Below are 115,343 nucleotides of genomic sequence, written 5' to 3'. Positions count from 1 at the left end.
GACATCAAGAATTCCGGTAGTTGCAGTTACGGGTACTAATGGGAAAACAACTGTTGTCAGGTTGATCGCCCATCTCGCACGGTTTGTAAATCATCATACAGGTTATACCACTACAGAAGGTATCTATATAAATAATAAATTAATCTATAGCGGTGATTGCAGCGGACCTGCCAGTGCCCAAGTTGTTTTGTATGATCCCGAGGTTGATTATGCGGTGTTAGAGTGTGCTCGAGGCGGGATTCTGCGTTCCGGTTTAGGTTTTGATGAATGTGATATTAGTGTGATAACCAATGTCACTGGAGATCATCTGGAGTTAAATGATATCCATACATTAGAAGAAATGGCAGAGGTAAAAGCGGTTGTTGCGCGAAGTACCAAAGATACAGGATATGCCATTTTAAATGCGGATAATAATTTTACCTACGATTTAAGAAATGATTTACACTGCAATATTGCCCTCTTTAGCATGTTTGATAGCCCACACATTCGCAAGCATTGTAGCCTAGGCGGGCTGGCTGCCTATCTTGACCAGGGAAATATTATAGTGCAGAGGGGATCAGAACGCATTACCCTTGCGGATATAAAATCAATACCACTCAGTTTTCAAGGTACTGCAACCGGTATGATGCAAAATATATTGGCAGCAGTACTGGCGGGGGTAATCAGTCATTTCTCTTTGGAAAAAATCAAAGAAGCTCTGCAAGTTTTCTATCCTACCGTGGAAAACCTTCCCGGCAGGATGAATCTTTTTAGATTCCCTCATTGTCAAATCATGGTCGACTATGCTCACAATGAAGGCGCATATTGCGAACTAAAAAATTATATTGATTCACTTCAATGCGCTAAAAAAATTGGAATCATAGGAGTTGTCGGTGATCGGCGTGATGAAGATATAGAAAAATTGGGCTACCACGTTGCCTCTATGTTTGATGAGATTGTTATCCGTCACGACAAAGATGGACGAGGGCGAACCCATCATGAAATTAACCGTCTTTTAGTCGCTGGAATTCTTCGTTCCCATTTAAAACCCTCTTTAAATATTATTTCAGATGAGATTGAGGCAATTGAACATATGATGGAAATAGCAGAACCAAATACGTTTATCTTCTGCGCAGTTGAAGATGTATTTGAGACTACCAATTTTCTGAAGAAAAAGGAAAAGCAATTCAAGATGGTGAATGAGGTTTATAATGACACCCAAGGCTAAATTATTAATTATCGGTGGCGCCGAGGACAAGGGCGACAATGATCTGATAGACATAGTAGAGCAAAAAAAGGAATTTACTCGCTATGAAATTCTAAATGAAATACTTCCTCCTTCGAATAAAAAAATTGAAATTATTACAACAGGCTCAGAGATTCAGGAGGAAGTAAAAAAAATTTATCAAAAAGTTTTTCATGATATGGGTTATAACAATATAGGATTTCTTCCCATAAAAAAAAGAAGTGAAGCGCGTGACAGTGAGTATTTAAAAAGAGCAGCAAATGCAGGGGCTATTTTTTTAACGGGAGGAGATCAGTTTCGATTATCTACTATTTTAGGCGGTACCCCTATCGTCAATATTATTAAAGATAGATACATGAAAGATAGTGATTTTATTATTGCTGGAACCAGTGCTGGCGCTATGGTGATGGGTACAGTAATGATAACGGGGGGTGGTTTGTCGGAGGCCTTAAGGTATCGTAATTTATTAACTTCTTCAGGATTAGGGATTGTACTGTCGTGTATCATTGATACTCATTTTATAAAAAGAGGGCGATTCAGCCGGCTTGCCCATGCCATCATTATGAATCCGGAACAATTAGGTATTGGTTTGGGGGAAGATACTGCTTTGGTCATTCGAAATGGAACTGATGCCGAAGTTTATGGCTCCGGTATGGTAGTTATTATCGATGGCAGGAATATCGATCAAACGAATATTACTGATGTAGAGGAAGGTGAAGCGGTTTTTGTTGAAAATTTAATTGTGCATCTTCTGGTTAAAGGATGTCAATTTTCAATATTGGACCGCACTTTAGCGAATCCTGCAATTCCTGTAAGTAAATATACTAAATAAATGGATAATAGGTGATGGATAAAATTGCTATTGCAGTACATGGCGGTGCCAGTGAGAATTATTCTTTTTTACAAGAACATCAAAAGGAGTTTGAGGAGGGCATGGCCCAGGCAATTAAGAAGGGCTATTCCATACTTGAAAAAGGCGGCTCGGCTCTGGATGCAGTGGAGGAAACGGTTGCAATTCTTGAAGATAATCCATTATTTAATGCAGGCAGAGGTTCTGCGTTAAATTGTCAAGGTGAAGTGGAAATGGATGCTTCCATTATGAGCGGCAAGGATTTACGTGCTGGCTCGGTTTCTATGGTTCGAACTGTAAAAAATCCAGTCCACTTGGCAAGACTGGTAATGGAAAAAACAAGGCATGTTTTTCTTTCGGGATACGGGGCGTTAGAGATAGCAAAAAAACACGAAGTAGAGATTGAGGCTGAATCTTATTTTATAACTCCCTACCAATATGAAATGTACCAAACTCTCAATCGATTAGAGACTTTGGAGGACATTCAGAAGAAGAAACTAAAAGGGACTGTAGGAGCTGTGGCTCTTGATATGCAGGGAAACCTGGCGGCCGCAACTTCAACAGGCGGAACCAGCAATTGTCTTCCCGGAAGAATTGGCGACAGCTGTGTGATTGGCGCAGGATGCTATGCCAATAACACCTCCTGCGCAGTCTCCGGGACCGGAGAGGGTGAATATTTGATCAGGAATGTAGTGGGACACACCATATCCATGATGGTGGAATTTGATATGCCTTTACAAGAAGCCTGTGATTATGTAATTCATGAACGCCATAAGCAATTAAACGGGGAAATGGGGGTGATTGCGGTCAATAAACATGGTGATTTTGGGATTTCTTTTAATACCGAGATCATGAAGAGGGCTTGGCAAAGTTCTTCTCAAAAAATGCAAATTCGTCTTTTTGATTAACTTCAAAATAGAAGCGTACATCTGGGGCCCGGAATAAGGGGTTCCGGGCGAAACTTAACCTAATAGGCTCCAATGATTTTTATGGGGGCGGTGGGCGACGAGCAAGTAACCCCATAACCAGTAGTACGACAAAGATGACAAGAAATAAAAAGAACAAAATCTTTGCAATTCCAGCTGCAGCTGCAGCAATTCCACCAAATCCAAATGCTGCGGCAATGAGTGCAATGATTAAAAATATCAAGGCCCAAGTTAACATAATACCCTCCTTGTATGAAGACATCTGAATTAATTATAGATTAAATTTTAAACAAAAACATTTGCTTAAGGTGCAATCTGCTTTGCAAAAAGTGAAATAATACATTTTTGCGGTGCACGTTTTTTCTGTAAAAACGTCTTTTCAAGAAAAAAACGGTTTGGGGTTAGAGTAGGAAGGGATAAGCGGTATTCTCCTGAGCTCTGCTTTGCATTCCTCAGGAGCCAAAGGTAATTAATTGATGATAGCAATAATAAGCAAGCCCATAGCAATAAAACCAATTAAGGCCAAGCTGGAATTACCTCCAGGAACGAGGTGGCTTTCATTGGTGACTAATGCTTTACGTCCACGCCACGCCATAACTGAAGGCAACAAAAGCAATAAAATAACGCAACAAATACCCGCATAGCTTAAGGCTTGCAAATAAATTCCGGGATTCAACAGGACGACTCCCAATGGGGGAAGAAAAGTTAAGGCCAAAGTATATTTTCCCTGATTACCGGATTTCTTCAATTTTAATCCGTCAGCGAGAAAATCAAATAGCCCTAATGAAACGCCTAAAAATGCAGTGAGCATACATATGGAAGTGAAAAATCCAAAAAAACCGCTAATCCACTGATTATGAACAGATTGGCTTAACGCTTCAGTCAACCCGCTGGTAGCATGCTCTGAATTCATAAGCGCAAGCAATCCATTCTCTCCTTCACGAGAGACAACGCCCATAATAACTGCATCCCAAACAATGTAACAACCAAGAGGAATAAGCGACCCCAATAAAATAACACGTCTAAGGCTGCGTATATCATCTCCGAAATAATCGCGTAAGCTGGGTATTATCGTTGCATAGCCGAATGAAGTGATTAAGATCATTAACGTGCCGGTAAACGCACGTGCGGAACCATCTGTTAAACCCAATGTTGAGGTATGGGGACTAATAATTGCCACCAGTAAAACGTATATGCCTAATTTTCCGAACATGAGACCACGATTCACGTAATCTACGGAACGAATTCCTTTATAAACTATCAAACTGAATAAAAGTGTAAATAAAATTGCGGTCACACTGTTGGGTAATTCAATATTTATTTTATGCAATAAACTATTGAACACATCGCTACCGCCAGAAATGTAGGCGGAGAGCAGGGTGTAGAGTAAGAACAAGTACGTAATCCAGGCAATAATTTGACCTGGCAACCCTAACGTGGACTTTGCCATCGAAATCATATTACTGCCTGCCGGAAGGCGTAGATTGACTTCCAGGATTAATAAAGCTCCTGCGGTCATCACCAGCCAGCAAAAAAACAGGAAGAAAATCGAATTGCTAAAACCTACTTCAGCTGTAGAAACAGGTAAAGCAAGCATGCCTCCACCTATTGAAGTTCCTACTATAAGTAATATCCCACCTATTAGTTTTGAATTGATCATAAGATTTCATCCAAAATAGCGCAAAAATAATTCAATATGATAATTTGTTATTCATTTGCAGTCAATTATCTCGTAACCTGGGAGTAGCGGAATGAATGTAAAAATTAAAATTAAAAATGTAGATTACACAATTTTATTTACACTAAATTCCAGAATTCATGTATTAATAGCCCTATTGAAACTGCGACTACAATAATTTGAGTCCAAATACCACCTGGGACGATAAAAACAGAATGATGTTTTCTCCTGCCAAAATAACACATTAAAGCCGGTAAAAGTAGTAGCAAAATGATACAAAAAATACCGGCGTACCCTAAGGCGTGGATGTACGCCCCAGGATAATAAGTCACGATGAGCAGCGGAGGGGCGAAAGTGAGTAAAAATAACCCTAGCCCATGGCTCCCTCGTTCGCGTAATTTCAAACCATCGGCAAGAAAGCTATACAAGCACAAAGAAACACCAAGAAATGCAGTAAGCATGCAAATGGAAGTAAAGAAATTAAATAGGGCGCTAATGGTTGTGTTTTGCACTTTGTTCGAGAGCATACTGGCCAGCGCACTGGTAGTACGCGGATTGTGCATTAAGCTTTCAAGGTTTTGACTTCCCTCTGAAGGAAGAGCCCCCATAATCACCGCATCCCAAGCCAAATAACAGAATAAGGGAATTAAGGAACCAATAAAAATTACCCTTTTCAACTGCTTCACGTCATCGTCAAAATAATCTCTCAAATTGGGGACAATGATGGCAAATCCAAAAGAAGTAATTAAAATCATAATTGCACCGCCAATATATTGTATATTGCCATGATGCAAATGTTGTATTTCTATGTGGGGAGCAATAAGAAGAACCAACAAAAAATAAACTGCGAGTTTACCAAACATCAGACCGCGATTCACATAATCCACATAGCGAATTCCACCATAAACAACCAGGCCAAAAATAAGCGTAAACAATAAACTTGCTTGCCAATCTGCCAAATGCAATCCTATTTTAAAGAGCAGGCTATTTAAAACGTCAGCTCCCCCCGAAATATAGGCAGAAAGTAAGGTATAAAGTAAAAACAGATAACTTATCCAGGCAGCAAGTAAGCCATAATTCCCTAAAGTAGCATGGGCCATGGACACCATATGTTTGCCTCTGGGTAAATAAAGGTTGGCTTCCAGAATAAAAAATGCCCCTAAAGTCATGAATACCCAACAAAGAAATAAAAAGATTGATGATTGCCAAAATCCGGTAGCCGCATTGGCAACAGGCAAGGCAAGCATGCCTCCGCCTATGGAAGTGCCGACGATTAAAAGAATTCCCCCAATAAATCTTGAACGCATTAATTAGCCTTACTTTGTCGCATAAACAACTGGTGATGGTACTGGAGCAGGACAAGTTGCACAAGTCTTAGTACCATAACTATTGAACCATTGGATCTCAATGCGTCGATTAAATGCACTGCCATGAATCAAATTATTATCACCTACATCATTCTTATCACCATATCCTTCTGCCTTGAGCAGTTGGGCGGGGATATTATTAGCCCATAGAAAGGTAAGCATTGTTTCTGCCTGGGCCTGAGACATCAATTTTTTATGGCGGTCCGTACCTACATTATCGGTAAAGCCTGCTACATAAACAGGACTTAGCGGGTAAAATTTTAACAATCTTACAATATTTTCAAGACCTGGGTAACACACTTCATTAAGACGAGGGCTTTCAAACATAAAATATTTATCGACAGGTACAATTAAAGTCATCGTATCCCCGTACTGTACGTATTCGATATTTTCTTTGTTTAATTCTTTGATAATGCTGCGTCGGCTGGCTTTATTAAGCCCTACAATGGCCCCCACTGTGCCGCCGACTACTGTTCCTGCAAGAGCACCAGCTACATGACCCGTGGTTGCAGCACCTACCGCAGTTCCAACAACTGCGCCGGTAACCACTCTTTTGGGCATAGGGTGTACGGGTTTAAAATTATTATAAGGCGGATGAAAACAACTGCTTAGCAAACATGTAATTAAACCATAGCCGAGAATTCTTGTTTTAATTAATTTGAGTGACATGTTCACTCCCTTGTCCAGTGATTTTGTCATTATTAAACATCTGCTTAAATTTCGCAATTGTCACGTTCGACTCTTGAGTGATCGGGACATTTAAAAAATGAGGTCAATAGGCACAGCGAAAAGTGATGCAGAAGCATGGAACAACCTCATGCTTCTGATTTTCTCTACTCGGGTAAAGATCCACTATTGGAAAAATCTGGGTTAGAAACAACAGGAACTCTCTAGATTAACCTCTTCAACTGGAGTTGCATCTCTTTGTAGTTCTGGTTTAAAGAAATTGAACGACTTAATTAAACTCGATTCATTATTATATTCAGTATCATGGCGGCTGATAGAGCGGAATTCTGTGAGACATGCCAATGCTTTATAAGCTGCACCCAGCATTGCGCCAACAATGGTTATTCCTACTGCCACACCCAACAGAGGTTGGACAATGAGAACGGGGAGGGCGATACCGAAAATGCCAGCATACAAGGAAAATGCTGTAGCCGCATAGAACATTGCTTCAGCGGCCTTGGCAAGATCATGAAATATAACTTTAAGTTTTCTTGATTCAGAATTACTTCCTATTGCCTCCATTGCTTTTTGGGATGACAAAGTTCCATTTTTTACCTGAGTTAATTGTTCTACGAATGATTCATAGCGGGTTACAATTTCCTCTACTGTTTTTGCTGTGCTTGCTTTGGTGTAGGAGAGGTTATAATAAGCTTTTACTGCATTAATTTTTTGTTGGATTTTTTGATCCTGTTTTTGCTGATCACAAAGCGCTTGTAAGTCTTCGTCACACTTGTTTAAACGCCGTTCAAATTTACTATGATTAACAGGCATGATTCATCTCTTTGTTATATTATTATCGTATGAAAACTAAGGATTATAGCCATTCAATTTTTTGATATCATTGAATGGACTTTATGTCTTATATCATAATTCATGCACGTTCAACATAATAAAAAACCTTATTTTTTAACTCCTAATGGAAAATACTACTCTTCTACCTGAAAACGGCATAAATTTTGAAAATCACAATGTTGACAAATAGAGGCATTAGCGGGTTGGGGAGGACAGTAGCCCTCTTGGAATTCCCTAGATAAATCGGTCAATTGCTTTTGCCAAATCTCTCGATAATCTGCCCATGCCTCTTCTTTTTTTAAATGGGTAATTCCACTGACAGTTTGTTTTTCTTCACTGAGTCCCATGCAGCTAATTTTTCCTGATTTCAATTGCAGGAGTAAGAGGGTATTAATTTGCTCATCCAAAAGGGCATAAAGCAACAACTGGGATTCTTTAGGCCGGTCTTCATTCCAGGGTTTGCTGGGAGGAAGGCTGCTCTTATAATCAATCACCCATTTTTTATCTTCGACTTGATCCAGGCGATCTACGCGGACTTGAAATTCAAGGCCTGCCACAGGGATAGAATAAGAATGCTCCAAAGCTGTGACTGTAAAAGGTGATCTTTGTTTTTCCCATTCAAGACATGTCTGCACCAGCCGCTTTAAGCGAATGTACTCTAATTCCTGAATTGTATCCGGTAATCCGCAAGACTGTTTTTTAAGGGGCTCGAGGGCTGTTTTGATGGACTCGTCAATGTAGTGTTCCAGGACATCTGGAGCTGAATGCAGCAATTTGTGTTGGGTTTCCAGTTTTTGCCATAAAAGTTCCATCACCGCATGAATGATTTGCCCTCTTTTTTTATTATCCAATCCATCAGTTGTTTGCAGGGAAGGTTTAGCACGAAGCCTATGTTCAGCAAACGCTTTAAAAGGACATTTAGCTTGATTGGAGAGAATCGCTGTGCCTCCGTGAATGGATTCCTCAGCTAATAAAGGAACATGAAAGGATTCCTCTACAATCCTTAATTCAGGTAATTTTTTTAATTCAAAAGAGGTTGGTAACCGTTCCAATGGGGGGAAATCGATGATTAGGGAACAAGGTAAATTCGGGGTGTCGGCCTGTAACTGAGCATAGCTGAATACGATAGAATCAGCACTTTTTTGTAACCGTTGCAAGAGTCGGTAAGCAAATTGCAGTTCACGTACTGGGGAACTATGCGGCATGCCTAGTTCACGTTGCAGATGGGGCGGGATAAAAGCCGATAGATGCACCTTTTGCGGCAAACACTGATCCGTTAATCCCATAATCCATAAACTGTCAAACTCACATCCTGAGGCCTCCAGTAGCCCGCAAACCTGAATCGGTGCGCCTGTTTTTTGAGGTTGAAAAATAGTATCTTTTGTAAGATTTTGTACTATTTCAAGTATCTCGGCTTTGTTGAAGACCTGGGTTAGTAAAGCAAATTGCCTAAGCTCGTCAAAGACAGATATAAATCGGTTAAAGCACTGATAGTTTTCAGAGCTGAGAGTATAGTCTCCCGGGAACCCAAGAGTATTGAGACGTTTTTGAAAGAGATAAATCCATTCCTGAATCGTAGCTTCTTGAGGAAAAGGGGTTAGGTTTCTCAGTAAATCAGCGAGTTTTGGAACACGACTATCGAGATGGTCAATAAAACGGTTCACAGGAATCGAATAATTTTCCAGTAAGGTTTCCTCTTGCAAACATTCAGAGCGTGCGATGAATTCCTCTTTAGAGCCCAAGATATAGGGAGATTGGAGAAGCAAACTGGCTTGGTGTTGGCTTAAATAGGTCTCATCCAGGTTAAGCCAGCATAACGCGTGGGCTACCAAAGGAAAATCATTCAGGGATTGTCCCAGTGAAACATTAAAAGCGGCGGGTTCAAAATAATGTGCCAGGGTTCTCTGCAAGAAAGGAGATTCCTGCTCCAAATTCGGTACTACCACACCGATATGCTGATTCCCCGCATTTATTTTTAAATGCAGCCATTCTATAAGTTGCTGGTATTCTTCTTTATTATCCTGAGCTGCCAATACTTTAGTTAGAGAGCTTCGTTCCTCCACCTCATATTGATATTGATTAAAGCCTTTTTGAGTTAAATGTTCCTGTAAGAGTATTTGTTGAGGGGTAAAATCATCAAAGCAAACCCACACCACATTTTGGGAAAACAAGGAGCTATTCGCATGAATTAAATAGGGGATTAACTCATGTTCAGTGATAAAGTTTTGTGATTTTAATTGTTGCGCAAAAAATTGCCACCAGCGTTGGAATTGACGCGTTTGCCTTGTGTGCTCAAAGGCCGGATCATTTAAATCAATTTGCCACTGCAGGCAGTGTTCCCAAGAACTGATTACGGACTGAAGAAGACCCTCACTGTACGTTATCTCGGATTCTGCCTGAATTAGTTTTCGCCATAAATACTTACATTGAGCACTATTTAACAATATAGGGGGGTTAGCATGCGCCCCTGTCACATGGATTTGTTCAAAGGCTTTACTGAGAGCTACGCGAAAAGGCATGCAGGGCGGTTTTTCAATCGTTGATTTTTTGCTTTGGGCAAAATAATCCCGAAGCAGTGCTTCACTGAGTCGGTTGTTGGGGGTAAGCACTGTAGTTTTTTGAGTTAATAAAAGAAAAAGATGATCTTTGTCAGTGAAGGCATGCATCGGCATAAAATCCAGATCAATTGTAATGAATTGTACGTCGGGGGAGTAGTCTGCGAACCCGGTAGACAAAACATTCAACCTACAATTGGAGGGTTTAAGAGTAAAACGATTTTACTCAAGTTTTTTTGCGCTGCAAAGTACGAGTTTTTTGTGCGGGTTTTTTGGTTCGAGTTTTGGGTTTTGTCCTATCGGCAGCACTGACATATCGTGGCAAGCTATGACTGTCTCGCCTGTCAGTTCGCAAGATTTGATAAACGAATTGACCTCGCAAATAGATTGACGCCAGGCCGGAGGCAATGGCGAGTAAGAACCCAAAAAGAATATAACTGTAACCCAAAATCACCAAATAGGCATAAACAAAATCAGAAAAACTGTGTACAGGTAGCACTTGGCTGTTTGAGGTATCCATAGAGATCAGGAGACCCAAGTCAAAAAAGGGTAAAGAAAGCAACACCATTATAAAACCCAATAGAAAAGTTTTACGCTTATAAGGTCTTGGGCAATAGATAATTTTTTTCCCAAAGATAGCCCCTGTTGCTGAAGCTACGATCATTCCCAGAATAATTGCCATATGTAAAGGAACCAGTTCCTGAATGCCAATTGTGGTGAGGAATCCATTGATAAGAATAGTTCCCACAACAGACAATAATCCATAATAAACAGTTGCCAGCAGGCGTGGATTGGGAAAATTAAGTGCAGGATCTTGTTTATTCATTTGGCACTCCATAGCTCCACCTATATATATATTATTTTAGTATAAATATTGAATTACCGGAGGGTTTTATCTATTTTTTTATCATTAAAGTGATTCACTTATCCAGGAAACGACTTTCATTATGCGGGATGGTGTATCAATAAAATATTTTGTATATACTAGAAAAAATAATTATTGATTTTGATTATGAAAAAGTTAGGTCGTTTTATTTTAAAACTGTTTGGTTGGAAAGTAGTTGGCGAATTGCCACCAGATAAAAAATATATGGTCGTTGTAGCTCCACATACCAGCAATTGGGATTTTGCTGTGGGTTTGTTTGCGCGCTTTTCTGTAGGGGTAAAAATTAATTTTTTGGCAAAAAACCAGTTATTTTTCTTCCCTTTGGGCCTGCTCCTGAGGGCTTTGGGCGGAGCGCCAGTTGATCGATCTAAAAAGAACAAGACTGTAGACCAAGTAGTGGAAATATTTCGTTCCCGTGATGAGTTTAAACTTGCAATTACGCCTGAAGGGACTCGTGGACCAGTATCCCGATGGAAAGAGGGCTTTTATCACATTGCCTGCCAGGCTGGTTTGCCTATCGTGATGGTGGGACCTGATTATGCAACTAAGGAGCTGAGAATTCATGAGAAATTCCAGCCTACGGGCGATATTGATACTGATTTTCCAAAAATTCTTGAGTTCTTTCGTACAATCAAAGGGTGTTATCCAAAGGAAATCCCCCAATACCGTACCAAAAAATAAGGATAAAACAGGACAGCACAGCACAGCACAATTTATTTTCGCTGTGCTGGAATCTGATTAGGGTGAAGAGGACATCCCGCTCCCATTTTTCAATCCAATTTATTAAGCGTTTTTCTCATTTTTAACATCTTAAACTTATTCCCTTTGGGAAGGATGAAATATTCTGTCTCAACCATCTGGTAACCTCCTGAATGATAGAGTTTTACACCAGGTAATGTTGCCATCATTTCCATTTTTGTAAATCCTTGGAGCCAAGCCTGTTGTTCACAATATTCGAGAAGCATTTTTCCAAGTCCTTGTCGGGCATGGTCTGGATGAACGAAAAAAGCTCTTATTTTGGCATAGTCTGTTTTGGGGTTTAAAAATCCTTGCTCGCGTGAATTACACTGATCTCCTCCAAAAAGCGTTTTTCGTTTACTCCATCCCCCACAGGCCACGAGAGCCCCTTCTTTTTCTATTACATAGTAGGTTTGATCCATAACAAGCTCTCTATCTACCCCAAAAATAGACTGAATAGCCCCTTCAATTTCTTCCTTCGTATAGTCTTCTTGGCTTAATTCCCATGCTGATTGTTCAATGAGTTGATTTAACAGGCCTATTTCACCCACCTTTGCTGTTCTTATCATAAACGGTTCCTTTTAAGTCTTTTACATGAGGGCGAATTTACCATGAAATAAAAATAAATAAATTTTTAATTTAATGATGTTTTATTTCGTTTTATAATGAAAAATATGGTCTTTAGGGTAATATATGAAAAAGTATGACGAAAAAAGTGCATCAAGAAAAGCAGATGAACCGGCTCACCTTGATAAAATTGATAGAAAAATCCTGAACTTGTTGCAAAAAGACAACCAAATTACCAATCTCGCTCTTGCTGAAAAAGTAGGAATTTCTGCCCCCCCTTGTTTTCGTCGGGTAAAGCGATTACGTGATGAAGGGATCATTGTAAAAGATGTTTCTTTAGTTGATCCTTTTAGAGCAGGCCGTGGGCTTATCGTTTTTGCAAATATTACTTTAGAAAAGCAAAGAGAGGATTTATTGGCTCATTTTGAGCGCAAGATGGCAGAACAAGAAGAAGTCAAGCAATGTTATTTTGTCTCAGGAGAAACCGATTATTTACTTATTATTCATGTGGCAGATATGAATCATTATAATGAATTTGCCCGTAGAGTTTTTGCCAATGAAGCGAACATTAAAGTATTTCGCAGCAGCTTTTGCCTCAATCGCACCAAATACAACACCAATATCCATTTTGCAGAGGATTAAAATTAGGAGGAGTTTGGGTGCTTTGCACCCAAGGAAATATTCTTTACTTTTATTTTTTTAATATAGATTTTCCGGCATAAGGTAGTGAAGCCATTTCATTAATTCGCAGCAGTTGATTGTACTTTGCTATGCGATCTGTGCGGCACAAAGATCCGGTTTTAATTTGACCGCAGCCTGTAGCAACTGCAAGATCTGCGATAAAGGTATCCTCTGTTTCTCCTGAACGATGAGACATGACACAATGATATCCGTTTTGATGGGCTATTTGCATCGTTTGGCGGGTTTCACTTAAAGTACCAATTTGATTGACTTTGATAAGTATTGCATTGGCGATTTTTTGAGAAATGCCTTCTTGCAGGATTTTTGGATTGGTAACGAATACATCATCACCGACTAATTGAATTTTTCCACCTAATTGAGCAGTCAACTGTTTCCAGCCAGTCCAATCTTTTTCATCCAGTCCATCTTCAATACTTATGATAGGGTAGCTTGTAACAAGGTTATCATAGTAATCAATCAGTTGTGCTGCAGAAAATTTTTGATTTTCTGAAGCCATATGATACATGCCTTGATCATACAATTCAGATGCGGCAACATCCAGAGCGAGTACTATCTCATCACCTAATTTATATCCCGTTTTTTCAATTGCTTCACAAAGTAAGTCCAGAGCTTGGCGGTTGGATTTAATATTGGGTGCAAAACCTCCTTCATCACCCACTGCGGTATTTAATCCTTGTTTGTTTAAAACCGATTTTAAGCCATGAAAAATTTCAGCGCCCATTTGCAATGCAGATGGAAAATCCACAGCACCTACAGGCATAATCATAAATTCTTGGATATCCACATTATTATCTGCATGAGCCCCCCCATTTAAAATATTCATCATAGGCACGGGCATGCTCATTTTTTCACCCTGGTTTAAGGCAGCATAAAGCGGTAATTGATGCTCCCTTGCCCGAGCTCTGGCCGCGGCGAGCGATACTGCAAGAATGGCATTCGCCCCGAGGTGGGATTTATTTTCTGTGCCATCTAATTGACATAATCTATGATCCAAAGCTTCCTGATTTTCTACAGAAAAAAGGTGTAATGCTTGATTAATTTCCTGATTGACACGGGCAACAGCTTGTTGAACTCCCTTACCATGATAACGATTTGCATCATTATCACGTAGTTCACACGCTTCACGACTTCCAGTTGACGCACCAGAAGGAACACTGGCCCTACCCAGAGTTCCATTTTTTAAAATAACATCTGCTTCAACAGTAGGATTACCGCGAGAATCTAAAATTTCACGGGCCAGAATTTTTGTAATTTGCATGTTGAGTCCTGATTATGAATTAAAATAGTTCAATCCGAAAAAGCGGCACACTACAACCTTTTCAAAGTGCAAGTATTGTTTTGGTATGCATCAGCTTTGTCAAGGGATAGCTCGCCCTCCTAAAGTGACTTGCTCAAGATATTCATATTCTTTACTCGTCTCTTGGGATTGGCGATAACCAAAAAGTAAGCTTATCAATCTTTTAAACTGTGTAAATAAGGATTCATCCTTATTTTCTATATTTTTCTTATGCAGCATATTTTGCATTTTGCTCAGGATTTCCACGGGCAAATGGTTACCAGGGTGATCTAATAGTCTTTTTAACTCATAAATTCCCTGGGGAACAGATATTTTTTTTTCACCAATTGTTAATTTATGGCGGGAACCAAAATATCCTAATGCCCAGGGGGTAGTTTTTTCTTGCAGGGCTTGTGCGATTTTTTTATCCAGATAATGCTTAATTTTTAACAACAAATATGATACTGCTTCGTTTTCCTTTTCTGCAATAAAAAATTTATCCCCTTCGGTTTGAGCCTGCAATTTTAACTCAGCAAAAATAGTGGGGGTTGCAAAACTATATTCACGTTTCATTAAAATTAAAGCCAGTAATTTTACAATTTCGGCATCTTTATGGGTAATTTGCGTGAATTGAGAACTGGTTATTTTGGCACTGAGTTCGGGAGTTTGGGCAATGAGTAATGCAGAAGATTTGTTTTTTATTGCCTCTTCAAATAATTCGCCTGGATTTAAAGAGCATAAGCGTTTGAGGGATGTTGTTTTGGCGAGTTGGGATTGTATTTCTTGAAGGTAGGAATTAAGTCTTCCGAGTTCATTTTTTATTCTCGACTGTAAAGCATCTCCATCCTCTCCATATGCTTCTACCTCTTTAAGGATTCCTGCATCTGTTGCGATCTGCTTATTCGTCTCTTCGATTATCTTTCCGTAATATAGAATAAGCGCATCATAATTATTTTGTAATCCTTCAATTTGTCTTTTAGCGTTGGCTCTGAAAAAACCACAGTCCAGAGTAAACTTGGAAAACTGATTTTTTAAATCATTCAAGCTCGGTTTTGTAGTTGTCAAATGGGAATAAGCTTCATTTTTAAAATACATTTTTAATCCCTTTTCATGTAAAAAAGAATCATATCAAAAGGATTTTAATAATACACCCAATTATTAAATGCCTTGGAAGGCTTCGTAACCTGGCTACAATTACCGCAATTAAAAACTGACTGCACCGAGTTTCATTAAGGCTTGGGTTAGGGGAAGCAAAGGTAAACCCAGGATAGTATCTTCATTTCCCTGAACTTCTTTAAACAACCACTTACCCTGGTTCTCATAATGATAACTTCCGCAACTTTGGTAAGGTTTTTCACTTTGCAAGTAGGCTTCTATTGTTTTTTCGCTTAAATGATGCAGGGTCAAATAGGCTGTTTCATGGTGTTGCCAGAGTATCTCGTTATTTTTTGCAATACAGAGGCAGCTCACTTGCAAGTGCTCTTTACCACTTAATAGCCGTAATTGCTCTACAGCCTTAGAATGATGCAGGGGTTTGTTGAGTACTGTTTCACCCTGCAGGCAAAGTTGATCTGCACCAATAATAAAGTGCTCTGAATGATGCTGGCTAACCTCCAGGGCTTTACTTGCAGCCAAAATGTACCCTAAATCAAGGATGTTTTCTGATTGGAAGGAGTTTTTAATTTTCTCTTCGTCACAATGGGAGAGAATTACCGAGAAATCAATCCCAAGAGATTGCAGCAATTTGGATCTTATTGATGAGCCGGAGGCAAGGATAATGGGCTTTTGCTGGAGGAACTTAAGCATATATAGCTACCAGGGCCATAAGGGAAAAACCTATAATTACAAAACTGAAGTCCTTGAGATTACAACAGCGCTCTACCATAACACAACGCTCCAGACCATGAAGTGTTCCCAAATACAAGAAGGTTCCTGCTGAGGCGGCAATTAAAATGGGATCAAAAAGGGATTTGGTTTCAACACCATGGCCAAAATACCAACCCAGGTAGATACCAAGCGGAGTCATTAAGCTGAATAAAATAAAAAATATCAGACTGGTATTCATACTCATTGAGCTTTTATTCAGTTGAACTGCTATGGCAAAACTTTCCGCCCATTTATGGGTGATAATGGCCAGGAAAATCATGATGATCATGGAGTTATAATGCGCCAATCCCAAGGCAGCACCTAACATTATTGAATGAACAGACAGCATTCCCCAAGCGAGAAGGGCAAATGCAGGATGTTTTGTATTATGATGATAAAGTTCTTTCCCTAAATGCTCAAACCATAGAAAAATCAGAAATACCGCTCCCGTAATAATAAAAGCAAAGGGGTAATGGTAACCCAATTTTTTAAATAAAGAATTTGCATCTGGAAGCATATGCAATAATCCTGCTCCCAAAAAAACCCCCGTTGCCAGGGTTTCACCAACGGGAAAATCAATATGCTTGTCTTCTTTGATCCGTTTTCTAAAGGGATACCAGCCTGCCAGTAGGATGACAATAAAAATAGAAAATGCAAAAAATATCTTTAAACAGGTAGCTGATACCATTGTTTATCCTATTATTTATACTAGAATTTTTATAACTCATTGCAGTCTGGGTTCACCTCGCTATTTGCAGGGTATCATTCCCAGGTTTCAACCAGACGCAACAAAACCCCGTAGTTTAGTTGTGATACATGGACTCATGCAAGCTAAATAAACGTACTTCTACAATATCAGACTGTAATTTTAACGCCAGAATTACCCGCTCACGTAATTCTTGCCATTGGGTAAATCCTTCGTCACAGACTATATCAATCCCTATCGTCCCATCCAAATAATGTAAATTCCAAAATAAAATTTGCGGAAAATCAATACGAACTTCGTTGGCCAGCAGTTCTTGTAAAACTTTTCGACTTGGTAAATGCAAAGAGGGGCAGGAAGTCTCGTCATCTTCCGGATCAACATGAACAATCACATCGTTCACGCTCTCTATTTGCGCGATAAGGGCATGATGGACGTGTTGGGCAATGTAATGTCCTTCAGATACCGATATTCTTGGTGAAACTAAAATATGCACATCGATTAATACGTCCTCTCCCATGGAGCGACTGCGTAATTGATGAATTTTTTCAACTCCATCGACATTTTGGATTACTTCTTCAATCCGTGCTAACAGTTCCGGGCTGACCGCAGTGTCTACCAATTCTTTGACACTATTCCAGGCATAGTCCCAACCCATCTTGACGATCATCAAACCCACTATAATGGCAGCGGCAGCATCAAGATAACTGTAACCTGCAATGCTGCCGATTAAGCCAATTAAAACAACCAGGGAGGAAGCGGCATCAGAACGATGATGCCACGCGTTGGCAGTAATCAATTTAGAGTTTATGCGTTTTCCGATATGCAGGGTATAGTGAAATAAAGTTTCATTGCTCATTATGGAAATGCAGATAATAGGCAGGGTTAACCAATTGGGCATGTGATAACTAGAGTGAATCATGTCATATAATGAATCCCAGGCAATCCCCAACCCCGCAACAATAAGTAAAAGGGATAACAACAAGGTTGCTGCTGTTTCAATACGCTGATGCCCGTAAGGATGGCTGGCATCAGCATCCAGACTGCCGTATTTGGATGCAAATAAAACCATGGCATCGGTAATAAGATCCGATAAGGAGTGAACTCCATCTGCAACGAGGGCATGTGAATGAAAGAAATATCCGCCAAGGAGTTTGATGATGCCCAGAAGTGCATTCGAAACAGCTCCCAAAATCGTTACTTTTTTTGCTTGCCAGTATCTATCTTGTTGCATCATGTTATTTTTTTAATCATTTCAGAATAACGAATAAGTCTGCTCCGCCATTATATATTGTTACTTAAAAGTTTCGGAGCGAATTCACCTTTGTGCCTATTTAAGCATGGTTAAAAACTATTTTATATGAAAACTTTCATTAAGTTGAATTCTTCCGAATATAGGGTGCTTTTCTGGGCTATCGCTTATTTAAAGCGGATCCACAAGATATTACTCATATTACGCACAGGATTATCCACAGATTTTGTGGATAAATAATTTTGGATTAAAAAAAATTAATGATGCACCAGCTCGTACAAAACAGGGATTTTTAAACGGAATAAAACGTGTGGGTGTTTTAGAAAGCTATTAAATTTAGGAAGTTATTCACAGGGGAGGTATCGAGGGGAAAAAAATTTACTGGGGAATGGTAACAAAGAAAAAAATAAAAAAACATTCTTGACTAAGGTATTTTTTTAAAAAAATTGTATCATCATTCGATGAACATAGGGGAAGGGATTTGTAAAAGGTAAGTAGTAAAAACAAGGGATCGATATACTCACTTCCAAGGCACTTTGAAAAGTTATGAAGCAGCACCCAAACAGGCTTATTTTATATGGTGTTTTACATCATGTTCACAGGATTATCCACAGATTCTGTGGATAAATAATATTGGCCTGATTTTGAGAAAATAAGTGAAATAGCTTATAGAATAAGGATTTTGTTGCCTGTTAAAAGAATGTTTATAGTGATTATTGAATAGGAGCGGGGAAGTTATCCACAGGATGTGCTTGAACGAGCCGGAAAATATGCTTGCCTATCTTAGCAAAGAAAAAAATAAAAAACAGTCTTGACTTGAGCATTTGAGAAAAAAAAATTGCGGTAATTTATGATTACGGTGTGTTGGTTAAAATTGGTTCATTTTTATTTTTAAAATAAAGAAGAGAAATTTTTTCGAAATAAAATTTTAGAGGCACATTGGAGTATTATCCATCATGCTTTAAGCAAGCCGATTATTAAAGCGTTTTACATGATGTTCACAGAGTTATCCACAGAATTTGTGGATAATTAATTGCAGGGAAAGAGCATGGAGTTTTTTAAAAAAGTCGTTAATACATAAGATCTTTAAGTTAGGAAGTTGGAAATTGTAAATGGAAGATAAATTGGATTACCGGATTTTATCCACAAGGGACTCGTGATCATTTGAAAACCTGCCCGAACATATTAACAAAGAAAAAAATAAAAAACAGTCTTGACTCGCATAATTTCATTAAATAATTTTATCCTTGTAAAAATTGTTCAAAATCACCTAACCAGCGTTGGGTCAAATCATGGGCAGTTTCGGGTGAGCTCTCAACCAGTTGATTGGCTATCGAGGGCAAAAGCGGAAGAAGCTCGCGATCCCGTTGAATATTTGCAATTTTAAACTGTCGATAACCAGTTTGCCGCACTCCCAATATTTCTCCTGCTCCTCTTAACTCCATATCCTTCTCAGCGATAATGAATCCATCATTGGTTGCCCGCATTATCTTTAGACGTTCTGTACCTTGATGCGAGAGAGGCGATTGATACAATAAAATACAATGAGATTGGGTGCTGCCTCTTCCTACACGGCCACGTAACTGGTGGAGCTGAGATAAACCTAATCTTTCTGCGTTTTCGATGATCATCAAACTGGCGTTTGGGACATCAACTCCTACCTCAATAACGGTGGTAGCAACTAACAAATTAATTTCACCATTTTTAAATGCAGCCATTGTGGCTTCTTTTTCCAAGGGTTTCATTCGCCCATGAACTAATCCTACCCGGGCCCCAGGCACTTGGTCCTGCAATGAACGGGCTGTTTCAGTAGCTGCCATACATTGTAATTTTTCTGATTCCTCAATAAGCGTACACACCCAATAAATTTGTCTTCCATCCGCGATAGCAATTTCCAGGCGTTCGATGAGAGTTTCTCGTTTATTCTGATTTAATACTGCTGTAGCAATGGGGAGGCGCCCGGGAGGTAATTCATCAATAATTGAGATATCCAAATGAGCCAGGTGGGTCATGGATAAAGTTCTGGGAATTGGAGTAGCAGTCATTAGGAGTTGATGGGGAATCAGGTGCTCTTGTTGCCCTTTTTGTTGCAAAAGCAATCTTTGCTCCACCCCAAATCGATGTTGTTCATCGATTATGACCAAACCCAAACGGGCAAAATTCACGGTTTCCTGAAATAAGGCGTGGGTACCTATGATTAAATCGCAGCGATGCTCTGCCAGTGCTGCAAATACCAAACGTCGTTCGCCAAGTTTCATTTTTCCACTGAGCCTCAGTATTTTAATGCCTAAAGGTTCGAGCCAACGGATTAAATTCAGAGTGTGTTGCTCGCTCAATAAATCTGTTGGCGCCATAAAGGCAACTTGCTGCCTATTTGCAATCGCCTGTAATGCTGCCAGGGCGGCAATTATAGTTTTTCCTGCCCCTACATCTCCTTGCACCAAACGCAGCATAGGTTTTGTCTGGTTTAAATCCTGGCTTATTTCCTGGATTACCCTTTGCTGTGCTTTAGTGAGCTTAAATGGAAGTAAATCTAAAAATCGTTGATTCAATTCTTGATCTGCAGGTAATGCGACGGCATGAAGGGCTTGTCGTGATTTTCTGGCAAATTGCATACTCAGGCGTTGTGCTAATAACTCATCAAAGACCAGGCGTTTCAGAGCTGGATGCTGACCTTGCTCTAAAGAGTGCACGGAAATATCGGGAGGAGGGTTATGTAACAGTTGAATTGCCTCATCTATTGCAACAAAGTTATAGGCACGCAATTGTTCTGCACTCATCCATTCTAATTGTTGAAGCTCTTGTTCGCAACTTTTCAAGGCAATATTTACCAATTGCCTTAATCGTGTTTGGGTCAATCCTTGCGTACTTGGGTAAATGGGTGTAAGTGTTTCACTGACCTGAAACTCATGCTCCTCATCAAGTAACTGATATTCAGGATGGGTCATGGTGAGGGTATTATTGAATTCACGAACTTCCCCGAAAGCATGTATCATCGTGCTGTTTTTTAAGTTATTGATTTGACTTTTATTAAAGTGAAAAAATTGAAGTTTTATTATTCCCGTTTTATCTTCAACATAACAATGCAACAGGGGACGTTTACCGGTTTTGATTTCCGTTTTACACACGCGTCCGGCAATGACACACCATTCATTGGGCCGTAAATCCTGGATGGGGGTGATCCGAGTTCTGTCCTGGTAACGAAAAGGTAAATGGAAAAGCAAGTCACGCACCGAATGGATGCCACATTTAGCCAATTTGGCGGCTAGCATTGGCCCGATTCCAGTTAGCGATTCACATGGATTAGATAACACGCTGGCATTGATGTTAAGAAATTGATACTTAAGTGTAACTCATAGTTTGTGCAGGGACAATTTACACTTTTTTAGCCACTCGATTTACCAGGGTATTTAAACCTTTTCATATGGTGCAAAAAAGCGCATAATAGCATCATTTTTTGATGGAAAATTGAGTAGCATGAAACATACTGTAGAGCAGCTTTTAAAACAGGCTTTAATGTCATTACAAAAATCGGGTGAAATACCTGCTGATTTGGATATTGAGGTTAAGGTAGATCGTACAAAAGATTCCGCTCATGGTGATTATGCCAGTAATCTGGCCTTGATTTTAGCAAAGCCATGTCGCCAGGCTCCCCGCAAAATAGCAGAACTTTTGGTTCAGGTTATTCCTGTCGATTCCGCTGTGGAAAAAATTGAAATTGCTGGGGCAGGATTTATTAATTTTTTCATACGCAGCAGCTCTCGTGCCCAAATAATTGGTGAAATTCTGGATAAGGGTGAGCGTTTCGGGCGAAGTACTATTGGCCAGAATCAAAAAGTATTGGTGGAATTTGTTTCGGCTAACCCGACAGGTCCTTTACATGTAGGGCATGGCAGAGGGGCTGCTTTCGGCGCTACTTTAGGAAATGTTTTAAAGGCCGCAGGATACGATGTCACTTTGGAATATTATGTAAACGATGCGGGTCGGCAAATGAATATTCTTGCTGCCAGTGTTTGGTTACGCTATCTTGAGCTTTCGGATGAACCTGTTGTTATTCCTGCCAATGCGTATAAAGGGGACTATGTTTCTGAAATAGCCCAGGAGTTTTGGGCCGAGCACGGTAAGGAATATGTACGTCCATGGAGCATTGTCATTGAAGGTTTGCCCCTTGATGAACCTCATGGTGGAGACAAGGAAATTTATATTGATGCATTGGTTACTCGTGCAAAACACCTTTTGGGAGCAGAAATTTTCGCTCTATTCCATCAACATGCACTCGATACTGTTCTTGACGATATTAAGGAAGATCTCGCCGAGTTTGGTGTGAATTATGACAGTTGGTTTTCCGAGCAGTCTCTATTCGAAGACGGCTCTATTCAAAAAGGTATCCAGGCCCTGAAGGACAGTGGTCATACTTTTGAAAAAGAAGGTGCCCTTTGGTTTAGGGCGACTGATTTTGGCGATGAGAAAGATCGGGTCTTGGTGCGGGCTAACGGCCATACCACTTATTTTGCATCTGATGTCGCTTACCATTGGAATAAATACGACAGGGGATATGACCGCGTCATTGATATTTTTGGTGCAGACCATCATGGCTATATCACGCGCCTGCGTGCTGTAGTTAATGCCTTGGGACATGATGAAAGTGCACTTGATGTATTACTCGTGCAATTTGCTATTTTATATCGTGGTTCTGAGCGGGTACAAATGTCAACACGCAGCGGTTCTTTTGTTACTTTAAGGGAGTTGCGCAAAGAAGTGGGGAATGATGCGGCACGCTTCTTTTACGTGGCGCGCAAGTCAGAGCAACATATGGATTTTGATTTGGATTTGGCTAAATCGGAATCCAGTGATAATCCGGTTTATTATATTCAATATGCTCATGCAAGAATTTGCTCTGTATTAAGACAATTGAAGGAACGGGGTTTATCCTGGGATAAGGCAATCGGTCTAAAACATATCGACTTGCTGGATCAGTCTCATGAAGCGAATTTGATTTCACTGATTGGACGTTACCCCGAAATTGTCGAGTTGGCAGCTGCCCATTGCGAACCTCATCAAGTGGCTTATTATTTACGTGAAGTAGCCAATGGCTTGCATAGTTATTATAATGCTGTGCCGCTTTTGTGTGAGCAAGAGCAATTGCGATGTGCCCGTCTTTGTTTGCTCGAAGCGGTGCGACAGGTATTAATGAATGGTTTGGACCTATTGGGCGTATCAGCTCCTGAGAGTATGTGATGGCAAGAGAATATGGTAACAGGCGTTCTTCACGATCGCGCGGCGGTGCACCACACCAGCTGCTAGTGATTACGGTTACTTTTATATTGGGTTATTTAACCGCTTCTTTTTTTGACTTTCAAACACTGAGTCACTGGGTCAATGATCAGGTTTTGGCGCACAATGAAATAAAAAAGGAACCTTCAAAATCAGAGCCGCGCCATGCCGCAGTGATTCCCCCCAAACCAAAGTTTGAATTTTATACTTTGTTAACTAATGAAAAAGTTCCTAGCTCCCAATCAAATCCTAACACTGCAGCTGCAGCCCAACCAGCTTCTTCAAATGGCACTACACCGGCAGCTACTGCTGCTTCAGTTTCTGCAGTAAACCTGAAAGCTGCAGCTGTGAATAATGCAAACGCTACACCCCCCGCAACGGCACCCATGAAACAAAATATCTCTAAAGCGCCACTGTCTGTTACTGGTAATAAAACCATGGCAAAATCGGACGCATCATCAACTGCGCAAGGGAAATTCTTGGTGCAAGTGGCTTCATTTAAAGCACGTAAAGATGCAGAACAAATGAAAGGTACATTAATCTTAAAAGGATTTAGTGCTTATATAATTCCTGTAAGTCATGCTGTAAAAGGCAATTGGTTCCGGGTGGTGGTAGGGCCTTATTCTAATCGCGCACTTGCTCAACAAGCCCAAATAGTTTTAGCCAAAAATGAACGGCTGAATGGAATGGTTACAAGCGCTGGATAAGATTTTTATGAAAACAGCCCTGGACTATGAAGGAAACCAGGGTGCTGTTTAACGTCTTACAATGACCTGAATGTTTTGTGCATTCTTGATTGCATGTGGTTTGCTAATTCCTACCGTAACTTGTGATGGAGTAAATTGTTTTTTAATTAATTCTGCAACTTCGTTGGCAACTGTTTCAATGAGTTGAAATGATTTTGATTCCACATAACCGGTAACGCTTCTACACAGTGCTTCGTAGTCCAAAGTTTTAGCCAAATCCTCCTGACAGCTACTGAAATCAGCATCAATACTGATATCAATTAACAGCTGCTGGTTAATGCGTTGCTCCCATGCATAAACACCAATTCTAGTGCTTACATTTAAGCCTTTGATATTTAAGGTATCCAATATTATTCCTGCTTTTGCAAATCATTTGTTGGGGATTTTATCTAAAAAATTGTCCTCCTGTACAGTGAGGCATCATGGAAATCTGTGGCCCCGGGGTAGTAAACCTATACCGAAAACCACGACTTTAATGCAGTGCAGGGATGAAAACAGATATTCAATCGGCAAATAGCTACACCTCCAGCACTTTGCTCTCAGTATAATGTTCCTGATTTTCTGTATTCGTCCCGGAAAACAGGTGTGCCAGTTTATCATAGCCAATCAGAGGGATTGAGAGGGCGAGCAATAATGTTAAACCAACGACAGTTTTGCTTAGTAAAATTGGCGCGGCAACGCTACCTGCTATGACTCTTAAAGAGGTATGGATCTCTTCATTCACAGCAACGCGCCATAAGTAGGTAGCTAAAGTTGGTATTAAGGTCAAATCCAATAAACCAAAAGCCGGCACCCCTGAGTATTCATCATCAAACTGTTTTCCGGTAATCACATGATAAGCACTTTCAAATCGCTCTGCTAGGCTTGTTGAAGGCGAAAATAATAACCGTAAATGACGGTACCGATTTTCACTTATAAATTGCCCTATACTTTTGACGCTGAAGGATTCCCTGTCTTTTTTATTTAAAATTTGCGTCTGAATCTGCTTCTCATCAGTACTCAAATAAATTCGGGGTATGATTTTCTCATTTTCCTCAGCCTGTGGCACAGGAAATTTATACTCAATGGCCCCGGCAATTAATCGTCCCATAACCTTAGAGCCTTGTTCATTTGGTTCAATCTGCAGTGTATGCTTGCCGCCTAAAGGATTTAATGAAGAAGTGGTATCAACAAAGACCAGTTCTTTTTCTTTAGTAGCTGCATAAGCCAAAATTTCCCGGTACAGCTCATTCATCGTTTCTTCCACTACCGTAAATGGGGCTCGTCCTTGTCCCTCTGCGCGTGCCAGGTGTGAAAACCCGGTATAAATAAAATAGGGAGTTAATTGGGTAATGGAAGGATAATATTGAGAGATGAGGACGATACGACTCAATTGAGGGTTGTTCTCAATTAAGTCATCAATAATTTTTTTATAATCATTCAATATTTTTGCTTTTACCTGTTCAAAAGCCAAACGGATGGCAGGTTTTGCATTTTTGGGTGTGATTCTTAAAAGAAGCTGGGGATAATTGAGTTCATCCATCAGGATTTCCGCCAGAGCCTCTCTATAATTATTACCGCCCACACTAATCACCACAACCTCGGGATGCCATGCTGTAACCGCATTTAATTGATGTACTTTGGAATCATTATGATCTTCATCTGCTGGGAGAACCTTGGCCAATGAGCATTCAGCGGTTAAATCCTCAGTGGTAGCGCCATCGACTGCAAAATTGGCTATCTCATAAGATCCAGAGGCATCATGATGAGCCAAGGCTATTGCTGTTTGATGGGTAACGGTGTTTGTTTTATTTAGATAGGATTTTTTTTTATTTACCCAGAATCCATTATCCAGGGTTGAATCACCGATTAAAGCAATTTTTCTGGGTGGTGTTTCAGGACTACCAAACACCTGTTTTAATCGGCCAGTGTTCTGCGGATATCCTGCTCCGATTGATTCTGAAGAATTTTTAATTAATCCCATAATAAACTCTAGTTTATAAAATTGGCTCAGATTATGTTTCCATGTTTGTTACGGAGTCAATTCAAATAATTCTTTTATTTTAGGAGTGGATATTTCTGTAAATATGTTAGCATTAGTACATTTTTTGGATGACGGAATAATACGATGTATGATTTAGGCCAATCTTTATTCTTACGGGCTTTAAGACGGCAACCTGTTGAAAGGACTCCAGTATGGATGATGCGTCAGGCCGGGCGTTATTTACCAGAGTATCGAAAGACCAGGGAACAGGCGGGTGATTTTTTAAGCCTTTGCAAAAATCCTGAGCTTGCCTGTGAGGTGACATTACAACCTCTCCGTCGCTATGCACTGGATGCGGCGATTTTGTTTTCTGATATTTTGACAATTCCGGATGCCATGGGCCTGGGACTTTATTTTGCCGAGGGCGAAGGACCTTGTTTTTTACATCCGGTACAAAATGTAGATGCGATAATCAATTTACAAGTCCCTGAACCGGATTCTCTAGCTTATGTTATGAATGCGGTGCGTTTAATCCGCCAGGAAATGCCAAAAGAACTTCCCCTGATAGGGTTTTCAGGCAGTCCATGGACCTTAGCCTGTTATATGGTTGAGGGTAAAAGCACAAGAGAATTTAAACGTATTTTGCATTTGATTTATACCGAAAGTGAAGCAGCCCATATTTTGTTGAGCAAGCTAGCGGAATCTGTCGCAGACTATCTGCTGGAACAAATCAAGGCTGGGGTTAATTCGGTCATGCTCTTTGATACTTGGGGCGGGATTTTAACCCCGGAAAATTACCAAAATTTTTCCCTCCAGTATATGCAGAAAATCGTCCGGCAAATAAAAGCCAACCACCCCGAAATCCCGGTAATTTTATTTACTAAAGGAGGAGGGCAATGGTTAGAAAAAATGGTTCTGACTGGTTGTGACGCCTTGGGAATCGATTGGACTTGTGATATAGGTGAAGCACGGCGGAGAGTAGGTGATAAAGTTGCACTGCAAGGAAACCTTGATCCCGCTGTATTATTGACTTCAAAAAAATGCATTCGGGACCAGGTGAATAAGGTACTGACATCCTATGGAGCGGGTTCAGGACATGTATTCAATCTGGGGCACGGGATTACCCCTGATGTACCCCCAGAGCATGTGGCGGCCATGATTGAAGCCGTCCAAGAATTTAGTCCTTTTTATCATCAACAGTAAAAATCAGAAGCTAGCCTGGCCTGGGTTTTGACCAGGCTAAAGAAGTGTTTCTCAAAAAATAATCCCACCTGGTGGAACGAGCCTGTAGGTGAGAAATTTAGCAACTGAAAATTCAAACAGTTGCCAAGCTGGCGTTCTTGTCCTCGACAATCATTCCTTCGCTCTAAACTGCCTACTCAATTGAATGGCCATCTCAATCGATTGTTCATAATTAAGCCGAGGGTCTACCAGGCTATGATAGGCTTTCTTCAGATCATCTGCTGATAATCCACGGGCGCCGCCAATACACTCAGTCACATTATCCCCGGTAAGTTCGAAATGAACGCCTCCCAGATAACTGTCCATATCCCGATGGATTTCCAAAGCCTGTTTCAACTCCAAAAGGATATTGTCAAAATGGCGGGTTTTAATGCCATCAACCGTCGTTTCTGTGTTTCCATGCATGGGATCGCAAGACCAGGTTACCGGAATCTTTGTCTTTCTCACTGCCTCAATAAGAGGAGGGAGCATTTTATCTATATGTTGTGCCCCCAGTCGAGTAAACAACAACAGGCGTCCTTCTTCGCGTTGAGGATTTGCCCTGTTTAATACTTCTTCCAGCCATTCAGGAGTGGCTCCCGGGCCAATTTTGATGCCAATGGGATTTTCTACACCACGTAAAAACTCCAGGTGTGCGCTGTCAATTTGGGCGGTACGCATCCCAATCCAGGGCAGATGGGTTGAGAGGTTATACCATAAACCATCTTCCATTTGACGAGTTAATGCTTGTTCATAATGTAAGTGCAATGCCTCATGAGAAGTGTAAAAATCGACTTTGGATAAATTACTGGATTGAATGCCCCCAATGGTATCCAGAAAGTCCAACGCATCGGCAATTGAATTAACAAGAGTCTGGTACTCTTCTTTTTGTTTTGAATGTTCAACAAAACCTAGATTCCATTGGTGAGGATGATTAAGGCTTGCAAAACCGCTGTCGAGCAAACTGCGGATAAAATTCAAGGTGATGGCTGAACAATTGTACGCTTGTAACAAGAGTTTCGGATTAGGTTCACGTGCTTCCCGGGTAAATTCCGGGGAGTTGACCAGATCGCCACGATAGCTGGGTAATGTAATCCCTTCGATTGTTTCATAATCTGAGGATCGTGGTTTTGCATATTGGCCGGCGATTCGTCCCACACGAATAATCGGTTTTCGCAACCCGTGCAATAAAATTAAACTCATTTGCAAGATAATTTTTAACTTATTGCTGATAATTTCTGAACGGCAATCATTAAATGATTCAGCACAGTCGCCGCCTTGAAGAATAAAAGCTTCTCCGCGCCCGGCACGTGCAATTTCATTTTTTAAATTTTTTACTTCACTACTGGTGACTAGCGGAGGTAAAAGGCTCAGTTGCCCTACAATTTTATTTAACTGTTCCTTATCAGCGTAAGTTGCAGATTGTAAATAAGAATACTGGAGCCAGGAGGTAGGCGACCATTTTTGCATAAAAAAAACCTATGTAACTTTTTTGAGTCTAAGTATGGAATAAATGAACACATACTGCAAGCTGCCTTTCCCTATTTTGGCTTCTTTCCTATAAGGTATAAATGTCGGCAAACTCCCAGAAGGGCTTTGCAAATCCTGTGGGATCCTGAGATCTGTAAAAATAAATAAACTTAAAGACTTGAAATCTTAGCAGCTGCCCCCATCTCTCGTGTTCACATTGCTAGGCTGTGGAGAGGAGTAATTCAATGAGTAAACAAGATAAAAAAAATTGGCATCAGTTTAAAGAAGAACATCAACATGAAGAACATCAACATGAAGAACATCAGTCTAAAAAGGCAAAAAAAAACGAGGAGCATGAGGATTCATTAGATTTATCTGAAGAAATAGCGCATCCAGAACCTTCGCTGGCTCATCCCGATTATAAGGAATTAAGTGATAAATTAACTGCAGTGGAGCAGCAGGCCCATCAAAATTGGGAAAAAGCGGTGCGTGCTCAAGCGGAACTGGACAATGTACGCCGTCGTGCCGAGCGTGAGGTGGCAAATGCCCATCGTTATGGTGTTGAGAAGCTCATTACTGATTTATTACCCGTTATCGATAGCCTGGAACAGGCATTGCAATTGGTTATTAATGCGCAAGATGAATCGATGAAAGAAGGTTTAGAATTAACCTTGAAACTTTTTATGGACGTATTGAAAAAATTCGACGTGCAACAAATTGATCCTGCTGGTGCGCCTTTTGATCCACAGGTTCATGAGGCCATGTCAATGCAAGCTGCACCTGATGCCGAACCCAATACAGTGCTGGCTGTATTCCAAAAAGGATATAAGCTAAGCGATCGTGTAATCAGACCGGCACGTGTTGTCGTATCAAAAAAATAAAAATGTGAGGCTTATGGGGTTGAAATTAATGGGTTATGCCCCATATAAAAATCATCGCGGTAGAAATTACAATTTTGGAGCAAGAATAGAATGGCTAAAATTATAGGAATCGACTTAGGTACCACTAACTCATGTGTTGCTGTAATGGAAGGGGATAAACCTAAGGTTATTGAAAACAGTGAAGGCCACCGCACAACGCCTTCCATCGTTGCTTATACTGAAGATGGCGAGGTATTAGTGGGGCAATCTGCAAAACGTCAGGCAGTAACTAACCCTGATAATACTCTGTTTGCAATCAAACGCTTGATTGGCCGTCGATTTGATGACGCGGTTGTGCAAAAAGATATCAAAATGGTGCCTTACAAGATTATTAAAGCGGACAATGGCGATGCCTGGGTTCGTGTGAAAAACCAGGACAAAGCCCCACCACAAATTTCTGCTGAAGTATTGCGTAAAATGAAAAAAACGGCAGAAGATTACCTCGGTGAAGAAGTGAAAGAGGCGGTAATTACAGTTCCTGCTTACTTCAATGATTCTCAGCGTCAAGCAACTAAAGATGCTGGCCGTATTGCAGGTCTGGAAGTAAAACGTATCATTAACGAACCAACAGCTGCCGCTCTTGCCTATGGTATGGATAAGAAACGTGGTGATTCAATCATCGCAGTATATGACCTCGGTGGAGGTACTTTCGATATTTCCATTATTGAAATCGCAGAGGTTGATGGAGAACACCAATTTGAAGTACTTGCAACAAATGGCGATACCTTCCTGGGTGGTGAGGACTTTGATTTGGCGTTAATTGATTATTTGGCTTCTGAATTCAAAAAAGATACAGGTATTGATCTGCACAATGATCCATTAGCATTGCAACGTCTAAAAGATGCTGCTGAAAAAGCGAAAATTGAACTGTCTTCAGCGCAACAAACTGATGTTAATTTACCGTATATTACAGCTGATGCTTCTGGACCTAAGCATTTGAATATTAAATTAACACGCGCCAAACTTGAATCTTTAGTTGAGAAACTGGTTGAACGTACCGTAGAGCCTTGTAAAATTGCTTTGAAAGATGCTGGATTGACCGTATCACAAATCAACGAAGTTATTTTGGTCGGTGGTCAAACCCGTATGCCTTTGGTACAAAAAACTGTAGAAGAGTTTTTTGGCAAAGAACCACGTAAAGACGTCAACCCTGATGAAGCAGTTGCTGTGGGTGCTGGTATTCAGGCTGCAGTTTTATCTGGTGAAGTGAAAGATATTCTCTTACTTGACGTTACTCCTTTATCGTTAGGTATTGAGACTATGGGTGGAGTAATGACTAAGCTCATCGAGAAAAATACGACAATTCCTACCAAAGCCAATCAGGTATTCTCTACAGCAGATGATAACCAGACAGCTGTTACTGTGCATGTATTGCAAGGTGAAAGAGAACAGGCATCAGCGAATAAATCATTAGGCCGGTTCGATTTGGGTGATATCCCTCCCGCACCACGAGGTGTACCTCAAATTGAAGTAACTTTTGATATCGATGCAAATGGTATCCTTAACGTTTCTGCTAAAGACAAAGCTACCGGTAAGGCTCAATCAATAGTGATTAAAGCATCCAGTGGTTTGAGTGATGAAGAAGTAGAAGCAATGGTTAAAGATGCGAAATCTCATGCTGAAGAAGATAGGAAGTTTAAAGAAATGGCTGAGTTACGCAATCAGGCTGACAGTTTGATTCATAGCTGTGAAAAATCTATGAAAGATTTGGCAGCTGAACTCGCTGAAGATGAGAAAAAGGGCATAGAAACAGCAATTGCTGAGTTAAAAGAAGCAATTCAAGGCAGTGATAAAGCACAAATTGAAGAAAAATTAAAAGTGTTAAGTGATGCTTCTGCTAAAATGGCTGAGCGAGTTTATGCTAAAAAAGCATCTGAAGGCCAGGCCGGACAGGGGCAGGCGCAACAAGAACATGCACACACCCAAGAAGCGCCTAAAGCGGATGAGGGGGTTGTGGATGCAGAGTTCGAGGAAGTTAAAGACGATAAGAAATAATTGGCTATAGAGAGCTTAATAGCCTGGGTGTAGTAGCAATGTAGCCCGGGTACAAAGCGGAATCCGGGATTTAGAAGTTTATTGAAATTCCTGGTTCCGCTTTGCTGTACCCGGCTGCATTGTCCATTTTAATTTTTAATATTGTGAGTAGTTATGGAACAGCGGGATTATTATGAGCTTTTAGAAGTAAGTCGAACTGCAAGTGATGCTGAAATAAAAAAAGCATACCGTAGGTTGGCTATGAAGTATCATCCAGATCGTAATCCTGGCGACTCTGCTGCTGAAGAAAAATTTAAAGAAATTCAAAATGCCTACAGTATTCTTTCCGATCCCCAAAAACGTTCTGCTTATGATCAATTCGGCCATGCAGGCGTAGATCCCTCAATGAGAGGCGGTCAAGGAGGTTTTGGCGGTTTTGGTGGTTTTGGCGATGTATTTGAGGATATTTTTGAAAATATCTTTTCCAGCGGACGCGGCGCTGGGCGACAATCTCGTGGGCAACGCGGCGCTGATTTGCAATTTAATGTCCAATTGACACTCGAAGAAGCTGCCCAGGGTAAAGAAGTGCAAATAACTGTTCCCCGACATGGTACTTGCTCTACCTGTAGTGGGAGTGGAGCCAAAAAAGGAACACAGCCAAAGACTTGTGAAACCTGTAATGGTATGGGACAAGTACGAATTCAACAAGGATTCTTTTCCATTCAGCAAACTTGCCCCAGCTGTCATGGTGAAGGAACGATTATCTCTGATCCTTGTTCTGATTGTCATGGGCAGGGTAGAATGCGCGAAAGCAAAAAGCTTACGGTTAAAATTCCAGCTGGCGTGGACAATGGCGACCGGGTTCGTTTAAGCGGAGAAGGAGAGGCTGGCACGCATGGAGGTGGCCCAGGTGATCTTTACGTGCAAATCAGTGTAAAAAAACATGCTATATTTGAGCGTCATGAAACGGACTTGCATTGTGAAGTGCCCATAAGCTTTATCACCGCTGCTATGGGTGGTTCTATAGAAGTGCCAACCCTTGAAGGACGGGTTACTTTAAAAATTCCAGAAGAAACACAAACTGGGAAAGTCTTCCGTTTACGAGGCAAGGGAATGAAATCCGTACGCGGACATGGTCAGGGTGATTTATTATGTAAGGTGGTTGTAGAGACCCCAGTAAATTTATCACGCGAACAAAAAGAATTATTAACCAAATTCCAGGAATCATTGGAAAATGCTAAAGGAAAACACTCTCCACGCTCAAATTCTTGGTTTGCAGGTGTGAAAAAATTCTTTGAAGACATGAAATTTTGATACAAGTAAGTTACAATTGCACATATTTATCTAATGTGTGCAATTTTTTATCTTGTTAGCCACATGATTTGTAACCCTGATGATTGGAATGCGCCGGTCACAGCAGCTTGGGCCCAGTACAAACTCAGGTGAGGTTACAGAACATTTCGGGTCACTATGCGCTCCAGGCAGCAGATTCAATAACAGCCTCATTGGAAAGATACATTTGTATAACCAGATAGAGTAGATCCATGATGAACCAACCAGCAATTTTAGTGTTAGCCGATGGAACCATTTACGAAGGGATTTCAGTAGGAGCGACAGGTGATAGTGTCGGAGAGTTGGTTTTTAACACTTCATTAACCGGATATCAGGAGATGCTCACCGATCCTTCCTATGCACGACAAATCATTACTTTGACCACAGCTCATGTAGGAAATACTGGATGTACCCATGAGGATATGGAGTCTAATAAAGTGTGGGCAGCAGGTTTAGTGATTCGTAATGCATCACTAATCCATAGTAATTATCGAGCAGAACAATCCCTTTCTGATTGGCTCAAAAAAAATGGAGTAGTAGCGATTGCTGGAATCGACACCCGGGATTTGACTCTCCGATTGCGGGAGCATGGTGCTGTCAGTGCCTGTATCAGTACCGATGTAGAGAACCCTGATTCGGCTTTGGCGAAAGCAAAATCATTTTCAGGATTGCAAGGGGTGGATTTGGCCCTGGAAGTTTCCCGAAAAACAATAGAGCGATGGCATGAGGGACAAGGTGAATGGGGTAAAGGTTCTCAGCCTCAACAGTACCATGTAGTTGCGTATGATTTTGGGGTCAAGCACAACATTCTGCGTATTTTGCACGACAAAGGATGCCATTTAACTTTAGTCCCTGCAAAAACTCCTGCAGCAGAAGTTTTGGCGATGAATCCGGATGGAGTATTTTTATCAAATGGCCCCGGAGACCCCCAGGCTTGTGACTATGCCATTCGAGCCACCCAGGAGTTTCTGGAAAATAATATCCCCTTGTTTGGCATTTGTTTGGGCTTTCAGATTTTGGCTTTGGCTTGTGGCGGAGTGACCAAGAAAATGAAATTTGGTCACCATGGGGGCAATCATCCCGTAATTGAGACTGAAGGGAAAAAGCGGGTTTTTATCACCAGCCAAAACCATGGATTTGCAGTAGACGAGTCGAGTTTACCTGAGTGTCTTGAAATTACACATCGTTCTTTATTCGACAACACACTTCAGGGTATTAGACATAAGGAAAAACCGGCATTTGGCTTTCAAGGACATCCTGAAGCCAGTCCTGGACCTCATGATATCGAATTAATATTTAATGATTTTATACAATTGATGAAATAGGATATATAAAAATATTAAGAGGATTTACTTAATGAATGAAAATCATGTTTTTACTTCGGAATCGGTTTCCGAAGGACATCCTGACAAGATAGCAGATCAGATTTCTGATGCGATTTTAGATGCCATTTTAATGCAAGATCCGACTGCGCGTGTTGCTTGTGAGGTATTCGTTAAAACGGGCATGGTTTTGGTTGGTGGAGAAATTACTACTAAAGCCTGGGTAGATGTGGAAGCGGTAACCCGACAAGTAGTTAAAGACATAGGATATAACAGTTCACAAATGGGATTTGACTGGGAATCGTGTGCGGTACTTTCTGCTATAGGAAAGCAATCCCCTGATATCGCCCAGGGTGTGGACAATAAAGTAACGAAAACTCTTGGTGCCGGTGATCAGGGCCTGATGTTTGGTTATGCCAGCCGTGAAACAGACGTTTACATGCCAGCTCCTATTGCCTACTCCCATCGGTTAATGGAAAAACAGGCTCATTTACGTAAATCAGGAGTATTAACCTGGTTGCGTCCTGATGCAAAATGCCAATTAACCTTAAAATACGAAAAGGGTATCCCTGTTGAAGTGGATACCGTGGTTTTCTCTACCCAGCATGCGCCTGACGTTGAGTACAGTGATTTGGTAGAAGCAGTACGGGAAGAAATTATTAAAACAACGTTACCTTTGGATTGGTTAACTCCTAAAACACGTTATTTTATCAATCCGACCGGACGATTTGTTATCGGCGGTCCTTTAGGGGACTGCGGTTTAACCGGACGTAAAATAATTGTAGATACTTACGGCGGTATGGCACGACATGGAGGTGGATGTTTTTCCGGCAAGGATCCATCAAAAGTAGATCGATCTGCTGCTTATGCCGCACGGCATGTGGCTAAAAATATAGTAGCTGCAGGATTGGCTGACAAATGCGAGATCCAGGTTTCCTATGCAATTGGTGTGGCTGAGCCTACCTCAATTTTCGTTGAAACTTTTGGTACTGGCCGTTTGACCGATAGGGAAATTATCGAATTGATTCATACCCATTTCGATTTAACCCCTCAAGGTATAATTGAATATCATGATTTGCTTCGCCCAATCTATAGACAAACAGCCACCTATGGTCATTATGGACGCGACAATTTACCATGGGAACGTTTGGATAAAGTGACGGAATTACGCAAAGCTTTATAAAGGAGAAGGACTAATGGAATTAGTTAATAAAACAGGAGTTAAAGGCAGGATGCAAGATTATAAAGTAGCTGATATGTCTTTGGCTTCATGGGGGCGCAAGGAAATTGCCATAGCCGAAACAGAAATGCCTGGATTAATGGCTTTGCGTGAAGAGTTTGCTGCGGTAAAACCCTTGCTTGGTGCCCGTATCGCAGGCTGTTTGCACATGACCATTCAAACGGCAGTATTGATTGAAACATTGATTGCTTTAGGGGCTGAGGTTCGCTGGTCTTCTTGTAACATATTCTCTACCCAGGATCATGCAGCTGCAGCTGTAGCTGCCACTGGTGTTCCGGTTTTTGCATGGAAGGGTGAAACTGAGGAAGAATATTGGTGGTGCGTGGAGCAAACTCTTTCAGGACCCAATAATTGGACGCCCAATTTACTTCTCGACGATGGTGGGGATTTAACTCAACTCATCCATCAAAAATTCCCGCAGCTGTTATCCGGAATTAAAGGAGTTTCCGAGGAAACAACGACCGGCGTTGCGCGTTTGTATGAAATGGCCCGCAAGGGTGAACTGGAAATCCCTGCAATCAACGTGAATGATTCAGTGACTAAATCGAAATTCGATAACATGTACGGGTGTCGCGAGTCTTTATTGGATGGATTAAAGCGGGCAACCGATGTAATGATTGCTGGAAAAGTTGCTTTGATCCTGGGTTATGGAGACGTGGGTAAAGGCTGTGCACAAGCATTGCGGGGCCAGGGTGCGATTGTCCTGATTGCTGAAATTGATCCCATATGTGCGCTTCAGGCAGCAATGGAAGGATATCGGGTTGTGACTTTGGATGATGTTGCCGAACAAGTGGATATAGTGGTTACCGCTACCGGTAATTATCATGTAGTAACCCATGAGCATATGAAACGTATGCGAAACCAGGCAATTCTGTGTAACATCGGTCACTTTGATTCGGAAATTGACATACACAGTTTAAAACAGTATCCATGGGAAAATATTAAGCCCCAGGTAGATCATGTGATTTTTCCTGATGGTAAGCGCCTGATTGTTTTAGCTGAGGGTCGGTTGGTTAATTTAGGTTGTGCTACAGGCCACCCAAGTTTTGTGATGTCTGCCTCTTTTTCCAATCAAATTTTGGCGCAAATTGAATTATTTAAAAATGCTGCTCAATATGACCGGCAAGTATATGTGCTCCCCAAGATTCTGGACGAAAAGGTAGCTCGTTTGCATTTGGGACGAATCGGGGTTAAATTAACCCAACTTACCCAGGAACAAGCTGATTATTTAGGTGTAGGCATTAATGGTCCCTATAAGCCTGAACAGTATCGTTATTAGCCTTCCATTGGTAATCCGGAAATGGCATCACCAAACCTCAAGTCAAGAAAATGATTGATTTCCGCAAATTGGGTTCCATGGAACCCGATCCTCACGCCTTTAATTTCATATAGATGAGAATAGAATTCCAGGCTTGGCATAATCTTGTGTTTTCCCTGTGTCTTGTAGCATACTGAAATGCGATGTATTTCTATAAGGAGATTGTTGCATGTTAAAATCAGGGATTGCAGGCTTAGGCCTTTTAACTATGGCGCACTGCGTTTTTGCTTTGCCCGAGCAAAATACGATTCGCGTAATCATCAAATATAAAGAACAAATAACCAGCGTTTCTTCCTTAAAGTCACAAATAAAACAACAGACCCATTTACCCGTAAAAGAATTTAATCCTATGGCCAATGGAGCATTTTTATTAATTTTGGATGCAGCACAAAGTCCTTTAGCCAAAAGTAATGATGAGGATGAAAAATCCCTGATTCTGGAACGATTACGCAAAAACCCTCAGGTGTTGTATGCAGTTGAAGACCGGATAAGTTATTTCAAACCGGTACCTGATCCAGAAATTTTAGATGCAGGTAATTTGTTATCCCATGAAAGTCAATGGGATGAATTTGCTCGACCTGCCGGAATTATGCTGGAATCCGCACCCGGGTTCAAAGACGGGGCGTGGGCGTATACTACCGGTCTTTCAAAAAAACCAGTAGTAGTCGCTGTCCTGGACACCGGAATCGCTTTAAATGACAGTTTAATTAATAACCTGGTAAAAGACCGTGTAGGGAATTTATGGGGATGGAATTTTGCAGGAAATAATAACAACCTGATTGATGAAACCCGCTCTTATCATGGGACTCATGTTGCCGGAACCATTGCAGGTTATGGCAGTGTCATGAACGGTATGGGGGAAGATTTAAAAATTCTTCCTTTAAAAATTCCTGCTGCTAATGGCATGTTTTATGAAAGTTCAGTCATTAATGCGATTTATTGGGCTGTAGGAGGGGAGGTTCCAGGTGTCCCTACCAATATTCATCCAGCTCAAATTTTAAATATGAGTTTTGGTGTAGATAGAGGTCCAAAAGATGAAATTGATTATTGTGATCAGGCATTACAGGAAGCAGTCTTTTTTGCGCGCAAGAAAGGGGCAGTACTAGCAGTTGCAGCAGGAAATGACAACGTCTGGGAGCACTTTAATGCCCCTGCCGTTTGTAATGGCACCATTAAAGTTGCATCCACTGGTCCTGAAGGTCTGAGATCTTATTTTTCCAATTACGGTCCAAGCATTACCTTAGCAGCCCCGGGTGGGGACAAACGTTACGGTACTTGGGGAGGAATATTATCTACAGTGAATCCTGGCGGTGGCTATAATGGCTCTGGTTTTGATTTTTATCAAGGTACCAGTATGGCTACTCCCCATGTTGCGGGTGTGGCCGGATTAATTTTTGCTGCAAGTGAAACTCCACCTAGCCCGGAACAAGTAGAGCAATTACTGTATACGACCACCCATGATTTTGGTGTGAGTAGTGATCCTAATAAATCATGCGTGGGCAAAAAACCTTGCGGCCATGGTATTTTGGATGCTGAAAATGCAGTCAAGGCGGCTGTCGCAGGTTACGATCTCGTCTTTTCCGCTCCCAAAATGGAGCATTTAGCAGTTAGGGATTGTGGAAAAAATACACTTATTCCCAGCAAATCACACATTATTTCCGAAGGAGGTATCTGGATCCGAAATAATACCGTTTGCGAAACGAGTGAACACTTCCATAAACCGCATATTAAAAATGAAAATGGAAGTATCATTGCTGCTTATGGTTCTGTAAGTTATCGATTGGATTTAAGTGCATACAAGTCATGCCAGATAATTGGTTATGATGGAGTGGGATGTTATTTATAGTCTCTCATCAGTAAACTACATGGTTCTCAAAAATTCGTGCACCATAAGCGATGCATTTTTTTTGAGAACCTACTCCCCTCTTGATAAATAATTTTCCCCGTGAGCCAGCACAGCTTGGTGAAGGCTGACCTTAAAAAAAAGGGCGTAAACGTTTGGCAGAGGCGCGTTGTTCCAATTGTTCCGCAGACAGTTTTCTTAAAGGCGTTAAGGCAGGAGAAGGAGGGTGAGGTCTATAAAGGGAGGGCCTCGCATGAAGAACTTCCTCGGTTTGTTTCAGGAGAAATTCTAATTTTTGCTCTAATAAATCTTTTTTGTTAATTCGTTCATAAAGTAGTTTTGCTTCCCCAAGACCATGCACTATCGCCTGATAAAATTGGGAAATAGGTCCCCTAAGCGCCGCTATATGATCCAATACCGGTCCCACCGACTGATACTCTAAAAGAAGCGTGATATTTTCGGCAAATTTCTGGATCAAACTTAAAAAATGATTTTGTTGTGAAACCAGTTTTTGCAGCCCTTTGACCAGGGGATGTGGTTTAAGGGTTTTTTTTTGATGACTTACTACGAAACTTAAATGGTTTTGGTGGTAACGGTGGGTAATTTTCAATAGGGAGTTAACCAGCAGTGAAAGTGCATGGAGTACTTGTTTTAAATCCTCTTCTCCCAGGGCATATGCAAGTCGATCCAGATTCATGGTTCGGGAATGCCGAGGTTGGATGCCCAGGAGATAAAGCAGGTTTTGGTCAATGCTTAGAAGTGCAGAAAGAGCATCCTGGCTACCTAAACGGTACTGGAGAACCAACTTGATAGAGAACACCGTATCTTCCATAGAGGATTCTTCCTCTATGGGTGTTTCCAGCATTTCTTGCAGCAGATTTTCAGAAGAGTGCATACAATGTGAGGCTTCGTCCAACAGATTTTTTAATAGCTCTATATTAATCTCATTCATTACTTAAATACGCCAGATGGTGAGAAAAAAACATCTTATTATAATAATAACATTGGAATGAGGTTTTAACCTATAATTAGAAAACAAGAACCAATCCTAATCGAAATGAATTCAAACAAGAAGTTTTCAAATTTTAAGGAGTTTTATCCTTATTACCTTGAGGAACATCAATCAATAATGTGCCGGCGTCTGCATGTTATTGGTACATTTCTGGCTTGCTTAAGTTTTCTCTTTTTTCTGTTTACCTGGAACTGGTTGTGGATCATTTTGATGTTGGTTGCAGGTTATGGATTTGCCTGGATTGGACATTTTGTGTATGAGAAAAATAAACCCGCGACTTTTCAGTATCCTCTATACAGTTTAATGGGGGATTTTGTGATGCTATGGCAAATTCTTAGCAGAAAATTAAAGTTTTGATTTTGCAAACTTCCTTTGCTTTACTGTATTTTTGTATAAAATTAGTCTAAATTGCTAATAAATAATTCGCATAAGGAATATGCCATGATACTTCAGAGCCCAGCATTCGCACATAATGCTTTTATTCCCCCAGAATATACCTGTAATGGCATTAACCATTCCCCACCTTTGGAGTGGAAGGATGTGCCTGAAAATACGCAGTCATTTGTTTTGATTATGGATGATCCTGATGCGCCCATGGGTTTATGGGTGCATTGGATTCTATTTAATCTTCCTTCCAATTGCCATGAACTGAAAATAGGGAAGGGGATTCCCTCATCGACAATTAGTGCCCTGAACAGTTGGGGAAAATCAGGCTATGGCGGTCCCTGTCCGCCGAATGGTACTCATCGCTATTTTTTTAAGCTCTATGCTTTGGATACCATGTTAAATCTGGGGGAGCATGCGACAAAGAAAGAAATAGAAACAGCCATGCAAAATCATATAATTGAGCAGACCGAATTAATTGGAAAATACCATCAATGAGCTTAAAGCAAAAAAATTTGCATAGTTGAAAGCGAAGGGGAACTCGGTTAAGAAGCCCTGCATGACAGAGATCTCGAATTCCGCTTCGCAAGATTCAGCCTGAAACGACTTAGAATTTGGCAATGGTTAAATTACAACAGGATTCAGTTAGTTCATTCAAATGATCAACCACAGTACTCAAACATCGAGTAAGCAAATAAATGGGATTAAAAATAAGAGAAGCCAGTGAAGCACATGTTGCAATGATGCCCATAGTAGCATCGACAACGGTGTGTGCTGCGGCTGATTTAAATGCCGAGCATGCATCTGATTTTGGGCTAAAAATCGCGAATAGCAAAGTAGGGACAATTAACAACAAACTGGCAGCTAAATAAATAAAACTTTTCAAAAAAAACAATAATGCATTTACTCCTAGCCAAAGAGGGCTATGGATGGGGCGAACGAGAGTATTGGTGAATACCATCATGTCCCTAATAGGTTGAAAATACGTGGGGTTTGGAATAGGAATCAAATTAGAATATTTATTTCTTAAGGAATCATATTTTTTCCAGTAGGTATCTATATTTGAAAAAAAACTGGGCATAATACATCTCTTTATTATTATTTTTGGACGCGTATCATGCCAATTAATAAAAAAAAAGAAAATACCTAATCTAAAAATTAGTTACTTTTTAATAATCCGGATGAGGTCAGTTCCTAACCCGGATTGCAGATTCCTTAAACCCTATTAAGAAATTTTTCCACAAGCAATACGTTCGCCGCCACCACCCAAGGGAGGGTTATCACTGTAATTATCACCGCCCTCATGAATCATAATGGCGTGATCCTTAATGTCCTGAGTTTTTAACCGTGGTGCCAATACGATAATATTTGCTGTACCGTTAGGATCAACAACCAATACAGGCAAATCACCCAAATGACCTTCGCCGTATGGACCAAGATGTTTATTGGTATTTGCCGGATCCAGATGGCCACCGGCATTTTTGGCATGATCACCGCAGTCAGGATGTTGATGAATGTGGAACCCATGGATGCCCGCCGGAAGTCCGGTCAATTGGGGCTTAATGAGCAAGCCGTATTTACTGTCTTCAAAAACAATTTTCCCTACTGAAGCTCCAGCTGTAGTTGAAACCTCGCTTGTTACCGTGTCAGCAAAGGCTACAGACGCTGCAAACAGCGCCAAAGTCCCCAGAATGGTTTGTTTTTTTTGTTGGCTTTTCTTCATGTTTAAATCCTTTTTCGTGACAATTTTTTTAATCTAACATAGCATATTAGCAATAGAACATCTAAATAGTGAATTAAATAACGTGAATAATTAGAGACTGCCAGAAATTAATTACGTCTTTAAGGTTTTATTATGATTAAGAATTATTCAACACCCAACATAAGAACAGCTACATTAGAAGATGCCGAGGCCATAGCACAAATCCATATCTGTTCCTGGCAAAAAATGTATCGCGATTTTATTCCAGAAATCATTTTACAAAACTTATCTTTAGAGGAGCGCACCCAACAATGGTATGATTTGATCAAACAGGAAGTTAAAGTATTGGTATTGGAAATTGAAAATCAAATCATTGGTTTTGCCAGCATTTGCCCTTTTCGCAATTTTAGCGAAGACAATTCCATGGGTGAAATCAGTGCTATTTATTTACATCCAGACTACTGGCGCAAAGGATTTGGAACGCAACTGTGTAAGGCTGCAATTTCTGAGCTTACGAATCAAGGCTATAAAAAAATACTTTTGTGGGTGTTTGAAGATAATATTCAAGCCCGCAAATTTTATGATGCTTTGGGTTTTGAGGCCACCAGCTCTACTAAATTAGAAGAGTTCTATGAGGGCGGGGCCTTATTAAAAGAAGTTCTTTATCAAAAAATACTTTAAATTCAGGTTCCGCAGAACGTTTGATGTACTCGTTCATGGGGCAAAGGCAAGCTTTGTAGGTGCTCCGTGTTTTCCTGTTGCTGAAAAGGGTTTTTCAAAACAGCTAAAAGCGCGTCCATCAAGCTACTATCCTGATGTTCAATAAACGCTTTTATTGCTTTGTCCACCAAATGATTTCGTGGGATATAAGCAGGATTCACCTGATTCATCCTGGATTTTATTTCCATAGCATCCATGTTTTGGTGTTTCACACAATTTAACCAATCATTAACCCACTGCACACTCAAGGGCTGATTTCCCAATAATTTGCTTAGATCCCGCTGACTCTTTTCACAATCTACAGCTTTACCCAGGAGGCGAAAAGTATTTGTATAATCAGGCTTAAATTGCTGCAGTAACATAATAAAATCCTTTACTAAGGAAAAGGTTTGCTTTGTTTCCTTAAATAATCCCATTTTTTCTCGTATCTTAGTATTCCAGTATTGAGAGAAGCTGGTGTTAAAAGAGTCGAGAATTTCTTGCAATTTGTGTAATGATTCCTTTTCTTGCACTAAATTCAATAAGGTCTGACTAAACTGTGCCAAGTTCCACTTGGCTATAGAGGCTTGATTTCCAAATGCATAGCGTCCATTTACATCGATGGAGTTAAATACGCTGCCTAAATCAAATTCATCCATGAAGGCACAGGGTCCAAAGTCAATGGTCTCGCCAGAAATAGTCATATTATCCGTATTCATGACTCCGTGAATAAATCCTACGCCCATCCATTCTGCGATGAGAAAAGCTTGACGGTCCACTACTTTTTGAAAAAATTCGAGGTAGGGGCTTTCGTACGCTAAAATGTCAGGATAATGGCGTTGAAGAGCATAGTCTGCCAGGGACTTTAACAGATGATTGTCTTTTTGGGCGGCAGCATATTCGAAGGAACCGACTCTTAAACTGCTGGCCGCCACACGTGTTAACACGCCTAAGGGTACAGGCCCTTCTTGGCGGTAGATGGTTTCTGTGCTAGCGATTGCAGCCAGACAACGGGTTGTTGGAATGTTTAAGCCATGCATTGCCTCGCTTATCAGATATTCCCTCAAAACAGCCGAAAGGGGTGCGCGGCCGTCGCCCATTCGTGAAAACCGTGTTTTTCCAGATCCCTTTAATTGTATATCCCAGCATTTTCCATCGGGGCTGCGAATTTCCCCAAGTAATACAGCGCGTCCATCCCCCAAAAGAGGGACATAGTATCCAAACTGATGGCCCGCATAAGCTAAGGCAATACTTTTAAGGTGTGGCGGGACTGTATTCCCGGCATAAAAAGTTAAAAGTTTATGTTCACAAGCAGAAGTAGAGTCAGGGACTGCAAGATAAGCTGCCAATTCCTGATTGAATTTGACTAAAGAGGGGTTTTCAATTGGGGTAGGGGCTACTACCTCATAAAAACTGGGTGGTAATTGCAAATATGAAGAAGAATAAATATGAGGAGTCAAATCATGCATAAATAATGTATCTTAATTTTTAATTATAAGTCACAGAGCTGGTTTGCTCTGAGCGGTATTTGTTTAAAAATTCTTCGCCTTTCCTTCCCCCGTCACTCTGTTGGATTCTGTTTACATACCCATCCCACCCGGGAAGATTTTCCAGAGCTCCTGAAGCAACAATTTTTTGCGTTTCTTTTTCATGAGCCGCATGTACTTTGTCAAATTCTTCTTTTTTGCCAATAAATAAATTAACTTGTATGCCTTTTTCTTCAGATGCTTTGACAAATTCAGCGATTTCTTCATCTGGTGTACTGTCAGGGAAAAATGCGACCAGTTTGGGTTGATAATCCGGGGCGGCATTTTTAGGATGGGCAATTGCTTCAAGTGCAAGATCCCTCATGCAATCTCTTTCTTCTTTTGTTGCATTGTCCGGAAGTTTTATGACCCAACTGTGAGGATAAAATTTATTCTCTAAGGTAAATTTGGCGCCGGAGTTTTTGGAAATAAATTCAACATAAAGGGGGTTAACTTTGTTTTTATTATACATTTCTTTAAAAAAAGCTTCAGTTGGCCGCATTTCAAAAAGTAAATCAGGATGCGCTTTGTTTGTGTGGGCCAATGCTTTCAAAAGTTCTTCAAACCACTCTTTTGCAGCCTTTTTTTCTTCTTCGATCTTTGATTTCATAAATTACCCACAGATGAATTTATAGCTTTCCCTAATTATATATCAGATTTCCTGGAGAAAATATTCGCAGATTATTTAATAAGTAAGAGTTCGGTAAAACCTACTTATACATCCTATGTTATTCCTTCATTTTTATTGATTGATTAATCGATAAATCAATAGGGCAGCACGTTGGGTTTGTGCGGTAAGTGAAGGAATATCTAAAGTTTCTTTGACTGAGTGTCCCCCTGTACCTACAGGACCTAATCCTGATAATGTCCCATTCAGCATAGAGGCAATATGGGAAATATCACCTGCACCTCTTGCTCCGGGATCAAGAGGAAGTACCATTCCTTGTCCCAACTCTTCACTCACGTCACTATATAATCTTAATAAAAATTCATTGCCCGCAGTAGGCGCCATACTGGGAATTGCATCTTGAAATTTTATGGAAGCAGTGGTTCCAGGTAAATGGTTGGCAACAATAGCCTCGATTTTTCTCTCGGCATCATTTTTTTGATCTTCAGTAATGAAACGTAAGTCTCCATTTGCTGTGGCAATTTTTGCGATTACGTTTTCCTTTCCAAAAGCATTCCCCTGACTGTCATTTTTCTTGTTTATCGTGGTGCCTCCCAGGATAAATCCCGGATTAAATGATAAAAAATGTTCCTTACCAAGCTGGATGCGCATTGTATTTAAGATCCTCACTAACTCGTAAATAGCGCCGTAACCTGCTTTTTTTTGAAAAATTTCTGATGAATGTCCTTCATTCCCATGGACTTCCAAGTTCCAGAGAGTAATACCTCTCCGGGCAACTGTCGCAGTATCTGAGGTGATTGCCCATTCAAAATCCAGGGCGATATCACTTTCTTTTGCTGCGTCAATCAACGGTTTTCTTGAAATTGAAACCGGCTTACCGGCATCCTCCTCATCGCCAGTCAAAACAACCGTTATATTGGCATTTTCCAATGCTTTAGCCTCTTGTAACGCTTTTAATGCATATAGGATAACAACTAGCCCACCTTTGTCATCAATGATTCCCGGTCCTGTGGCGCTATTTCCTGTGCGCTTAAAGTGTTGAAATGAGCTATTTGCAGGAAATACAGTATCGAGATGTCCAATCAAGAGCAGTTTTTTTCCTTTATTTCCCCGGTGGTGGGCAATCAAGGTTCCTGCGCGATGCAGGTCAGGGGGTTCTTGATACCAATAGGTTTTAAATCCCAGTTGAGTGAACTGTTTATGCACAATCGCCCCTACCTGCTGAATTCCCCCAAGGTTTGTGGTGCCGCTGTTTATATTAACCAACCGTTCCAATAAGGAAAGTTGCTCCTGGGATTTGGTGGAAATATTCTGGGCTATATTTGCTTCTACTGGAGAGAGGCCACCTGCATTTGCCATGGGCTCAAATAGCAACAAGAAAATCCAGATTAGCTTTCGCATTTATTTTTATTTCCAAAATTTAAATTAGGTTATGGAAGAATAATACACTGCTTTATAAAAGAGAAAACAGAATAATTTTCAGGTTCACCAAGGTAGTTATATTAAAAGAATCCATACCAAGCATTAAATCTTGATGCAGATAGTTCCAATCTCCTCTTTTCTATTGATATATCGAAAAATTCCGATATACTAATAAATATGAACCTTTTACTCGTTATAAAAGCGCTCTCTAATGAGCACCGTCTTAAAATTCTTGAATGGTTAAAAGAACCAGCCAAATACTTTACTTCGTCACATTGTGATGTCAGTACAGATGGTGTGTGTGTGGGTTTGATTGAACAAAAAACTGGATTATCCCAATCCACCGTCTCGCAATATCTTTTGCAGCTGCATCAGGCGGGGTTAATCCTTATGGAGCGTCGCGGACAATGGACTTATTGTAAATTGAACAAACCATTTATTAGTGAATTTTTAACCCAATTGCAAAAAATTTTGTAAAAAATTTTGTAGGTATTAATCGGAAATTTGCAATATATAGATTTCCATTATTCTAAGGAGAATTAATATGACGCAGCTAGACTTACTTTTAACTCCATTTCAGTTAAATAAAACCTTGCGCTTAAAAAATCGAATTGTCATGGCGCCTATGACTCGTAACATGGCTCAGGATGATCTCAGTCCAACTCTCCTCATGGCTGAATATTACGCGAAGAGGGCAGATGCAGGTTTAATTATTACTGAAGGTACAATTATCAGGTCAGATGCTAAAGGATACAGTAATGTCCCGGGTATTTTTACCCGTGAACAAATTGATGGCTGGAAAAGAATAACTGACTCTGTTCATGCGAATAATGGCCATATTTTTTCACAAATCTGGCATTTGGGCAGGGTGTCTCATCCTTATTTTTTAAATGGGGCCTTACCCGTGTCCGCTTCAGAAACGTTAATGAGTGGCAGAGTATCCAGAGCGGATGGTTTAACTTATGGGAGATCACGCGCGGCTTCTTTAGAGGAAATAAAAGAAATTGTTGAAAGCTATGCAACAGCTGCCGAAAATGCGATTGCAGCAGGATTTGACGGAATCGAGATTCATGGGGCCAATGGGTATCTCATCGATCAGTTTTTACATTATCATACGAACCACAGAACAGATTCTTACGGAGGAACTCCTGAAAATAGGGCGCGTTTTGCTTTAGAAGTGGTGAAAGCTTGTGGTGATGCTATTGGATATCACAAAGTAGGTATCAGGTTATCACCTGGAGCATATCTCAATGAAATTGTTGGAGACAAACGCGACGCACAAGTATTTCAGTATCTTCTTGAGCAATTGAATCAACTGCCCATTGCATACGTTCATACCGGAAACTTTAATGATAAAGTGACTTTCGAAGAGTTAAATCAAAAAACCATGACTGAATTTATGCGGACTTATTTTAAAGGAATACTCATTGCAACCGGGAGTTATGATTTTGAAGAGGGACAAGAAAAAATTAAGAATGGAGAATTTGATTTATTAGGAATTGGCAGGCCTTTCATCGCCAATCCTGATTTAATTCAGAAATTACACAATCATCAAACAATAAAACCTTATGATGCATCGATGCTAACTACTTTGCTCTGATTTACCAGGATTTATTTGCGATGCCACGAAATTAAGGGTTTGCATACAGGGAAAATAACCTTGTTTTGAAGTTTGGGTAAGAATGCGCTCACAACATGTTGCCAGGGACATAAAATCCTGTGATGTATCTCCTTGATGCAAAAGATAGGTAGCTACTGCTTTAAATAGAGTGAGGCTCGAGACCAGTTTTCGGGCATCAACTTGCCCGTTCATGAGCGTGACTACAGGTATCTTTTTTTTGAGTTGCTGTTCTATTAATTGGACCATTGCGTAATAATTCTGGAAGAGCTTTTCATTTTGTAGATAATCACACGCTTCTTTGAAATCGGTAATCCCAAAAAATTGCGCTGTTGCACTAAATCCAAGCTGGTGCAGCTGAGGAAAAATATACCATATCCAATGGCTTTGCTTTTTTCCGGCTTTAAGTTCTTCATAAGCCTGTTGCAACGGAATATACATTTCTTGTCCTTGCTGGGCTTTGATAAAGCGCTGAATGGTGCTCATCAGAATGTACCTGAACCAAGTTTCCTAAAAAGTTTATAGCATGAGAAAAGGTTAAGGTACAGTTAGTGCCGATTAATAGGATGACAGAGGCGAGCCAGGATGATGATTTTTACTTTAGAGCACGCCTGTATTCGGCTTCTTGCAAGCGCCTTGCAAACTCTTCATCTGATTCCCCTTTAACAGCCTCTGCCTTATCGATATTATCGATATCGATTTTATTTTTAACCTGGGAAAACAACCCATGGGTTGATGCAGCATGAATGAGATCGGTTACGTGTTGGCGGTAATTATTTACTTTATCAGTTTTAATTTGGGTGCTTACAGTAGCGTTAATTACCTGTTTTTCTTTTTCAGAAAAGTTTCGATCCTCGTTTTTCGGTTTTGGGGCTTTGCGAGGAAGCTGATCCACCTGGGTTGTCCAATGCATCCCTTCATCCTTACCCTCATTATTTAAAATAACCGTGGGTAAATGGGGATCAGGCTCTCCATTCAATTTACCGATGACGTGTAGATTTATATGAAGGCGGGCCGCTACTTCTTTTAAATCATTATGTGTTGCCCATCTACCTTCTTCCTGAATCTTTTCCACACCTCTTAAAATAACTGAATCAGGATTTTTTTCGGTACTCCTCATTACATCTTTTAATAATGCTTCTTTAACGTGGGCATTTTCTATACGGTGTTTTTGTGCTTCAGAAAGCTTTTTTTGTAACTTGGGTTGCAGTGAACGGGCTGTACTTTGTGCTAAGTTTGTGACTTCAGGAGCTAGAGCTAATTCATTAAAATGGCTAAGTTCTTCGAGAGAACCTTTCCCATATAAGTAAAAGTGCACCAATTCCATAAACTTGCCGAAAACCGGGGTACTTTCAACCTTTGTTTTACCCCCTTCCAGTGCTCGTTCAATTCCTATTTTGCTGATTAAATCATCTGTATATGCTCGAGTGGCAATAGTCCTTAAAGACATTTGGAGAGTGGACAAAAGCTTTGTTTGATAACTATAGGGGGATTCATACAACTGATTTAAATCAAAGCTGATAATATCCCGCAAGCTAACACCCTTAAGTCCTTCATTTTTCCAACGTACAAAGGTATCGCTTTTTCCGGAGAGTGCATATTCCTTCTGAATGATATCTATTAAACCTACTGCAAAAGCATAAAATCCACAATCACCCCCGCCGGGATTGTTTATTCTGTATTTGCTATCAAAACTTTTAGTTATTCGAGGCATTTTTAATATCTATTTAAGGATTCAGTTTTGCAATGTTTATATTAATTATACAAGATTAACATTAACTAATTATTATGGGAACCATATCTCTTAAGTGATCTAATAATAGACAGAGAGATTTTAATAAAATAAAATAAACGATTTTGTTTCATACATAAAATGCGAAAAGCGCTCAAAGGAGGTTCTGGAATATGAGTATGATTGATAACAGGATTGTGAAAGCTTCCTTTAGAGAAAATCCGGTAGAAGAAAGAAAACTTTTTCCTCAATCTTCTTGCCTGATGCCCATTAGCGTGGGGCAGGCCATTCATGAAGATGAAAAATTTGCAGCAGTTATCAAGCTCATAAACGCATCATTCAAGCAATGCACCATTCTTGTTGATGACAGCGTTCAACGCCACACAATAGGTATCATGAACCATGCCACAACGGAAGAATTGTATCAACTCGCGGTTAAAGAAGGGGATGAGTGGTTAAAGCGAAACCAGAGGTTCTATAAACAATTAACGATTCCTTTTGAGATTATGCGCTGGGATGATTGGTACAATAGCCCCAACTACATTAACAGCCATTTACGAGTCCAAAAGGAATATGATACGAACAAAGCGTTTCAAAATGCGATTCATGCAAATATTGATGATTTTTTAACACGCTATTTAAGCCGTTTTTCTCCTGCAGATGTTGATCATGAACGGGCATTCAGACTCTGTCTTGATTATTTGATTGAAGAATGCTCAGTAATGTGTCTGTGGACAGAACAAAAGTATGATTTTGAAGTTTATCCTAGTGGCAGAAACAAAGCCATGGCAGCTACTTATGAATTTTTAATAAAACCGCATCACCCAAATTATTTAAGGCCTGTTGCACTTCGATTTAAAAAATATCCTGCAAAAATTACAGGAGACAATCTGAATTTGATCCAGGAACAGGTTCACGAAAACGGTTCGATGGTGGGAGGCTTTTAAAAAACAGGATTGGCCCTTAATTTCTTCAGCCGCTCTGCGCACCTCCCTTGAGATAGAAAGAAATGCCAGGGAGGGGGTGAAGAAATACTCACCAGTGACGAGCGAAAAGCCTAGGTTAGCGATTTCCTCTTTATCCATCTCCCCATTTCAGAAGTTGTTTCTTCAAGTACCTGCAGTATTTGTTGATATAATTTTTCCAATAAATCTCGCTGACCGGATTTCCAATACCGTTCAAGGTATTGGCAAGCCATTTTTATCCGAACAGCTCCAACATACACTACCCCCCCTTTAATTTTATGAGCCATTTTTTGAGTTGTTTCCCAGTCTCCTTGATTATGAGCTTTCTTTAATAGGACAATGTCGTCATTCAATGATTGATTGAGCATTAGCTTAAGCATATCGCAGAGTGTATCTTCTGTACCTGTGGTTTTAATCCCTTCTTCAACATCAAATAGTGGAAATGGGGAAAGATCAAATAGTTCGTCTGCAGTTGCAGGTAATTCAAAAATACCGTGTTCAGGGATGATGCCGTTTTCTTTTTGGATTGCAGGAATAAATGAATTCAAGATATCCCAACATTTTTTTTGCGTGAGGGGTTTGCTGATTACGGCATTGATTCCTGACTCAATACATCGTTGTTTGTTTTCCTCACCCACATGAGCTGTGAGGGCAATAATGGGGGTATGGTATTTATTGGGTATTTCATGTACACGAATATGGTGAGTTATCTGATACCCATCCATGTCAGGCAATCCTATGTCCATAAAAATCAAATCATATTTGTTTTTCTTCCAATGGTGTAATGCAGATTGTCCGTCAACTGCTACATCAACCTTGCAGTGACACTGTTCCAATATGGCTTTGGCGACCATTTGGGCCACAGCATTGTCTTCAACGATCAAGACACGAGGTTTGCCCGCTTTAATGGATGCATCCGGAGACAACGTAGGGAGCGCCCCAATTTGTTCAAAACCTGGTGTATGTAAACCAAAATCTTTATCTACACCGGTTTCATCTTCCAGTAGCGAGGTTTTTAAGGGGATAATACAAGTGAAGGTAGTTCCTTTGCCGACAGTACTCTCAACATATATTTCTCCATCGAGCTCATCGATAAATTGTTTGATTACAGCAAGACCAAGACCTGCACCTTTATAAATTCCTTTATAAGAGGGAATCAAGCGTTTGAATTGCAGAAAAATTTCCTGTTGCTTGTCTTTAGGGATTCCCATACCACTATCTTCTACAACCAGCTTAATGACTATTTGGCGATTTTCCTGTTTCGCCAGTTGGGCTGTTAATTTCACGAAACCTGTATCCGTGAAATTCAGGGAATTGGAAATCAATTCGAGTAAAATGCGATGGATGCGGACAGGATCCCCGATTAGAAATTTGGGAATATCGGGATCAAACTCCAAGGATAAAAGCAGGTGCTTGGCCGATGCCTTGGCTTTATTCAGATCGATTACATGTTGTATTATTTTTTGTAAAATAAATTTTTTCTTTACTTTGGGTATTTCGCCAGAGCTTACGTGAATCGCTTCAAGAATATCATCCATAAAATTGAGCAGTGCATGGCTGGATGCGACCAAATTATCTGCATATTCTTTAATACGGGTACTTTCTGCCTCAGATTTGATAATGTCCGCAAACCCTACTATACCACTGAGGGGAGTGCGGATGTCATGGCGCATATTTTCCAGAAATTCTGTTTTTGCCAGGCTTGCGGCTTCTGCTTTTTCTTTAGCGATATTTAACTCTGCCTCAATTTTTTTTCTATCGGTGATGTCAATGGAAATTCCTAATACGCCAGTAATTTCGCCTTTTTTATTACGCATTGGAGATTTATGACTTAAAAAAATAGCATCTTTGCCTTTCACTTGGGCTTTTTCTTCAATAATTTCAGTTTCACCCGTTTGCATGATATGAAGATCATTTTGGCGAAATAATTCAGCCTGGTTTTTTCCCCACGGCAAATCAAAATCGGTTTTTCCTACAATTTCATATCCATATTGAAAACCTACACTTTGGGCTTGTCGGTTATTGCAGCCTAAATAGACTCCGTTTTTGTCTTTCCAATAAACATGTCCTGGCATATGGGCTAATATGTTTTCTAAAGTGGATTGGGTTTTTTCCTGATTTGAAGAGAGAGCAGCTTCTTGTTTTTTGCGTTTGGTTATATTTAAGGAAATACCAATAATACCCACAACATTCCCTTTATCATCATGCAGGGGGGTTTTCCTCGTTAATACCACTACCTGTTGCCCATTTGCTATAATACCCGTTTCTTCCAATTCCAATGGGGAATTAAGAGCCATCACTTTTAAATCATTATTACGAATTATTGCGGCAGATGCAGCCCAGGGCATATCAAAATCTGTTTTCCCAACTATGGATTCCATTCCGCTCATTTCCAGCATCATGTCATTACAACCCAAATAAACTCCGTTGTTGTCCTTCCAGTAAACACTTCCTGGTAATGATTTAATAATACTTGAAGTAAGGAATGAGTTTTCTGCAGGTAAAGCGGGGCTGAATTCCTTCAGAACACTGGTATTGTTTTGATTATGTTTTTTTCCGGACATAAGTAACTCTCTTTATTTTTAAAGTTATAGACCCAATCTTCCCTACGCACAAGAGAAACCCTGTCTATTTTACAAATAGGTATCCCGGAAAAAAAACATATTGGATCTTTTCTTGCTTAATGAGCTCTCAGGGTATTAAATAAAGAAATGTTTAATTACCTGGAGCCAAAAATGCCAGTCAGTGAAGAGTGTATTAAACTGTTGCAAAATTTAGTGGATAACTATGAAGAAAGTGGAAAGGAAGATAAAGAGTATTCCTTAATTTACCCCTTGTTAAAAGAATTGATGTTTCTCGTGGTGAAACATAAAAATGAACATAAGGATGAACGCATTATTGGTTTTCTCAGCTCCTCTGCATTGATGTTGGGAGAAAATCAATTCTTTGCTCAGGAATGTAGATTATTTTTAACGGGTTATCAAGAAAAGACTCATTCTCTGGATTCAATGCTAGACAGACAATTAAATATTCAGCCCGAACTGGATGTAACATGGGGTAAGCAGTTTGAATCAGAAAAAAATTCTTCTTCATGCTACTCCCCATTTTTTCTTGAGTTACAAGCGGCTATTGCTAAAAGAGCACAACGTATTACTGCGAATGAAAAACGAATTGGAATAACCCCTAGTCCATAATATCGGGATGAGGGGTTATTTTTTCCTTACAATTTATTTAAGGCTTCAGCCCATAATGGTTCGGATTATTTTTTGTTTCAACTGGGTATAAGGTCTATATTTAAGGGGGAGCTCAAACCAGAAAGGTCTTTTTAGAATACTTTTGTAGTGACTGAATGTTTTAAAGCCCGCCTCCCCATGATAATTTCCCATTCCACTGTCCCCCACACCACCAAAGGGAAGATTTGAATTGCAAATATGCATAATTACATCGTTGATACAGCCACCCCCAAAAGAAACTTCATGTAAAATTTGTGATTGTACTTGCGAATCTTTTCCAAATATATAAAGAGACAACGGACGTGGGCGTGATTTGATTTCGCAAAGGACAGACTCAAGGTTAGTGAAAGGGATAACCGGTAAAATTGGACCAAAAATTTCCTCTTTCATAATTTCATCTGCAAAACTCACATCCTTAAGAAGGGTTGGTTCAATATAATTCTCGGTCTCAATGACCTGACCACCAGAGAATAATTTTTGAGGATCAATGAGTTTTTTCAACCGTTGCACATGTTTTTGGTTAATAATACGGGTGTAACTTTCGCTCTCCATCGGGTTTGAACCAATAATTTTGCTGATTTGACTTTTAAGCTCTTCCATAAAAGGGTGGTAAATCTTTTCCTCAACCAACAGATAATCAGGTGCAATACAGGTTTGGCCTGCATTTAAAAATTTTCCCCAGACAATGCGCTGTGCAGAAATTTTAAGATCTGCATCAGCAAAAACTAAGCAGGGACTTTTTCCGCCCAATTCAAGGGTAATCGGTGTTAAATGTTCTGCTGCAGCTTTAGCAACTATTTTGCCTACTGCGGTACTGCCGGTAAAAAATATCTTATCAAAACGCATATCCAGAAGCTCTTGAGTTACCTCGATACCGCCTTCAGCAACATAAAGATAAGCGGGATCAAAATTTGAATTGAGTATTTTTGCCAGCGCTGATGAAGTATTTTTTGGTAATTCACTCGGTTTAATGATGCTGGTATTTCCAGCTACCATAGCTGCGACTAAAGGACTTAAGGTGAGTTGGTACGGATAATTCCATGCCCCTATAATGAGGGTCGTACCATAGGGCTCAGGCAAGATGAAACTTTTCCCTGGCTGGCTTACCAATTCTGTGCGGATTGCTTTGGGTTTGGCCCATTTGTGTACGTATTTAATAGCTTTATCCAGTTCATGATAAATTAAGGCAAGTTCAGTTAAATACGTTTCAAATTGGGATTTTTTTATATCCGCATAGAGGGCTTCCGAGAGAAGTTGCTCATTTTGCTTGAGGATGTTTTTTAATTTCTGCAGTTGCTGCTTACGAAAATCAATCGCTTTAGCTGTTCCATCAGCTGCAAACTTTCTTTGCTCTTCAACAACAGTGCGGATATTCATGTAGAGACACCTGTGTAAAAGTTTTTATTTATAAGCAGTTAATCTTATTCATTCTAGTTAAGTTTTTAGGGTATAACCAGAGCTCCTTCCCTGCTATTTCCATTAAGTCCAGTTTACTTTTCGCTGGTTCAAGCATTAAGGTGAATGACATTTACTGCTTTTGGACTCTAAAATTTCTTGTTGTAATTCCATAATTTTATCCAAATACATTTTTTCCTTGTTTCTATTGTCCTTACATAAAACTTTTTCTGCGGGAGTCATTCGGAGTAGGAGTTGGATGTATGCCTCAGATGCAGTTTGAGTCTGGAAGGAAAATGTTGTTGCCAGAGTTCCGGTGCGGACAAGCTCAATCAGTTTCGGATTAAATTGCGGCTTCATTAAAGAACATTGGGGTAAGCAGGATTGGCTTTTTCGGTTCGCATCTTCTGCAAGTTTTTTCAAAACTCCACTGATTATTTGTAGAAACTGAGTCAAACCGGTAATGGGATTTAGGGTTCCAGCGGATACCTTATGCAGGATATTCAACGATTTTTCCCTGCATAAATTTTCTAACAAATCATCAAAATCATTAACAAATGGGGGTAATTCGACCGTCGAGTTCAAGCTGTCCATAAGATGAGTACCTGATAATAGACTTTTATGCTTTTCTCCCGTTTTGCCGTTTTGGTAAATTGTTTTATCAAGTAGGGCGGGCATCAGGCTGCTGTGACAGGCTTCGGAAATATTTGTATTTTTTCGGGTTGTACGTCCCTTCCCGTGCTGTAAACTGGTATGGCCAAAAGTAGGTAAAATCCCCGTCTTATAATAAGCAACGAGAGTATAAAAAAGAAAGTCCACGCGACGATTGGAGTGTTCAATTATGTTTTCTTTTGATAGGACAAGAAGCGCATTATGATCCTTGTTTTTTAGTGCCAAAAGATAATTTGAATAGGGCAAGTTGAGTGCGGCAGTGTAATTGTCCTTATAATCAAAACGCATTCTTTTTTTTATCGTAAATTGTTTGTGTTCTTCCACTTTTAATTTTTTAAAAAAAAGAGGATCAGGATGTTTTGTAAAATTTGTGGGTGTGGCTTCTGTTTTTTGTGGCCTCATGGATGTCGAGAACAGTCTGTTCAGAGACAGTGTTTGGGGTGAGGTGATTTTAAAAGCGGGGCTTTTGTGTCGTATGGTTTGATCGGCTACGAATATTCGCTTCATCATAGGTCCCTCCGAGATTACAGCTAAAACGTTACAATTATTTTTCAAAGTGTTTCAAGAATTATCTTTGCATGAACAGACTTGATTTGACAAGTGTTCATTCCAGAAAAAGAAATTTCTTTTGAAGCATTGTCGGGTTTAGATTACATATTCAGGCGCGCCCCCTTTCTTATACACCAGGACTGTTCGCTCAAAAGACATGAAGAGCTCTTTATGTTGGTTAATTCCTCGTGTTTCTACCGTAACGATTCCCTGGCCGGGTCTTGATTTTGATTCCCGCTTCTTTTTAATTTCGCTTTCAGCGTAAATGGTATCCCCCTCAAATACCGGTTTTAATAGTTTGACTTTATCCCACTCCAGATTAGCAACTACTTTCTTGGAAATGGTATTAACGGTCATTCCGGTGATGATCGCCAAGGTGAATGTGCTATTCACTAAAGGTCTTTTCCACTCTGTGTGCTCCGCATAATGAGCATCAAAATGCAATTGGGCTGTATTCATTGTCAATAATGTAAACCAAATATTGTCATTTTGAGTTATGGTTCTTCCTGGCCTGTGTTCAATAATTTGTCCCACTTCAAAATCTTCGAAATAAAAACCAAAATCTTCCCGCAAGCGATTGCTCCCAATAGATTTATAGCTCTGATGCGACATAGTCATTCCCTCTATAATTTTTCGAAAAATTTAAGTACTTCCTGGGCCTGTTTATAGACAGGGACATCTATCATTTGTCCATCCAGTTGACAGGCTTTGCCTCCAGAATCCTCGAAGAGTGCAACAATTTTTTTTGCCCGTTCAATTTCTCTTTTCCCGGGGATAAAATTTTGCTTGATGGCAGAGATTTGCCTGGGATGAATGGCTAGTTTCCCTTTAAAACCCAATTCCTTAACCCGAATTATTTCAGAAATTAATTGTTCTTCATTTGTAAAATCAAAAAATGGGGAATCAATTGCTGGGATTTGGGTAAGTGCTGCAGCCTGGATGATTTGATGACGGGCGTGCAAAAGGGCATCCCAATTCATTTGGCAACCCACATCCGCGGCAAAATCGGCAGCACCAAAAACCAGTCCTGCAAGTGGGGCGTTGGTGACGATTGAATTCAAATTCATTAAGCCTTTTGCCGTTTCGATAAACGCTAAAATCTGGATGTTACGGGATTCTAGATTGAGTGTTTTATAAACTATATTTAACTCTTCAGCACTTTCGGTTTTAGGATATAAAATGGCATCATAGTAAATCCCCTCCTGTTTGAACGCCTGTAAATCAGGTAAGCCGGCATCAGTGGTTATATGGTTGATCCGCACAATAATCAGTAGATCGGGATGTTTGGTTTTCAGAAATTCAATTACATGATCGCGAGCTTTATTCTTTTCAGCAGGCGGGACGGCATCTTCCAGTTCCAAAATAAGGCCATTTGCTCCAGAGGCCAGCGCTTTTTCAAAAAGTTTGGGTTTATTGCCCGGAGTGAAGAGCAGGGCAGGGGAATACAATAAATTCATTTTAAATAAATCCTTGTTGTTTTGCTTGTTGTTCTAATTGCTCACGAAATGAGGGATGAGCAATTTTAATTAACTGACGGGTTCTTTCAGTAGTAGAGCGTCCTCTTAATTGTGCTACTCCATATTCAGTGACCACATAATCAATATCAAGCCGTGTGTCTGTTGCAATTGAGGAAAGCCGGGGTACTATTCTTGATAAGGTTCCATTTTTTGCTGTAGAAGTACTGGCGATTATCGTTTTTCCACCTTCAGAATAGGGGACTCCACGGATGAAATCCAGTTGCCCACCCGCACCTGAAAATTGGTGGCCTATAAACTCGGCATTAACCTGTCCACTAAAATCTATCTCTATAAAAGAATTCACGGAGGTCATCAATTTATTTTGTTCAATAACATTGGGTTCATTAACATAGGAAACCGGGAGGCACATCATGGATGGATTATCATTAATAAATTCATACAGATTTTTATCACCAATTGCGAAAGTAAATACATTGACATAAGGAAGTAACGTCTTGTTGGTATTCGTAACTACTCCTTTTTTAATCAGCTCAATCATACCTGAAGTAATCACTTCGGTATGTATGCCAAGATTCCGGTGATTAATTAGTTGTTCGCATACGGCATTAGGTACGCTGCCTATTCCCATCTGAATGGTTGCTCCATCAGGAATAAGGGGCGTGATGTGATGGCCGATTTGACGATCCACTTCACTGGGCGGTTTGGAAGGTTCTTCTATCAGCTTCGAAGTATTTTCGACTATCGCATCTACCTCACTGATGTGGATTAAAGTAGAGCCTGCAGTTCTTGGCATGTTTTCATTAACTTCGACGATTAATTTGTCTGCATAACGGCTTAGTTCAATGGCATAATCGCCATTAGTGCCTAAATTGAAAAAGCCGAATTTGTCCATAGGAGATACAGTAGTAATAAAAGCATCCAGTTTCGTAACTGCTTTAATAGTTGAGGGATAACGGCTAAAACTTATGGGTACAAAATTGATGTATTTTTTACCTTGAGCATATCCTCGCTCAGCCAGTTCAACTTCCCCTTTGGACAACATTGAGGAATAGGGCCTGATAATATGCAGTAAGGATTCCTGGAAAATAGTGTTTAGGGCTACATCACCGCAGCGAAGGTAATAGACTTTTAGTTCTTGCAATTCACCTGCTTGCGCACGGGCAGCCAGAGCATGACATAGAGCTGGGGGGGTGGCGACACGCATGCCCATGGAAATTACCGCAGTGGCAGGGATTAAGGTTACGGCTTGTTCAGCGGAGCACAATTTTTGTTGATACTGTTTATCAAAGTTCATTCATCATCCTTAACATAAACCGAAGCAGACTCGTAGGTTAGATTATTGCGCAGTCATATTAAATGTCAATCGTACCAGTCCTTGCAAAACTTGTGCATCATGGGGGGCAACTACTTTGTGATCGTTATCAAGATAGCAAAAAATATGTTTTACTTTTTGCTGCCAATGAGCAAATTTGTGCGCATAGTTTAAAAGTGTTTTTTCTGGATAGTGACCGGCATAAGGCTCGAGGTGTGGCCCATGTAGACGTAAGTAAATGAAGTCACTGGTAATCACTTCCGGACACTGAAACCCCTTGAAATCATAAAAACACAGGGCAATATTTTTTTGAGCAAGTAAATCATAGACTTCCTGGCATAACCAACTTGTATTTCTAAACTCAAACGTATAATGAAATGAATCAGACAATTGCTGGATAAATTGTTTCAGACGTTCCACATTAATTGGCCAATAAGGTGGGAGCTGAAAAAGGACTGGCCCTAATTTTTCTCCCAACCCTTCGATAATCTGCAGAAAATATTGGAGGGTATCCGGAACCTCTTTGAGCATTTTTACATGAGTTAAGTAGCGGTTTGCCTTACAAGAAAAAATAAATTCATCCGGAGTCGTTTCCTTCCATTTTGCAATGGAATTTTTAGAGGGTATGCGATAAAAACTGCTGTTAAGCTCTACCGTCTCAAAGATGCTGGAGTAATAAGCTAACGTATCTTTTTCTGCCAGTGTTGGAGGGTAAAAAATTTCTTTCCATCCATTAAAACTCCATCCTGAGGTACCGATATTAACGAAGGCCATTACTGTTCCTTAAAGATCTACTCTTCACAGGAAAGGCCTAGCATGTTTAATCCTCGACCGATATCATCAGCAACTGTGGGTCTGGATAGCAAATATTCTCCGGTATGCTCGGTTACTTCTTCCAGAGCAAAAGTAAGAGCATCTTCCCACTCATCCTGAGCATAATCACCACGTCCTAAATACATTAGGGCAACCAGGGTTGCTTGTTGATCAGGGCGTAAATTATCAATGTATTCAATAACTTCCTGGTAAACAGGATCATTTTGGTAATCAGCCAGTACGTAGTTTGCATCCATTTCCTCTGTAACTTCAGGAAAACTTACCTCCTCCTTCACCTGGAATTGCCGCGCTTTATCAAGAAGATCGCAAATGGTTTCAGTATCAAGATTCAACATAATAATCTCCTTATTTCATATGTTTTCCAATAATAATAGCTTAAATAAATATAATTTTTTGAGGCTGTCCTAAAGTCGGTGATGTCACATGCTATACAAGACCAAATTTTTTAAAGAAATACGGAAAATTTTCTTTTTTTCAATATTTATATAAAATCATTTAATACCAACTGGTTGTTTAGCTATTATTGTTTTTTAGAATCGAGACTGCTCATTTCTGCTAATTCCGGGGTGAAAGTAAAGCTTGCATATACTTTAGGCTCTACCTGGCTGATTACCTGCAATACATTGTTCTCAAATAATAACATGAGTTGTTTTTTATCAGTTTGATTTGGAATGTTGCTAATTTGATTTCGAAGATTGCGAAATGCGTGCCAGTTAAAAACGGGTCTATTGAAGGCAAAATAATCATTGAAAAGTGACCTTGCCTGTTGATTTAGGCTGTCTAGTTGCTCAATTAAAGGTTTATATAGATTAATGTCTTCAGAAAAGTTGAAGGAGTAATTCAACTTGGGATGAATACTCGAAAGTTTTTGACGCACATTTAATTCAAAGCGTTCCATTAATTGAATTTTATCCTTGGTCAAGGGCATTAATTTAATTAAGTCATAAACCTCCCTGAAAAAAGAAAAATTAAAGGAAATCGGATAGGGCAGGTATTGGCTTTGAGCAGCGTAATAATTTTTTACAGATACTTCTAATTGCTGGAGTTTTTTATAAATTTCATGCGACATGGTTAATCCTCATAATATTGGGTTATAATGGTGCACTATTTTTTAATTTAAAGCAAATTGATTTAATTTAAGAACCCCTTTCTCACATAAAACAATTCTTGAATAAAGGAAATAAATACATACCATGATAAAAGAGGATTGATTTATCTTATTCAATAACTATATTTAATATAATCACGCATCACAAAATTTTTCTGATAGGGATAGTGATTCACAAAGGAGGGTAGTCACATGAAAAGTTCTGATGAGAACCTTGGTTTTGAAAAACAAGCACATACTCCCAAAGAGCACCTTGAAGCTGCTGCAAGTCAATTCATGTCAGAAGGGAAAAAACGGGTAAACCAGCTGTATGAAGAAGGGGTATCCAAAGCAAACGAAGTAGAAGAAAATGTCAAAGAATACTCCGATCAGTTATTAAGAAAAATCCAGAAAAACCCATTGGCCTCTGTTTTAATCGCTGGGGGACTCGGTTTTCTATTATCTAAACTTATGAAAAAATAATGGAAGCTCTAAAACAGTTAGAAGCGCTGGTTGCCGCCAAAATATCAGTTATTAAAACCGTTTGGTCTTTAATTCGTCTTGAGGCCAAGTTAGCGGGGCTTAGTGTTTTTCCTTTGATACTGAATTTGTGCATGCTGTTTGTAGTGCTCATTGCAGTATGGGTAAACGCTATGCTTTTAATAGGATATTTGGTGTTCTTTCTTTCTAACCATTTTCTGTTATCCATATCTCTTGTTTTCCTTATTAACATTGGGGTGTTATTGGGACTAGTGAAGTATTTATCCTTTAACTTAAAAAGTATGAGTTTTAGTAAAACAAGAGAATATTTCTCTCAAAAGAGTGTTGAACATGGAAAAATCGAGAAGACAGATACTGGCTCAAATTGAGCAGATGGACAGGACATTACGGTCTGAGGAGTACAAGGTAGCTGAACATCAAGCGTATTTTGCACAAAGCCAGACGACCCGTTATTACTTAGCAGCCGTCCTGCTCCTCGTTTCCGCTTTTTTTATCGGTTGGAAAATGGAACGAAAGCAATGGAGCGGAAAAATAATGCAACAAGTAATCGATGTTGTTGTATTGGCTATGCTTAATTCGCTTAAAAAGACGACGTTTACTTTATTCAAGTAGATGAATTTAAATTGCCCAGATGTTTAATTTTTATTCAAAATAAAATAAAATACAGAGTTTTAACCATTAAACTCTGTTGCCATGCTTCTATTTCTGTCTTACAAGAATCAAAAGAATGTTCAAATTACTAAAGAAAGTGACTGTACATCCTTTAAAACAATTCGAGATTTTAATGAATACCGGTTTGATATCCTCATAAATCATCCAAAGACAGTTGTTTTTAAAGATCTTGATGAATTGCTTGAAGATCTGAAACGATTTCAGATTGTCCAGACTTATGAAAAGGAACTCCAGGGGACACGTTATATATCGCAATTGCATACCATAAATCTTGTACGGTTTTTGACATCAGCCGATGAAATGGCAATAGAGCTCGAAATTAGAAAAAAAGCCATGGCTTCTCTAAAGGAAGAAAGCGATCCTTTGAAAAAAGAAATCATTTCCAAACTTATAGACAGTCTTCATTTTTTTAAATCATATGAACGCTTTACCATGGAGGTGCTGTTTCGTCACAAGGCAGTGAAACTTATGGATATGGATAAATTTCATCTGGCCGATGATAAATACAGGTATCCTACCCAGGAAGAAAATTACTTGCAACTTGATCCGCATTATTGGAGGATGGCCGAAAACCATGTGGGTTTTTTTATACCAAGAAAAGGTGTTAGGCCTTCGGCAGCCATAAATTCAATTTTCGAGGGCGGTAATCTTGTGGTACTTGAATGCCATAGCTGGATGCTTTGTGTGCAATATAAGGCTTTATTGGACACCATTGGTGCGGACCATTTTAATTTTCTCTTTAAGACTAAGCCTCTAGTCATCACAGATGGTCTGAATCTGAATGAAACTCTAGCTGCAGATTTGGGTGAAATTCTTCCATGTAAATGGCAAATGACCAAAGAAAAGTTAATTCCTGGCGATTGGGTTTATCTCTACAATTTCCCTGATTACAAAGAGGCTACGTTATATGATGCTTCTAAAAATGGAGCTGGATTGCATTCTTTAGTAATGGGATCGGATAAATATCGGGGTTTTGGATCATCTAAAGCGATGACAGAAAATGAAATGAAATATGAGTTTTTATCTATTTATAATGAAGATTTTCTTGCCGAACCCCTTGTTCTGGATGAGGGAAGTATCGACAGTAAAACTATGGGGCTTGATGTTGATGAGAAAGACCTCCGGGTGGGTGACGTGGTTGTGATTTATGGTCATATTGATTGCCCTGATTTTGAGTGGAGGAATGTAAATTGCACCTATTTGGGACAAGGTAAATATCGATGTGAACAATTAAAAAAGGATAATGCTACTGAAAATGAAATTGTTTTGGCCTTATTGGAAAAATATAATGCTTCACTCCCGCAACGGAAAACAGCAGGGGATTTGGCTGAGCTTAACCTATTCAAATCGTTATTGACGAATGTTCGAGGAATTGATTTTTCCCAGCCCCGATTTAATTTTTTGTTTGAAAAGCAGCTTTCCCTGTACGCCCCTAATTCACCCTGTTTGTTTGTAAGCTCTGCAAGCAGTCCGCTTCAGTCTGACCTTTTGCCTAAGGCAAGTCATTTGAAAAAATAATAGATTTGCACAGGACGCGAAGCATTTAAAATTAAATTGTTGAGGGTGTGGTCTTTACATAAAAAGGAGGTAGCGGATAAAAATGTTGATTTATAACTTTGGAAATTTAATACCGCTACCGTTCTATAATAGCATTCAAACATGAACACATTATTAAGTATCCCCCCTGGTAGAACATGGGGAAAGAAATTTAAGGAGATGTCTTAGTCAATGCTCTCTCCTGCATGGAAGGAGTGAGTAAGAATTCCATTAAAAAAATGGGGATTCGTTGTTCCAGCCAAAAGTGGCGTTTCTGAGCGATAAATCCTACATGGCCGCCATGTTGACTCAATTCCAGGATGATATCGGAAGAGAGTTCTTTGGAAGTTGGGAGTATATCCGGGGTCATAAACGGGTCGTCCAATGCATGGATAATTAGGGTGGGCGTCTTGATTTGAGACAAATACTGTCTCGAACTGCATTGTTGATAATACTCATTTGCACTGGCAAACCCATGTAAGGGGGCAGTTATTTGTTCATCAAATTCAATCAGGGTTTTTATGGAATAGAGCTTTTGTTTCGAAAGCGGCAATTGGTACTTTATCATATCAATTTTTTCGAGAAAAACGCGGCGCAGTTTTTCTAATAAAGAAGCCTGGTATACGCGGGAAAATCCTTTATTTATTTTTTGAACCACGTTTTGCAACAGAAACGGCACAGAGACAGCCACAGCAGCATCAATCAGAGATTGGTAACCTGTTTCCCCTAACCATTTGAGAAGTATATTGCCGCCCAGAGACACACCAACAACAGCTTTTTTAGTGGCAGGCTCTCTAAGTTTCAAGATATGGAGCAAAAAATCCAAATCTTTGGTATCACCTCCATGATATAAGCGGGGAAGACGATTCGGCTCCCCGCTTGCCCCTCGAAAATTCATTAAAACGGATCGGTAACCTGCTTTATGGAACGCATCAAATAAAGTCGCAACATAAACTGAATCTACATTACCTCCCAATCCATGGAGAAGGATAATTAAAGGTGCATTGTCGTTTAATCCATTAGTTTTCCAGGCCAGATCAATGAAATCGCCGTCAGGTAATTCAAGGCGTTCATAAGAATCAATAAAGGGTTTTACTCGATGAGTTAAGGTTCGATAAAGAGTCTGGCTGTGCCCATTAATTAGCCACCAGTCGGGCTTGAATTTACTATGAATGATCATACTCTGAGGCCAGGAATTGAGAATAATTTACACTGTTTACTATTACTTTACTCTTTAAGTATAAAATATTACTAAATGAAAATAAATGCGAATTGGAAAGTTGTAATTTCAGTTCAGTTTTCATTGCTAAAGCAATCGTGTGCATTTAAATTATCTAGTTAGCCAGATTTATTATTAAAGTAAATAAGGTACCTTGAGAGGTTTTTATCGTTACAGGAGGTTTGATGCAAGTAAAGGCAGCTGTTGCTTATGAAGTGGGAAAGCCGTTATCCATTGAAATGGTTGATTTGGAAGGTCCCAAAAGGGGAGAAGTGCTTGTTGAAATCAAAGCAACAGGTGTTTGCCATACAGATGCATATACTTTATCCGGTGAGGATCCAGAAGGCCTTTTTCCTGTCATTTTAGGGCATGAAGGCGCAGGTATCATTGTTGATGTGGGTTCGGACGTTACTTCGGTAAAACCCGGTGATCATGTTATTCCTCTTTATACCCCTGAATGTCGCCAATGCGAATATTGCCTTTCCCAGAAAACGAATCTTTGCCAGGCAATTCGAACAACTCAAGGTCAGGGAGTAATGCCTGACGGAACAAGTCGTTTTAGCTTAAATGGAAAAAAAATCTTTCATTATATGGGAACATCAACTTTCGCAAATTATATTGTATTACCTGAAATTGCCGTTGCGAAAATTCGTGAGGATGCTCCTTTTGAGAAAGTATGCTACATAGGCTGTGGTGTAACAACAGGTCTGGGGGCGGTAATTTATACCGCAAAGGTCACGCCAGGTTCGCGCGTGGTTGTTTTTGGTTTAGGGGGTATTGGGCTTAATGTAATTCAGGGAGCCCGTATGGTAGGAGCTGAGCAGATTGTAGGTGTCGATATTAATCCGCAGCGGCGTGCTTTGGCTGAAGCAATGGGAATGACCCATTTTGTTAATCCTCAGGAAGTCAGTAATGACTTGGTCCCTTATCTGGTGGATTTAACTAAAGGGGGAGCGGATTACAGTTTTGAGTGTGTAGGTAATGTAAAACTGATGCGTCAGGCACTGGAATGTTGTCATAAAGGATGGGGAGTGTGTACTGTGGTTGGGGTTGCAGGAGCTGGACAAGAAATTTCTACCAGACCGTTCCAACTGATTACCGGCAGGGTTTGGAAAGGTTCAGCTTTTGGGGGGGCGCGTGGACGTACTGATGTACCTAAAATTGTAGATTGGTATATGGAAGGGAAAATTAATGTTGATGATTTAATTACCCATGTCCTTCCTGTGGAAAAAGTGAATCAGGCTTTTGATTTAATGCGTCTTGGGCAGTCAATTCGAACTATTCTTACTTTTTAAAAGTGTGTTGGGGAATATGTTAAATGACCATTGAGCTCCTTGAAGAGCATCATTCTTTTGGTGGCATTCAACGGGTTTATGCCCACCAATCCGCTGCAACCAATTGCACCATGCGTTTTGGTCTGTTTTTGCCACCTCAAGCGCAAAAACACAGCGTACCTGTGTTGTACTGGCTTTCCGGATTAACCTGTACGGAACAAAACTTTATTACCAAAGCCGGAGCACAGCGGATTGCGGCACAATCTGGTTTAGCATTAGTTACTCCGGATACCAGTCCCAGAGGCATTAATTTGCCAGGCGATCAGGAACATTACGATTTTGGCGCAGGTGCCGGATTTTATGTAGATGCTACCCAATTACCCTGGTCTAAATATTATAAAATGTCTACTTACGTACATGAAGAATTGCCGGCTTTACTGGAGCACTTCCCAATTAACCATCAGTCCTGTGGTATCTTTGGGCATTCCATGGGAGGGCATGGGGCACTTGCCTTGGCATTGAAATACCCCAAATTTTATCGTTCGGTCTCGGCACTGGCACCCATTTGTGCGCCCTCTCAATGCCCATGGGGACAAAAAGCATTTACAGGCTACCTGGGGCCAGACAAGAATCAATGGAAGGAATACGACGCTTGCGAACTTATCCTCGAGAGAGGATGGCCACATGCACCTATATTAGTTGATCAGGGCTCAGCTGACCCTTATATAAAGGAACAGTTAAAACCTGAATTATTTAAGTCAGCCTGCCTGAAGGCTGGTGTTGAACTTAAAATGCACATCCGAGAAGGGTATGATCACAGTTATTATTTTATCGCCAGTTTTATTGAGGAGCATCTAAAGTTTCATGCCTCAATCTTATATGGAAATAATTAGGCCACGTGCCTAATTAACCCATAAATTATTGAATAATCACTACTGACTGTAAATTAATTCAAGCGGAGTGATTCCGATTCTTGCAAAAACAGTCTATAAGGTGGTCATCAACCAAACCTACTGCTTGCATGTGGGCATACATAATAGTCGACCCCACAAAACTCATCCCTCTTTTCTTCAAATCCTTGGATAGGGCGTCAGATTCAGCGGTACGTGCTGGGACTTCTTGAAGTGTTTTCGGGTAATTTACTTTGGGACTTCCATCTACAAATTGCCAAATATAATTATCAAAAGAACCAAATTCTTGTGCGATTGAAAGAAACACTAACGCATTCTTGCGAGCCGAAAAAATTTTGAGACGATTGCGAATAATTCCGGCATCATTCAGTAAGGCAGTTAATTCTTCATCGCTCATCTTGGCTACTGCATACGGGTCGAATTGTTTGAATGCTTTGCGGTATGCTTCGCGTCGTTTAAGAATTGTTTCCCAACTTAAACCTGCTTGCGCCCCTTCCAGGATAAGCATCTCAAAGTGTTTTTGATCATCATGAACGGGAATACCCCATTCATTATCATGATACTCTTCATAGTGGGGCTTGCCAGTACCAACCCAGGAGCAACGTTTCATAACGGAACACTTATCCTCTAAATTCTATTTAATAAAATACACTATTTAAGTATTTCCCTAGTCTGCTCATCATAACGTCTTTCGCCTGCAAAGACTATTGCAAATTAAGTTTTAAGAAGATAATGTTCTTTTTCAAAGCAGCGCTTGCTAGAAACAATAGCTTCGTCTTGTATTTGTTCAGGAATGTCTTAAAATTCACTACATACGATAACATTATTATTTATTTAGAGAACTTCATGTCCGATTTTTATCAGGATTTTAATACCAGACGAACCTTCGCAATCATCTCTCACCCCGACGCAGGTAAGACAACAGTAACCGAAAAGTTGCTTTTGTTCGGAGGAGCAATTCAATTGGCTGGAACGGTTAAAGGGCGTAAAGCCGATCGCCATGCCACATCCGATTGGATGGAGATGGAAAAAGAGCGGGGTATATCCATCACTACCTCGGTAATGCAGTTTGTGCATAATCAGCATGTAATGAATTTGCTGGATACACCAGGCCATGAGGACTTTTCTGAAGATACCTACCGTACCCTGACTGCAGTAGATTCGGCACTGATGGTTATCGACGTAGCTAAGGGGGTCGAAGAAAGGACAGTGAAATTGATGGAAGTGTGTCGTTTGCGTGATACGCCGATTATGACTTTTATCAATAAATTGGACCGTGAAGGGCGTGATCCTATTGATTTACTGGATGAGGTTGAATCTGTGTTGGGCATTCAATGTGCCCCGGTAACCTGGCCTGTAGGTATGGGAAAGCGTTTTAAAGGCATTTATCATCGGTATGAAGATATAGTTTACCTGTACCAACCAGGTAAGAATGCCCAAAAGCAGGAAGCAATGCAAATTATAGGATTGGATAATCCCCAATTGGATGAAGTATTAGGGGACAGTGCCCAGGAATTACGGGAAGAAATTGAGTTGGTCAAGGGCGCTTCCCATGAGTTTAATTTGCAGGATTATCTGGCGGGTAAAATGACTCCTGTTTATTTTGGATCCGCCATCAATAATTTTGGTATCAAAGAGTTACTTGATGATTATGTACGTTATGCTCCAGGGCCGCAAGCACGGGTAGCCCAAGAGCGTATTGTGTCTCCTGATGAAAATAACTTCTCCGGTTTTGTCTTCAAGATTCAGGCTAATATGGATCCCAAACATAGAGATAGAATTGCATTTTTGCGCATCTGTTCTGGTGCTTATCGAAAAGGAATGAAAATTAATCATTTGCGCGTAGGTAAAGAAGTACAAATTTCCAATGCACTTACTTTTATGGCGGGAGACCGCTCACATACAGAGGTGGCTTTACCCGGTGATATCATTGGTTTACATAATCATGGAACGATTCGGATAGGTGATACGTTTACCCAGGGAGAGCAATTAAAATTCACGGGTATTCCCAATTTTGCCCCTGAGCTGTTTCGGCTGGTGCGTTTAAAGGATCCTTTAAAGAGTAAAGCTTTATTGAAAGGATTAATCGAATTATCTGAAGAAGGGGCAACGCAAGTATTTAGACCATTGAATAGCAACCAGCTAATCCTGGGGGCAGTGGGTGTGTTGCAATTTGATGTTGTAGCCCATCGTTTAAAACATGAATATAAGGTGGATTGCATTTATGAAACAGTCAATGTCGCCTGCGCGCGCTGGGTTTACTCTGATGATGATAAGGCTATGAGTGAATTCCGCACTAAAGCTTATGATTACCTGGCTTTGGATGGAAGTGATGCATTGATGTACCTTGCCCCGACTCGTGTCAATTTAACAATGGCTGAGGAGCGCTACCCCAAAATCAAGTTCCATGCGACAAGAGAACATTAATGGGGGTTATTTGAAGCCTGGGGGAGGTGTAACTGAACCCGGGTTTCACTGTGTGCTACCCGGCATGAATAAACAAAAGAATTAAGCGGTACAAATTGCTCTAACGGTATGCGGGCCAAAATTGGTGATATCAACTCTTGCGCCTGAATCTGCGCTTATTTTCAAAATTTCATTCGGATGGACTTTAATCAATAAAGATTGTCCTGCGGTCAAATCCACGTTATTAACTTTTCCTTTTTTTGCTAACGCTTCAAATAAAATGTCATTGCTTTCGTCTTCTGACACAATTTTACATTCTGCTTCTATTGGCCACATAAAAAAATTAGCCACAGGTTCGGGAACATTGCTTCGCAACACATACTCCAAAGTGGCCTTCGGGAGCAAACTTTCCGCAGCATATGCGCTTGTACTTAAAGATGCAGCGAACCACAATAAGCCAAGTCCTACTTTTCGTAGCATTATTTAACTCCATAAATTAAATTAAACGAGCTAAGATACATTTATTTTTTATGTATAGCAAATTAATATTTGTCGCCCTGAGTTGATAAAATGGAGTCTCCAAAGGAGAAATAATCGGCTGCAACAGAATTTGTGAAGGGGCGTCGTCATGGTTTGGCAGGGAAGTATTGGGGAATTGGTTTTGAAGTTCGATTCGCATCGGATCCCCGCTGCGCGGGGAACTATTACCAGATCAATTAACAGTGGAGCACTGGTTAAACCGCTTACAATGCTTCTAAAGCCTTGGCAATAGACTCAGTCATCGCTTTGGCATCCCCAAAAAGCATGTAAGTATTATCATGATAAAACAAATCATTTTCGACGCCGGCATAGCCTGGAGCCAAGCTTCTTTTAACGAATAAAACATTTTTTGCTTTTTCTACTTCCAGGACCGGCATTCCATAAATAGGAGAACTAGGATCTGTTTTTGCTGCCGGGTTGGTTATGTCGTTTGCACCAATAACATAAGCTACATCACAACTTGCAAAATCGCGGTTTATTTCACTTTGTTCAAAAACCCTGTCATAAGGTATATTGGCTTCAGCAAGCAAAACATTCATATGCCCGGGCATACGGCCGGCAACAGGGTGGATTGCAAAGCGGACTTTGATGTTGCGATGCTCCAGGGCATCTACCAACTCTTTAACGGCATGTTGCGCATGGGCTACTGCCATCCCATACCCTGGAACAATGATCACATCTTTAGCATTACTTAAAAGGAAGGCAGCATCTTCGCCGTTACCTTGTCTTACTGTGCGCGATTCATGTGTTGCCTGAGCGTTTAATTGTCCTGCAGAGGATTGGATGCCGCCAAAAATCACATTGAATATAGAGCGGTTCATTCCCACACACATGATATAACTGAGTATGGCCCCGCTCGCCCCTACCAGGGCTCCTGTAATCACAAGCAAGTGGTTGCTAAGGGTAAAGCCAATGCCTGCAGCTGCCCATCCTGAATAGGAGTTCAGCATCGATATGACTACGGGCATGTCTGCACCACCGATAGGGATTATGAGTAATACACCAAGTAAAAAAGCAATCCCTGCCATGATGCTGAAAAGGGTAGGGGTCTGATTCATTAGAAACAAGATAAAGACAACGAGAATGATCAAGGCCGTAACAAGATTAATGATATTATGGCCAGTGAGTTTAATGGGTACCCCAGACATGATCCCTTGCAATTTGAGAAAAGCAATGACCGAACCAGAAAAAGTAATTGCCCCAATAATTAAACCAAGGCTCATTTCAACAAGACTTGCTTTGGCAATTGCTCCAGGAACTCCAATATGGAAAGAGGCTGGGGACAAAAAAGCACAAAAGGCGACTAAAACTGCCGCCATCCCTACTAATGAGTGAAAGGCCGCGACCAGTTGCGGGATGGCGGTCATATTAATTTTGAATGCAATAAAGGTTCCTATAATGCCTCCCGCGATCATCAAACTAATGAGTAATGGTTGATGGTAAGTGGTAGGCATCATTAAGGTGGAGCCTACTGCAAGGATCATACCGGCAATTCCTAATAAATTTCCTCTTCGTGCAGAAGCAGGACTGGCCAGACCTTTTAATGCCAATATAAAACACACAGCTGATAGTAGATAAAATAAAGGAACCAAAGTTGTCATGAGAAATCATCCTTAATTTCGGCAGGCCTTTTTTTATAAGCCCCCACCATTTAATTTTTTGTACTTTGCAGCCTCAAGTTATAATTTTGTCTTACAAACCGCTGGATTAAAGCCTGCCCCTGGATAGTATTTCCTAAGCGCTGCATTCCCTATTTTTTATACATGCGCAACATACGTTGGGTTACAACAAATCCCCCAAATATGTTAATCGAGGTAATAAAAATGGCTAATCCGCCAATCCAGGTGATTTTTCCAGTGAGTTGGCTGCCTGCAGCAATAAGTGCCCCCAGCACAATAATACTTGATATGGCATTAGTTACAGACATTAAAGGAGTATGTAAGGCTGGGGTAACTTTCCAAACCACATAATATCCAACAAAACAGGCCAAAACGAAAATTGTAAGTATGGTAATGTATGGATTTCCCAAAGTACTCATTTCATGCATTTTGTGTCTCCTTTACCTGAAAGGGTAAATATTGATTCTGATGACAAAGAACCGCTTGCTGAATGATTTCATCATTAGGGTTTAATGTAATTTCGGGTGGGGTTGGTGCTAAGGCATCGATTAAGTGTACCAAATTATTAGCATAAAGCTCACTTGCAGTCGTAGGCACCAGCCCGGCCATGTTGCTGAAGCCAATAACTGTTATTTCTCCATGTTTTATTGTTTTATCAGGAGCACTAACCTCACAATTTCCTCCTCTGGAGGTAGCAAGATCCACGATAACCGAGCCAGGTTTCATTTGTTCTACAGTTTTTTTATACAATAGGACCGGTGCTTTTTTACCTGGGATTAAGGCTGTTGAAATAACGATATCAGCTAATTTGGCGTATTGGTCAATAAGTTCTGCCTGCAGTTTCTTATATTCCTCACTCATTTCGGAGGCATAGCCTCCTTTGGTTTCGCTATCTTCATTCTGACTTACTTCAATAAATTCAGCACCTAAACTTTCCACTTGTTCTTTTGCTGCTCGCCGTACGTCAAATGCATAAACTACTGCACCTAAACGTTTCGCTGTCGCTATGGCTTGAAGACCCGCTACACCTGCACCAAGGATGAGTACTTTAGCTGGTTGAATCATTCCTGCAGCCGTCATCATCATGGGAATTGCCCGATGAAATTGGGAGCATGCTTCCAAAACGGCTCTATAGCCTGCCAAATTTGCTTGTGAAGAAAGACTATCCATGCTTTGGGCACGACTGATCCGGGGTATAAGATTCATGGAAAATAAAGTAAGTTGCTTTTCCTGGCACCAGGTAATCAGTTTGCTTTCAGGGTTATTGTCGATATGCCCTATGACCAGGGCGCCTTCAGATAAGCCATCGAGTTCTTTGGGGGCGGGTTCATTGATGCAAAGCAGAACATTGGCTTTTTCCAGCAGGTTTTTTTTATTCTGAATCGATACACCTACCTGTTCGTAATCTTTATCTTTAAACCCTGCAGCAAGACCTGCATTTTTTTCAATGGCGACTTCAAATCCTGATTTAATGAAGTGTTTTGCTGAATTAGGAGTGATGGCTACCCGCGTTTCATTGTCTGGTGCCAGTAAGGTTGCAATCATCATGGGTAAATCCTTTTTACCTGAATATTCTTTTATCCTATTGTAATTTAGATCGATTTTCCAGACTAATGAACAGATTTTGGCAAAAACCCGACAGGTATTTTTCCATAAATCCTGATGGGTGCCATACAGTTCATTTTTTATCAGAAGTGGGAGAAAGCTTTGCCCAGAATTTTATTCTGTTTCCTGAGTGGAATCATTTAGTTTGTTTTGTTCTTCTTGCAAACTGTCTACTTCAATAGCCAGGGCAATTTGATTGGCACAAGACTCTAAAAGTTGTAATTTTTCAGGCGTTGTACAATCGTTATCCTTTGACGGTTGTACCCTTATTACTCCCATTGTGCCGCGTGCACCGATTAACGGAATATACAATGCATGGGAAAAAGAGAGGGTGTCAGTTCCCCATCCTGCTTTTTGACCCAATTCATAGACCCACTGGGCAATACTGTATTCTTTTTCATCCAGATCTTGATTTGATTTGGCTCTGGCACGAACAACGAGCCCTCCATTTTTTGGCAGCAGCGCAATGATCTCACAGTGAAAAATTTCAGAAATATAATTGACACCTGTTCTCAGTAATCTGACTATGCCGCGTGTTCTCGATAATCTTCGGCTTAAAGTATATAACGCCGATGTTTGATATTCTGCAAGCCGTGCAATTTCTGCTTGGCGGCGGGTAACCAAAGTCAATTGGCAAATAATTACTGCAATGACAAACATTAAAATCAAAGTAAAGAAATAATCAGGCCCCCCAATAAAAAATCTGTAGTAGGGGGGAATAAACAAATAGTCATAGAGAAAAATACTAAGGAAAATTCCCGAAATCGCAGGGCCTGTCCGTCCCAATAAAGCAATACCAATAATTCCTATTAAATAGGTAAGCATTAGACTGGTTTCGTTGACTAACGGATAAATGAGATAATTAATAAGCGTCGTGACTGCAACGATGCTTGTCGAGAGAAGGTAATAAAACCAGGGGGTCTTTAGCTTGGGAAGATTTTTTTTTCTTGCTGTGTTTGCTGCTATGGTCACGGTATATACATCAATCTCACCGCTGTAACGTAAAATTTCATCAGCCAGGCTGCGAAAGAAAAAATTCCTCCAGCGAGTGCGGATTTGTTTGCAGATCATAATAAGCGTAACATTTTGTTGGCGGGAGAAGTTGATGATTTCATTAACAAGATCATACCCCATTAAAACCTGAGTCTCAGCTCCTAACTGTTCGGCAAAAAATAAGTTCTTTATAGCTTGATTCCGCTGGTTTTTGGATAATTTACTTCGCGGAGAATCCACGTATACTGCAATCCAGTCAACCTGGAGGCTACTGGCCATTCTTTTCGCAGCGCGAATCAATTTATGTGATTCCGGACCAGGACCCACACACACAAGTATTTTTTCCATGATAGGCCAGATGTGTCTAATGCCTTGGCCCTGTCGGTAGAGGAGTACTTGGGTATTAACGCGTTTTGCCAGAGTCCGCAATGCCAGTTCCCGTAAAGCCATTAAATTACCTTTGCGAAAATAAAATTCAGCGGCAAGACGGGCCTGTTTGGGGACATAGACTTTACCTTCGGCCAGACGCTTTAATAAATCTTCCGGGGCAAGGTCGACCAATTCAATGGTATTAGCCCTTTCTATCATCGCGTCAGGTACGGTTTCCTGAATAGGGGCATGAATGATTTGCGAGACATCGTCATTAAGACTTTCTATATGTTGCACATTGAGGGTGGACCATACATCAATCCCCCTATCCAAGAGTTCTTTAATATCTTGCCAACGTTTTTTATGCCGTACACCGCTTACATTCGTATGCGCCATTTCATCCATGAGGATTAATCCAGGGTTTCTTTTAAGGGCTGCATCCAAATCAAACTCTTGTAATTGTTTCCCATGATAATCAATCGTCACTTTAGGCAAAATGACGAAATTTTTCAGTATCTCCTCTATTTCAATTCGTCCATGGGATTCAACAATGCCTATTATTATGTCTAATCCTTTAGCTTGTTCTTGTAAGGCTTCACTCAACATGGAGTGAGTTTTACCTACCCCTGGTGCAGCACCGAGATATATTTTTAGCTTTCCACGATGTTTGAGTTGTTCTTCTTCTATTACCCGCTGGAGTAATGCATTCGGATCAGGGCGTCTGTCAGTCATTTAGTGGTCCTTATATGATCCAGAGCCAAATTAAGCTCTAAAACATTGATACGAGGTTCTCCCAATAGATGCAAGGTACGTGTTTTGATTAATTCACTGACTAATTTTTGAATTTCCTGTTCCGGGATATTGCGTGCTTTCGCAATGCGAGGGATCTGATAAAAAGCCGCGAGTGGGCTTATCTCGGGATCCAGTCCGCTCCCTGAAGCTGTCACTAAATCAACTGGAATTAATGCCTGAGGCATTTTATTTTGAAGCGTGTATTGATGCAGTTCCGCGATTCGTTTTGTTACAGTCTGCAGAAACATGGGATTTGAAGGACCCATATTAGAACCTCCAGATTGCATGGCATTATAGGGGAATGGGGTGGTGGCCGAAGGTCTTCCCCAGAAGTAATTAGGTGTATTAAAGTATTGCCCGATTAGTTCGGAACCAATAGGCTTGCCATCATAACGCAGCAGACTGCCATTTGCTTTAAAAGGAAAAAATAGCTGAGCTAATGCGGTAACAAGTACTGGATAAATTAAACCAGTCAGAATGGAGAAAACAAATAAAAAGAGGACTGCCGTTTTCATTTGTTTCAGAGTCTCTGTCATCATTTTTTATCCTGTTAAATCCAATACTGTTAAGAGTAAATCAATCATTTTAATGCCAATAAAAGGAACGATGATTCCTCCTAGCCCATAGATAATTACATTATTTCTAAGGAGCAGCGCCGCAGGAAGCCTGCGGTATTTAACTCCATGTAAAGCTAAGGGGATAAGAAAAACTATGATGAGTGCGTTAAAAATGACGGTGGAAAGCACGGCAGATTGTGGGGTATGCAGATGCATGATATTTAAAACATTCAATGCAGGGTAAGTGCTGGCAAATGCGGCAGGCAAGATAGCAAAATATTTGGCAATATCGTTGGCAATGCTAAATGTAGTTAGCGCACCGCGTGTCATCAGTAATTGTTTACCTATTTCCACTACCTCAATTAATTTAGTAGGATTTGAATCCAAGTCGACCAAATTGCCCGCTTCTTTTGCGGCTTGGGTTCCGGAATTCATGGCTACCGCCACATCAGCTTGTGCAAGGGCGGGTGCATCATTGGTCCCATCGCCAGTCATTGCCACTAAATGGCCCTGGGCTTGCAGATCACGAATCAATTTAAGTTTATCTTCTGGTTTGGCATTGGCAAGAAAGTCATCTACCCCAGCTTCACCAGCAATGGAGGCAGCAGTTAGGGGATTATCGCCCGTAACCATGATTGTTTTTATCCCCATTTGCCTTAATTGGGCGAAGCGTTCACGGATTCCCCCCTTAATAATGTCTTTAAGTCGGATAATTCCCAAAACTTTTTTGCCTTCGGCAACAACCAAAGCTGTTCCTCCCTGGCGTGAAATAATTTCCACATTCATTTTTACATTCTCAGGAACATGACCTCCTAATTGCTCAATGTATTCTTCTATGGCTTGGGAGGAGCCTTTGCGAATTTGCCGGGTACCGATGTTGGCTCCGCTCATACGGGTTTGGGCGGTAAAGGGAATAAAGGTTGCATTCAATTGCGCCAGTGCTCTGCCGCGTAATTTGTATTTACTTTTAGCAAGAATGACGATACTTCGGCCTTCGGGTGTTTCGTCTGCAAGTGAGGCCAACTGAGCTGCATCCGCTAGATCCTGGATATCGACTCCTTCTGCTGGAATAAATTCTGTTGCCTGGCGATTGCCTAAAGTAATTGTTCCTGTCTTATCAAGCAATAAAATATCAATATCACCTGCAGCCTCTACTGCACGTCCGGATAGGGCAATAACATTGGCCCGAATCATGCGGTCCATACCGGAAATGCCTATCGCGGAAAGTAAGCCGCCAATAGTTGTGGGGGCTAAACAGACAAACAGGGCCACAAGTACTGTAATTGAAATTGGTGATCCGGTTTTAGTAACGGAAACACTATAAATGGAAAAAGAAAGCAGGGTAGCGCACACCACTAAAAATACGATGGTTAGTGCTGCAAGTAAAATGGTCAGGGCAAGCTCATTTGGGGTTTTTTGTCTTTTGGCTCCTTCAACGAGAGCAATCATTCGATCCAGGAATGTCTCGCCAGGGTTAGACGTAATCCGGATAATTAGCCAATCGGAGATGATTTGCGTGCCTCCGGTTACAGCACTTCGGTCCCCGCCGCTTTCCCGAATTACCGGGGCGCTTTCACCAGTAATGGCACTTTCGTTAACCGAGGCAATTCCTTCAATAACCTCCCCATCACCAGGGATGAAATCACCCGCTTCAACTAAAACCAAATCCCCGGTACGAAGTTGAATCGAGGGAATTACAGTGAATTTTGCATTTTTTTTGGCCCGGGTCAATTTTTTAGCCTGAATTTCTTGGCGTGCCCGCCGTAAATCCTGTGCTTGTGCTTTGCCTCGACCTTCTGCCATTGCCTCTGCAAAATTTGCAAACAGAAGTGTGAACCAAAGCCAAAGGCTAATAGCCAGGATAAACAACAACGGAGCTTCCCCATGTCCCAATAAAGCCTGGATAAATAATCCGGTGGTTATAATGGAGCTCACATAAACAGTGAACATAATCGGATTTTTTATCTGGATGTGAGGGGCTAATTTTAAAAACGCATCCCATATTGCTCCTTTAATAATGGCGCCATCCCAAAGGCTGTGAGATTTAGTGGCCATATCCCCTCCACAGCATTAATTGCTCCGCAATTGGACCGAGAGCTAAAGCGGGGAAAAATGACAGCGCCCCGACTACTATGGCGATTCCCACTAATAAAGTAACAAATAGGGGGGTATGGGTACCTAGGGTACCTAAAGTGGCGGGGATCCGCTTCTTCCTAACCAGTGAACCTGCCATTGCCAGTACTGGAATAGCAATCCAATATCGGCTTATCAACATAAGCAAGCCACCCGCAATATTATAAAAGGAGGTATTGTCAATTAAGCCACTAAAAGCACTACCATTATTGTTGGCCATAGACGTGAAGGCATAAAGCATTTCTGTAAACCCATGAGCTCCATAATTTGCTATGGAACTTACTCCTTCAGGAGTAACCGAGGCATAGGCCGTGGTTATGAGGACAGTTAAAGGCATAATCAAAACAGCGATCGAGGCCATCTTCATTTCATATGGCTCAATTTTTTTTCCTAAATACTCAGGGGTCCTACCCACCATAAGTCCTGCAATAAAGACAGTGAGAACAATCAGCATTATCATCCCGTATAAACCACTACCCACCCCTCCAAAGCTGACTTCACCCAAATGCATCATCCATAAAGGCACTAATCCACCTATAGGAGTAAATGAATCAAGCATGGAGTTAACGGAACCGTGAGAAGCGGCGGTGGTGCTTGTTGCCCAAATTGCTGAATTGACTATACCAAAACGCGTTTCTTTACCTTCCATATTCCCAGCTGGATAAAGAGCAGCCTGTGCTGTAGTGTTAATCCCCATCTGTTGGAATAAGGGGTTTCCCGTTTGTTCTGCAATTATTTCAAGGAGTAACCAGGGCACAAACAGAATGGACATGGCGACCAATATTGCCCAACCCTGCTTTTTATCATCTATCATGACGCCAAACGTAAAGCAAAAAGCGGCAGGAATGAGCAAGATTGCAACCATTTCCAAAAAATTGGTTAAGGGGGTCGGATTCTCAAAGGGGTGGGCAGAATTAGTATAAAAATAACCACCGCCGTTACTCCCCAATTGTTTGATAGCAACCTGGGTTGCAACAGGTCCCATAGGAATAATTTGTTCCGCAATTTTGACTGGCTTTGTTTCAGGCGTACCGTGGCTATCTACTATCACCTTGCCTGTTTGATCAGTTATAGGTTGCTGATAAGTATAAGGATAAAGCAGACTAATTTTCTGATAAGGCTTAAAATTCTGTATGACCCCTTGGGAGCATAAAATAAGGGCAAAAATAAAGGATAAGGGTAACAGGATATAGAGAATTCCCCGTACAGTATCTACCCAGAAATTCCCCAATGTTTTGCTTTCATATCTTACGAGGCCGCGTATTAAGGCGATAAGTAAGGACATACTTGATGCCGCCGAGATAAAATTCTGGACGGTGAGTGCAAACATTTGCGTGAAGTAACTCATCGTCATTTCACCACTGTAAGCCTGCCAGTCTGTGTTGGTAGCGTAACTTACCGCAGTATTAAAGGCGAGGTCAGGTGAAGGGGAGGTAAATTCCTGTGGATTCAGCGGTAAATAAAATTGAATGCGCTGAATAAGATAAACGAACAATACTCCGAATAAATTAATAAAAAGCATGCATAGTAGATACTTTTTCCATCTCATTTCTTCTTGAGCATGAATACCGCAAATAGTGTAGATGAAATGTTCGACAGGTTTTAAAACAACGTCTAAAAAACAGGAGCGGCCTTGATAAACCCGTGCCATGTACCAACCCAATGGTTTCACCAGAAGCAACAAAAAAAGCAAATAAAAAATAAGTTGTAGAAAACCCGGTTTTGTCATAAGGAGGTCCATTTCCTATATTAATAATATACCTAAAATAATTCAGGCTTTAATAACACAATTAACAGATAGATTAACAAACCCAAAGCAATTATTCCGCAGCTTAAATACAAACTCATGCTTCACTCCTTGATAAATAGTCAAAGAAGCGGATGAGTCCAAAGGAGAGGCTAAAAAAGCCAAGAATAAGTAGAAGAAATAAAATATCCATAGGATCAGGCATCCATCCATCTAAGAACAAAATTTAAATATATATTCGAAAAGCTATGTCTTACCTATTTGATTATAGGTGTTCAACTTAAAAAAAAAACAGCCAAGGGGTTTAGGAGGGAAATACTGCAAGAAATAAAAAGGGCATATTAAAAATACGCCCTTTTGTTGAATATAGGATAGACAGTAAGATTGAGTACAGTCCTGTTTACCAAGGTGGACTCCTCTGGAGTGTTTAAGGCTTCTTAGTACATGCTAAGCTTGCACACCGCACTCTCACTCTGGCTCCTACAGTAATAATGTTGGCTGAACAATGTGTACTGTCTATGATTCAATGATAGGCCACTACAGGCATTTATGCCACTGCATTTGGGCTGTTTTTTGCAAAGATTTCGTTAAAAGCGCAACAGAGGCTGGTTGAGGTCCAACTTAAAATTTAACCGTCAAGGGGTGCGAGGAATGGTGGTACTCTTCTTGAGTCCATCCCATTCTCCCGCGGTGACACACTGTAAAAGAGGTTAACTGTGGCGTGTTATCCCAAAAAAAGGAACACCAAAGTAGGTTCGTTTTCCTCCATATCTATGTGAATTTGGGGGATTTTTCCCTGTCTGCAAAAAAATCTGCGTATAATAAAGTTTTCCTTGTTGATCACGGGCAACACCTATACCTGTCAAATTGTAATTGCCAACAATATTTCTTCGATGCCCCGGGCTACGGACCCATTGGTTCACAACGATTTGAGCTGTTTTGTAGTTGTATGCCACATTTTCTGCTCCGCCACCGGTATTTTTAATTTGTTTACGCAGTTTAGCAATACGTTTTCCAAAGTCTTGATGGCCAAAAGGCATACGATGGTTAGCCATATCCAGGGAGTGTTGTCTGGCTTGAATTACTATATTGTTATCCATTTTCAGTTTGGACAAACCGTGTTGCTGTCGGTATTGGTTAATGTAGAATAAAACAGCATTTTGTATCTCTGTATCACTTTCAAGATGATTTGCAGAAGCGGCTGCATAAGTGCAAGGCAATACATTAACAAGAAGGGAGCATAAAATAATGATTTTGGCTTTTAAAGACATAACTAATCTCTTGGCAGAAATAAAAGAGAGGAATATTGACTAAAATAAAACCATTTGTCCAGATCTGGCGAGAACTAAGTAAGCTGAAAAATTGTAAACTAAAACCCACAATGATGTAAAAGCTAAGATTTATAACCCCTTAATGGCTAAGATGAGCTATAGCATCCTTTAAATCTTCCACTTCACCTGAGTAATGAAAATATATTCGCTGTTTTGTACAGTCGATGATGCAAAGCGGCTCCTGGGGATGGCCATCAAATTGTTTAAAAATCCAGAATATACCCTCACTATGCTGACTTTCTATTTCTTTTAGCAAGTCCACCATCTTATCTTTTTCCAAAGCTGCATGCGGGCAATTCAAACCGGATGTGCCGTGTGTAATTTTATAAGCATAATGTTGTTCTTTCATAATAGTACTCCCTGCAAACCCAATTAGAGAAGTAGATCCATTGTCATTACATTATAGTCCATTGGCGCCCAGGTAAGCGAAGGCCTGATTTGAAATTGAGTGAATTAAGTGCGAGAGTTTCAGACAGGCTTATAGGTTAACTGATAATCCTAAAAGCACAGCATGCAGGGTAGGGATATTCGATAATTGTTCTCTTTTGGAATAGGTATCGAAATGTAAATTAGGACCATTCCCGCTAAAAATTCCCTGATACAACAAGCTTAAACTGGCAAGTGCGGTTATCGGGTAGCCAAATCCTGCTTGAACTTCGCCTGCCAATTGGGCAATGTCATTGGTAGGTACGCGATCATCCCGCCAATGTCTGTAGGCCAATCCTCCTTTTAACTGGGCGAAAAAAGAACTATTTCCCAAAGGATCGCTTTTGGTAGTAATTAACAAATCCAGCGTAGGAGCAAGAGTGGTTTGCATTGGGATCCATTTTTTGAGCGCATTGAAAGCTTCCCGCGGCATATTGAGTTTTATCCGGGTCCCGGTTTGCAGCCCAAGCTCCAGTCCCAGGGCAATATTTCCAGCAAGCATCATTTCATTAGCCAATGCTAGCCGTCCTATTGGGGCATTTCTGTCTCGAGATGAAATTTGATAATTGCCTGTGCCGGCACTGGCAGTTACAGACCATGGCTGGTCTTGTGATGTCAACTTAGGGAAATAATCACCAGCGATTGCATTAAATGATAATAAAATTCCTATTATAATTAATTTCATAATGCCATATCCCTAAATGAATTGTTCATAAATCAGACTCTTGCATGTCAATAAAATAAGAATTTTTTCCATTATTTGCAAAAGTACCTATGGGACTATAAAACATAAAAAAGCGGCAGGCACTTTCAACATGATATAACCGCCTTTTTATCGAATTTGGCGGAGAGAGAGGGATTCGAACCCTCGATACGTTGCCGTATACACACTTTCCAGGCGTGCGCCTTCGACCGCTCGGCCATCTCTCCCGATTCGGGCAAGCTTATACAGGTCAGAAAATAAAATCAACCCTTGTATCAACCTAAATTTATAACTTATACATAATTTATAAAGATATTGTATATACTATGAATAAATAGCTCTAAGACTGTTAAGAGTTCGTTATAACTGTAGTATTTAAAATCACTAGCTTGTTAAGGCTGTATTTAATGAAAGGATTGAATATGTTAGCAAGAATTTTTATTGTAATTCCAGGTCTTATTTTCTCAAGTTCCCTTTGGGCAAGTATCACCTGTTATTACACATTGGTCAAAGATAATTGTTGGACTAAATATAATGTAGTTGTAGATGTAATGGATGCCACCTCATCCAACAGTCTGACTACGGTAACCGTACCTGCAGGTAAATCCTGGATTCGGCAGACTTTTCCTTGTGATCCGGGTCAAAAACTCATGTATCGGGCAAAATTTTCTCCAGTTTTCTGGGAAAGCGACAAAGATAAAACCTATATGGCAAAAAATTATTGGTCCCTACCCAATGTAATCAATCCTGGTGATTCGGCCTGGAATGTTACAGTGTGTTTTCCCAATGACTTTGGACAAGTACCTATGCCTCCGGAAGGATCAGGAAATTGCGGCTGTAATTTTGATAATATTCCGGCAATACCACCAAAAAAGTTATAAATGGCATTAATTTTTGACTTTGTGTATGATTCTCGCTAAATATAAATTCATTTTTCAGGAAAGATTCTTCCTATTTGTTGATGGAGCGACTGATGATTACTCTTAGAAATAAAATTGGTCAGATGTTGGTTATGGGTTTTGATGGCTGTGATATTCACGACAAAAGCCCTGTTGCTGAATGGTTGTCTACAGATGGCTTAGGGGGAGTTCTGTTGTTCGATCAGGATGCTTCCACGGGTTTATACGGCAAGAATTTAAAAAATCCGGCACAGATCAAACGCTTAATTCATCAGCTGAATTACTATTCTTCTGAGATCAATTTCAAAAATAATGGTGTGCCATTATTAATAGCCATCGATTATGAGGGTGGGGCTATTGACCGGTTATCTCGAATCGAAGGATGTATGCCTACGATGAGTGCACGAAGTATGGCGCAATTATCGCCTGAAGATTTGCAGGCGGAATTGACGCAAATGGCGTTTACCTTGAAGTCTTTCGGATTTAATCTTAATTTTGCCCCAGTAGTTGATTTGCATCTGCAAGATGAAGAGGGAATCATTGGCAGCTTGCAGCGCAGCTTTTCAAATAACCCTGAAGAAGTGGTCCGTTTGGCCAAAAAATTTGTGGATACTTTTTATCAGTACGGCATTGCATGTTGTTATAAACACTTTCCTGGCCATGGCAGTGCATTGGGTGATACCCACAAAGATTTTGTGGATGTAACGGTTACATTTAAGAAAGAAGAGTTGACCCCTTATTATCGTTTATTAAAAGATAATTACAAACCCACTATGGTAATGACGGCGCATGTGGTGAATAAACAATTGGATAAGCAAGAACTGCCAGCTACTTTGTCCCCTGATATTTTAACGGGTTTGTTGCGGGAAACTATCGGTTATGATGGAGTAATCATTGCCGATGATTTACAAATGCAAGCAATTACCGATCATTATTCACTGGAGGATGCCTTGTGCCGGACAATCAATGCAGGGGCTGATATGATTATCTTTGCCAACCAAATAACAAAAATCACAGCACCTGAAGTGATTGAAGTGATTGAGCGGCTGGTATTCGAGCAAAAAATAGAACCCCAACGAATTGAGGATGCATACCGTCGGATCATTCGTTTAAAACAACAAATTCAGTGCATTGAATTGGTCGAATAATTATTGATTTCTCAATTAGTCTAGGCAAAACTACCGCCTGCGCGTGTTTTTTTGCAAAAACAGAATTTAGAGATTTTAAAATCTCTTGACGCACAGGCTAAATGTGTTAGAATATTCCTTATTGTACATATTTTAATCAATTAGGTATAAGGTTTTTATGTCAACCTACGCGAACCAAGTAACAGAACGTTTAACTCTTTCCCATTTTAAACAGTCCTCATGTTGTTGCTGCTAAACAATTTTTTTCTTCTTTATTTTGATTTTTAAGGACCAGTAACATGTGTGCAGCACATCAACAACAGAAAAAACTCATTTTCAGCACGCCTTTGATTTATGCATTGATGATTGGTTTGGGTATTGCCAGTGGTATGTCGAATATTGTTGTTTTGAAAGAAACAGGACTCTTGCTTTCCGATTTATTTATCAAGATTTTCAAGTGCATCAGCTTGCCGATTATTTCTCTATCCATCATCGTTACTCTTGCCAACTATAAAACCGATGGATATATGAAAAAAATTTGGCAGCGTACGATCAAATATACCTTTTCTACTACCGTACTCGCTGCAGTGATTAGTTGTTTACTTTATCTTATTATCCAACCCAGCTCAGTCCAAGTTAATTTAGATGCCCAAGCCGTCAAATCAGGCAGCAGTTTAGGTTATTTTGGCTACCTGGCAAATATTATTCCGACAAATCTGTTATCTCCTTTTCTGGAACAACAGGTTATGGGCGTTTTGTTTTTGAGCATTATTATCGGGGTTGCAGTGCGTCAAATTCCCGATGTGGAAGCACGGGACACCCTTACTCTTTTTTTCCGTGGTGCCCATGCAATGTTTTTAGTAATGACCCGTTGGATTATCAAAATAATTCCGTTGGGATTATTTGGTTTTATCACCTCAACAGTGGTGCAATTGCGCTCAGGTATGGACATTAAAGGAATCGGGGAGTATTTGCTGATTGTTGTTTTGGCAAATTTAGTCCAGGGTTTTGTCATACTGCCTTTATGGCTAAAAATGAATAATATTCGGCCTTTTGCTGCAATGCGATCCATGCTTCCAGCATTATCGGTGGCTTTTTTCTCCAAGTCGTCGGTAGGGACCTTACCGGTTACAATGAACACTATAGAAAATAACTTGCAGGTAAAGCCGGCAGTAAGCCGTTTTGTTTTACCGTTATGCACCAGTATTAACATGAATGGTTGTGCTGCGTTTATCTTCGCGACAGTAATTTATTTAATGCAAAATCATGGCATGCCCATTTCCTATAGCACTATGGTATTGTGGGTATTTGTCGCTACTGTTGCTGCTATCGGTAATGCTGGGGTGCCTATGGGATGTTTCTTCCTGAGCATCAGTTTGTTATCGAGTATGAATGTCCCTATAGTGCTTATGGGGGTTATTTTGCCTTTCTATGGTTTAATTGATATGTTGGAAACTGCTTTAAATGTATGGTCCGATGCTTGTGTGACTAAAATCGTAAATGACAAGGCACTGGCAGAGGCGCAGGAAGAATTACAGCCTCGAAAGCGTGCTGTCTATGAACCGGAATTAGGTTAATTCCTATCTTGGAAAAGCCTGGCTTTGTGACACAATCTGCCAGGCTGCATTCATTCTCTTTGGTCACGAAGCTGCTTGCGGATAATTTGTTTCTTTATCTATTTTGCCGCCACGTTTTAAGCATCGATGGTTTTCATAGGGCTCACAATAATGTCCAAAGTATTGCTTAATGTTGGATACAAATAACTCCTCATTTTCCATGATAAAGATTTTTTCGGGTTGTAATTCAACATAATTAGAGTCCCTCAAGACCACTTTATAAATGGAACTTGCATGAGAGGAAATCCATTTATCAAGAAAGGGAAGAATTTTATCTGCCTCATCTGTAAAGAAGTTTTGATAAATATCGCTCACCAATTTATTTTTCATTTCGTAATTGCTTTTGAAATAAAAATTACTGCGATCCTTCTGGTACTCAATAAAAGGAGGTCTGGTTGGTTTCTTTTTCATTCCTGCTGCAATCTCCAGGGAAATGATAATGCCCTTTGCCGGCTCAATTTTATACTTTGTTCCTAATAAATCAGTTCCGTTGTATTCGTTGAGATAGGAACTGAGGTAGGTAATTGCTTCATCAGTTAAAGGATCAAAGTAACTGTTGATGATGAATTGAGTGGCTAATTGGGTTTCCGGATTGTAATAACAACTAATATAAATCGAATAAGTAAATTGTTCATTCACAATATGCTGAACTAAAATTTTATCAATTTGCGTATGTACCTCATCACAGGTGAGTTGTTGGTTTTCAATTTTTTGATCCATGCGGATGATTTGCGTTGGATAATCCATGCTGCGTGCAAATGAATTGTTTTTTTTTAAATTGTTCAGATCATTGGAGTAGGTGATGACTTGGCTGTTTTTATTCTCCGGGTTGTGAGATATCGTTAAAGTGGTGACATTATCATGAGTCTGGGTAAACCCACACAATGGCATTAAAATAAAGATGGCAAGCAAATAATAAAATTTCATAAAAGAACTCCTTTTTTGTCAGCCCGGTATGCATCCTGCAAGGTCAAATTTTTTGACTGGGTTATTTTGAGTATAGTTGAGTGAATGAAAATGAAGCTTAATGTTTCTTTATTTTCAAAAGAGATTTTTTAAAGAGATTGTATTAAAGGTTCAATGCAATTTTTCGTGTACTTTCCAAGGCATTCAATGGGGACAAAACTGATTGAAGACGCTTATATACACTTCGAGCAAATATGTTAATATTTAACCGGAAAAAATGGTTGCAACCTACAACAAGCGATTTCCTCGTTTTCAGAGAAACTCTTACATGTTGCATCACCGCTTTTTCAGACTAAAACACATCAGATTGGATTCTTTCCTGTGTGTGAAAAGACATTTTATATTTTAAATTTTTAGGGATTAAAATGAAAAAAATATACGCAATTGTTAGTCCTGCATATACTAAATCAAGTGATGATTTTACTGTGACCTCTTATCTTATTTCTTCTTATCATGCGCTCGCGTTTGAACAGGTTTGTGGTTATTCTTTAGGGCATGATGTCGTGTTTTTGGAAACACTCGAAGATGCGAAGAAAATTCTTGAGGATGGGATTAAGGGGAATAAACTTGAGGCAAAAACTGCAGTCCAAAAAGCTATTATAGAATTGGAAGCAGATGATGAGGGAAAAATGACTGGATTTGGTAAGATGTATACGCTCAATTTCGACAAGCGTTTTGAGCCGGCCGAAGCTCCCTTTTTCAAGGCAGTACGCATTCCCAAATGGAGTGAAGGGCCAATTGCCAAAAAAGATATTTCCGCCGGGGCACTCGATGAAATGCACATGCAGTATGAGCTTAGTAAAAAAATTAATGTTGAGCAGCATGCTGCCGTTTAAAGCCCATGGTCACTATCGATGACTGTAGCCTTGATAAAATAGGATAACCCGAAAAATCTCTTTCTCAAGGCTACAGATTTGATAATCTAAATTTTGTCAGGTAAAAATCCTCCTGCTTGCATCTTCCACATATGGCTGTAATGGCTTTGCCTGCTAATCAATTCTTCATGGGAACCGTCTTCAATGATACGTCCTTTATCAAAAACCAAAATTCGATCCATTTCCGACAAGGTGGAAAGTCGATGTGCAATCACGATGGTAGTTCTGTTTTCCATCAATACATGCAAGCCATCCTGAATTAACTTTTCAGTTAAAGAATCCAACGCAGAAGTTGCTTCATCAAGAATCAAAATAGGCGCATTTTTTAACATGGCTCTTGCAATGGCAATCCGCTGTCGTTGTCCCCCGGATAATTTAATTCCACGTTCACCGACTAATGCATTATATTTTTCAGGAAGCTTGGAAATAAATTCGTGACAATGTGCTTTTTTGGATGCCGCAATGACCTCGGCATCGGTCGCATCAATACGTCCATAACGAATATTTTCCATTAAAGTACGATGGAAGAGAGTCACATCTTGGGGGATCATGGCAATACTTTCCCGTAATGACTCTTGGGTGACTTCACTGATATTTTTACCGTCAATCAGGATCTTTCCTGATTCCACATCAAACAAACGCAGGATGAGGTTTACAAAAGTACTTTTTCCGGAACCAGACAACCCGACCAGGCCAATCTTTTGTCCCGGTTCAATAATAACGGATTTATTTTTAAAAAGGTGGGCACCCTCATCATAATGAAAACTCACATTGTTGAATTCAATCCGCCCTTGGGTGACTGTTAATGGTTGCGCATTGGGCTTATCAGTAATTTCATGAGGTTCTGAAATCAAAGTGAGTGCTTGCTGGCATTTTCCAAGTTCTTCAGCAAAGTGGACAAATTGACTGGCAAGATACCATAAATTATAAAAAATACTGATGGACAGGGAGGTGATAAAACTAAAATCTCCAATGGATACCTGGTTTTTACTGTACATGACGAGCAGCATATATAAATTGGCAGCTATGAGGACGATAATACTCATATCCCAATAAATACGCATTTTCATGATGGTCCATTGCATGGTTTGATCCTTAACTGTTGTATCCTGAGCTGCATTTCGAATCAATTGACTCTCAAAAGTCCCTCTGGAAAACAGACGAAGATTGGAGATATTACTGATGCTATCCACCATTTTTCCGACTAGGGTGGTTTTGCTGGCTGCAAAAAAATGCGACAAATCCTGTACCGGTTTAAAATAAAGGAAGGCAATTCCCAAAAAAACAGTGGCCCAAATAAGTAGAATCAGTGCAAATACAGGGTGGACGAGCAACATGCTGATAATGGCAATGATCAATCCAACAACTTGTGCTGCAGCATCATCAGCAGTGGTAAAAATTGCTATGGTCCCGGAGGTCATATCGGAGATTTTATTCGATAGGCTGCCTGCAAAGTTATTTTGGAAAAAACGATGCGAATGCTGATTTAAATAAGCGAACATGTTATTCACCAGGTCATATCGCAGGTAGGGAAAAAACTTCAATCGAAACCAATCCGAAAAACGCATATCAACGGCTATTAAAATCCATAAGCTGATATAAATAATGACATCGGGTTTTATAGCATTAAATAGCGCTGATTTATCTCCGGAAAAGGCGGCAACTTTATCAATAATCAATTTTAATACATAGGGGGAAAGGGTATTATTGATCCCCCAATAAACAGCCGTGAACAATAGCCCCACAACATACCAACGGTAGGGTTTGATTAAATTCAGGAAAAATGTTTTTAGTGATATGTCTTTTTTATTCATAATTTTACTCGATTAAAAGTACAGCTATAAAGTGCCTAACATTCCATTCTTAATTTCATAGCGAACAGTGAGATCAAGAGCACATAAAAAATCTGCATCGTGAGAAACAACAATCATGGCTCCCGGATAAACCCTAAGGACCTGGATCACATGAGCGCGAGTTTCTCTATCCAAATTATTTGTTACTTCATCCAAAATAAGTATTTTGGGTGTAATTGCTGCAATTTGAGCTAAAGAAAGCCTGGCCTTTTCACCACCTGATAATGTTGAAACCAAAGCATTAACTTCTTCATTTTTTCGAAACAAAAAATCATTTAAATGCTTCCTGATTTCCGTATAAGTTTTATTCGTTAACAAAAAGCTGATAACTTCCCATACTGTTTTATCGGGTGGCAACGTAGTGTAATGTTGATCCAGATAACCAATTTCTTTAGCGAGGGGAACAGTCCAATTCCCTGTTTTGATTACAGAGGGACTATTCAAAATGGCTCGAAGCAAAGTGGATTTTCCTGAACCGTTATTCCCAGAAATTGCTACCCGGTCCTGCCCTTTTATTGAGAGACTCAATTCGTGCAAAATGGGACTATTTTCATCATAACCTACAGTACCCTCGCTGATTGTTACCAAGGTTTGCGTCGTGTCGAATCCATGCACAGCAAATTTAGGATGAATCTCCTCAGGCAAGTAAAGCTCGGATAAACGCCGCGTTAATTCTTCTTTCTTGTGCTTGATAGCATTTTTTTTATGCCCCGAAGTTTCTTGTGCTTTTCTTGCTTTGCTTTGGGAAACAATCGTAGGCCATTTCCTTTGTAAAATATGTTTTTCACCTTGAGTTCTACTGCTTCTGGCTCGGGCTTGTTCCCTCATCAGATCGGCATGCGCCTCTTTTTTCTGACGTGCGAGCTCTGAAATTTCACTCTCTAGTGCATGACGCTTAATGCTTATTTCTTTCAAATAATCGTTATAACATCCTGTAAAAACATGTATTTTTCCTTGTTCGATGTGCCAAATCGTATCCACAGAAGCTTGGAGTAATTCACTATCATGAGTCACTATGATTAAAGTTCCTTTATAATCTGCAAGCATCTTCATTAAGGAAATACGTCTTGTGCTATCCAGGTGATTACTTGGTTCATCAAGCATCAGGAGATCTGGATCAGAAGCCAGGGCCCGGGTTAATAATTTTTGAAAACGTTGCCCTCCACTTAATGAGTTAAATTCTTCAATGGTTTGTGGGACGAAACCTGTTTCCAGGCCTTGAGGAAAAAATATCTCGCCCTCGGTTGGTTCCAGTAATTTTGCAAATAATTGGAGCAGAGTCGTTTTTCCAGTACCGTTGCGTCCAATAATTCCTATGCGGCTGCTAGGGAGAATTTGGCCACTGAAGTCCATAAAACATGTTTTATGGGGAAATGAAACAGCAAGATTTTGAAAGCGGATTGGCTTATGCATCATGTAACTCACTTAAGTATTCTAAAGGGGCAGTTTTGACTGCTTCCATCATTGCCCTAAAAATAGGGGGTACTTAAGAGTTTATTTCCATGATGTGTTTAAGCCTCGAAAAGATGTTCCTGTTTGATATTGAGTGCAATTGTAACCGATTGCATGATTATCTGTCAATAATGGCAATGTGGGAGGTATTTATTCTGTAATTTCCAGATGCGGAATCAGTTCTTTGCAATGCCTCATAATTCTTTGTTCCGCGGGAGGTAATTGTAAATAATCACCGTATTGCTGGATAAGGAAAGCTTCCGCATTGCGGGGGATATTGAATTCTTTGGTTTCAAAAGGAACTCGTTGTAAAGGATATATTTCATCCTTTTTAATTAAATTTTTGCCGACGCAATTATAACCCCGTCCAATATAAGGGCTTTGACTGGAATTTGCCTGATGGATAATTTTTTGCAAAAAAAACTCAAGCAGGGATTTAGGCAGTAATAAGCCAATCATCTTATAAAGAAGGGGATAATGACCAATTTTTACTTTACTGTATTTAGTGCTTAAGAAACGCGACAGCTTTTTAGCATAAAATTTATATCGTTTACGCTGTTTGGGGTCCACAGGCATGCTGTCATAAACAAATACATCAATAAATATACCTTGCACGTAAGGTTCATTGCCTTTTTCGTGTTTTTCAATAAAACGACTGCAGCGGTCCCTGATTTTTAAAGGGGTGGCCATATTAAAATAGCCTGGATCGCTATGAATGGTCTGCAGCCACATCCAGCTTGGAATTTCTTTAGGGGCAATGCGTAAGAATTGCTCATAGCTGGCACGGGGCATGGCAATATCCACATCATCATCCCAGGGAATAAACCCTTGATGTCGGACCGCCCCTAACAGAGTACCGGCATCAAGCCAATAATCCAAACCATATTTCCGACAGATAGCATCAACTACTTCAAGCATGTTGAGCATTTTTAATTGAGCCTGGCGTAATCGTCCATCGTGAAATGCCGTATCAGCTGCATAAGGATTGGGGGAGGGTAATGTCATGAATACGTTTCTTCTTTAAATGACAACAGAAGCTATATTAGCAAAATAATAATGAATCATTAACTACTAAAGGAACAAAATATAAAGAAATAAAATTAAAACAAGAGGAGACTATAAAAACAACCAGTTTACTAAAATGCTATTTAATTGATAAAAGTTCTTTTCCAGTGTTTGAGCGCCTGCAGCTGCTTGAGTTTGGCCGATGGGTATCAAGAATTTTCTGATTGTTTTTTAAGGCGTGTTCGCAATATTCGCGGCACTTAACCAACTTCTCTCTTTGTTCCGGGAGAGGCATCGTAACGGCCCTTATACGTCTTTTGCCTTAAATCGTTTACCAGAGGCACGAAGTTGTTTTCCCGCTGTCTTTTGTTTCGTGCTCTAATCATTTGTTACTATAATTTTGCGAATTGATAAAAACGGGCATAATAAGGAGTGCAAAATACGCCCAAAATGTATTTTATTTTGTGTTTTATAAAATGTATTCAAATTTTATAATTTTGTCATAAACTGAAATGGATACTTGATAAGGAAAAATCATGGTTCAGCTATTTACTGATATTGGGCCGATGTTGCTTCACTATAGAAAAGCGAATACCCAAAATCGACACGCCATGGTGTTGGATAAAATTAGGGACATAAAAAATCTCAGCGGCAAAGTACTTCATACAAACCATATCACAGCGCATTATAAAACCCTCGCTTATGCCGCGACATTTTTCAATTATGCAGATGCATTGTATCGAATTGAGAATCAGCAGTTTTTTGAAATTTTATTCGATTTTTATCAAATGGAGCTCGATGAAGAATTAAATTCCTGGTTTGAATTTGGCAAAATTCCCGGTCAAATGAGATTGAAACATCCGCTTGACGACTATACGCCAGAGATTTGGGAAAAATTTCGTATTGCCCAAAAAGAACACTTGAAAAGAACGAATAAATCTCACCTGTTTAATCTCAATCAGCTTGATATTTACCATCCTCCAGCAAATCAGTTGTATCCCGTTCAAATCCAAATGGGTGGCACACTTCAAAATGAAGCTGTAGATCGAATTAATGTTGATTCCCAAGGCCGAATTCTCTTTGCGACCCATTTTGGCTTTTATTTATTGCCTGGAGGAGGGATGATCGAAAAAAACAGCGTCAATAATATGATGGGTTGGCAACGAAAAATGTTGGAAGAGCATCTGGAGGAAGAACATGCGAATCTTTATCTAAAAGCAGCTCCATTATTTGATCAACTCACTCGAGATGACTTTAATGCAGCATTAACAAAAGCATTCACAAACAAGCAAGCCCAATCATTAACTGCAGAGCTTCTAAACAGGTTAAAAGAGCACGTCACAATGGAAGGCATCAATTCAATTCGCCTGCAAAAAATTATAACCGAACTTGACGATCGAATTGAAATATTGAACAAGCGGATAAATGCCCCAGCATCCACAGGCAAAGTGGAGCAGGTTATAATGCATCATTGGCGCAAGTCACTTATTGAATTACGCGCCAGGGTTCAGGTGCAAGTATTTGAATTAACCCCATTATTTACTGAGGCCCTGGATTACATCAAAAAAAAATCAATTTGCGTTGACATACAACAATATCTCGATACCCGCGTGTTGGGAGGGTCACAAATATCCCATTGCTTCATCATGAGCGGCCAGCCTTTGGAAGAGTGGTTTGCTGAACATTTTAAAGGCATAGATGGGGAATTTGGAGATGATATTTCAGGCTCTGAAATTGCACGAATGAACCTTCTTCAGGCAATAGGCCTCTTTAGAAAAATCAAATTTTCTCACCTGCTAATTGCTTTGGCTGCTTATGAAAAATGTCTTGATAATGGAACCTTATCCTTGGCCAACGCCTGGAATGAGGCTCAATTTGGCCATGCTTGTGAAGTGCTTCTTCAAGAAGGGAATAAGGTTGTGAACAGGAGTTAATGGTCCTAGACATTCAAGGATTTTGGGTACATTTTTCAACTAAACATTGATTTATCAAAAATTAAAAACGAAAATAACCGTCCAGCTTTTCTCGAGCATTTAATATTTAAAATGAGTCCGCTATGTCAGACGCCTTAAATCGTTATTATCTTCAGGCTATGGGAATTGATCTCTGGGAGTTACGTCGCCCGCATGTTTCCAGTGAGCAGGGATTGGGTGCTTTGGCTAAAGAAGTGGCTGCATGCACGCAATGTTCTTTACATAAAACCCGAACTCAAACCGTTTTTTGCCGTGGCAATTCGAATGCAAAATTAATGATTATAGGTGAGGCACCCGGTTTTTTTGAGGATCAACAAGGATTACCTTTTGTCGGTAAAGCCGGAGCTTTATTAAATCAAATGTTGCAAAGCATTGAGATGGCTGAGAATGATGTTTATATTGCGAATGTTTTGAAATGCAGACCCCCAAATAATCGTGATCCCCAGTTGGAGGAAATTGCTCAATGCAGTTCCTATCTCGAACGCCAAATTGAGCTAATTCAACCGAGTTTAATTCTGGCTTTAGGGCGCTTTGCTGGTCAGTTCTTATTAAATAAACCACTGCCTTTGAAACAATTGCGTAAAACCCTGCATCATTACCATAATATTCCTTTTATCGTAAGCTATCATCCGGCCTATCTTTTACGAAATCCAGCTGATAAAAAGCAGGCCTTCCTTGATTTATTGACAGTAAAAAAATTGTTAGTAGAAAAACAGGGATAAAAGCCGTCTTGTACAAAAATCCTAATAATTGGTGCGTATTTTTACGTATTGATGGAATTTAAATACGTTTTATACTATTAAGAAAGACTCAAATAGAAGCCACGTATAGGAGAATAAACCATGAGCCCAACGAAACGTATTTTTATTATTGGCCTACCTGGAGCTGGCAAGGGATTATTCGCCAAGCATTTGGCTGAACAATTGGGATGGGAGTTTATCGATGCTGATTTTGGAATAGAATATCAAATAGGTCGAACCTTGAAGGAAATTTTTGGAGCAGAAGCCCAAAAAGATTTTTACCAATGCCAAAAAGAAATAGTGACAGCACTGCAAGCCAAAGAGAATGTTGTAGTAGCAACTGATGCAAGTATTGTCTGTGATGAGGAATTGAGGCACTTGTTGTCGCGGGAGTTTGTGATTTTTTTACAAGTAAGTACTGCAGTACAAATAGGGCGAAATTCGAGAAACCCTACGCCCTTACTGGCTACAGACCTTCCCACTTTTTTTGAAACGCTTCACAGCGAGCGCGATCGATTATTCCAAAATAGTGCGAGTCTCACAATTGATACGAATGATAATGCGTTGGAAGAACATGTATCAGAGGCATTGGAGCACTTCAAAACAGACCAACCCAAATCCATCGTCCTAAAAGAGAAGGATATCGTTCTGTTTCATAAATTATCGCACTTACCCGTGCGTTTGTCAGAACAACAGGCTGTTTGCCTAAGGCTGCTTGCCCAGGGAAAAAGTTCAAAAGAAATCGCAAAGGATATGGATATATCATACAGGACTGTAGATGGAACCTTGGCTAAAACGATGGAGTTACTGGGGTGTTCCTCCAGTAAGGAGTTGATTGTTTTATATCATGAAAAGCCTTGAATAAAGGCTTATTCAGGTGCTTTATTATCCGTACTTCCCGATTTTTTCTCTTGGGCCATATAATTGATGGCTTCAACGAAGGCTTCATCAGAACAGTTTTTCTGGGGTACATTGGCCTCTTTACATAAGCCCCCATGGGGCATTAACCCTTTCCCTAACTTAATACTGTATAATAAATAATCCATCGCCGTTTTATAATCAGCTGGATTTTTTTGGGCTTCCATCTCCGCATTTTTAAAGCGGGCATCCCATGCCTTTTTATCAAAAGCAGCAGGGGCTTTCATTCCAATTGCCAATTGAGGCGCATGACAGCTTTTGCAGGATGTTTGATAAGTATCTTTTCCCAAATCATTAGCAAATACTGCAGTATGAATGGTACAAAAAATAAATATCAAAAGATTTCTCATTTTTCCCTCTATTCGAATTTGAATTTACTTTTTAAGCATACTCCAATATACGAGCAATTCAAAAGTGCTCTTTACTTTTTCTTTTAAATTCCGCACTTTATTTAAAAAGAATACTATAATTTACATCAATAGCTGCTTGGAGTGCCAAAAAATTCTTACTGGATGGAACCAAGGAAAAATAAATATGAGACAAACCGAGAAAAGGAAAATTTCAGGTCGATTAAAGAAAGAGCTTGATAACCCTCCCGAACCTGTCAGGCCCCAGTATCCAATGTATAAAAATCAACTAGATGATTTTTTTTATTATCTGAATAAATTATACCAGGCAAACCTGGGCAAGATTACGATGGGAATGAGCCCTGCAGTAATAGGAACAGCTTATTGCGCCTGGTTTTTACAGTTAATTCAATCTCCTGGACATCTGTTGGGGTTGACTTTGTTCCCTGTCATTCATTCTGATGAATTCCTTACTCACCTTTTGTGCGACAGGCAGCCAGCACAAGGAAAAGATGTTCGTTTCCATAAAGAAAACTGGCAATTGATGCCCTGGCGTTTCTATGCTGAAGTTTTTCTCCAGGTTGAGGAGTGGTGGCAGTATGCGACGCGAAAAGTCCCCGGGCTCTCCAAACGCTCCGAGCGTACTGTTTCTTTTTGTATTCGGCAGATGATGGACGCCTTATCCCCTTCCAATTTTGTACTGACCAACCCGGATCTTTTTTACAATACCCTTCATACGGGCGGTCTTAATTTGATCCAGGGTACTGAAATTGCGATGGAACATACCTTGAGAAGATTAGCAGGGTTGCCTCCTCCAGGTGCGGAAAAATTCAAACCCGGTAAAAATGTGGCAATTACTCCAGGAAGGGTCGTGTTTTCTAACCACTTGATTGAATTAATTCAGTATGAACCACGTACCGAGACTGTATTTAAAGAACCCATACTTATCTTGCCTGCCTGGATTATGAAATATTATATTTTGGATTTATCTCCTGGAAACTCATTAGTTAAATGGCTGGTTGAGCAGGGACATACCGTGTTCATTGTTTCATGGCGAAATCCCGATGAAAAGGACAGTCATTTGGGTATGGATGATTATTATCGATTAGGTGCAATGGCAGCTATCGACGCGGTATCCGGGATTTTACCCAATACCAAAATCCACTTGATGGGATATTGCTTGGGTGGAACACTCGCTATGATTACCGCTGCGGCTATGGCGCGGGATAAAGATCATCGGCTTAAAAGCCTCTCACTTTTGGCTGCCCAAGGTGATTTTACCAAGGCCGGTGAGCTTATGTTATTCATTACCGAGAGTGAAATTGCATTTCTCAAAAACATGATGTGGGAAAAAGGCTACCTTGATCCAAAACATATGGCCGGTTCTTTTCAAATGTTACGTACTTATGATTTGATTTGGTCCAAAATGATTGACGATTATATGACGGGCACAAAGCGGGGGATGATAGACTTGCTCGCCTGGAATGCCGATGCCACTCGCATGCCTTATAAAATGCATACGGAATATCTTGAAAAACTCTTTCTTCAAAATGATTTTGCTGAGGGGCATTTTCGTGTCGAGGACGAAATAGTAGCGCCCCGCAATGTGCATTTACCTATTTTTGCAGTGAGCACGGAAAATGATCATATTGCTCCCTGGGAATCCGTCTATAAAATTCATCTGATGATGCATACAGATATAGTCTTTGTTTTGGCTAGCGGCGGCCACAATGCAGGGATCGTTAGTGAGCCCAACCATCCCGGACGCTATTACTCCATTCTGGAAAGCAAAAAGAAAATGCCCTATCTAGGTCCGAAGAAATGGATAAGTAAAGCCAAAAAAAGGGAGGGTTCCTGGTGGTTTGCCTGGCATGATTGGTTGATGAGCCACAGCTCGCAAAAACATGTGTCGCCGCCGCCTCTTGACCCCTCATTACCGGCTGCACCCGGTACGTACGTCTTACAAAAATAAAAGCAAACTTAACCACTTATAAACACTTGGTTCGTGTAAATAAATGTGTTAAGTTTCCCTTTTAACTCTTTTACTAAGCGCTATGATGAATAAAAAAACAATTACACTGGTAGGATTTTTGACTTTAATTTCTTTCAATGCTTTTGCATCTCAAGCAAACCTAAAGATAAACTTTAAAAAAACTTATTGTGGAAATGTAGATTATTTAGGAAATAGTGCCACCAAGCGCCCTCATTTGCATTGCGGTGAACATTTTATTGCATACAAAAAAAACAATGGTGATCATTTAAATATTGCTGAGAGTGGTACTTGCGCACGAACTGACCTAGTCTTTGATGAAATCAAAGCGAATAGAAATGCATTTGCAGATTATCAGGGTATTTATAATGCGCTGGTAGCCTATCATCAATCAGGATGCCCCAATCAATAAAGGTAACAGGGAGGCGTGCAAACAGCACCGTAAAGGCCAATTGTTGCAGGCAAAATCCTTTCCCCTATTGTGGGAAAGGATACGAAAGCTTCATTACCGAATATCTTTCTTGTCGAAGTTTTTTCCTGGCTTATTATTCGAAGAGCTGGAGGACTTGCTCAGGTGGACGTCCGATAGCTGCTTTATCTTTATAGGTTACTATCGGACGTTGCATCAAAACAGGTTCTTTGAGCATGGCTTCTAATACCTGTTCTTCATTATCCAGAGATAAGTTCAAATCTTTAAAAACACGTTCATCAGTACGCACAAAATCCTTTAACGTAAAGTGAGACTTTAGTTCTTTCAATTGATCAAGGGTTAGGGGTGCTTTAAGATAGTCAATGATAAGCGGTTGATATCCTTTACTTTGAAGGAGCTCTAAAGTTTTTCTTGATTTGGAGCACCGAGGATTATGATAAATAGTAATTTCTTGCATATTCTTCTCGTATTCCTGGAAATGGTTCTAAACTATACCATGTTCCTGGTGTCTTATCTTTAGTCCGGTAAGGGATTTAACCTGACCACACAGAAATCTTTTATTGACTCAAAGAGAAAACTCCTTTTTACTGGCCATAGTTTATTTTAATAAAGGCTCTCCCATGCAATTTACAGTTCTCCCTATTCAAGAAAAACACATCGACTCATTTTGGAATGCTGTAGATAGTGTTGCACGTGAGCGTAAATTTTTAGCTTTTCTGGAGGGTCCCCCCATTGCATCAACCCGCAGCTTTGTTTTAGATCATATTAAAAATAATTGGCCCCAAGTTGTGGCACTCCATGAGGAACAAGTAATCGGATGGTGTGATATCAGCCCGCTTGATCGGCCCGTTTTTGCTCATGTAGGGTCTTTGGGAATTGGCGTACTTGCCCCATTCAGAGGCCAGGGAGTAGGGGAGGCATTGTTAAGTATGGCATTGCAAATGGCCAGGGAAAAAGGATTAACCCGTATAGAACTTACTGTGCGAGAACATAATACCCCTGCCATCTCTTTGTATAAAAAATATGGGTTTGTCAAAGAAGGGATTCATAAAAATGCTGTCCGTATTGATAATACGTATGAAAACCATATTTTTATGGCTTTGCTTTTTGAGTAATTGCCTATCCAGTCCAACTTATTATTAGAGTCTCAAATGAAGCAATTTGTCATTCTGAGGGACGAACAGCATGCATAAAATCGCACCCTGCTAATAATCCTAGTGGAGGAAGCAAGGTGCTTTTGCATCTTCAATCTTGTGATCCAGCGCCGTTTTTAAACGGGTCAATTCAGTTTTCATATCAATTAATATCCTTTTCACATTTATGAATGTTTGATCATAAAACGCATCTCTTAAACAATGATTTAATTTTTTTATTTCCTTATCAAAAATATGATTTATTTTGGTATAAAAATCCTCGTTACTAAGATTTGCCTTATTGATAAGTCCGATAATTCTGGATTCTCTGGGGACCATATCTTCCAAATCACAAAAACATTGATCAAGAAGAATATTGCACACGAGTAAATTGGTTTCTGTAAACTCATCAACTTGGATGGCTCGAATTTTTTTTTGCAGCATTTCGAGACACTCTATTTGAAAGGGGGAAACTTTATCTTTAAGCCTTGTTTTTGTCCTATACAAAATATTGAGTAACATTTCTCTAGAGTTGGGCATTTTGCATCATCCATGGTTATTTGCATGCGAAAATCATAATTACAGATTTTTATTTTCACTTCAATAAGCGTATGGTTTTTATTAAGATTTTTGCAGCAGCGAAAAATAAAATATGCTTACCCGGGCTTTAGAAAAAATATTTTTTTATAAAAGATCTTTTTGTTAATCAATCCTTAAGCTTTTTTGTTTTACACTGAAAAAAAGCGAAAAGGAGACTATCATGTCAAACAAAAAATTAACCGAACGTTTGAATTATGAGCTTGACGAACTTGGTGTTCCTGCCTTGATGACAGAACGCGTCCAAGCGTGCTCCAAGATGTTCCAGTTGCCTAAATTTAAAATTGAGGCCTTGCTGCATGGCGTTGCCTTGGATTCTCCTACAATGCAAAAAATTGCAGATGAACTTGAAGTGAGTACTGATTGGTTATTTGGTGCCCAAGAAAGAACAACCCACTGATAAAAACAATATTAAAAGCACCCTGTATTAGAACTCAATATGGTGTGCTTTTAATAACACGAATCACTACTCTCACATAAATTACTAATTTCCTCCAATAATTGAAGTGTCACATCCGCAACTGCTTGTGCAACAGGAGGAGAAAGACTTTCATCCCAAGTAACCGCACCTATTTCGATACCATAAAACAAAAGAGACGCAGGTAACTCATTAAGGGCGCTTGCCAACTGCAGGGTTTGAAGAATGCTGATACCATGAGTAGAGAACCTGTTTTCAAAGTCAAGAATCGAATCATCTTTAAATCGGTGAATGGTGCCAATTTCACTCCCGGACTTAACGGCATCAATGATAAAAACAGTAGGAGAGCCTCTCATAAATTCGATTAATCGAATACTTGGCCGATCGTGGCTTTCGATGAGTACAAATGGGGCAAGATGCGGATACATGGATATTTTTTGCGATAAAGTATTTGCGACGTTCCAGCCTGCCTGATCATCACCAAAAGGAGAGCCAATCCCTAGTACTTTGATGCATTTCATTTTCGTTTTACTTTGAGGGTTAAAAAATGGGTAGAACAGGAAATGCAGGGATCATAATTGCGAATAATCATTTCACTGTAAGCACGTAATAAGTCTTCCTCTTTTTCAAGACCATATTGTACTAAAGAAAGGCGTAAGTCTTCCTCAATGCGTGCCTGATTTTGACTGGTCGGCGGTACTATTCGGGCCGATTGTACTTTTCCCTCGTCACTCAATTGGATCTGTTGCCATAAAGTGCCGCGGGGGGCTTCTGTACATCCGAATCCTGTTCCTGCACGGGGTTTAGCCTCATGATGCGCTTCTTTAGGCAGTTCATACTGTTCCATAATGCGTATGGATTCCAAAACACAAAAATAAATTTCCACTGCCCGGGCAAAAATACTGTGATACATATTCCGGGAAGGGAAGTGTATTTTTAACTCCTGCAAAAGAAGATGAATAGGTACGGGAAGGTGTCCAAAACAATTATTTACCCGGGCAAGAGGGCCAACCAAATAAGGCTTATTTTGCAATAGGCAATGTAAAGCAGTGGAGTAAGAAACCTGCTTTTCCTTAAAGTAGGAATCAAATTCCTCGATGCTAATATTTAATCCATGATTGGAGACCAGTCTTCCCTCATTAAACGGGTATTCAGTAGGATGATAAAGGGAAACACAGGTAAAATCATGAGAGTTATCTGGAAAGGAACATTCCGCAAGCCAACGAATTAAAGCCTCACAATCTTCCACACGTGCTTTTGCTTTTTCCAATAGGACATTGATTTCTCCTGGGGTGGGGGCTTTATAAAATCCACCTACGCACGCCCCAACAGGATGCACCGAACGGCCCCCAAATAATTTAATCAATTCATTACCAAATGATTGTAAACGGATGCCCCGTCGGACTTCTTGAGGATAACTTTTTGCCATTTCCGGGGCCGATTTAAATCCTAAGAAATCGGGCAATGCTAAAAAATGAATGTGCATGCTATGGCTTTCCAACCATTCGCCACAGTAAAAAAGCCGGCGCATCTCCCGTACCCAAGGGGAGGGTTGCAGGCCGAAACAATGTTCAATGGCTTGCGTCGCACTCATTTGATACGCAACAGGACATATCCCGCAGATTCGCGCTACAAGATCCAAAACATCAGTATAGCTTCTGCCTTCGAGAAACTTTTCAAACAATCTTGGGGGTTCATAGATTTTTAATTGTAATTTGGTAATTTTGTGATCATGGATACCCAACTCCAGCGCTCCTTCACCTTCGACGCGCGCTAAAATGGGAACATTGATGGAAATCGAATTACTCATTGCTGATTTTAATTCCCTTAAAGTAAGTACCTGCTTTGTTAAATGCCGGCGCCTGGTTATTAATATGCAGAAATTTTTGTGCAATGGCTTCCTGGTTCAAACCTAGTTGTTCAAACTTCTTGCCCAATGCTGGAGGGTTAGGATTTTCTTTGGGACCATAGCACGCATAACATCCCCGTCCTACTGAAGGACAAAGAGAGCCACACCCAAGTTTGGTTACAGGTCCCATACAGGGTTGTTTTTTAGTGACCAAAACACATACATTCCCTTTTCGCTTGCACTCCAAACATTCGGAATCTTCTTTGATGCGCGGGGATGCATTGGAGAGTAAAAAACGGATTGCCTCCAAAACCTGGTGGCTATTTACAGGACAGCCCCATAACTCCCAATCCACCCTCACGTGAGATGAAATTGGCGTTGAGGTACTCAGGCTATGGATGTACTCCGGGGAAGCATAAATACTGCTCACCCATTCTTTAGCATCGGCAAGATTGCGCAAAGCTTGCACACCACCTGCAGTGGCACAAGCACCGATGGTAATTAAATATTTACTGTTCTCGCGAATCTTTTTTATGCGCATTTCTTCATCGGGAGTGGAGATGCTTCCCTCAACAAAGGCGATATCCACGGATGCATCCAAATCAACTGCTCCTGCTTCAGAAAAATGAACCATATCAACCATGTCGGAAAGAGTAAGCAAGGCCTCTCCGGCATTTAAAAAGGCCAATTGACATCCATCACAGGAAGTAAATTTATGTACGGCCAAACGAGGCTTCATGGTCTCTAAAATCCTGGTTCATTAAATAATTCTTTGATTTCTGAATAAGCAAATACCGGACCATCTTTACAAATAAAAAGACCCCCATATTGGCAATGACCACATTGTCCTATACCACATTCCATGTTTCTTTCCATGCTTAAATAAAGGCTATCCTCTGCCATTCCCTTTTGTTTGAATACCTTCACCGCGGTATTCATCATCATTTCTGGCCCACACATCATCACTATTGAATTTACAGGATTCAGATGCAGTTTATCAATCATATCTGTAACATAGCCAACGGACCATGGCCATTTTGGGCCCGCTTGATCGGCTGCGATATGAATTATTGTGTTTGGAGATTTTTTCCAGATGTCATATTGTTTTCTGAAAATAAAATCATCGCTATGTTTTACTCCTTGGAGAATACTCAATTTACCGTATTGTTCGCGGCGTGCCAAAATGTATTCAATAATGGAAACCGAAGGAGCGCATCCCAATCCTCCTGTGAGGACAATAACATCTTTATTTTTTGCTTGTTCAAGCGGCCAGCCACGTCCAAAAGGGCCACGCACTCCAATTCGCTCCCCAGGTTTAAGTTTTTGTAACGCTTTGGTGACTCGGCCAATGGCTCGAATGGTATGTGTTAGAATTTCCTTTTGTTCGGGATCGGAAACAATTGAAATAGCCACTTCACCCACCCCATAAAGATAAAGCATATTAAACTGCCCTGGATAAAACAGAAATTGTTGATGGTGTTGAGGATCGAGAAAACGTAAATGCAAGGTAAAAATTGTCGCAGACTCTTCAATTTTATCTACAATAAGGGCTTCAAGCGGTAAATAAGGATCAGGAATGGGTTTATTCATTTTCATTAATTCTCACATTGGATTCACCGGAAATTGCTGCCAATTCTTCAGTGATATCAATGCCGACCGGACACCAGGTAACACAACGTCCGCACCCCACGCATCCGCTTGTATTAAATTGATCAAACCAACTGCCAACCTTATGAGTCAACCATTGCCTGTAGCGTTTACGGGTGTCATCACGGATTACTTTTCCACTTAAGTAGCTATGACCTGCTGTAAAACAAGAGTCCCACTCACGTTGGTGTTCGCTGCTTTGGCCATCCAAACCTGGATTTTCTACCTCGCTATGACAAAAACATGTAGGGCAAACCGAGGTGCAATTACCACATGATAAACATCTTTGAGCAACGTCTTCCCATCTTGGGTGATTTAAATTGGCGAACAATAAATCGCGTAATTCCCGTTTATTTTCCAAAGGAATTCTTTTCGTTTGCATTGCTGCTGCTTGGTGTATGGTTTTATCGGCTTTTTTACATTGGATTGCTTTTGCTTTGGATAGATCCAGGGCGGCAAGTATTGTTTGCCCCTTTTTGCTGCCAATATGCATCACAAAACCCTCATCAATTTCAGTCATAAGAATATCGAAAGGGTTTTTTACCTCAGGTCCTGTACCCGCTGAAACGCAAAAGCAATTATTGGAAGAATAGGAGCAATTGACCGCAACCACAAATAACTGCTCACGGCGTTTTTTATAACGCGGATCCGGATGTGGGCCCTCAAGGAACACTTTATCTTGAATGCTCATTGCTGCCAAATCGCAAGAACGCGCACCAATTATTGCAATAGGTTGTTCTTTATCTTGATGAGGTTGAAATATTAACTTGCCCTCCGGGTCCCGTTTTACTTTCCAGACGGTCTCCTGGGGTTTGAATAGCAAGGGTTTGATTGCTTGCGGCCCGTTCGCAAAGGCAAAAGCCTTATGTTCTTTTATTTGTTCTAATTGATAACCTCCCGGGGTTTGGTGATCGCGGATCCCCCAGGGTAGTTGATCTGTGTGTTTTAGCACATCATATATAATGGCGCCATCTCGTACTTGAGGGCCAATACAAGAGTACCCCGCATTATTGAGGATATACAGCAACTCTTGTAATTTAGAATAAGGCATGAAATAGCTTATTTTATTCACGGTCATATAATTCCTTAACCCTGGATATTTGTTTGCTTTGGGGTTTGGGCAGCGCAGTGGAACCTGGAAATGCTTAACTTACCGATGGCACACCGCAGCTGACAGCATTAATTCACATTAACAAATTCGTGGTAATTGTTCGCCCGTTAACCAATCGACAATTCTCATGCCTCCAAGTTTTGTTTTAAGTTGCACAAAATGATGTGGATCCTCAACTACTTCACCAATAATTTCTGCATGCATTCCTAAGGGATGTGATCGCATTGCCGCTAATAAGGTATCTGCATCATCAAGGGCGCAAATGGCAACCAATTTTCCTTCATTAGCCACATATAAGGCATCAAGCCCTAATAACTCACATGCTCCGGCTACTTCGGTACGAATGGGTATTTTATTTTCATCAATAATAAAACCCACATTGGATTGCAGTGCAAATTCATTTAATGTGGTTGCCAAACCCCCGCGGGTAGGATCGCGCATACAGTGAATGTCAGGTACGGCCGCAATCATGTAAGAGACCAAATCATGTAGGGAGGCAGTATCAGATTGAATTTTGGTTTGAAATTGCAAGTTATTCCGATGCGCCATAATTGCAACGCCATGATCGCCCATAGATCCGCTAACCAGCACCTGGTCACCGGGTTTTGCTCTATTTCCGGAAATATGGACTCCTTCAGGAACTACCCCGAGCCCTGTAGTGGTAATAAAGATGCCATCTCCTTTTCCGCGTTCGACTACTTTGGTATCACCAGAAATAATAGCAATATTCGCTTGTTGTGCCGCGGCAGCCATAGACTCGACGATTTTTTGCAAGTCGGCCAAGGGAAACCCTTCTTCCAGGATAAAGCTGGCAGATAAATACAAGGGTTTGGCGCCTGACATCACAATGTCATTTACTGTTCCATGAACAGCCAGGGAGCCAATATTCCCGCCCGGAAAGAACAGGGGGGATATAACATGGGCATCTGTAGTCATGACCATTCGGCCGGCAGATACGGAAAAGAGAGCCTGGTCATTTCTCTCAGCCAGCCATTGATTATCAAATGCAGTTAAGAACATTTGTTCGATCAATTGGGCCATAGCTCTTCCACCGCTGCCATGAGCCAGATTTATGATTCCTTCCCGAATATTAAGTTTTGGCGACTTTCTTTTATTGGTTATTGTTGCTTCAATCATCGATTTACCCGTCCATAAGCATATACCGCAGCACATGCACCTTCAGAAGACACCATGCAGGATCCCAGAGGGTTCTCCGGCGAACATACTTTCTCAAACAATTTACATTCCATTGGTTTTTTTACACCACGAAGTACTTCACCACAAATACATTGTTTGTGCTCCTGGGAAACGAAATCCGGGAGATTAAAACGTTTCTCTGCATCGAATTCAGCATATTCTTCCCGGATCTTTAACGCACTTAGGGGGATAAAGCCTAAACCGCGCCATTCAAACCGATCCCTAATTTCAAATACTTCATCCATTATTTGTTGTGACAGTAAGCTTCCAGAGTGGGTAACTGCACGGGTATATTGAATTTTTACCTCACATCGATTTTCATTAATTTGCTGAATTAACATTAAAATAGAATGCAACAAGTCCAAAGGCTCGAAGCCAGAAATTACAATAGGCTTTTTGTATTTTTTGCATACTGCTTCATAGGGTTGGCTGCCAATGACGATGCTGACGTGGGCAGGGCCAATAAATCCATCAAGTTTAACTTCATTAGTTTGCAGCAAATAATTCATTGGAACTGGTGTTAAAACATGATTGCAAAAAACGCTGAAATTATGGAGCTTCAATTTCCTTGCTTGATGAATTATTACTGCTGTGGGCGGGGTTGTAGTTTCAAAACCAATGGCAAAAAATACGACTTCTTTTTGCGGGTTTTCCTGTGCAATTTTCAACGCATCACTTGCTGAATAAATCATTCGCACATCTGCCCCGGTTGCCTTGGCATGTAATAAATTTTTTTGTCCGCTACCCGGGACACGCAGCATGTCTGCATAACTGCAAAGAATCACATTGGGTAATGAGGCCAAAGCCAGGGCTTTATCGGTGATGGAAATAGGTAAAATACATACCGGGCATCCGGGACCATGGATCATTTCCACGTTCTTGGGTAACAAACTTGGAATTCCATAACGATGGATTGCATGGGTATGCCCCCCACAAAACTCCATGAATTGATAATATCGATTCGGTATCACTTGTGCAGCAATTTTTCTAGCAAGTGCTTTTGCATAATCAGCATTCCTGAAGTCTTCGATATATTTCATACGGACATTTCCTGCGCCATTTGAGCAAATAAACTTAAGGTCTTCTGGGCTTCATACTCGTCAAGCCGTGTTAATGCATAGCCAACATGAATAATTACATAATCCCCAGGAGCGACCTCTTCCAGTAAAGCTGTAGAAATTTCTTTAGTGATGCCCCCTACGTTTACTATCGCTCGAGCATCATCAAGAATTTGAGTAATTTGCGCAGGTAATGCCAAACACATAAACTATCCCTTTTTCCATGCCCAGGGTGTAGTGCAATATAACCCTGGTTAAGACATGAATGATTATTAACACCCGGTTCGCTGCACTGCGTCCAAGCTACATAGTACACTTTACAAATTCCCGGCAATCCAGGCTTGTCCAAGAGAAATTCCTCCATCATTAGGTGGAAGAGCGTGTGGTAAAAAAGAGATGATACCAGATTTTCTTAAGGCTGTAGTTAATCCTTCGGCCAATATCTGATTCAAGAAGCAGCCTCCGCTTAATACTACCACATCAACTCCTCTTTCTCGACACATCTTATTAACCCATTCTGCAAGACCGGCAATAAGCGTCCCATGGAAAAGATTCGCACCGGTTACGGGCTCAATACGGTTGGCGAGAAATTTTAACGTAGGCATCATATCAAAAAAACCCTCCTGTAATTGCCATCCTTCTGGCATTATTTGTACCTGGGTGACCTGATTTTCCAGGCGCATTGCAGCGTGCCCCTCATAGTGGGAAACCAATTGGATCCCCAGTAACGCACTCACTGCATCAAACAAGCGACCACAACTGCTGGTGCTGGGACAGTTTATTTTTTTATTTAGAAGGTGATGGACCCCATGGGCTTGGGGATACTCAGAAAATCGTTGTGCAATTTCATCACCTTGTCCTAAACTATGTAAAACACTTGCTGCCATTCTCCAGGGTTCGCGTGCTGCAATTTCTCCACCGGGTTGCAAAAGAGGAAGAAAAGAGCCAAGCCGAATATACGTTGACTGTTCAAGTAAAAATAATTCACCACCCCAGGCTTCACCTTGATTTCCATATCCATAGCCATCAAGCGCCAATCCCAAGGCGGTTTTATTAATACCGTGCTCTGCCATTACTGAAGCCATGTGCGCATGATGATGCTGTATAGCAAAAGCGGGTATCCCAGAATTTATGGCAAAGCGCGTTGTATAAAAATCCGGGTGCATGTCATGGGCAATACGCTCTGGGGTTACATCGAGAAACCGTAGCAAATGACTCAATGATTCATGGAAGAACTCAATTGTTGCTTTATTATCCAAACTGCCAATGTGTTGGGAAATAAATGCTTCATTACCACGCGTAATACAAAAAGTATTTTTGAGATGCCCGCCTACTGCCAGCGTGGGTGGAATTTCATGAGGCAGTTCAATAGGAGCAGGTACAAAACCTCGAGAACGACGAATAAACATGGGGCGATGAAGCACCATACGCATTACTGAATCGTCCACGCGGGTAACAATAGGTCGGTTATAGGAGATTACTTTATCGGCTATGGTATCAAGATAGAATTTGGCACTCTCATCTTCGATAATCAGCGGTTCGCCGCCTATATTGGCGCTGGTGACTACTAGGATTGGCTCTTGAGGCTCATTCAACCATGCACCGCCATTTTTATTTCCAGCAAAAGCATTAAAAAGTAAATAGTGCAACGGCGTGTAAGGAAGCATTATGCCTAAAGTATTTAAACCCGGAGCAACCTCAGAAGTGAATGAATCGGGTTCATTTATTTTTTCGAGTAAAACAATTGGGCGGGTAATACTTTCTAATAATTCTCGTTCTTGCTGGCTCATGGTGACAATCCGTTCTGCGCTCAAGCTGTTTGCAACCATCAGAGCAAAAGGTTTGGTGTCGCGGTTTTTTCGTGCGCGCAGCCGAGCTACGGCAGCTTTATTGCGGGCATCACAAATAAGTTGATATCCCCCCAGGCTTTTTAAGGCAATAATTTCGCCTTGCAAAATAGAGTGTGCTAGTTCTTCTATCGGTAATGAGAGCTGCGGGCCGCAATGAAAACAAGCGGTAGGTTGGGCATGGTAGCGCCGGTTTTCAGGATTGCTGTAATCTGTCTGACAATCCGGACATAAAGGGAAGAGAGCCATTGAAGTTTGCTTGCGATCATAAGGGAGATTGCGGGTAATGGTGAAGCGAGGGCCACAATGAGTACAATTCAAAAAAGGGTAGCGAAAATAGCGGCTTTGAGGATCGAAAAGTTCCTGTAGGCATTGAGGGCAAATACTCGCATCGGGGGTAATGATGGTATTGACCTTCCCCTCTTGGCTTTCAATTATTTTAAAAGAAATTTCATTAGCGATTGAACAGATGGTTGCCGATTGAATTTGGGTGATCTTGGCAAGCGGAGGCAATTTTTTTTGTACATGAGGTATCAATTGATTAACCAAAATCCCTTGTGCTTCAATCAATACCCCGGAACTAGTATTTTGAATCCATCCTGTGAGCGCTAGGTGTCTGGCAATCCGGTAAACACAAGGTCTAAAACCCACACCCTGGACTTGCCCTTGAATGTTTATCCTTAATCGTTTCATGGATTCCCGCGGGTATCTAGAAGTTTTTGCCTTAGCCATCCATACCAATTTAGCAAACCATCACCACTCATTGCTGAAAGGGTCAAGATTTCAATAGTGGGTTTTATTTGCCGCGCATACTCAATACATTTATCGAGATTAAAATTCACATAAGGGAGGAGATCCATTTTCGTAATGAGTAACAAATCAGCACAACGGAACATGTCAGGATATTTCAAAGGCTTATTTTCGCCCTCTGCTACAGAGAGGATGACCACTTTAAACTGTTCGCCTAAATCGAATAAAGCAGGACAAACGAGATTGCCTACATTTTCAATAAACAAGAGTGAGTTTTCTTTAAGTGGAATATTTTCCAAAGCATGACTCACCCTGTGCGCATCCAAATGACAGGTTTTCCCTGTATTGATTTGTAAGGCATTACCCCCACTGGCTTTGATTAATTTTGCATCGTAGTCTGTTTGTTGATCACCAACTAATACTGCACTCTCCAGCTCAGTTTTTAAATCCTCTATAGTTTTTGCTAATAGGGTGGTTTTTCCTGAACCTGGACTGGACATGAGATTCAACGCCAAAATATTCTTTTTAATCAGGTATTGTTTGTTATTGAGCGCAAATTGCTGGTTTTGAGCCAATATACTTTGCTCTACATGAATCAGATGTTCATCATCATGATGAGACATAGACCCATGAGTATGATGCTCATGATGATGCATTTCATTTTGTTCTTCAGTACAACCACATATTCCGCACATTATTCAACCACCATAGATTTAATTTGTAATTCTTCACCTTGAATAACCTGTAATGCATGACTTCCACAACTCGGACAAGGATCGTAGTATTGTTGCAAAGGATTTCGCTTTTGACACGATTCGCAGAGGGCTTCAGCTGGAATATCAATGATATGAAGTTCTGCATTTTCTGCGATTGTTCCTGCAGTAATTACTTTGAAACCAAAAATTAGCGATTCTTTCTCAATTGCAGCAAGTTGGCCAATTTCCAAAATAATTTTTTTTACACGTGTACAGGGTATTGCCGCCGCTTTCTGTTTAATAATTTCGAGAATGCTCTTACACACCCATAATTCATGCATTGTTTAACCTGTATTATGTTTGATTATATATTTTGATTAAATTAATCATACCAATAATTAGACTAAAAGCAGCAACCATCAGTCCGGCCAATCGAGAAAATAAAAGAGATACTGAATTAGCACGCTGGATCAAGCTTGAAACAAACAATCCATTTAATCCATCAGAGAGCATCATTCCAAGCATGAAAAAGACGCCAAGTATTCCTGAAAATAACCAGCCTGACGCAGCTTTGGCAGAAAGAGAAAACAAAACCACTTGGCTTACAGTGTCAAAAGAAAGAGCAAACAGAGCTCCAATCAACAGGATAAAGAAAGGATTTACAGATTTCTGGTTTAATTTTTTTGCTAAATAGCTTTTTAAACTGGTTGGAAGAGGGGGGCGGGAGGGTGTCAGGAACACATTCCAAAGATTTAACACGCCAAAAATTAATAAAAAGGTGATGGAGATACCATTTCCTAATCCTTCCAGCCATTGAGGAACGAGTAAGGGTTTAACCCTGTTGCCGATAATCAAGCTGATTAAAATGACAACAAGACCATGTCCGAGAGAAAATAAAAATCCCGTAAATTTGGCCAATGTTTGACGTGCGCTGACAATTCGTGCAATCGAATCGATGGTTGCCAAATGATCCAAATCAAAACCATGGCGGATACCTAAGAGAAATGCCATTGCTATCAAAACTAACTCGGAGTGTTCCATGCTGTATTCTCATGACGTCAAAAATAATTCCCTCTTCCGCTCTGCCAGGTTTGTTGAAGAATATATTCATTTCTGCAGCATGAAATGACAAATACAGTTGAATTTCCAAACTGTTGTTCAACAAAGCCCGCTGAGGAGAGCGGGCAGAATGGAGGTACTGGAAGGGAATCAATTCCTCGTTTGGGGTCCGCTACGCTGCACCCCATTACATTAATTACAATTGCCTTGAATGACACAGTTTACCAGACTGGTCGCAAAGTTATAATTATTGTTTTCGTCATGAATGATTTCCCAGTCAAAAACACCCCCAAATCCCGGATAAGTTCGTGGTGGGATGTAGGTATCACAACTTGATGGACTGGCAACACCCGTACGCAAACACTGTATTGCCCGTTTGATGGTACTGATAACTGCAGCGGGGGAGCCATCACTTTGTCCCGATGCATTAGGGGCAGGATAACCCAAAACTACTTGGGAGGGAGTTAAATAGCTTATATAGGGCTGGAATCCGGTTTGCTGTCCTGAACTTGTGGTTGCCGGCCAGTTTTCCAGTAAATCAGTGGCCATTGCTACGGAAGCATTGGGACTATTGGTATTATTAGGATCATAGCAAATTAAATCTATGCCATAGGTACACCCCGCATTATACATTTGAATGCCTACCCATGCTAAAGATTGGTGGGTTTGCATCACCAGGGAGGCATAATTTCCCCACGTCGCATCAAAGCCCGAAGTAGCCGCAACATTGGCTGTTTGCGGCGCCAGGGTAAGAAGTAAATTGGGGTGATTTGCATGCATTGTGTTGATGATGTTAGCTAAAACAGCGATATCACCTGTAGGGTTAGTGAATGTTCCTCCTGCATTTAAACCGCTTTCAATATCAAAATCAAAACCATCAAAGTGATATTGGGCGATCAGGTTTTCTAATGAACTAATAAAACTTTGTTCAAATGCTGCAGGTGAGGAAGCTGCTGCCAATACCTGATGGAAATTAACTGTAGTGTTTGCAATGCTTGATGAGGCTCCACCCAAAGAGAGGAGCACTTTAATGCCCGCATCATGCAATGATTGGATGTAGCTTGCCGAGACGGTATCGAATGCCGACGTAATTTGGCCAGGGTTTGTGGTACTAAAAACCCCGAAGGCTACAAGGACATGAGTATACCCAGCATTCGCCAAGGCTGTAGCTGTAGGTGGAGTATTCCACCCAGGGAGATAACCTATAATTCTGCCGCCGGCATTTATGCTTTGGGTATAAGTAATAGTCTCTGCAGCGGAGGCCGAGACAGTTAGCGGCTGAGGAGAATAGCTTATTGTATAACCATTAACTGAGGTGGCGCTGACTGTGTAAACCACGCCATCAATTAAACTCACATTGGCTGATCCTGCTCCATTATTTAATGGAATTGTCTCATTTACAGAGGAGCCATTTCCGCTCGGAGTAAAGGAGACATTAATGGAAGAAAGCTCAGGCGGTGCTCCGGTTACACTAACAGGAATGCTGTCTTGGGCGACTTGAACGCAACTGTAGGCAAGTTGTACTGTGGGTGCAGAAACAGCTGCGGTAGCAGTTGTTGGGCTGAATGCAGGGGTACATTTATACCCGTTATAGGTTATTACTGGAGTGGTAAATGTGTAGCTGATGCCATTGACTAATTGACTGATTACATTGATTGAACTCCAATTCACTTGTGCATTCATTGCGCTTTGATTATCCAAGCGGGTTAAAGTGACAATTGGATTGCCCGAATAACCTGATATTTGAGCCGGTAATGCAGCGAGATTAATATTTATATTTCCTGTTGTTTGCATTGGACTGTAGGAAATTGAGGAAGAAACCGTTGTGCTTGCAGAAACTGTTAAACTTGCCGGATTTGCTACCCCTTGGTATACGACTCCATTACTGTCTGTAATATTAGTTGGAGAAACGGTATAAGTTCCCGCAGCAAGTCCGGATACCTGTTGTTGACCAGCCCAGGGAACCTGTACATTTATCGTTTGTCCATTCAATGTCAAGTTAACCAGAGCATAAGGTTGGGTTATGTTGGCAGGTTTGCTTGTAGAGTTAATTAAATTGATATTTCCCGTTGATGCCGGGGAGCTTAAATAAACCTGGACGCTATCGGCGATATAATCTGCCTTGGGTTCCCCATAAATAATAGTAAATGAACTTCCCTTGGGCAGTTTGCTGTTTGCGCCAGGGTAGGTGGGAAATTCTAATGAAAGCGTTGATAAATAAGTCCCGCTTTGGGGTTGTGAGGTAATTTGCAAATTATTTACTGGATAAGACAATGGAGAGAAGTTCCCCCAAAAAGAAGTATTTAGGTTACTGCCGTTGGAAAAAGTTACGGTTGAATTTTGAAAATCTACCGTTTGCTCGCAATTGTTGGTCAACTTCAATGAAACGGTTTGCCAGCTATTTGTACCCGTTGAACTGAAGCTGCCAGTAATACACGAAGTGGGTTGCGGGGCAACAATTGGGCTTTTGGCAAACCCATCATTTAAGAAAAACAAGAAACTGATTACTAGTCCTAATTTCTTCATAAATTCCCTTAATTTTCATATGATTAGTAATTTGACGATTTTAACAATAAAGAGCTTTAGGGCAGAATGCAAGATTTTTTTATGAACGAAAACGCACGGCATCCGCTCTGCTCTCCTGTAAAAAAATGTTTAAAAAAAATCTGCATTGATTTGAATTGAGGGTGTTTTTATCTTTTTTTTCGCTCGAATATTTTTTTCCCAACCAGGCTTTTCTAATAGGTTACTCATGAAATTCATCATAATCCATAGCCAGTATTTGCGAGTCATTACTGTAGCTTTTGGAAAATGAAACCAGCTCGGGTAGATTTTTTTCACACCAGCGATTGGCGGTAATAACGGGAAGAATATCCTTATTGTTTTGCAAAGACCATTGGGCATGCTCTAACAACAAACTGGCCGCGTAAGTTTGTGCCAATGCAAACGCAAGTTGCCGTGCTCCAGCTTGCTGCGCTGCGTTAGTCATTTCAGGCATGGAAATAAGGTGGTTTTTTATTTTTTTTATCGCTGCCTTTACTTTTACTTGTGATTGAATAAGTTCCTTACGATTGATTTGGCCCAACCGTTGGTAAAGGTCCTCAAGAAAAAATTCCGCAGCATTTTCTTTATGCATTGCTCGTAAAGCATCAAGACTTAAAATATTGGTTGTCCCCTCCCATATAGAGAGAACCTGCGCGTTTCTCAATAATTGAGGCAGGCCGGTATCTTCAATATAACCCGCGCCGCCGAAGGCTTCTAGAGCTTCGCTTACTAAGGCGATGGCTTGTTTTGCTGTATAAAGTTTTACAAGAGGGGTTAAAAGCCTTAACACCCCTTGCTCTTTTTCTGTTGCTTCACCTGATTCATCCTTACCTAATAATTCAATGGCATGGAATACGAGATGAAATCCTGCCGTAAATTCCATTTGCATGTTGGCCAATGTTTCCAGATGCAGTACGTGCTTTGATAGCGTAT

At 40.4% G+C, this 115,343-nt stretch carries 109 protein-coding genes, 1 tRNA gene and 1 other RNA gene (2 of these 111 only partly in view); 39 read left to right on the top strand and 72 right to left on the bottom strand.

The genetic code is table 11. The features are described 5' to 3' along the window. The 3 genes in view from cphA to KYQ_RS11715 are tightly spaced (at most 14 nt apart) and all read left to right on the top strand, a layout consistent with a single transcriptional unit that may run on beyond the window. Window positions 1-1,207 carry the final stretch of a cyanophycin synthetase gene (gene cphA / locus KYQ_RS11725; RefSeq protein ID WP_010654455.1) on the top strand. It extends 1,433 nt beyond the left edge of the window, so only the last 1,207 of its 2,640 coding nucleotides appear in the window; the start codon falls outside the window, past its left edge; the stop codon is at window positions 1,205-1,207. Further along, a complete protein-coding gene (locus tag KYQ_RS11720) occupies window positions 1,191-2,057 on the top strand; it encodes a cyanophycinase (protein ID WP_010654454.1) in 867 nt (288 codons plus the stop codon). Before cphA ends, KYQ_RS11720 begins: the two co-directional genes overlap by 17 nt. Before the next feature lie 14 nt (window positions 2,058-2,071). Next, entirely contained in the window at window positions 2,072-2,983 is a 912-nt protein-coding gene (locus KYQ_RS11715) for an isoaspartyl peptidase/L-asparaginase family protein (protein ID WP_010654453.1), read from the top strand. A gap of 79 nt (window positions 2,984-3,062) precedes the next feature. Here the strand turns inward: KYQ_RS11715 and KYQ_RS18920 are convergent, their stop codons facing one another. The 7 genes from KYQ_RS18920 to KYQ_RS11680 all read right to left on the bottom strand — a co-directional run bounded on the left by KYQ_RS18920 (window position 3,063) and on the right by KYQ_RS11680 (window position 10,945). After that, window positions 3,063-3,239: a DUF1328 domain-containing protein gene (locus KYQ_RS18920; protein ID WP_010654452.1), complete on the bottom strand. Its 177-nt coding sequence runs from the start codon at window positions 3,237-3,239 to the stop codon at window positions 3,063-3,065. A gap of 231 nt (window positions 3,240-3,470) precedes the next feature. Next, entirely contained in the window at window positions 3,471-4,661 is a 1,191-nt protein-coding gene (locus tag KYQ_RS11705; RefSeq protein WP_010654451.1) for an amino acid permease, read from the bottom strand. A gap of 137 nt (window positions 4,662-4,798) precedes the next feature. Then, window positions 4,799-5,986: an amino acid permease gene (locus KYQ_RS11700; protein WP_010654450.1), complete on the bottom strand. Its 1,188-nt coding sequence runs from the start codon at window positions 5,984-5,986 to the stop codon at window positions 4,799-4,801. Window positions 5,987-5,995: 9 nt separating this feature from the next. After that, complete coding sequence (gene cmpA, locus KYQ_RS11695) at window positions 5,996-6,715, bottom strand: C-OmpA-like family protein CmpA (RefSeq protein ID WP_010654449.1); 720 nt, start codon at window positions 6,713-6,715, stop codon at window positions 5,996-5,998. Window positions 6,716-6,916: 201 nt separating this feature from the next. Further along, the gene (locus tag KYQ_RS11690; RefSeq protein WP_010654448.1) at window positions 6,917-7,543 is read right to left on the bottom strand and encodes a DUF5638 domain-containing protein; all 627 of its coding nucleotides are present in this window, start codon (window positions 7,541-7,543) and stop codon (window positions 6,917-6,919) included. Between the two features lie 155 nt (window positions 7,544-7,698). After that, window positions 7,699-10,230 (bottom strand): PD-(D/E)XK nuclease family protein, encoded by a 2,532-nt coding sequence (locus KYQ_RS11685; RefSeq protein ID WP_010654447.1) that lies wholly within the window; start codon window positions 10,228-10,230, stop codon window positions 7,699-7,701. Between the two features lie 115 nt (window positions 10,231-10,345). Next, window positions 10,346-10,945, bottom strand: a complete 600-nt coding sequence (locus KYQ_RS11680) for a hypothetical protein (RefSeq protein WP_010654446.1) — start codon at window positions 10,943-10,945, stop codon at window positions 10,346-10,348. Between the two features lie 186 nt (window positions 10,946-11,131). Here KYQ_RS11680 and KYQ_RS11675 point away from each other — a divergent pair, with 186 nt between their 5' ends. Next, on the top strand, window positions 11,132-11,686 hold the full coding sequence (locus KYQ_RS11675; RefSeq protein WP_010654445.1) for a 1-acyl-sn-glycerol-3-phosphate acyltransferase: 555 nt from the start codon (window positions 11,132-11,134) through the stop codon (window positions 11,684-11,686). A gap of 89 nt (window positions 11,687-11,775) precedes the next feature. Here the strand turns inward: KYQ_RS11675 and KYQ_RS11670 are convergent, their stop codons facing one another. After that, window positions 11,776-12,312: a GNAT family N-acetyltransferase gene (locus KYQ_RS11670; RefSeq protein ID WP_010654444.1), complete on the bottom strand. Its 537-nt coding sequence runs from the start codon at window positions 12,310-12,312 to the stop codon at window positions 11,776-11,778. Between the two features lie 124 nt (window positions 12,313-12,436). Here KYQ_RS11670 and KYQ_RS11665 point away from each other — a divergent pair, with 124 nt between their 5' ends. Then, window positions 12,437-12,952: an Lrp/AsnC family transcriptional regulator gene (locus KYQ_RS11665; protein ID WP_010654443.1), complete on the top strand. Its 516-nt coding sequence runs from the start codon at window positions 12,437-12,439 to the stop codon at window positions 12,950-12,952. A 49-nt stretch (window positions 12,953-13,001) separates the two neighbouring features. On the opposite strand, the gene eno is transcribed toward KYQ_RS11665, so the two are convergent. The 6 genes from eno to recG form a co-directional block, all read right to left on the bottom strand. Further along, window positions 13,002-14,270 carry a phosphopyruvate hydratase gene (eno, locus tag KYQ_RS11660; protein WP_010654442.1) on the bottom strand — a complete coding sequence of 423 codons (1,269 nt, stop codon included), beginning with the start codon at window positions 14,268-14,270 and terminating at the stop codon, window positions 13,002-13,004. Between the two features lie 99 nt (window positions 14,271-14,369). After that, window positions 14,370-15,383 carry a hypothetical protein gene (locus KYQ_RS11655; protein ID WP_019350119.1) on the bottom strand — a complete coding sequence of 338 codons (1,014 nt, stop codon included), beginning with the start codon at window positions 15,381-15,383 and terminating at the stop codon, window positions 14,370-14,372. A gap of 108 nt (window positions 15,384-15,491) precedes the next feature. Then, window positions 15,492-16,094, bottom strand: coding sequence for a Maf family protein (locus KYQ_RS11650; protein WP_010654440.1), 603 nt, complete (start codon window positions 16,092-16,094; stop codon window positions 15,492-15,494). Continuing rightward, window positions 16,087-16,842 (bottom strand): ZIP family metal transporter, encoded by a 756-nt coding sequence (locus KYQ_RS11645; protein WP_010654439.1) that lies wholly within the window; start codon window positions 16,840-16,842, stop codon window positions 16,087-16,089. The genes KYQ_RS11650 and KYQ_RS11645 overlap by 8 nt, the downstream gene beginning before the upstream one ends. 115 nt (window positions 16,843-16,957) lie before the next feature. Continuing rightward, window positions 16,958-18,094: a cation diffusion facilitator family transporter gene (locus KYQ_RS11640; RefSeq protein ID WP_010654438.1), complete on the bottom strand. Its 1,137-nt coding sequence runs from the start codon at window positions 18,092-18,094 to the stop codon at window positions 16,958-16,960. Between the two features lie 1,256 nt (window positions 18,095-19,350). Beyond that, complete coding sequence (gene recG / locus KYQ_RS11630; protein WP_029489039.1) at window positions 19,351-21,423, bottom strand: ATP-dependent DNA helicase RecG; 2,073 nt, start codon at window positions 21,421-21,423, stop codon at window positions 19,351-19,353. Between the two features lie 163 nt (window positions 21,424-21,586). Here recG and argS point away from each other — a divergent pair, with 163 nt between their 5' ends. Further along, a complete protein-coding gene (argS, locus tag KYQ_RS11625; RefSeq protein WP_010654436.1) occupies window positions 21,587-23,347 on the top strand; it encodes an arginine--tRNA ligase in 1,761 nt (586 codons plus the stop codon). Then, window positions 23,347-24,090 (top strand): SPOR domain-containing protein, encoded by a 744-nt coding sequence (locus KYQ_RS11620; protein ID WP_010654435.1) that lies wholly within the window; start codon window positions 23,347-23,349, stop codon window positions 24,088-24,090. The genes argS and KYQ_RS11620 overlap by 1 nt, the downstream gene beginning before the upstream one ends. 48 nt (window positions 24,091-24,138) lie before the next feature. Here KYQ_RS11620 and folB read toward each other — a convergent pair whose 3' ends face one another. Both folB and KYQ_RS11610 read right to left on the bottom strand, forming a co-directional pair. Beyond that, window positions 24,139-24,477 carry a dihydroneopterin aldolase gene (folB, locus tag KYQ_RS11615; protein ID WP_010654434.1) on the bottom strand — a complete coding sequence of 113 codons (339 nt, stop codon included), beginning with the start codon at window positions 24,475-24,477 and terminating at the stop codon, window positions 24,139-24,141. A 169-nt stretch (window positions 24,478-24,646) separates the two neighbouring features. After that, entirely contained in the window at window positions 24,647-26,092 is a 1,446-nt protein-coding gene (locus KYQ_RS11610) for an SGNH/GDSL hydrolase family protein (RefSeq protein ID WP_010654433.1), read from the bottom strand. A 144-nt stretch (window positions 26,093-26,236) separates the two neighbouring features. Between KYQ_RS11610 and hemE the strand changes: the two genes are divergently transcribed. After that, the gene (hemE, locus tag KYQ_RS11605; RefSeq protein ID WP_010654432.1) at window positions 26,237-27,295 is read left to right on the top strand and encodes a uroporphyrinogen decarboxylase; all 1,059 of its coding nucleotides are present in this window, start codon (window positions 26,237-26,239) and stop codon (window positions 27,293-27,295) included. A 150-nt stretch (window positions 27,296-27,445) separates the two neighbouring features. On the opposite strand, the gene KYQ_RS11600 is transcribed toward hemE, so the two are convergent. Further along, on the bottom strand, window positions 27,446-28,783 hold the full coding sequence (locus KYQ_RS11600; protein ID WP_010654431.1) for a 3-deoxy-7-phosphoheptulonate synthase class II: 1,338 nt from the start codon (window positions 28,781-28,783) through the stop codon (window positions 27,446-27,448). 245 nt (window positions 28,784-29,028) lie between these two features. On the opposite strand from KYQ_RS11600, the gene grpE reads away from it, so the two are divergent. The 7 genes from grpE (at window position 29,029) to KYQ_RS11560 (ending at window position 38,735) form a co-directional block, all read left to right on the top strand. Next, window positions 29,029-29,664, top strand: coding sequence for a nucleotide exchange factor GrpE (grpE, locus tag KYQ_RS11595; RefSeq protein WP_010654430.1), 636 nt, complete (start codon window positions 29,029-29,031; stop codon window positions 29,662-29,664). 90 nt (window positions 29,665-29,754) lie between these two features. Further along, window positions 29,755-31,698, top strand: coding sequence for a molecular chaperone DnaK (gene dnaK / locus KYQ_RS11590; RefSeq protein ID WP_010654429.1), 1,944 nt, complete (start codon window positions 29,755-29,757; stop codon window positions 31,696-31,698). Window positions 31,699-31,851: 153 nt separating this feature from the next. Further along, a complete protein-coding gene (dnaJ, locus tag KYQ_RS11585; RefSeq protein WP_010654428.1) occupies window positions 31,852-32,991 on the top strand; it encodes a molecular chaperone DnaJ in 1,140 nt (379 codons plus the stop codon). Window positions 32,992-33,221: 230 nt separating this feature from the next. After that, window positions 33,222-34,334, top strand: coding sequence for a glutamine-hydrolyzing carbamoyl-phosphate synthase small subunit (gene carA, locus KYQ_RS11580; RefSeq protein ID WP_019350117.1), 1,113 nt, complete (start codon window positions 33,222-33,224; stop codon window positions 34,332-34,334). Window positions 34,335-34,365: 31 nt separating this feature from the next. Next, entirely contained in the window at window positions 34,366-35,514 is a 1,149-nt protein-coding gene (gene metK, locus KYQ_RS11575; RefSeq protein ID WP_019350116.1) for a methionine adenosyltransferase, read from the top strand. A gap of 13 nt (window positions 35,515-35,527) precedes the next feature. Then, window positions 35,528-36,850 (top strand): adenosylhomocysteinase, encoded by a 1,323-nt coding sequence (gene ahcY, locus KYQ_RS11570; protein WP_010654425.1) that lies wholly within the window; start codon window positions 35,528-35,530, stop codon window positions 36,848-36,850. 208 nt (window positions 36,851-37,058) lie between these two features. After that, the gene (locus KYQ_RS11560) at window positions 37,059-38,735 is read left to right on the top strand and encodes a S8 family serine peptidase (RefSeq protein ID WP_010654424.1); all 1,677 of its coding nucleotides are present in this window, start codon (window positions 37,059-37,061) and stop codon (window positions 38,733-38,735) included. A 130-nt stretch (window positions 38,736-38,865) separates the two neighbouring features. Here the strand turns inward: KYQ_RS11560 and KYQ_RS11555 are convergent, their stop codons facing one another. Further along, the gene (locus tag KYQ_RS11555) at window positions 38,866-39,684 is read right to left on the bottom strand and encodes a hypothetical protein (protein WP_019350114.1); all 819 of its coding nucleotides are present in this window, start codon (window positions 39,682-39,684) and stop codon (window positions 38,866-38,868) included. Window positions 39,685-39,789: 105 nt separating this feature from the next. On the opposite strand from KYQ_RS11555, the gene KYQ_RS11550 reads away from it, so the two are divergent. Together KYQ_RS11550 and KYQ_RS11545 are read left to right on the top strand one after the other, a co-directional pair. Next, window positions 39,790-40,101, top strand: a complete 312-nt coding sequence (locus KYQ_RS11550; RefSeq protein ID WP_019350113.1) for an Mpo1-like protein — start codon at window positions 39,790-39,792, stop codon at window positions 40,099-40,101. Between the two features lie 84 nt (window positions 40,102-40,185). Continuing rightward, on the top strand, window positions 40,186-40,626 hold the full coding sequence (locus tag KYQ_RS11545; RefSeq protein WP_010654421.1) for a YbhB/YbcL family Raf kinase inhibitor-like protein: 441 nt from the start codon (window positions 40,186-40,188) through the stop codon (window positions 40,624-40,626). A gap of 109 nt (window positions 40,627-40,735) precedes the next feature. On the opposite strand, the gene KYQ_RS11540 is transcribed toward KYQ_RS11545, so the two are convergent. Both KYQ_RS11540 and KYQ_RS11535 read right to left on the bottom strand, forming a co-directional pair. Continuing rightward, window positions 40,736-41,209, bottom strand: a complete 474-nt coding sequence (locus KYQ_RS11540; RefSeq protein WP_019350112.1) for a hypothetical protein — start codon at window positions 41,207-41,209, stop codon at window positions 40,736-40,738. Between the two features lie 144 nt (window positions 41,210-41,353). Then, window positions 41,354-41,851 (bottom strand): superoxide dismutase family protein, encoded by a 498-nt coding sequence (locus tag KYQ_RS11535; RefSeq protein ID WP_010654420.1) that lies wholly within the window; start codon window positions 41,849-41,851, stop codon window positions 41,354-41,356. Window positions 41,852-41,983: 132 nt separating this feature from the next. On the opposite strand from KYQ_RS11535, the gene KYQ_RS11530 reads away from it, so the two are divergent. Next, window positions 41,984-42,511: a GNAT family N-acetyltransferase gene (locus KYQ_RS11530; protein ID WP_010654419.1), complete on the top strand. Its 528-nt coding sequence runs from the start codon at window positions 41,984-41,986 to the stop codon at window positions 42,509-42,511. A gap of 2 nt (window positions 42,512-42,513) precedes the next feature. Here KYQ_RS11530 and KYQ_RS11525 read toward each other — a convergent pair whose 3' ends face one another. From KYQ_RS11525 to KYQ_RS11515, 3 genes are all read right to left on the bottom strand, one after another. Beyond that, window positions 42,514-43,998, bottom strand: coding sequence for a protein adenylyltransferase SelO (locus tag KYQ_RS11525; RefSeq protein WP_019350111.1), 1,485 nt, complete (start codon window positions 43,996-43,998; stop codon window positions 42,514-42,516). Window positions 43,999-44,017: 19 nt separating this feature from the next. Next, window positions 44,018-44,665: a hypothetical protein gene (locus KYQ_RS11520; RefSeq protein WP_010654417.1), complete on the bottom strand. Its 648-nt coding sequence runs from the start codon at window positions 44,663-44,665 to the stop codon at window positions 44,018-44,020. A gap of 132 nt (window positions 44,666-44,797) precedes the next feature. Beyond that, window positions 44,798-46,084 (bottom strand): M20/M25/M40 family metallo-hydrolase, encoded by a 1,287-nt coding sequence (locus KYQ_RS11515; RefSeq protein ID WP_019350110.1) that lies wholly within the window; start codon window positions 46,082-46,084, stop codon window positions 44,798-44,800. Window positions 46,085-46,282: 198 nt separating this feature from the next. On the opposite strand from KYQ_RS11515, the gene KYQ_RS11510 reads away from it, so the two are divergent. Together KYQ_RS11510 and KYQ_RS11505 are read left to right on the top strand one after the other, a co-directional pair. Continuing rightward, on the top strand, window positions 46,283-46,582 hold the full coding sequence (locus KYQ_RS11510; protein WP_010654415.1) for an ArsR/SmtB family transcription factor: 300 nt from the start codon (window positions 46,283-46,285) through the stop codon (window positions 46,580-46,582). 67 nt (window positions 46,583-46,649) lie between these two features. Next, a complete protein-coding gene (locus KYQ_RS11505) occupies window positions 46,650-47,705 on the top strand; it encodes an alkene reductase (RefSeq protein ID WP_010654414.1) in 1,056 nt (351 codons plus the stop codon). Here the strand turns inward: KYQ_RS11505 and KYQ_RS11500 are convergent. Both KYQ_RS11500 and KYQ_RS11495 read right to left on the bottom strand, forming a co-directional pair. Continuing rightward, window positions 47,688-48,209: a DUF1810 family protein gene (locus tag KYQ_RS11500; protein WP_010654413.1), complete on the bottom strand. Its 522-nt coding sequence runs from the start codon at window positions 48,207-48,209 to the stop codon at window positions 47,688-47,690. The two genes, KYQ_RS11505 and KYQ_RS11500, sit on opposite strands and share 18 nt — an antisense overlap. A 109-nt stretch (window positions 48,210-48,318) precedes the next feature. Next, window positions 48,319-49,437 (bottom strand): hypothetical protein, encoded by a 1,119-nt coding sequence (locus tag KYQ_RS11495; protein WP_010654412.1) that lies wholly within the window; start codon window positions 49,435-49,437, stop codon window positions 48,319-48,321. A 191-nt stretch (window positions 49,438-49,628) separates the two neighbouring features. Here KYQ_RS11495 and KYQ_RS11490 point away from each other — a divergent pair, with 191 nt between their 5' ends. Then, window positions 49,629-50,402, top strand: a complete 774-nt coding sequence (locus tag KYQ_RS11490; RefSeq protein WP_010654411.1) for a hypothetical protein — start codon at window positions 49,629-49,631, stop codon at window positions 50,400-50,402. Window positions 50,403-50,512: 110 nt separating this feature from the next. Here KYQ_RS11490 and KYQ_RS11485 read toward each other — a convergent pair whose 3' ends face one another. Further along, window positions 50,513-52,984, bottom strand: a complete 2,472-nt coding sequence (locus tag KYQ_RS11485) for a PAS domain-containing sensor histidine kinase (RefSeq protein WP_010654410.1) — start codon at window positions 52,982-52,984, stop codon at window positions 50,513-50,515. Between the two features lie 171 nt (window positions 52,985-53,155). Here KYQ_RS11485 and KYQ_RS11480 point away from each other — a divergent pair, with 171 nt between their 5' ends. Next, window positions 53,156-53,614: a hypothetical protein gene (locus KYQ_RS11480; RefSeq protein ID WP_010654409.1), complete on the top strand. Its 459-nt coding sequence runs from the start codon at window positions 53,156-53,158 to the stop codon at window positions 53,612-53,614. 45 nt (window positions 53,615-53,659) lie between these two features. Here KYQ_RS11480 and KYQ_RS11475 read toward each other — a convergent pair whose 3' ends face one another. The 8 genes from KYQ_RS11475 to KYQ_RS11440 form a co-directional block, all read right to left on the bottom strand. After that, window positions 53,660-55,030 carry an aldehyde dehydrogenase gene (locus KYQ_RS11475; RefSeq protein WP_010654408.1) on the bottom strand — a complete coding sequence of 457 codons (1,371 nt, stop codon included), beginning with the start codon at window positions 55,028-55,030 and terminating at the stop codon, window positions 53,660-53,662. Window positions 55,031-55,165: 135 nt separating this feature from the next. After that, complete coding sequence (locus tag KYQ_RS11470; protein ID WP_010654407.1) at window positions 55,166-56,230, bottom strand: hypothetical protein; 1,065 nt, start codon at window positions 56,228-56,230, stop codon at window positions 55,166-55,168. Between the two features lie 135 nt (window positions 56,231-56,365). Continuing rightward, window positions 56,366-56,881 carry a MaoC/PaaZ C-terminal domain-containing protein gene (locus KYQ_RS11465; protein ID WP_010654406.1) on the bottom strand — a complete coding sequence of 172 codons (516 nt, stop codon included), beginning with the start codon at window positions 56,879-56,881 and terminating at the stop codon, window positions 56,366-56,368. A gap of 11 nt (window positions 56,882-56,892) precedes the next feature. After that, window positions 56,893-57,726, bottom strand: a complete 834-nt coding sequence (locus KYQ_RS11460) for an HpcH/HpaI aldolase/citrate lyase family protein (protein WP_010654405.1) — start codon at window positions 57,724-57,726, stop codon at window positions 56,893-56,895. Window position 57,727: 1 nt separating this feature from the next. Beyond that, window positions 57,728-59,041 carry an acetyl-CoA hydrolase/transferase family protein gene (locus KYQ_RS11455; RefSeq protein WP_019350108.1) on the bottom strand — a complete coding sequence of 438 codons (1,314 nt, stop codon included), beginning with the start codon at window positions 59,039-59,041 and terminating at the stop codon, window positions 57,728-57,730. Between the two features lie 42 nt (window positions 59,042-59,083). Then, window positions 59,084-59,833 carry a DUF72 domain-containing protein gene (locus tag KYQ_RS11450; RefSeq protein WP_010654403.1) on the bottom strand — a complete coding sequence of 250 codons (750 nt, stop codon included), beginning with the start codon at window positions 59,831-59,833 and terminating at the stop codon, window positions 59,084-59,086. 17 nt (window positions 59,834-59,850) lie between these two features. Then, on the bottom strand, window positions 59,851-60,228 hold the full coding sequence (locus tag KYQ_RS11445; protein WP_010654402.1) for a DUF3775 domain-containing protein: 378 nt from the start codon (window positions 60,226-60,228) through the stop codon (window positions 59,851-59,853). 185 nt (window positions 60,229-60,413) lie between these two features. Then, a complete protein-coding gene (locus KYQ_RS11440) occupies window positions 60,414-60,962 on the bottom strand; it encodes a hypothetical protein (RefSeq protein ID WP_010654401.1) in 549 nt (182 codons plus the stop codon). Between the two features lie 231 nt (window positions 60,963-61,193). Here KYQ_RS11440 and KYQ_RS11435 point away from each other — a divergent pair, with 231 nt between their 5' ends. Continuing rightward, window positions 61,194-61,463 carry a hypothetical protein gene (locus KYQ_RS11435; protein ID WP_010654400.1) on the top strand — a complete coding sequence of 90 codons (270 nt, stop codon included), beginning with the start codon at window positions 61,194-61,196 and terminating at the stop codon, window positions 61,461-61,463. Here KYQ_RS11435 and KYQ_RS19340 read toward each other — a convergent pair. Then, window positions 61,450-61,689, bottom strand: a complete 240-nt coding sequence (locus tag KYQ_RS19340) for a hypothetical protein (protein ID WP_172461316.1) — start codon at window positions 61,687-61,689, stop codon at window positions 61,450-61,452. The two genes, KYQ_RS11435 and KYQ_RS19340, sit on opposite strands and share 14 nt — an antisense overlap. 122 nt (window positions 61,690-61,811) lie before the next feature. Here KYQ_RS19340 and KYQ_RS11425 point away from each other — a divergent pair, with 122 nt between their 5' ends. Both KYQ_RS11425 and KYQ_RS11420 read left to right on the top strand, forming a co-directional pair. Further along, window positions 61,812-62,093, top strand: a complete 282-nt coding sequence (locus KYQ_RS11425; RefSeq protein ID WP_010654398.1) for a hypothetical protein — start codon at window positions 61,812-61,814, stop codon at window positions 62,091-62,093. Between the two features lie 81 nt (window positions 62,094-62,174). Beyond that, a complete protein-coding gene (locus KYQ_RS11420; RefSeq protein WP_019350107.1) occupies window positions 62,175-63,671 on the top strand; it encodes a hypothetical protein in 1,497 nt (498 codons plus the stop codon). Between the two features lie 190 nt (window positions 63,672-63,861). Here KYQ_RS11420 and KYQ_RS11410 read toward each other — a convergent pair whose 3' ends face one another. After that, the gene (locus KYQ_RS11410; protein ID WP_010654396.1) at window positions 63,862-64,869 is read right to left on the bottom strand and encodes a hydrolase; all 1,008 of its coding nucleotides are present in this window, start codon (window positions 64,867-64,869) and stop codon (window positions 63,862-63,864) included. 224 nt (window positions 64,870-65,093) lie between these two features. Between KYQ_RS11410 and KYQ_RS11400 the strand changes: the two genes are divergently transcribed. Then, on the top strand, window positions 65,094-66,203 hold the full coding sequence (locus tag KYQ_RS11400) for an S-(hydroxymethyl)glutathione dehydrogenase/class III alcohol dehydrogenase (RefSeq protein ID WP_010654395.1): 1,110 nt from the start codon (window positions 65,094-65,096) through the stop codon (window positions 66,201-66,203). Between the two features lie 23 nt (window positions 66,204-66,226). Next, window positions 66,227-67,075, top strand: a complete 849-nt coding sequence (gene fghA, locus KYQ_RS11395; protein ID WP_019350104.1) for an S-formylglutathione hydrolase — start codon at window positions 66,227-66,229, stop codon at window positions 67,073-67,075. Window positions 67,076-67,133: 58 nt separating this feature from the next. Here the strand turns inward: fghA and KYQ_RS11390 are convergent, their stop codons facing one another. Beyond that, on the bottom strand, window positions 67,134-67,703 hold the full coding sequence (locus tag KYQ_RS11390) for a DNA-3-methyladenine glycosylase I (protein WP_010654393.1): 570 nt from the start codon (window positions 67,701-67,703) through the stop codon (window positions 67,134-67,136). A gap of 236 nt (window positions 67,704-67,939) precedes the next feature. Between KYQ_RS11390 and KYQ_RS11385 the strand changes: the two genes are divergently transcribed. After that, window positions 67,940-69,520 (top strand): peptide chain release factor 3, encoded by a 1,581-nt coding sequence (locus KYQ_RS11385; RefSeq protein WP_010654392.1) that lies wholly within the window; start codon window positions 67,940-67,942, stop codon window positions 69,518-69,520. Window positions 69,521-69,601: 81 nt separating this feature from the next. On the opposite strand, the gene KYQ_RS11375 is transcribed toward KYQ_RS11385, so the two are convergent. From KYQ_RS11375 to KYQ_RS11310, 14 genes are all read right to left on the bottom strand, one after another. Further along, window positions 69,602-69,979: a hypothetical protein gene (locus KYQ_RS11375; protein ID WP_010654391.1), complete on the bottom strand. Its 378-nt coding sequence runs from the start codon at window positions 69,977-69,979 to the stop codon at window positions 69,602-69,604. Between the two features lie 263 nt (window positions 69,980-70,242). Beyond that, window positions 70,243-71,640, bottom strand: coding sequence for an NAD(P)(+) transhydrogenase (Re/Si-specific) subunit beta (locus tag KYQ_RS11370; protein WP_010654390.1), 1,398 nt, complete (start codon window positions 71,638-71,640; stop codon window positions 70,243-70,245). 149 nt (window positions 71,641-71,789) lie between these two features. Beyond that, a complete protein-coding gene (locus KYQ_RS11365; protein ID WP_010654389.1) occupies window positions 71,790-72,086 on the bottom strand; it encodes a proton-translocating transhydrogenase family protein in 297 nt (98 codons plus the stop codon). Further along, entirely contained in the window at window positions 72,079-73,206 is a 1,128-nt protein-coding gene (locus tag KYQ_RS11360; RefSeq protein ID WP_010654388.1) for a Re/Si-specific NAD(P)(+) transhydrogenase subunit alpha, read from the bottom strand. Before KYQ_RS11360 ends, KYQ_RS11365 begins: the two co-directional genes overlap by 8 nt. 171 nt (window positions 73,207-73,377) lie before the next feature. Beyond that, window positions 73,378-75,357, bottom strand: coding sequence for a DUF4118 domain-containing protein (locus KYQ_RS11355; RefSeq protein ID WP_010654387.1), 1,980 nt, complete (start codon window positions 75,355-75,357; stop codon window positions 73,378-73,380). After that, the gene (kdpC, locus tag KYQ_RS11350) at window positions 75,354-75,956 is read right to left on the bottom strand and encodes a potassium-transporting ATPase subunit KdpC (RefSeq protein ID WP_019350102.1); all 603 of its coding nucleotides are present in this window, start codon (window positions 75,954-75,956) and stop codon (window positions 75,354-75,356) included. Before kdpC ends, KYQ_RS11355 begins: the two co-directional genes overlap by 4 nt. A gap of 3 nt (window positions 75,957-75,959) precedes the next feature. Then, window positions 75,960-78,029, bottom strand: a complete 2,070-nt coding sequence (gene kdpB / locus KYQ_RS11345) for a potassium-transporting ATPase subunit KdpB (RefSeq protein ID WP_019350101.1) — start codon at window positions 78,027-78,029, stop codon at window positions 75,960-75,962. Then, window positions 78,019-79,836, bottom strand: a complete 1,818-nt coding sequence (gene kdpA, locus KYQ_RS11340; RefSeq protein WP_010654384.1) for a potassium-transporting ATPase subunit KdpA — start codon at window positions 79,834-79,836, stop codon at window positions 78,019-78,021. The genes kdpB and kdpA overlap by 11 nt, the downstream gene beginning before the upstream one ends. A gap of 32 nt (window positions 79,837-79,868) precedes the next feature. Next, window positions 79,869-79,955 (bottom strand): K(+)-transporting ATPase subunit F, encoded by an 87-nt coding sequence (gene kdpF, locus KYQ_RS19720; RefSeq protein WP_035718353.1) that lies wholly within the window; start codon window positions 79,953-79,955, stop codon window positions 79,869-79,871. 268 nt (window positions 79,956-80,223) lie between these two features. Beyond that, a non-coding RNA gene (gene ssrS, locus KYQ_RS19715) (6S RNA) lies at window positions 80,224-80,375 on the bottom strand. 189 nt (window positions 80,376-80,564) lie between these two features. Then, a complete protein-coding gene (locus tag KYQ_RS11330) occupies window positions 80,565-81,125 on the bottom strand; it encodes a CAP domain-containing protein (RefSeq protein ID WP_010654383.1) in 561 nt (186 codons plus the stop codon). Window positions 81,126-81,264: 139 nt separating this feature from the next. Continuing rightward, window positions 81,265-81,534 carry a hypothetical protein gene (locus tag KYQ_RS11325; RefSeq protein ID WP_010654382.1) on the bottom strand — a complete coding sequence of 90 codons (270 nt, stop codon included), beginning with the start codon at window positions 81,532-81,534 and terminating at the stop codon, window positions 81,265-81,267. A gap of 129 nt (window positions 81,535-81,663) precedes the next feature. Then, the gene (locus KYQ_RS11320) at window positions 81,664-82,296 is read right to left on the bottom strand and encodes a hypothetical protein (protein WP_010654381.1); all 633 of its coding nucleotides are present in this window, start codon (window positions 82,294-82,296) and stop codon (window positions 81,664-81,666) included. Between the two features lie 157 nt (window positions 82,297-82,453). Next, a tRNA-Ser gene (locus KYQ_RS11310) sits at window positions 82,454-82,541 on the bottom strand. 195 nt (window positions 82,542-82,736) lie between these two features. Here KYQ_RS11310 and KYQ_RS11305 point away from each other — a divergent pair. From KYQ_RS11305 to KYQ_RS11295, 3 genes are all read left to right on the top strand, one after another. After that, entirely contained in the window at window positions 82,737-83,195 is a 459-nt protein-coding gene (locus tag KYQ_RS11305; RefSeq protein ID WP_010654380.1) for a hypothetical protein, read from the top strand. A 92-nt stretch (window positions 83,196-83,287) separates the two neighbouring features. After that, entirely contained in the window at window positions 83,288-84,361 is a 1,074-nt protein-coding gene (locus KYQ_RS11300; protein ID WP_019350100.1) for a glycoside hydrolase family 3 N-terminal domain-containing protein, read from the top strand. Window positions 84,362-84,639: 278 nt separating this feature from the next. Beyond that, window positions 84,640-85,917, top strand: coding sequence for a dicarboxylate/amino acid:cation symporter (locus KYQ_RS11295; RefSeq protein ID WP_019350099.1), 1,278 nt, complete (start codon window positions 84,640-84,642; stop codon window positions 85,915-85,917). A gap of 63 nt (window positions 85,918-85,980) precedes the next feature. Here the strand turns inward: KYQ_RS11295 and KYQ_RS11290 are convergent, their stop codons facing one another. Beyond that, window positions 85,981-86,883: an Lpg0189 family type II secretion system effector gene (locus tag KYQ_RS11290; protein WP_019350098.1), complete on the bottom strand. Its 903-nt coding sequence runs from the start codon at window positions 86,881-86,883 to the stop codon at window positions 85,981-85,983. Between the two features lie 404 nt (window positions 86,884-87,287). Here KYQ_RS11290 and KYQ_RS11285 point away from each other — a divergent pair, with 404 nt between their 5' ends. Next, a complete protein-coding gene (locus tag KYQ_RS11285; RefSeq protein WP_019350097.1) occupies window positions 87,288-87,758 on the top strand; it encodes a hypothetical protein in 471 nt (156 codons plus the stop codon). Between the two features lie 86 nt (window positions 87,759-87,844). Here KYQ_RS11285 and KYQ_RS11280 read toward each other — a convergent pair whose 3' ends face one another. The 3 genes from KYQ_RS11280 to KYQ_RS11270 form a co-directional block, all read right to left on the bottom strand. After that, the gene (locus tag KYQ_RS11280; RefSeq protein ID WP_019350096.1) at window positions 87,845-89,611 is read right to left on the bottom strand and encodes an ABC transporter ATP-binding protein; all 1,767 of its coding nucleotides are present in this window, start codon (window positions 89,609-89,611) and stop codon (window positions 87,845-87,847) included. 24 nt (window positions 89,612-89,635) lie between these two features. Next, window positions 89,636-91,066 (bottom strand): ABC-F family ATP-binding cassette domain-containing protein, encoded by a 1,431-nt coding sequence (locus KYQ_RS11275; protein WP_029489034.1) that lies wholly within the window; start codon window positions 91,064-91,066, stop codon window positions 89,636-89,638. 186 nt (window positions 91,067-91,252) lie between these two features. Further along, window positions 91,253-92,107, bottom strand: a complete 855-nt coding sequence (locus KYQ_RS11270) for a LicD family protein (protein ID WP_010654373.1) — start codon at window positions 92,105-92,107, stop codon at window positions 91,253-91,255. A gap of 536 nt (window positions 92,108-92,643) precedes the next feature. On the opposite strand from KYQ_RS11270, the gene KYQ_RS11265 reads away from it, so the two are divergent. The 3 genes from KYQ_RS11265 to KYQ_RS11255 all read left to right on the top strand — a co-directional run bounded on the left by KYQ_RS11265 (window position 92,644) and on the right by KYQ_RS11255 (window position 95,681). Then, window positions 92,644-94,041 carry a hypothetical protein gene (locus KYQ_RS11265; RefSeq protein WP_019350095.1) on the top strand — a complete coding sequence of 466 codons (1,398 nt, stop codon included), beginning with the start codon at window positions 92,644-92,646 and terminating at the stop codon, window positions 94,039-94,041. Between the two features lie 122 nt (window positions 94,042-94,163). Then, a complete protein-coding gene (locus KYQ_RS11260; protein ID WP_010654371.1) occupies window positions 94,164-94,802 on the top strand; it encodes a uracil-DNA glycosylase in 639 nt (212 codons plus the stop codon). Window positions 94,803-94,922: 120 nt separating this feature from the next. Beyond that, a complete protein-coding gene (locus KYQ_RS11255; protein WP_019350094.1) occupies window positions 94,923-95,681 on the top strand; it encodes a shikimate kinase in 759 nt (252 codons plus the stop codon). 8 nt (window positions 95,682-95,689) lie between these two features. On the opposite strand, the gene KYQ_RS11250 is transcribed toward KYQ_RS11255, so the two are convergent. Next, window positions 95,690-96,088: a c-type cytochrome gene (locus KYQ_RS11250; RefSeq protein WP_010654369.1), complete on the bottom strand. Its 399-nt coding sequence runs from the start codon at window positions 96,086-96,088 to the stop codon at window positions 95,690-95,692. A gap of 184 nt (window positions 96,089-96,272) precedes the next feature. Here KYQ_RS11250 and KYQ_RS11245 point away from each other — a divergent pair, with 184 nt between their 5' ends. Continuing rightward, the gene (locus KYQ_RS11245; RefSeq protein ID WP_019350093.1) at window positions 96,273-98,057 is read left to right on the top strand and encodes a PHA/PHB synthase family protein; all 1,785 of its coding nucleotides are present in this window, start codon (window positions 96,273-96,275) and stop codon (window positions 98,055-98,057) included. A gap of 82 nt (window positions 98,058-98,139) precedes the next feature. Then, entirely contained in the window at window positions 98,140-98,487 is a 348-nt protein-coding gene (locus KYQ_RS11240; protein ID WP_231294549.1) for a hypothetical protein, read from the top strand. A 133-nt stretch (window positions 98,488-98,620) separates the two neighbouring features. Here KYQ_RS11240 and arsC read toward each other — a convergent pair whose 3' ends face one another. Continuing rightward, a complete protein-coding gene (gene arsC / locus KYQ_RS11235) occupies window positions 98,621-98,962 on the bottom strand; it encodes an arsenate reductase (glutaredoxin) (protein ID WP_010654366.1) in 342 nt (113 codons plus the stop codon). Window positions 98,963-99,125: 163 nt separating this feature from the next. On the opposite strand from arsC, the gene KYQ_RS11230 reads away from it, so the two are divergent. Further along, window positions 99,126-99,620 (top strand): GNAT family N-acetyltransferase, encoded by a 495-nt coding sequence (locus KYQ_RS11230; RefSeq protein ID WP_019350091.1) that lies wholly within the window; start codon window positions 99,126-99,128, stop codon window positions 99,618-99,620. Window positions 99,621-99,719: 99 nt separating this feature from the next. Here the strand turns inward: KYQ_RS11230 and KYQ_RS11225 are convergent, their stop codons facing one another. Then, the gene (locus KYQ_RS11225; protein ID WP_010654364.1) at window positions 99,720-100,178 is read right to left on the bottom strand and encodes a hypothetical protein; all 459 of its coding nucleotides are present in this window, start codon (window positions 100,176-100,178) and stop codon (window positions 99,720-99,722) included. Between the two features lie 220 nt (window positions 100,179-100,398). On the opposite strand from KYQ_RS11225, the gene KYQ_RS11220 reads away from it, so the two are divergent. Beyond that, window positions 100,399-100,635: a hypothetical protein gene (locus tag KYQ_RS11220; protein WP_010654363.1), complete on the top strand. Its 237-nt coding sequence runs from the start codon at window positions 100,399-100,401 to the stop codon at window positions 100,633-100,635. Between the two features lie 50 nt (window positions 100,636-100,685). Here KYQ_RS11220 and KYQ_RS11215 read toward each other — a convergent pair whose 3' ends face one another. The 14 genes from KYQ_RS11215 to KYQ_RS11145 form a co-directional block, all read right to left on the bottom strand. Beyond that, entirely contained in the window at window positions 100,686-101,174 is a 489-nt protein-coding gene (locus KYQ_RS11215; protein WP_019350090.1) for a hydrogenase maturation protease, read from the bottom strand. Continuing rightward, window positions 101,171-102,463: a Ni/Fe hydrogenase subunit alpha gene (locus tag KYQ_RS11210; RefSeq protein WP_019350089.1), complete on the bottom strand. Its 1,293-nt coding sequence runs from the start codon at window positions 102,461-102,463 to the stop codon at window positions 101,171-101,173. Before KYQ_RS11210 ends, KYQ_RS11215 begins: the two co-directional genes overlap by 4 nt. Then, entirely contained in the window at window positions 102,456-103,241 is a 786-nt protein-coding gene (locus tag KYQ_RS11205; protein WP_010654360.1) for an NADH-quinone oxidoreductase subunit B family protein, read from the bottom strand. Before KYQ_RS11205 ends, KYQ_RS11210 begins: the two co-directional genes overlap by 8 nt. A 5-nt stretch (window positions 103,242-103,246) precedes the next feature. Further along, on the bottom strand, window positions 103,247-104,092 hold the full coding sequence (locus tag KYQ_RS11200; RefSeq protein WP_010654359.1) for an FAD/NAD(P)-binding protein: 846 nt from the start codon (window positions 104,090-104,092) through the stop codon (window positions 103,247-103,249). Beyond that, window positions 104,085-105,227 carry a 4Fe-4S dicluster domain-containing protein gene (locus KYQ_RS11195; protein ID WP_010654358.1) on the bottom strand — a complete coding sequence of 381 codons (1,143 nt, stop codon included), beginning with the start codon at window positions 105,225-105,227 and terminating at the stop codon, window positions 104,085-104,087. Before KYQ_RS11195 ends, KYQ_RS11200 begins: the two co-directional genes overlap by 8 nt. Before the next feature lie 111 nt (window positions 105,228-105,338). After that, the gene (gene hypE / locus KYQ_RS11190; protein ID WP_019350087.1) at window positions 105,339-106,397 is read right to left on the bottom strand and encodes a hydrogenase expression/formation protein HypE; all 1,059 of its coding nucleotides are present in this window, start codon (window positions 106,395-106,397) and stop codon (window positions 105,339-105,341) included. Continuing rightward, entirely contained in the window at window positions 106,394-107,497 is a 1,104-nt protein-coding gene (hypD, locus tag KYQ_RS11185; protein WP_010654356.1) for a hydrogenase formation protein HypD, read from the bottom strand. Before hypD ends, hypE begins: the two co-directional genes overlap by 4 nt. Continuing rightward, entirely contained in the window at window positions 107,494-107,721 is a 228-nt protein-coding gene (locus KYQ_RS11180; protein WP_010654355.1) for a HypC/HybG/HupF family hydrogenase formation chaperone, read from the bottom strand. The genes hypD and KYQ_RS11180 overlap by 4 nt, the downstream gene beginning before the upstream one ends. A 111-nt stretch (window positions 107,722-107,832) precedes the next feature. Next, window positions 107,833-110,055 carry a carbamoyltransferase HypF gene (gene hypF / locus KYQ_RS11175; protein WP_010654354.1) on the bottom strand — a complete coding sequence of 741 codons (2,223 nt, stop codon included), beginning with the start codon at window positions 110,053-110,055 and terminating at the stop codon, window positions 107,833-107,835. After that, entirely contained in the window at window positions 110,052-110,807 is a 756-nt protein-coding gene (hypB, locus tag KYQ_RS11170; RefSeq protein WP_010654353.1) for a hydrogenase nickel incorporation protein HypB, read from the bottom strand. Before hypB ends, hypF begins: the two co-directional genes overlap by 4 nt. Beyond that, the gene (gene hypA, locus KYQ_RS11165; RefSeq protein WP_010654352.1) at window positions 110,807-111,148 is read right to left on the bottom strand and encodes a hydrogenase maturation nickel metallochaperone HypA; all 342 of its coding nucleotides are present in this window, start codon (window positions 111,146-111,148) and stop codon (window positions 110,807-110,809) included. Before hypA ends, hypB begins: the two co-directional genes overlap by 1 nt. 13 nt (window positions 111,149-111,161) lie before the next feature. Continuing rightward, window positions 111,162-111,848: a HoxN/HupN/NixA family nickel/cobalt transporter gene (locus KYQ_RS11160; RefSeq protein ID WP_019350086.1), complete on the bottom strand. Its 687-nt coding sequence runs from the start codon at window positions 111,846-111,848 to the stop codon at window positions 111,162-111,164. 210 nt (window positions 111,849-112,058) lie between these two features. Continuing rightward, window positions 112,059-114,392, bottom strand: coding sequence for a glycosyl hydrolase family 18 protein (locus KYQ_RS11155; protein ID WP_010654350.1), 2,334 nt, complete (start codon window positions 114,390-114,392; stop codon window positions 112,059-112,061). Between the two features lie 220 nt (window positions 114,393-114,612). Next, window positions 114,613-115,343: the end of an acyl-CoA dehydrogenase family protein gene (locus KYQ_RS11145; RefSeq protein ID WP_019350084.1), read on the bottom strand. It continues 967 nt past the right edge of the window; the window shows 731 of its 1,698 coding nt (coding positions 968-1,698); its start codon lies beyond the right edge, outside the window — the gene reads right to left on this strand; the stop codon is at window positions 114,613-114,615.

The organism is Fluoribacter dumoffii NY 23, from assembly GCF_000236165.1.
In the GTDB taxonomy this organism is placed as follows: Bacteria; Pseudomonadota; Gammaproteobacteria; order Legionellales; family Legionellaceae; genus Legionella; species Legionella dumoffii.
Note: the sequence above shows the minus strand (reverse complement) of the source record. Positions and strands in the feature narration are given on the sequence as shown.

What these genes read in the sequence shown, in the direction of transcription:
- KYQ_RS11720 (WP_010654454.1), top strand. Translation starts at nt 1,191, where the DNA reads ATGACACCCAAGGCTAAATTATTAATTATCGGTGGCGCCGAGGACAAG.
- KYQ_RS11715 (WP_010654453.1), top strand. Translation starts at nt 2,072, where the DNA reads ATGGATAAAATTGCTATTGCAGTACATGGCGGTGCCAGTGAGAATTAT.
- KYQ_RS18920 (WP_010654452.1), bottom strand. Translation starts at nt 3,239, where the DNA reads ATGTTAACTTGGGCCTTGATATTTTTAATCATTGCACTCATTGCCGCA.
- KYQ_RS11705 (WP_010654451.1), bottom strand. Translation starts at nt 4,661, where the DNA reads ATGATCAATTCAAAACTAATAGGTGGGATATTACTTATAGTAGGAACT.
- KYQ_RS11700 (WP_010654450.1), bottom strand. Translation starts at nt 5,986, where the DNA reads ATGCGTTCAAGATTTATTGGGGGAATTCTTTTAATCGTCGGCACTTCC.
- cmpA (WP_010654449.1), bottom strand. Translation starts at nt 6,715, where the DNA reads ATGTCACTCAAATTAATTAAAACAAGAATTCTCGGCTATGGTTTAATT.
- KYQ_RS11690 (WP_010654448.1), bottom strand. Translation starts at nt 7,543, where the DNA reads ATGCCTGTTAATCATAGTAAATTTGAACGGCGTTTAAACAAGTGTGAC.
- KYQ_RS11685 (WP_010654447.1), bottom strand. Translation starts at nt 10,230, where the DNA reads ATGCATGCCTTCACTGACAAAGATCATCTTTTTCTTTTATTAACTCAA.
- KYQ_RS11680 (WP_010654446.1), bottom strand. Translation starts at nt 10,945, where the DNA reads ATGAATAAACAAGATCCTGCACTTAATTTTCCCAATCCACGCCTGCTG.
- KYQ_RS11675 (WP_010654445.1), top strand. Translation starts at nt 11,132, where the DNA reads ATGAAAAAGTTAGGTCGTTTTATTTTAAAACTGTTTGGTTGGAAAGTA.
- KYQ_RS11670 (WP_010654444.1), bottom strand. Translation starts at nt 12,312, where the DNA reads ATGATAAGAACAGCAAAGGTGGGTGAAATAGGCCTGTTAAATCAACTC.
- KYQ_RS11665 (WP_010654443.1), top strand. Translation starts at nt 12,437, where the DNA reads ATGAAAAAGTATGACGAAAAAAGTGCATCAAGAAAAGCAGATGAACCG.
- eno (WP_010654442.1), bottom strand. Translation starts at nt 14,270, where the DNA reads ATGCAAATTACAAAAATTCTGGCCCGTGAAATTTTAGATTCTCGCGGT.
- KYQ_RS11655 (WP_019350119.1), bottom strand. Translation starts at nt 15,383, where the DNA reads ATGTATTTTAAAAATGAAGCTTATTCCCATTTGACAACTACAAAACCG.
- KYQ_RS11650 (WP_010654440.1), bottom strand. Translation starts at nt 16,094, where the DNA reads ATGCTTAAGTTCCTCCAGCAAAAGCCCATTATCCTTGCCTCCGGCTCA.
- KYQ_RS11645 (WP_010654439.1), bottom strand. Translation starts at nt 16,842, where the DNA reads ATGGTATCAGCTACCTGTTTAAAGATATTTTTTGCATTTTCTATTTTT.
- KYQ_RS11640 (WP_010654438.1), bottom strand. Translation starts at nt 18,094, where the DNA reads ATGATGCAACAAGATAGATACTGGCAAGCAAAAAAAGTAACGATTTTG.
- argS (WP_010654436.1), top strand. Translation starts at nt 21,587, where the DNA reads ATGAAACATACTGTAGAGCAGCTTTTAAAACAGGCTTTAATGTCATTA.
- KYQ_RS11620 (WP_010654435.1), top strand. Translation starts at nt 23,347, where the DNA reads ATGGCAAGAGAATATGGTAACAGGCGTTCTTCACGATCGCGCGGCGGT.
- KYQ_RS11610 (WP_010654433.1), bottom strand. Translation starts at nt 26,092, where the DNA reads ATGGGATTAATTAAAAATTCTTCAGAATCAATCGGAGCAGGATATCCG.
- hemE (WP_010654432.1), top strand. Translation starts at nt 26,237, where the DNA reads ATGTATGATTTAGGCCAATCTTTATTCTTACGGGCTTTAAGACGGCAA.
- KYQ_RS11600 (WP_010654431.1), bottom strand. Translation starts at nt 28,783, where the DNA reads ATGCAAAAATGGTCGCCTACCTCCTGGCTCCAGTATTCTTATTTACAA.
- grpE (WP_010654430.1), top strand. Translation starts at nt 29,029, where the DNA reads ATGAGTAAACAAGATAAAAAAAATTGGCATCAGTTTAAAGAAGAACAT.
- dnaK (WP_010654429.1), top strand. Translation starts at nt 29,755, where the DNA reads ATGGCTAAAATTATAGGAATCGACTTAGGTACCACTAACTCATGTGTT.
- dnaJ (WP_010654428.1), top strand. Translation starts at nt 31,852, where the DNA reads ATGGAACAGCGGGATTATTATGAGCTTTTAGAAGTAAGTCGAACTGCA.
- carA (WP_019350117.1), top strand. Translation starts at nt 33,222, where the DNA reads ATGATGAACCAACCAGCAATTTTAGTGTTAGCCGATGGAACCATTTAC.
- metK (WP_019350116.1), top strand. Translation starts at nt 34,366, where the DNA reads ATGAATGAAAATCATGTTTTTACTTCGGAATCGGTTTCCGAAGGACAT.
- ahcY (WP_010654425.1), top strand. Translation starts at nt 35,528, where the DNA reads ATGGAATTAGTTAATAAAACAGGAGTTAAAGGCAGGATGCAAGATTAT.
- KYQ_RS11560 (WP_010654424.1), top strand. Translation starts at nt 37,059, where the DNA reads ATGTTAAAATCAGGGATTGCAGGCTTAGGCCTTTTAACTATGGCGCAC.
- KYQ_RS11555 (WP_019350114.1), bottom strand. Translation starts at nt 39,684, where the DNA reads ATGAATGAGATTAATATAGAGCTATTAAAAAATCTGTTGGACGAAGCC.
- KYQ_RS11550 (WP_019350113.1), top strand. Translation starts at nt 39,790, where the DNA reads ATGAATTCAAACAAGAAGTTTTCAAATTTTAAGGAGTTTTATCCTTAT.
- KYQ_RS11545 (WP_010654421.1), top strand. Translation starts at nt 40,186, where the DNA reads ATGATACTTCAGAGCCCAGCATTCGCACATAATGCTTTTATTCCCCCA.
- KYQ_RS11540 (WP_019350112.1), bottom strand. Translation starts at nt 41,209, where the DNA reads ATGCCCAGTTTTTTTTCAAATATAGATACCTACTGGAAAAAATATGAT.
- KYQ_RS11535 (WP_010654420.1), bottom strand. Translation starts at nt 41,851, where the DNA reads ATGAAGAAAAGCCAACAAAAAAAACAAACCATTCTGGGGACTTTGGCG.
- KYQ_RS11530 (WP_010654419.1), top strand. Translation starts at nt 41,984, where the DNA reads ATGATTAAGAATTATTCAACACCCAACATAAGAACAGCTACATTAGAA.
- KYQ_RS11525 (WP_019350111.1), bottom strand. Translation starts at nt 43,998, where the DNA reads ATGCATGATTTGACTCCTCATATTTATTCTTCTTCATATTTGCAATTA.
- KYQ_RS11520 (WP_010654417.1), bottom strand. Translation starts at nt 44,665, where the DNA reads ATGAAATCAAAGATCGAAGAAGAAAAAAAGGCTGCAAAAGAGTGGTTT.
- KYQ_RS11515 (WP_019350110.1), bottom strand. Translation starts at nt 46,084, where the DNA reads ATGCGAAAGCTAATCTGGATTTTCTTGTTGCTATTTGAGCCCATGGCA.
- KYQ_RS11510 (WP_010654415.1), top strand. Translation starts at nt 46,283, where the DNA reads ATGAACCTTTTACTCGTTATAAAAGCGCTCTCTAATGAGCACCGTCTT.
- KYQ_RS11505 (WP_010654414.1), top strand. Translation starts at nt 46,650, where the DNA reads ATGACGCAGCTAGACTTACTTTTAACTCCATTTCAGTTAAATAAAACC.
- KYQ_RS11500 (WP_010654413.1), bottom strand. Translation starts at nt 48,209, where the DNA reads ATGAGCACCATTCAGCGCTTTATCAAAGCCCAGCAAGGACAAGAAATG.
- KYQ_RS11495 (WP_010654412.1), bottom strand. Translation starts at nt 49,437, where the DNA reads ATGCCTCGAATAACTAAAAGTTTTGATAGCAAATACAGAATAAACAAT.
- KYQ_RS11490 (WP_010654411.1), top strand. Translation starts at nt 49,629, where the DNA reads ATGAGTATGATTGATAACAGGATTGTGAAAGCTTCCTTTAGAGAAAAT.
- KYQ_RS11485 (WP_010654410.1), bottom strand. Translation starts at nt 52,984, where the DNA reads ATGTCCGGAAAAAAACATAATCAAAACAATACCAGTGTTCTGAAGGAA.
- KYQ_RS11480 (WP_010654409.1), top strand. Translation starts at nt 53,156, where the DNA reads ATGCCAGTCAGTGAAGAGTGTATTAAACTGTTGCAAAATTTAGTGGAT.
- KYQ_RS11475 (WP_010654408.1), bottom strand. Translation starts at nt 55,030, where the DNA reads ATGAATATCCGCACTGTTGTTGAAGAGCAAAGAAAGTTTGCAGCTGAT.
- KYQ_RS11470 (WP_010654407.1), bottom strand. Translation starts at nt 56,230, where the DNA reads ATGATGAAGCGAATATTCGTAGCCGATCAAACCATACGACACAAAAGC.
- KYQ_RS11465 (WP_010654406.1), bottom strand. Translation starts at nt 56,881, where the DNA reads ATGTCGCATCAGAGCTATAAATCTATTGGGAGCAATCGCTTGCGGGAA.
- KYQ_RS11460 (WP_010654405.1), bottom strand. Translation starts at nt 57,726, where the DNA reads ATGAATTTATTGTATTCCCCTGCCCTGCTCTTCACTCCGGGCAATAAA.
- KYQ_RS11455 (WP_019350108.1), bottom strand. Translation starts at nt 59,041, where the DNA reads ATGAACTTTGATAAACAGTATCAACAAAAATTGTGCTCCGCTGAACAA.
- KYQ_RS11450 (WP_010654403.1), bottom strand. Translation starts at nt 59,833, where the DNA reads ATGGCCTTCGTTAATATCGGTACCTCAGGATGGAGTTTTAATGGATGG.
- KYQ_RS11445 (WP_010654402.1), bottom strand. Translation starts at nt 60,228, where the DNA reads ATGTTGAATCTTGATACTGAAACCATTTGCGATCTTCTTGATAAAGCG.
- KYQ_RS11440 (WP_010654401.1), bottom strand. Translation starts at nt 60,962, where the DNA reads ATGTCGCATGAAATTTATAAAAAACTCCAGCAATTAGAAGTATCTGTA.
- KYQ_RS11435 (WP_010654400.1), top strand. Translation starts at nt 61,194, where the DNA reads ATGAAAAGTTCTGATGAGAACCTTGGTTTTGAAAAACAAGCACATACT.
- KYQ_RS19340 (WP_172461316.1), bottom strand. Translation starts at nt 61,689, where the DNA reads ATGGATAACAGAAAATGGTTAGAAAGAAAGAACACCAAATATCCTATT.
- KYQ_RS11425 (WP_010654398.1), top strand. Translation starts at nt 61,812, where the DNA reads ATGGAAAAATCGAGAAGACAGATACTGGCTCAAATTGAGCAGATGGAC.
- KYQ_RS11420 (WP_019350107.1), top strand. Translation starts at nt 62,175, where the DNA reads ATGCTTCTATTTCTGTCTTACAAGAATCAAAAGAATGTTCAAATTACT.
- KYQ_RS11410 (WP_010654396.1), bottom strand. Translation starts at nt 64,869, where the DNA reads ATGATCATTCATAGTAAATTCAAGCCCGACTGGTGGCTAATTAATGGG.
- KYQ_RS11400 (WP_010654395.1), top strand. Translation starts at nt 65,094, where the DNA reads ATGCAAGTAAAGGCAGCTGTTGCTTATGAAGTGGGAAAGCCGTTATCC.
- fghA (WP_019350104.1), top strand. Translation starts at nt 66,227, where the DNA reads ATGACCATTGAGCTCCTTGAAGAGCATCATTCTTTTGGTGGCATTCAA.
- KYQ_RS11390 (WP_010654393.1), bottom strand. Translation starts at nt 67,703, where the DNA reads ATGAAACGTTGCTCCTGGGTTGGTACTGGCAAGCCCCACTATGAAGAG.
- KYQ_RS11385 (WP_010654392.1), top strand. Translation starts at nt 67,940, where the DNA reads ATGTCCGATTTTTATCAGGATTTTAATACCAGACGAACCTTCGCAATC.
- KYQ_RS11375 (WP_010654391.1), bottom strand. Translation starts at nt 69,979, where the DNA reads ATGCTACGAAAAGTAGGACTTGGCTTATTGTGGTTCGCTGCATCTTTA.
- KYQ_RS11370 (WP_010654390.1), bottom strand. Translation starts at nt 71,640, where the DNA reads ATGACAACTTTGGTTCCTTTATTTTATCTACTATCAGCTGTGTGTTTT.
- KYQ_RS11365 (WP_010654389.1), bottom strand. Translation starts at nt 72,086, where the DNA reads ATGCATGAAATGAGTACTTTGGGAAATCCATACATTACCATACTTACA.
- KYQ_RS11360 (WP_010654388.1), bottom strand. Translation starts at nt 73,206, where the DNA reads ATGATGATTGCAACCTTACTGGCACCAGACAATGAAACGCGGGTAGCC.
- KYQ_RS11355 (WP_010654387.1), bottom strand. Translation starts at nt 75,357, where the DNA reads ATGACTGACAGACGCCCTGATCCGAATGCATTACTCCAGCGGGTAATA.
- kdpC (WP_019350102.1), bottom strand. Translation starts at nt 75,956, where the DNA reads ATGATGACAGAGACTCTGAAACAAATGAAAACGGCAGTCCTCTTTTTA.
- kdpB (WP_019350101.1), bottom strand. Translation starts at nt 78,029, where the DNA reads ATGGCCACTAAATCTCACAGCCTTTGGGATGGCGCCATTATTAAAGGA.
- kdpA (WP_010654384.1), bottom strand. Translation starts at nt 79,836, where the DNA reads ATGACAAAACCGGGTTTTCTACAACTTATTTTTTATTTGCTTTTTTTG.
- kdpF (WP_035718353.1), bottom strand. Translation starts at nt 79,955, where the DNA reads ATGAGTTTGTATTTAAGCTGCGGAATAATTGCTTTGGGTTTGTTAATC.
- KYQ_RS11330 (WP_010654383.1), bottom strand. Translation starts at nt 81,125, where the DNA reads ATGTCTTTAAAAGCCAAAATCATTATTTTATGCTCCCTTCTTGTTAAT.
- KYQ_RS11325 (WP_010654382.1), bottom strand. Translation starts at nt 81,534, where the DNA reads ATGAAAGAACAACATTATGCTTATAAAATTACACACGGCACATCCGGT.
- KYQ_RS11320 (WP_010654381.1), bottom strand. Translation starts at nt 82,296, where the DNA reads ATGAAATTAATTATAATAGGAATTTTATTATCATTTAATGCAATCGCT.
- KYQ_RS11305 (WP_010654380.1), top strand. Translation starts at nt 82,737, where the DNA reads ATGTTAGCAAGAATTTTTATTGTAATTCCAGGTCTTATTTTCTCAAGT.
- KYQ_RS11300 (WP_019350100.1), top strand. Translation starts at nt 83,288, where the DNA reads ATGATTACTCTTAGAAATAAAATTGGTCAGATGTTGGTTATGGGTTTT.
- KYQ_RS11295 (WP_019350099.1), top strand. Translation starts at nt 84,640, where the DNA reads ATGTGTGCAGCACATCAACAACAGAAAAAACTCATTTTCAGCACGCCT.
- KYQ_RS11290 (WP_019350098.1), bottom strand. Translation starts at nt 86,883, where the DNA reads ATGAAATTTTATTATTTGCTTGCCATCTTTATTTTAATGCCATTGTGT.
- KYQ_RS11285 (WP_019350097.1), top strand. Translation starts at nt 87,288, where the DNA reads ATGAAAAAAATATACGCAATTGTTAGTCCTGCATATACTAAATCAAGT.
- KYQ_RS11280 (WP_019350096.1), bottom strand. Translation starts at nt 89,611, where the DNA reads ATGAATAAAAAAGACATATCACTAAAAACATTTTTCCTGAATTTAATC.
- KYQ_RS11275 (WP_029489034.1), bottom strand. Translation starts at nt 91,066, where the DNA reads ATGATGCATAAGCCAATCCGCTTTCAAAATCTTGCTGTTTCATTTCCC.
- KYQ_RS11270 (WP_010654373.1), bottom strand. Translation starts at nt 92,107, where the DNA reads ATGACATTACCCTCCCCCAATCCTTATGCAGCTGATACGGCATTTCAC.
- KYQ_RS11265 (WP_019350095.1), top strand. Translation starts at nt 92,644, where the DNA reads ATGGTTCAGCTATTTACTGATATTGGGCCGATGTTGCTTCACTATAGA.
- KYQ_RS11260 (WP_010654371.1), top strand. Translation starts at nt 94,164, where the DNA reads ATGTCAGACGCCTTAAATCGTTATTATCTTCAGGCTATGGGAATTGAT.
- KYQ_RS11255 (WP_019350094.1), top strand. Translation starts at nt 94,923, where the DNA reads ATGAGCCCAACGAAACGTATTTTTATTATTGGCCTACCTGGAGCTGGC.
- KYQ_RS11250 (WP_010654369.1), bottom strand. Translation starts at nt 96,088, where the DNA reads ATGAGAAATCTTTTGATATTTATTTTTTGTACCATTCATACTGCAGTA.
- KYQ_RS11245 (WP_019350093.1), top strand. Translation starts at nt 96,273, where the DNA reads ATGAGACAAACCGAGAAAAGGAAAATTTCAGGTCGATTAAAGAAAGAG.
- KYQ_RS11240 (WP_231294549.1), top strand. Translation starts at nt 98,140, where the DNA reads ATGATGAATAAAAAAACAATTACACTGGTAGGATTTTTGACTTTAATT.
- arsC (WP_010654366.1), bottom strand. Translation starts at nt 98,962, where the DNA reads ATGCAAGAAATTACTATTTATCATAATCCTCGGTGCTCCAAATCAAGA.
- KYQ_RS11230 (WP_019350091.1), top strand. Translation starts at nt 99,126, where the DNA reads ATGCAATTTACAGTTCTCCCTATTCAAGAAAAACACATCGACTCATTT.
- KYQ_RS11225 (WP_010654364.1), bottom strand. Translation starts at nt 100,178, where the DNA reads ATGCCCAACTCTAGAGAAATGTTACTCAATATTTTGTATAGGACAAAA.
- KYQ_RS11220 (WP_010654363.1), top strand. Translation starts at nt 100,399, where the DNA reads ATGTCAAACAAAAAATTAACCGAACGTTTGAATTATGAGCTTGACGAA.
- KYQ_RS11215 (WP_019350090.1), bottom strand. Translation starts at nt 101,174, where the DNA reads ATGAAATGCATCAAAGTACTAGGGATTGGCTCTCCTTTTGGTGATGAT.
- KYQ_RS11210 (WP_019350089.1), bottom strand. Translation starts at nt 102,463, where the DNA reads ATGAGTAATTCGATTTCCATCAATGTTCCCATTTTAGCGCGCGTCGAA.
- KYQ_RS11205 (WP_010654360.1), bottom strand. Translation starts at nt 103,241, where the DNA reads ATGAAGCCTCGTTTGGCCGTACATAAATTTACTTCCTGTGATGGATGT.
- KYQ_RS11200 (WP_010654359.1), bottom strand. Translation starts at nt 104,092, where the DNA reads ATGAATAAACCCATTCCTGATCCTTATTTACCGCTTGAAGCCCTTATT.
- KYQ_RS11195 (WP_010654358.1), bottom strand. Translation starts at nt 105,227, where the DNA reads ATGACCGTGAATAAAATAAGCTATTTCATGCCTTATTCTAAATTACAA.
- hypE (WP_019350087.1), bottom strand. Translation starts at nt 106,397, where the DNA reads ATGATTGAAGCAACAATAACCAATAAAAGAAAGTCGCCAAAACTTAAT.
- hypD (WP_010654356.1), bottom strand. Translation starts at nt 107,497, where the DNA reads ATGAAATATATCGAAGACTTCAGGAATGCTGATTATGCAAAAGCACTT.
- KYQ_RS11180 (WP_010654355.1), bottom strand. Translation starts at nt 107,721, where the DNA reads ATGTGTTTGGCATTACCTGCGCAAATTACTCAAATTCTTGATGATGCT.
- hypF (WP_010654354.1), bottom strand. Translation starts at nt 110,055, where the DNA reads ATGAAACGATTAAGGATAAACATTCAAGGGCAAGTCCAGGGTGTGGGT.
- hypB (WP_010654353.1), bottom strand. Translation starts at nt 110,807, where the DNA reads ATGTGCGGAATATGTGGTTGTACTGAAGAACAAAATGAAATGCATCAT.
- hypA (WP_010654352.1), bottom strand. Translation starts at nt 111,148, where the DNA reads ATGCATGAATTATGGGTGTGTAAGAGCATTCTCGAAATTATTAAACAG.
- KYQ_RS11160 (WP_019350086.1), bottom strand. Translation starts at nt 111,848, where the DNA reads ATGGAACACTCCGAGTTAGTTTTGATAGCAATGGCATTTCTCTTAGGT.
- KYQ_RS11155 (WP_010654350.1), bottom strand. Translation starts at nt 114,392, where the DNA reads ATGAAGAAATTAGGACTAGTAATCAGTTTCTTGTTTTTCTTAAATGAT.